Raw genomic sequence first — 113,539 nt, forward strand, 5'->3', positions numbered from 1 at the left:
GGGCAATCTAAATTATCCATTGATGCGAAAACGGGTGGCTCAGGCCGCCCGTTTTTATTTTCAGGACTCATCCCGTTGCCTTTTGCGTTACTCTGGAGAGGATAGAATAAGAGGCACGACGCCTCAGGTTTGGCTTAAAAAGAAACACAGCAAACAGGGAACGCATGGAAATTTTCTTCACAATACTCATCATGACCCTTGTGGTCTCATTATCCGGGGTGGTTACACGCGTACTGCCCTTCCAGGTCCCCCTGCCTTTAATGCAAATAGCCATCGGCGCGCTGCTGGCGTGGCCGACGTTCGGTCTGCACGTGGAGTTCGATCCGGAACTGTTCCTCGTGCTGTTTATCCCGCCGCTGCTGTTTGCCGATGGGTGGAAAACGCCGACGCGCGAATTTCTTGAGCACGGGCGAGAGATCTTCGGTCTGGCGCTGGCGCTGGTGGTCGTTACCGTGGTCGGGATAGGTTTCCTGATCTACTGGGCTGTACCGGGTATCCCGTTAATTCCCGCCTTTGCGCTGGCCGCCGTGCTGTCGCCGACCGACGCCGTGGCGCTGTCCGGCATCGTAGGCGAAGGGCGCATTCCAAAGAAAATCATGGGCATTTTGCAGGGTGAAGCGTTGATGAACGACGCTTCCGGCCTGGTGGCCCTAAAGTTTGCCGTGGCGGTAGCCATGGGCACCATGGTCTTTACCATTGGTGGCGCCACCCTGGAATTCTTCAAGGTGGCGATTGGTGGGATCCTCGCAGGCTTTGTGGTGAGCTGGCTGTACGGTCGTTCGCTGCGCTTCCTCAGCCGCTGGGGCGGCGATGAACCGGCGACGCAAATTGTTCTGCTGTTCCTGCTGCCGTTTGCCTCTTATCTGATTGCCGAACATATCGGCGTGTCGGGTATTTTGGCAGCGGTAGCCGCGGGGATGACCATCACCCGCTCCGGCGTGATGCGCCGCGCGCCGCTGGCGATGCGCCTGCGTGCAAACAGTACCTGGGCGATGCTGGAATTTGTCTTTAACGGCATGGTCTTCCTGCTGTTGGGTCTACAGTTGCCGGGCATTATGGAATCTTCGCTGATCGCGGCAGAAGCCGATCCGAACGTTGAAGTCTGGATGCTGTTTACCGATATCGTGCTCATCTACCTTGCGCTGATGCTGGTGCGTTTCGGCTGGCTGTGGACGATGAAAAAATTCAGCGTCCGCTTCCTGACGAAAAAGCCGATGGAGTTTGGCTCCTGGACCACGCGCGAGCTGCTGATTGCCTCTTTCGCCGGCGTGCGCGGGGCGATCACTCTTGCCGGTGTGCTCTCCATTCCGTTGCTCCTGCCAACGGGCGACGTCTTCCCGGCGCGTTACGAACTGGTGTTCCTGGCGGCGGGCGTGATCCTCTTCTCGCTGTTCGTCGGCGTGATTATGCTGCCGATTCTGCTGCAACACATTGATGCGGGTGACTCTTCGCAGCAGCATAAAGAAGAGCGGATTGCCCGCGCGGCGACGGCGGAAGTCGCGATTGTCGCCATTGAGAAGATGGAGGAGCGTCTGGCAGCCGATGCCGAAGAGAACATTGATAACCAGCTGCTGAAGGAAGTCAGTTCACGCGTGATTGGTAATTTGCGCCGTCGTGCTGACGGACGTAACGACGTGGAAAGTTCGTTGCAGGAAGAAAACCTCGAGCGTCGTTTCCGCCTGGCGGCGCTGCGCTCCGAGCGTGCCGAGCTGTATCACCTGCGCGCGACGCGTCAGATCAGCAACGAGACGCTGCAAAAGCTGCTGCACGATCTGGATCTGCTGGAAGCGCTGTTGATAGAGAATCAGTAGCGCGTTGTTGCCCGGTGGCGCTGCGCTTACCGGGCCTACATTTGAACCGTAGGCCGGGTAAGGCGAAGCCGCCACCCGGCACTATTCAGACCGCACCCAAAACCCCTCACAACATTGCAGCCACGCCTGTGCGCTGTGCGACAGATACACCCCTTCACGCCAGATCATCCCTAACTGCCAGTGCAGGTCGCTCTCCAGCGGGATCCAGCGCAGCGTGTTTTTATCCAGCCGTTCGCAAATCGGCTGCGGCAGAATGGCAATCCCCACGCCCGCCTGGACCATTGCCGCGAGGAAATCCCACTGGCCGCTGCGCACCGCAATGCGGGGCTTCACGTTATGGTGATTAAACAGCGCCATCAGCTGGCGGCTTAAGGCGAAATCTTCGTTGTAAATCAACAGCGGGTGCTCGCCGAGCCGCTCGGGGTTCACCGACTCAACCTTCAGCCAGTCGCCGGAGCGAGGCACCAGCACGCACAGCGGATGGCTGAACAGCGGCAGCGTTGCCAGCCCGCTCTCTTCCTCCACGGGAAGGGCCGTCATGGCCACGTCCAGCTCGCCGTTGATTACCGCCTGCTGCACGGTCAGGCCGCCAAACTCAGAAATTTTAAGCTCAACGCCGGGGTAGCGCTGGCGGAAGAGGCTTATCGGCCCGGCCATCATCATGCCGACCATCGGCGGAATGCCGAGCCGCAGCAGCCCTTTTGTCAGGTGATTGATGTCGCCAAGCTCGGCCTCCAGCTGGCGGAACTCTGCCAGGATCGCCAGCCCGCGCTCGAACACCACGCGCCCGGTATCGGTCAGCAGCAGCTTGCGTCCGTCACGAATAAGCAGGGTACAGTTCAGCTCGTCCTCGAGGTTTTTCAGCATCTTGCTGATGGTCGGCTGGGTAACGAACAACTTCTCCGCTGCGCGGGTAAAACTTTGCTGGCGAACCACCTCGACAAAATAGCGCAGCGTTCTTATGTCCATGATTATTCCTCGAAACTATACCTTCGATGATTTTAATTCATTTCAGTCGATGACGTACGCTCACTATACTGGCGCCTCGTCTCAATTCTGAGGAAAAAACCCATGGCCGTGGCGTTAAGCCGTGTTACGCCTGCCGTTGTGCAACGACTCCAGGTCCCGGTTCAGGTACTGCTCTACGCGGGACTGTTTGTTTTTGCGGAATATCTTGTCGACTGGCTGCACCTGCCTTTACCCGCTAACCTGGTGGGGATGGTGCTGATGCTGGCGCTGATCCTCTGCCGCGCGTTGCCCCTCAGCTGGGTGCGCGCCGGCGCGCGCTGGCTGCTGGCGGAGATGCTGCTGTTTTTCGTTCCGGCCGTGGTCGCCGTGGTGAACTATGCGCAGCTGCTGATGGTCGACGGCTGGCGCATCTTCGCGGTTATTGCCCTGAGCACGCTGATGGTGCTGGGGGCCACCGCCTGGGTGGTGGATAAAGTGTACCGGTTCGAAATCAGCAGGCAAAAGCATGACTAACTTTCAGATAAGCGTACTGTGCCTGATCGTGACGGTCGCCATCTACTTTGCCAACAAGCGCCTGTATCGCCGCTTTCGCACGCTGCCGCTGATGCCGCTGGTCTTCACGCCCATCCTGCTGGTGCTGATGCTGGTCTTCGGCCATATCTCCTGGCAGAACTACATTGGTGAATCCCACTGGCTGCTGTGGCTGCTCGGCCCGGCGACTATCGCCTTTGCGGTGCCGGTGTATGACAACCTGGCGATTATCAAACGCCACTGGATGTCGCTCAGCGCGGGCGTCGTCACCGCGACGGTGGTGGCGGTCTGTAGCTCCGTCTGGCTGGCGCGGCTGTTTACCCTCTCCGATGAAATTCAGCGCAGCCTGGCCGTGCGCTCGGTGACCACGCCGTTTGCGCTGGCGGCCGCCAAACCGCTCGGCGGACAGCCGGACCTGGTGGCGCTGTTTGTGGTCGTCACCGGCGTATTCGGCATGGCGGTGGGCGATATGCTGTTTCTGCGGCTGTCCATTCGGGAAGGGATGGCGAAAGGGGCGGGCTTTGGCGCGGCGTCGCACGGTGCGGGGACGGCGCGTTCGTATGAACTCGGTCAGCAGGAGGGCGTGGTGGCAAGCCTGGTGATGATGCTGTCGGGCGTGACGATGGTGTTAATCGCGCCGCTGGTGGCGTGGGTGATGTTTTAAGCTCCCCGGCCAGCATGACCGGGGAGAAAGGCTTAGTGCGCGCGGCCCTGCTCAACGCCCAGGCCGGTCTGCGAGCGGATAAACTGGGCGCGGAATTTCTCACGCTCCAGGTTACCCTCCGGCGAGTTGTCGGTGGCCGAGAAGAACCAGATCCCGATAAACGCCACGGCAATGGAGAACAGCGCCGGGTATTCATACGGGAAGATAGCGCTTTCGTGACCGAGGATCTGCACCCAAATCGTCGGGCCGAGGATCATCAGAACCACTGCCGTCAGCAGCCCCAGCCAGCCGCCAATCATCGCTCCACGGGTGGTCAGTTTTGACCAGTACATGGAGAGCAGAATGATCGGGAAGTTACAGCTCGCCGCAATCGAGAAGGCCAGCCCTACCATGAAGGCGATGTTCTGCTTCTCGAAGAGAATGCCCAGCAGAATGGCGACCACGCCCAGTACCAGCACGGTGATTTTGGAAACCTTCAGCTCGTCGCGCTCGCTCGCGCCTTTACGGAAGACGTTGGCGTAGAGGTCGTGCGATACCGCAGACGCGCCCGCCAGCGTCAGCCCGGCGACCACCGCAAGGATGGTGGCGAAGGCCACGGCGGAGATAAAGCCGAGGAACAGGTTACCGCCCACCGCGTCGGCCAGGTGCACCGCCGCCATGTTGTTACCGCCAATCAGCGCGCCCGCCGCGTCTTTAAACGCCGGGTTCGCCCCCACCAGCATGATCGCGCCGAAGCCGATAATGAAGGTCAGAATGTAGAAGTAGCCCATGAAACCGGTGGCGTAGAACACGCTCTTGCGCGCTTCACGCGCGTCTGACACGGTGAAGAAACGCATCAGAATGTGCGGCAGCCCCGCAGTACCAAACATCAGGCCGAGACCGAGCGAAAGCGCGGATATCGGATCTTTCACCAGCCCGCCCGGGCTCATGATCGCTTCTCCTTTCGGGTGTACCGACATCGCTTCGGTAAACAGGTTATTGAAGCTGAAGCCGACGTGTTTCATCACCATGAAGGCCATAAAGCTGGCGCCGAACAGCAGCAGCACGGCTTTGATGATCTGCACCCAGGTGGTGGCCAGCATGCCGCCGAACAGAACGTACATCACCATCAGCACGCCCACCAGCACCACCGCGACGTGGTAGTTCAGGCCGAACAGCAGCTCGATCAGCTTGCCTGCGCCCACCATCTGGGCAATCAGGTACAGCGCCACGACCACCAGCGAACCGCAGGCGGACAGCATGCGGATAGGGCCTTGCTTCAGACGGTAGGAGGCCACGTCGGCAAAGGTGTAGCGACCAAGGTTACGCAGGCGCTCGGCAATCAGGAACAGAATGATCGGCCAGCCGACGAGGAAGCCGAGGGAGTAGATCAAGCCGTCGTAGCCGGAGGTGTAAACCAGCGCGGAGATCCCGAGGAACGAGGCGGCAGACATAAAGTCACCCGCAATCGCCAGCCCGTTCTGGAAGCCGGTTATGTTGCCGCCCGCGGTGTAGTAATCGTTACGGGAGCGCACGCGTTTCGATGCCCAGTACGTAATGTACAGCGTCAGCACCACGAAAATCAGGAACATGACGATAGCCTGCCAGTTGGTGGGCTGGCGCTGAACCTCGCCGGTAAGGGCATCCGCCGCCTGGGCAGCAAAGGGAAGTGTGGCGGCAAGCGCCGTCAGGACTCGCTTCATGATGCTTTTACCTCTTGCAGTACTGCTTTATTAAGACGATCGAATTCACCGTTCGCACGCCAGACGTACACACCCGTCAGCACAAACGAAATAACGATAACGCCAATGCCAATGGGGATACCGCGCGTAACGCTGGTTCCGGCGTGCAGCGGCGTCCCGAGCCACTGCGGTGCAAAGGCGATCAGCAGAATAAAGCCGACGTAGATAATCAGCATGATGATGGAAAGGATGAAGGCAAACCGTTGCCGTTTTTCGACGAGCTCCCTGTAGTGCGCACTATTCTCTATCTGCTGACAAATATCGTTATTCATCACAGAAATCTCCAGAGGTAAGGTTGGTTTGTTTTAGTTCCCTCTCCCCTATGGGGAGAGGGTGAGGGGAGAGGGAGAAAAAATTATGATGGCATTGCGATGGCCTGCTTCTCTTCGAGCAGTTTGTCCACCACGCCAGGATCGGCAAGCGTTGAGGTATCGCCGAGGTTGCTGGTATCGCCAGCCGCGATTTTGCGCAGGATACGGCGCATAATCTTGCCGGAACGGGTTTTCGGCAGCGAGTCTGTCCAGTGCAGTACGTCCGGCGTGGCAAGCGGGCCGATCTCTTTACGGACCCAGTTGCGCACCTCGGTATACAGCTCCGGCGACGGTTCTTCACCGTGGTTCAGCGTGACGTAGGCGTAAATCGCCTGGCCCTTGATGTTGTGCGGAATGCCGACTACCGCCGCTTCGGCAATCTTCGGATGCGACACCAGCGCGGACTCAATCTCTGCCGTACCCAGACGGTGGCCGGAAACGTTCAGCACGTCGTCCACGCGTCCGGTGATCCAGTAATAACCGTCTTCATCCCGGCGCGCACCGTCGCCGCTGAAGTACATGTTTTTGAAGGTCGAGAAGTAGGTCTGCTCGAAGCGCTCATGGTCGCCGAACAGGGTGCGTGCCTGGCCTGGCCAGGAATCGACGATCACCAGGTTGCCTTCGGTGGCGCCTTCCTGCGGATTGCCTTCGTTGTCCACCAGCGCAGGCTGCACGCCGAAGAATGGGCGGGTGGCGGAACCGGCTTTCAGCTGCGTGGCGCCCGGCATTGGCGTGATCATGAAGCCGCCGGTTTCGGTCTGCCACCAGGTGTCCATCACAGGGCACTTCTCGTTGCCGATTTTCTTCCAGTACCACTCCCAGGCTTCCGGGTTGATCGGCTCGCCTACGGAGCCGAGGATGCGCAGGGAAGATCGGTCAGTTCCCTCGATGGCTTTATCCCCTTCCGCCATCAGCGCACGGATTGCCGTTGGCGCGGTGTAGAGAATGTTAACCTGATGCTTATCAACCACCTGACACATGCGCGCCGGGGTCGGCCAGTTCGGTACGCCTTCAAACATCAGCGTCGTTGCGCCGCAGGCCAGCGGGCCGTACAGCAGGTAGCTATGACCGGTGACCCAGCCCACGTCAGCGGTGCACCAGTAGATGTCGCCCGGATGGTAGTCGAAAACGTATTTAAAGGTCGTCGCGGCGTACACCAGATAGCCGCCGGTGGTGTGCAGTACGCCCTTCGGCTTACCGGTGGAGCCGGAGGTATAAAGGATAAACAGCGGATCTTCCGCGTTCATCTCTTCCGGCTGATGCTGGTCACTCGCGTTTTCAATCAGATCGCTCCACCACAGGTCGCGCCCCTCGTGCCAGTCGATGTTGCCGCCCGTACGTTTGAAGACAATGACGTTATTGATGGACTTCACGTTCGGGTTTTTCAGCGCTTCATCGACGTTTTTCTTTAGCGGGATACCGCGACCGGCGCGCACGCCCTCGTCAGCGGTGATCACCAGCTTCGAATTCGAGTCAATAATGCGCCCGGCAACCGCTTCCGGCGAGAAGCCGCCGAAGATCACGGAGTGGATCGCACCGATGCGCGCGCAGGCCAGCATAGCCACCGCGGCTTCCGGCACCATGGGCATATAGATAGCCACCACGTCGCCTTTTTTAATGCCCTGGGCCAGCAGCACGTTGGCGAAGCGGCAGACGTCGCGGTGCAGTTCTTTATAGGAGATGTGTTTGCTCTGAGAGGCGTCGTCGCCTTCCCAGATAATGGCCGTTTCGTTGCCGCGTTCGGCAAGATGGCGGTCCAGGCAGTTCGCCGCCAGGTTCAGCGTGCCGTCTTCATACCATTTAATGGAGACGTTACCCGGCGCGAAAGAGGTATTCTTTACCTTCTGATAAGGTTTGATCCAGTCGAGGATTTGGCCCTGCTCGCCCCAGAACGCGTCAGGGCTGGAAATAGACTGCTGATATTTCTCCTGGTACTGCTCCGGGCTTATCAGGCAACGGTCCGCAATGTTTGCGGGAATGTCGTGTTTGTGTATTTGGCTCATGGCTTTTTTTCTCCTTGTAAGATGTTAATAATATGTCGCAAAAACGTTAATAGTAGGGGCTTTACAAGCTTTGTTTAGTATTTGGGCGACAGATCACGCATTGTCTGAAGCGTATGAAAATTGAGCGAATGAAACTTTGAAGGGAAATAATTCATCTGAAGAATTATTCACTTTTTTGCAGTGAAAATATTTTGTATAACAAACGGTTATTTATGCGAATTGCTATAAATTACCGCCAGTGACCCTTTTTGCAGTGAAATGCCTTGTTCTTTAAGGCTTGCGCAGCATGCCGTGCAAATGATACTCATACGGCGCGTTAAAAAATCCCATAAACCAACGCAACACAATTCATACCCTTTCAGTATGTCTCCATATTCATGCAGTTTTGCTGGTGCGGAGATTTCATTGAGGAAGTCAGTTTCTATGAAAAATTTGAAAGTCAGCCTGGCCTGGCAGATCCTGCTGGCCCTTGTGCTGGGCATCTTGCTGGGCAGTTACCTCCATTATCATAGCGACAGCCGCGAGTGGCTGATTGCGAACCTTCTCTCCCCTGCGGGCGATATCTTTATTCATCTGATCAAGATGATTGTGGTGCCCATTGTGATCTCGACGCTGGTGGTCGGAATTGCCGGAGTAGGTGATGCGAAGCAGTTAGGCCGCATCGGTGCAAAAACCATTATCTATTTCGAAGTGATCACCACGGTTGCCATCATTCTTGGCATCACCCTGGCGAACGTATTCCAGCCAGGTTCCGGGATCGATATGTCGCAGCTGGCGACGGTGGATATTTCGAAATATCAAAGCACGACCGCTGACGTGCAGAGCCACGCTCACGGCCTGATGGGCACGATCCTGTCGCTGGTGCCGACCAACATTATCGCGTCGATGGCGAAAGGCGAGATGCTGCCAATCATCTTCTTCTCGGTCCTCTTTGGTCTGGGGCTCTCCTCCCTGCCGGCAACGCACCGTGAGCCGCTGGTGACCGTGTTCCGCTCTATCTCCGAAACCATGTTCAAAGTCACCCACATGGTCATGCGCTATGCGCCGGTTGGGGTCTTTGCGCTGATCGCCGTGACCGTGGCGAACTTCGGTTTTGCCTCCCTGTGGCCGCTGGCGAAGCTGGTGCTCCTGGTGCACTTCGCCATTCTGTTCTTCGCGCTGGTGGTGCTGGGGATTGTGGCGCGCCTGTGCGGGCTGAGTATCTGGATCCTGATCCGCATCCTGAAGGATGAGCTGATTCTGGCGTATTCCACCGCAAGCTCCGAGAGCGTGCTGCCGCGCATTATCGAGAAGATGGAGGCGTACGGTGCGCCAGCGTCGATAACGAGCTTCGTGGTGCCGACCGGCTACTCCTTTAACCTGGATGGCTCGACGCTGTACCAGAGTATTGCGGCGATCTTTATCGCGCAGCTGTACGGCATTGACCTGTCGCTGTGGCAGGAGATCGTACTGGTTCTGACGCTGATGGTGACCTCAAAGGGCATCGCAGGCGTGCCGGGCGTCTCCTTCGTGGTGCTGCTGGCGACGCTGGGCAGCGTGGGTATTCCGCTGGAAGGCCTGGCGTTCATCGCCGGTGTAGACCGTATCCTCGACATGGCGCGTACCGCGCTGAACGTGGTAGGTAACGCGCTGGCGGTGCTGGTTATCTCCAAGTGGGAACACAAATTCGACCGTAAAAAAGCGCTGGCGTATGAACGCGAGGTGCTGGGTCGTTTTGATAAGACGGCTGACCAGTAACATCCTAAGCCCGGTGGCGCTGCGCTTACCGGGCCTACGGGTTTTGTAGGCCGGGTAAGGCGAAGCCGCCACCCGGCACGTTATTCTCCGCTCAACGCATCAAACTCCTCACACCCCGTATCAAACCCTTCGGTACAGCTCAGGTTTAGCCAGTAGAGCGCTTTCTGCTTATTCGGCGTGATAAACCCTTTCTCCCCCTGCTGGAACAGCATTCCTGCCCAGTACTCCGCATAGCCGGTACGTGACAGTGACGAGCTGCGTTTAAACCACGACGCGGCCTGCGCGTCATCCTGAGGGACGTCAACACCGTTGGCATAAATCAGCCCCAGCAGCAGCTGCGCGTCCACCGCCGCGTCGCTATCGATATCTTTAGTCGCCGATTGCAGGAGCTTGATGGCCTGGGGATAGTCGGTTTTACCCGCCTGCGTGTTCACCAGAATGCGCGCCAGCATAATTGTGCCGCGCTTGCTGCCTGCGATGGTGGCCTGCTGCGCCAGCGTTTTGGACTGAGCATAATCCCCCTGCGTAAAGAGGATCTGCGAGAGTAACCCCATGGCGTCGACATCACCGCCTTTCGCGGCTTTCTCGGCCCATAGCGCTGCCTGCATTTTGTCACCGGAGCTGAAGTATGTATCGGCGAGATAATACTGCGCGCGCGCATTGCCCGCTTCAGCCTGCTTTTTATACTGGCCGCCAATCTCATCGGCATGGGCAAATGCGGTTAAAAAGAACAACATCAGAAAAAGGGTTTTCATGGATTCTTATCATCTGGGTACACGCCGCGCAGTATAATCGCGGCGACAGAAGAAAAAAACGGGTGCGTTAAGACCTCAGCATCCCACAAGCCGGGCGGAACACGCGTTCCGCCCGAAGAGGTTAGCCCGCGGTGCAGGCTAATTTTGCCGCCACCTCCTGATGTTCACTCTTTATTGAAAACTCACAGAACTTATCGCGAGTAATAAAGGTAAAGATCACTATCGTCAGGCAAATAATAAAGACGATGCCTAACGCAGTTTTTAATGGCGTCATGCCTTTTACTCCTTGCTTACAAAAGAATAAGAGGCTACTCTCAACCTGTTGGTTGTTGAGGGGTAGCCTCGGGTAAATAAAAATTTCCCGGGGCTTTCCACTTTCTGTCCCTCAACAATGCTCAAGACAGAAAGTCTTAAGCACCCGCCGCATATCTTATCCCTCTGAATTAAAATGCAAAGATGTAATTTATTTCCGCGCAAATTACATTTTTCTGCGAGACGCCTTCAGAAATATATATAGATGTAATTAATATTGATGCCAGAAATAATAATGGGGTGAATATCTCACCCCATTTAGTCAGCGATTATTTAACAGTATTAACCCATTGCGCTTTCACGCAGTCGGGCCTTCAGCTTGTTATATTCGTCGATTACATACTGTTCCGCCGCGTGCTGATCCGCAATCGGCTCCACGTTGACGGCGCAGTATTTATACTCCGGCGTTTTGGTTATCGGACTGAGGTTCTCCGTCACCAGTTCGTTACAGGCGCCAATCCACCACTGGTAGGTCATGTAGACCGCCCCTTTGTTCGGACGGTCGCTGACCTGCGCGCGGGTAATGACGCGACCTTTGCGCGAATTCACCCACACCAGCGCTTCATCTTCAATACCGAGCCGTTCGGCGTCGGCGGTGTTGATCTGCGCGTAGCCCGGCTCGTCCGCCAGCGCCGCCAGCGCGGCACAGTTGCCGGTCATTGAACGGCAGGAGTAGTGGCCCACTTCGCGCACGGTGGAGAGCACCATTGGAAACTCGTCAGTGAGTTTATCGATCGGCGCGACCCAGTCGCAGGTGAAGAACTGCGCCAGCCCGTTCGGGGTATCGAATTTCTCCTTAAAGAGATAAGACGTCCCCTGGTCGGCCTCCGATTCGTCCCGGCACGGCCACTGGATATACCCCAGCTCGCCCATTTTTTCATAGGTTGCCCCGTAAAAATCCGGGCAGAGATGACGCAGCTCGTCCCAGATCTCCTGGGTGTTGTTGTAGTGCATCGGGTAGCCCATGCGGGTGGCGATTTCGCTGATGATCTGCCAGTCGGTTTTCAAATCCCACTTCGGCTCGACCGCCTTAAAGAAGCGCTGGAAGCCGCGGTCCGCCGCCGTGTAGACGCCTTCATGCTCGCCCCAGGAGGTCGACGGGAGAATCACATCCGCCGCCGCCGCGGTTTTGGTCATGAAGATATCCTGGACAATCACCAGCTCCAGATCCTCAAAGCCTTTGCGCACTGCGGACAGCTCGGCATCGGTCTGGAGCGGATCTTCACCCATGATGTAGGCCGCCCGCACTTCGCCGTGCGCCGCGCGGTGCGGCAGCTCGCTGATGCGGTATCCGGTGTGTTCCGGCAGGCTCTCCACGCCCCAGGCCTTCGCAAACTTCTCGCGGTTTTCCGGGTACTTCACGTACTGATAGCCTGGATACGTGTCCGGCAGCGCGCCCATGTCGCACGCGCCCTGCACGTTATTCTGACCGCGCACCGGGTTCACGCCGACATGCGCTTTACCCAGATTTCCGGTCAGCATCGCGAGGCTGGTCAGGGAACGCACGGTTTCCACGCCCTGATAGAACTGGGTGACGCCCATGCCCCACAGTATGGCGGCGGTTTTGGCCCCGGCGTACATGCGTGCGGCCTGGCGGATCGCCTGCGCGCTCACGCCGGTTATCGACTCTACCGACTCCGGCGTGTAGCCTTCGACAATTTTCCGGTACTCTTCAAACCCTTCCGTACGCGTGGCGACAAACGCCTGGTCATACAGGTTTTCCTCAATAATGACGTGCCCCATCGCGTTCAACAGCGCGATGTTCGAGCCGTTTTTCAGTGCGATGTGCATATCCGCAATGCGCGCGGTTTCGATTTTGCGCGGATCGCAGACGATGATTTTCGCCCCGTTCTGTTTGGCGCGAATCACGTGGTTCGCGACGATAGGGTGAGAATCCGCCGGGTTATAACCGAAGATAAACACCAGATCGGTGTTATCTATCTCATTGATGGCATTGCTCATTGCGCCATTACCGACCGACTGGTGCAGACCTGCAACCGATGGGCCGTGTCAGACGCGAGCGCAGCAGTCGACGTTATTGGTACCAATAACGGCGCGCGCGAATTTTTGCATCACATAGTTGGTTTCATTCCCCGTCCCGCGTGAGGAGCCGGTGGTCTGAATCGCATCCGGGCCATACTTGGCCTTGATGGCGCTGAGGCGCGTGGCGACATAATCCAGCGCTTCATTCCAGGAGACGGCTTCCAGCTTGCCACCGCGCTCGCGGCGGATCATGGGGGTTTTCAGGCGCGGCGTGAGGATTTGGGTATCGTTAATAAAATCCCAGCCGTAATACCCTTTCAGGCACAGCGTGCCCTGATTGGTTTTACCCTGCGCCGCTTCCGCCCGGACGATTTTGCCGTTATCGACCACCAGGTGGATCTTGCAACCTGAGGCACAATAAGGACAAACCGTGACGACCTTTTTCATCACTTTGCTCCCGTTAAACAGTTCTTACCTGCCCTTTATGCAGCATCTATGCCATGTTTTTAATAGGGGTATTTCCTGACGTTACGGCCGTTTGCGGAGCAAAACCCTGACGAAAAACAGCCAATCGTCAAAATTGACGTGTCGAAAGGGCAGGGATGTGACGTGGATTGAATTTCCGTCACGTCAAAAAGATGTCGGCAAGCCTGAGCGGCGCGGCGCAGGTGAGGGCAATTTGAGATTCCTCCGCTACTCCCGCCAATAGCCAGTTATTACCTTAAGGCCAGTTCACCTGCGAGTCTGGCCTTATGAAACGTTACTCTACCGCCCTGTTATTTGGCTTGCTGACTTTAACCAGCCAGCTGGCACATGCTGATGTGATTGATGATGCCATTGGCAATATTCAGCAGGCGATCAACGACGCCTATAACCCCGGCAGCAGCCGTAATGACGATGACGACGATCGTTACGATCGCAGCCGTCAAACCGACAGTCGGCAGTACGACGATCGTCGCCGGCAGTTAGAGGATCGACGCCAGCGTTTAGACGAGCGTCAGCGCCAGCTGGATGACGACAGGCGTCGGTTAGAAGAGGATGAGCGTCGGCTAGAGGATGATTACGATCGAGGCTAAAGCCTGGTGGCGCTTCGCTTACGCAGGCCTACAAAACCTGGAGCGTAGGCCGGGTAAGGCGCAGCCGCCACCCGGCAGAACTCAGTCGAGAACCAAAACCATCCCGTCATATCCCGCTTCAATGCCGTCCGGCAGCGGGTTATCCATCATCCACGCGTCAAACTGATGGCTGATATGCGTCAGGATCACCTGCGGACAGCCAATCACCTCGTTCAGGGCCATCACCGTATTTAAATCACAGTGGTTGCGCGGCGTCTCCGGACGTGGTTCATGGCTACAGTCGATGATTATCGCCTGCGGCTGGTTGTTAAGCAGAAACGTCACCGTTTTATCCGGCAGTCCGGCGGTATCAGACAGCCACGCCACGCGGCTGTGGGCGGACTCCAGCAGATAGCCAAACGTGAGTTTAGAATGGTTGAGCGGCAGCGGCGTCACCCGCAGGCCCTGTAGCTCAAACATCACGAACGGCTCAACCGTGTGGCTGAAATCCAGGATGCCCGGATGTTTGAACAGATCGTCACAGCCTGCCTCGTCTGGCGGACCGTAGACGGGAATGGTGGCGCCTACGCCCCAGCGCAGGGGGAAAAGCCCCTGAACGTGATCCATATGATAATGGGTAAGCAAAAACTGCTGGAAGCTGCCCGCAGGCCAGTCGTCCATCAGGTGCGGAATACCCGCGTCCAGCAAGGTGACCGCATCGTTGAATTTGACCGCCGCGCTACAGGGGCGACGGCGATAATTATCCTGCAAGCGCGCCCTTCGGCACGCGGCACAGTCGCAGCCAAACACCGGCACCAGCTGTGCGCTTCCGGTTCCCGTTAACGTGATGGTCAGACTCATAACGCACCTCTACAGCGGTTTGGTGAAGCGGAAATGGCTTTGCGTATACCCTTCACGAACATAAAAACGGTGCGTATCCACGCGTTTTACGCTGGTGGAAAGTTCGGTCAGCTCGGCACCGGCCTGCCTCGCGATGTCCTCTGCCCAGGCCAGGAGCTGGCTGCCCACTTTCAGTCCGCGCGCCTGCGGCATCACCACCAGCTCCTGGATCTCGCCGATCCAGCGGGCATGGTGCAGGTGAAACTGCATGTGCAGGCCGATCATGCCGATGACCTGCCCGTCCAGCTCGGCAAGCTGGTAGCGCATATTGTGATCCTGAAGGTTGGCCAGGAATCCGGCGTGAAACGCCTGGTGATCGAACTCTGCCTGCTTCAGTTCACAGATCAGGGCGTAAACAATTTGCGCATCGTCGGCGGTGGCGGGGCGAAGCTGGCAGTCAGGCATGCTGTCTCTCCTTCTGGCGAATAAGCGATAAAAAGGTCTCGACTGACTGTAGTAAACTTCCGTCGTTATTGAGGACGTGACAGCCCGATGGGGTGTAGCGCGCCGCACGTTCCAGCCGCTGGTCGATCTCACGCGCATTTTCGCGCCCCCGGCTTTGCAGGCGGCTGCGCAGAATATCCGGAGAAACCTGCAAACAGACCGGCAGCAGCGCCGCTTCGTACCGGGCTATGGCCTGCGGCAGATGCGCGCGTGAACCGTTGACCAGCACGTCGAAGCCCGCGTGCAGCCAGAGGTCGATCTCGATGCCGACGCCGTAATAAAAGCCGTTCGCGTGCCAGCTCAGCGCCAGCAGATTTTGCCCGGCGCGGGTAAAAAACTCCTGCTCGCTCAGGGCGATATGGTTTTCACTCCCGGCGTTCGCCGCGCGGGTAATGTAGCGGTGCGCCACCAGCAGCTGTGAATGTTCTCGCTGCCGTAACGCCGACAGCAGGCTGTCCTTCCCGGAGCCGGACGGGCCCATTAACCAGATGAGTCTTCCCATCAGAACACCCTTTTTCCCTGACGCCAGACGTGGTCGATATGAATGTGCTCGCCCTTACGGTGCGCCAGCACCAGGTCTGCCCGTTTGCCTTCGGCAATCTCACCGCGATCGTGAAGGTTGAGCGCGCTGGCCGGGTTTTTCGTCACCAGACGGATCGCCTGCGGCAGCGTAAAGCGGTTATCTTCATCGTCCGCGACGCGGAAGGCCGCGTCCAGCAGGCTGGCGGGGTAATAGTCAGATGAGAGGATATCCAGCAGGCCGAGCGAGGCCAGCGAGCTTGCCGCCACGTTGCCGGAGTGCGAGCCGCCGCGCACGATGTTCGGCGCACCCATCAGCACGTTCATACCGTGCTTGCGGGAGGCTTCAGCCGCCTCGAACGTGGTGGGGAATTCGGCGATCACGCTGCCAAGCTGGTGGGATTCCCGTACGTGATCGTGCGTGGCGTCGTCATGGCTGGCAAGCGCGATGTTGCGGTCGCGGCACATCGCGGCAATGGAGAGGCGGTTCGGCTGCGACCACCGGGCTGCCAGCGCCAGCTGCTCTTCTTCATAGCGCGCCATCTCCGCATCGCTGAGAGAATACTTGCCCTGATAGTATTCGCGATATTTTTCTATGTTGGCGAACTGGCGCTGCCCCGGGGAGTGATCCATCAGCGAAACCAGCGACACCGGCTCGCGCCCGACCAGCTTTTCAAACAGCGGTAGCGTGGTGTGGTGTGGTAGCTCGCAGCGCAGGTGCAGGCGGTGCTCGGCGCGGTTGAGGCCGCGCTTTTGCGTCTCTTCCACGGCGTTGATCATCTTTTCCAGATTTTCCAGACGATCGCCGCCGTCGCGCACGTCGCCGATCGCCACCGCGTCCAGCACCGTGGTGATACCGCTGGCGACCATCAGCGCATCGTGGCTGCTCATCGCCGAATGGGCGGGCCAGTCCACCTTCGGGCGGGGAGTGAAGAATTTGTCCAGATTATCGGTATGCAGCTCAATCAGCCCCGGCAGCAGCCAGCCGCCTTCGCCGTCCATCGCCTCCGGGGAGCGGCTCTGGGTTTCGGCAAACGCGCGGATGACGCCGTCCCGGATCTCAACCGAGCCGTTCACGACCTCATTTTCCAGCACCAGCCTGACGTTATTGATAATCATACGTTTGTCCCCATTGGGTGCAGCCTGTCCGCCACGCGATTGCGGACGGCGTCGTCGTGGAAGATCCCGACGATCGCCGCGCCGCGCGCTTTGGCCTGTTCGATCAGATCCATCACCGCTGCGCTGTTTTTAGCGTCGAGCGAGGCGGTGGGTTCATCCAGCAGTAAAATCGGATAGTCGACAATAAAGCCGCGCGCGATGTTCACGCGCTGCTGTTCGCCACCGGAAAAGGTCGACGGGGCGAGGTGCCACAGACGCTCCGGTACGTTGAGGCGCGTCAGCAGGCTGGCGGCTTTAGCGGCACAGGTTTCGCGCGGGACGCCAATATCCAGCAGGGGCTGCATCACCACGTCCAGGGCGGAGATCCGCGGGATCACCCGCAGGAACTGGCTGACCCAGCCGATCGTTGTACGGCGCACTTCCAGTACTTTGCGCGCAGGGGCCTGGACCAGATCGATCCATTCATTGTTATGGTAAATATGGATATGGCCTTCGTCCGGCAAATAGTTGGCGTACAGGGAACGCAGCAGAGTGGATTTCCCGCTGCCGGAATGGCCATGCAGCACCACGCATTCGCCGCCGCTGACCTCTAACGAGGCATTTTGCAGTACCGGCAGGCGGACGCCGTTTTGCTGGTGGAGCACAAAGGTCTTACTGACATTTTCAACGTGGATCATTTTGGCCTCGCGATTCGTTTTGCCGGATGGCGGCTTCGCCTTACCCGGCCTACAGGTGCGGTGTTCGTAGGCCGGGTGAGCACAGCGCCACCCGGCAACAGCACCCTCAGTTCTGCAACACCGACGACACCAGCAGCTGGGTGTACGGATGATGTGGATCGTCGAGCACGCGGTCGGTCAGCCCACTTTCCACCACCTGGCCCTGCTTCATCACCAGCAGACGGTCCGCCAGCAGGCGCGCAACGCCCAGATCGTGGGTGACAATCACCACCGCCAGGTTCAGCTCCACCACCAGGCCGCGCAGCAGGTCGAGCAGGCGCGCCTGCACGGAGACGTCCAGCCCGCCGGTCGGTTCATCCATAAACACCAGCTTCGGATGGGTGACCAGATTGCGGGCAATCTGCAAGCGCTGCTGCATACCGCCGGAGAAGGTCGTTGGCAGGTCGTCGATGCGCGAAGCGGGGATTTCCACCTCCTCCAGCCAGCGCTGCGCGGTGGTGCGGATGTTGCCGTAGTGGCGCGCGCCGGTGGCCATCAGCCGTTCGCCGATATTGCCTCCCGCCGACACCTGACGGCGCAGGCCGTCCATCGGATGCTGATGCACCACGCCCCACTCGGTGCGCAGCAGGCGGCGGCGCTCGGCCTCGCTCATGGCATACAGGGATTTGCCTTCATACAGAATGTCGCCGTTCTGCGGCGTCAGGCGCGCGGAGATAGACTTCAGCAGGGTGGTTTTACCGGAGCCGGACTCGCCGACAATACCCAGCACTTCGCCCGGCCACAGCTCAAACGACACGTCGCTAAAGCCTTTGCCCGGCGCATAAAGGTGAGTCAGGTTATTAACCGAAAGCAGCGGTTTCATTGGCCGTTCGCCTCGCTCTGTTGGCGGCAGTAATCGGTGTCGGAGCAGACAAACATACGTTTGCCCGTGTCGTCCAGCACCACTTCATCCAGATAGCTGTGTTTGGAGCCGCAGATGGCGCACGGCTCGTCCCACTCCTGCACCGTAAACGGGTGATCGTCAAAATCCAGGCTTTCGACACGCGTATACGGCGGTACGGCGTAAATGCGTTTTTCACGTCCGGCACCAAAGAGTTGCAGGGCAGGCATCATGTCCATCTTCGGGTTATCGAATTTCGGGATCGGCGACGGGTCCATCACATAGCGGCCGTTCACCTTCACCGGGTAGGCGTAGGTGGTGGCGATATGGCCGAAGCGGGCGATGTCTTCATACAGTTTGACCTGCATGATCCCGTACTCTTCCAGGGCATGCATGGTGCGGCTTTCGGTTTCCCGCGGCTCGATAAAGCGCAGCGGCTCCGGGATCGGCACCTGGAAAATCAAAATCTGATCTTCGGTCAGCGGAGTTTCCGGGATGCGGTGACGGGTCTGGATCAGCGTCGCATCCTCGGTTTTCTCTGTGGTGTTGACGCCCGTTACGCGCTTAAAGAAGTGGCGGATCGACACGGCGTTGGTGGTGTCGTCTGCCCCCTGATCGATGACCTTCAGCACGTCCGCTTCGCCGATCACGCTGGCGGTGATCTGAATGCCGCCGGTGCCCCAGCCGTACGGCATCGGCATTTCACGGCCACCAAACGGCACCTGATAGCCGGGGATCGCCACTGCTTTAAGAATGGCGCGGCGGATCATGCGTTTCGTTTGCTCATCCAGATAGGCAAAGTTGTAGCCGCTTAAGTTAGCCATTGGCGCGCTCCCGTTGCAGGCGTTTCAGCAGTTCCAGTTCGGCCTGGAAATCGACGTAGTGCGGCAGCTTGAGGTGCGAGACAAAGCCTGCGGCCTCAACGTTATCCGCGTGGGCCAGCACGAACTCTTCGTCCTGTGCCGGGCCGGAGACTGGCTCGCCGTAGTCCGGCGCCTGGAGCGCACGGTCAACCAGCGCCATCGCCATCGCCTTACGCTCGCTCAGGCCGTACACCAGCCCGTAGCCACGGGTAAAGTGCGGATCTTCATTGTCTGGCGCGACAAAACCGTTGACCATTTCACATTCGGTCATCAGCAGTTCGCCGATGTTCACCGCAAAACCCAGCTCTTCGGGCACAATGTCGATGTCGAGATAGCCGCTGCGGATCTCTGCCGCGAACGGGTGGTTGCGCCCGTACCCACGCTGTGTGGAGTAGGCCAGCGCCAGCAAATACCCTTCGTCGCCGCGCATCAGCTGTTGCAGGCGGGACGAGCGTGAGCACGGGTAGACCGGCGGCGTGCGGGTGATGTCATCCGGTGTGCTGCCGGTGTCCTCCTCCGCCTTCGCCAGCCCCTGGTTTGCCAGCAGGCTAAAAACGTGCGGAGAGGCGTCTTGTTCAGCGTCAGAGGCGTTGAGCTGAGGGGCTTCACCGTTCGCCAGCAGCGTGAAGTCCAGCAGACGATGGGTGTAGTCGTAGGTCGGGCCAAGGAGCTGGCCGCCGGGAATGTCTTTGTACACCGCTGAAATGCGGCGCTCTAAACGCATTTCTGCCGTGTTCACCGGCTCGCTCACCGCCAGCTTCGCAAGCGTAGTGCGGTAGGCGCGCAGCAGAAAGATAGCTTCCACGTTATCGCCGCTGGCCTGTTTCAGCGCCAGCGCTGCAAGCTCGCGGTCCGCGATGCCGCCTTCGGTCATTACGCGGTCGACGGCCAAATTTAACTGCTGTTCAATCTGGGCGACGCTGAGTTCGGGAAGCGCGTCATCCCCCCGGCGTCTGTGCTCCTGTAAGGCATGGGCGGCGGCGATCGCCTTTTCCCCCCCTTTGACGGCAACGTACATCAGCACACCTCCACGTGAGTGGTCCGCGGGATCGCCAGCAGGCGTTCGCCGCAGGTCAGGATCAGGTCAATGCCGAGCGGGAACGGGTGCGGACGCTCGGTCAGCTCATGGATGATGCACTCCGGCAGCTGGGGCGCGACCATCCGCTCGTCGGCGATGCCTGCGCCCGTCAGGCGAAGCATGCGGCCACCGCTCAGGCTGGAAACTTGCAGGATCAGCGTGGCGCTGGTTTCCGGTGCGACGGCGCTGCCTTCGCTCAGGGCGTTAAGCTGTTCATGGCTGATCTGTTCGTCGGCCACGGCAAAGACCGCCTGCTGGGGCTGCTCGACCAGCGGCGCGCTGGTGTGAAAGCGCAGGTTCTGGCTGGCGATATCGTTCAGCAATGCGCCTGACAGCCATACCGGGGTGTCGTTGTCCGCCAGTGTCAGCAGCACGCTGGTAGAGGCGAGGTTCAGCGGCAGCCAGCCCTGCGAAAGCTGGTGCAGCGAGACGATCACGCCGGGCTCGCTCATGGCCTTCAGCAGGCGACGGAAACTTTGTTGGGCATCCTGGACGGCCAGGGTAAAGGCAGGTTGAAGCGTCATGCGTTGTCTCCGCGAACGAGCGTAAAGAAGTTGACCCGGCTGGTGTTCACTTCGGCCTGACGCGCGGCAAGGCGTGCGGCGCGGTCAGCTTCCAGCGGGGCAATAAGGGTTTCCATTAACGTCTGGAAATGCGGGTGTTCCTGTAAAAGCGCGTCGATCACCGCGCAGCGCTCGGCGTGCGTTTTGTCGCGCCCAAGTACGTAGCTGTAACCCAGCGTGCCGCTGTTAAGGCGGATCACCGCGCGGGTGAGAGTGGCATCGCCAGCGAAGAAGCGCTCGCCGGTGCCGCCCATGCGTGCCTGGATCTGCACCAGGCCGATCTCCGGCGCGCGGATCGTGTCGTAGTCCGGCGTCAGGCCGAGAGCGTTCATGCGGGCGGCCAGCGCAGCAGGCTGGCTGTGGGCCAGCACGCGCATCCAGCGCTGACGAGTGGAGGTGTCGAAGTGCATTCAGTGCTCCATGGTGAATTCAATCATGTCGGCGCGGGTCAGGCTGACGGAGTATTCCGTTGCGTTGACCTCGCCGTCACGGTGGTTGAGGGTGCGCACGCAGAGCAGCGGGGCCATATTGGGAATTTCGAGCACCTTGCTCTCTTTCGCCTGCGCGCGACGGGCGCTGATGCGCGTCTGGGTGCGCTTGAGCGCAATGCCGGTCGCGTCCTGAAGAAAATCATGCAGGGAACCGTTGGCGAAATGTTGCAGCACGGGCCAGAGGGTGAGGTCCGCGAAGTAATGGTCAATCTGGCAGACCGCCACGCCGTTGACCCGGCGCAACGTGCGCAGGTGTACGACATTGTCTCCCTCCTGAATCCCGAGCGCGTCCGCCACGTGGCGGGAGGCCGGGCGCAGGACCGAAAGCAGCTTTTCGCTGGTGGGATGGCTGCCCTGATCGAGCAGGTTCTGGCTAAAACGCGCCTGGGCGTTGAGCGGGTAGTCAAACGGGCGCATCAGCACCAGCACGCCGACGCCCTGACGGCGCTGGACCCAGCCGCGATCGACCAGCTGGTCAATGGCGCGACGCAGGGTGTGGCGGTTCACTTCGTAGCGGTCGGCAAGCTGCTGCTCGGCGGGCAGGTAATCACCGCAGCGGTAGTGCGTGCGCAGCTCCACTTCGAGCCTGGCCGCAATCTCTTGCCAGCGGGTGGGGTAACTGGTCGGATGTCTGGATAAGTGCATACCAATCAAAGCCTCGCTTATCAGATGAAGTGCTTACGCAAACGTTGAGAGAGGAAATCCAGCAGGCTGACGGTGACGATGATAAGCACCATCAGGGCGCAGGTTTGCTGGAACTGGAAACCGCGAATCGCTTCCCACAGCGTGACGCCAATCCCGCCTGCGCCCACCATGCCGACCACGGTGGCGGAGCGAACGTTGGACTCGAAGCGGTACAGCGAGTAGGAGATGAGCAGCGGCATCACCTGCGGCAGGACGCCGTAGAGGATCTCTTCGATTTTGTTGGCGCCGGTTGCGCGAATGCCTTCCACCGGGCCGGGCTCGATGGCTTCAACCGCTTCCGAGAGCAGCTTGGAGAGCACGCCGGTGGTGTGGATGAACAGCGCCATCACGCCCGCGAAAGGTCCCAGACCGACGGCCACCACGAACAGCATCGCAAAGACCATTTCGTTGATGGCGCGACAGGCGTCCATCAGGCGACGCATCGGCTGGTATACCCACCACGGCACGATGTTCTCGGCGCTCATCAGGCCGAAGGGAATGGAGAGAATGACGGCGAGGGCGGTGCCCCAGACGGCGATTTGCAGGGTGATTGCCATTTCACCGAGGTAGTCCTGCCACTGGCTGAAGTCCGGCGGGAAGAAGTCGGCTGCGAAGGTCGCCATATTGCCGGAATCTTTGAAGAGCAGCAGCGGATCCATCTCTGCGCCTTTCCAGGAGATAACCAGCACCGCCAGCAGAATGGCCCAGCTTATGAGCGAGAACCAGCTGCGCTTCGGCGGCGGGAGGGTGATGGTTTGCATGTTTGACTCCGTGGGTCTTTGTGTACCGGATGGCGCGACGCTTATCCGGCCTACGATCCAAAATGTAGGCCCGGTAAGCGCAGCGCCACCGGGCGAAAAGCGTTACTGCACCGCTTTATTCACGCTGGTCATTGCGCCGAGCGCGGCGGTCAGGCGGTCGAGATCGTCGAGCTGCGCCTGAAGCTCAGAAACCTTGCTGGTTTTCTCTTCTTCCTTGAGCCCTTTGTTGTCCTTCACGCCCTGCATCTGTTTAAACAGCGCCAGCTGGCGAATCGGCACCAGCTGCAAATCGCTGGACGCGCGGAACGGTGCCCAGCCCAGGCGCGCCAGCACCGCTTTCTCTTCCGGCGTTTTGCCGTAGTTCATAAAGAAGTCGTAGACCTTGTCCTTGGTGCTTTCGGAGAGGTTTTTACGCCACACGATCGGGTCGCCCGGGATCAGCGGTGATTTCCAGATCACCTTCAGCGCTTTCAGCTTGTCCGGCGCGGAGGTCTTCAGCTTGTCGAGGTTTTCGGTGTTGTTAGTCGCAACGTCCACCTGCTTGTTCGCTACGGCCAGGGCGTTGGTTTCGTGGCCGGCGTTCACCGTGCGCTTGAAGTCGCTGGCGGAGATGTTGTTTTTCGCGAAGACGTAGTAGCCAGGGACGAGGAAGCCGGAGGTGGAGTTCGGATCGCCGTTACCAAAGGTCAGCTCTTTGCGTTTGGCGATCATGTCGTTAAGGGTGTTGATCGGGCTGTCTTTGTTGACGATCAGCACGCTCCAGTAGCCCGGGGAGCCATCTGCCGCAACGGTCTGGGCAAAGACCTGGCCGTTGGCGCGGTCCACCGCTTCCATGGCAGAGAGGTTGCCGTACCACGCGATGTCCACTTTGTTGAAGCGCATTCCCTGAATGATGCCCGCGTAGTCCGGGGCGAAGAAGGCGTTCACTTTGATCCCCAGTTTGGTTTCCATATCTTTCAGGAACGGTTCCCACTGCGGCTTCAGGTTTTGCTGTGATTCCGTTGAAATGATGCCAAAGTTCAACGCTTTTTCCTGCTCTTCGGCGTAGGCCGGGCTTAACAGGGTGCTGATGCTGAACATGCTGGTGAAGGCCAGCGCGGCAACGGCTTTGTAGTTCATTTCCATTCCTCGTTATCGGGGCGTTAAGCAGCCTGCGCGCGTTCTTCGACGCGGTTTACGCTGCGGTAGAGATGATCAAAACGTTCGTTATCAAACTGGTGGCTGGCGCCATCGAAGAACACGTGGCCCTGACGCAGGGCGACGATGCGCTCGCAGTAGCGCAGGGCGTAATCCACCTGATGCAGCGTCACCACCACGGTGATGCCGTCGTTCTGGTTGATGTCGCGCAGGGTTTCCATCACGATGCGCGCCGACTCCGGATCCAGCGAGGCGATGGGCTCATCGGCCAGAATGATTTTGGCTTTCTGCATCAGGGCGCGGGCGATGGCGACGCGCTGCTGCTGCCCGCCGGACAGCGTGGACACGCGCTGGTGGGCGAAATGCGCCATGCCGACGCGAGTCAGCGCCTGTAAGGCTTCTTGTTTCTGGGAAGGGGAGAACCAGCGCAGGCAGGTACGCCAGAACGGGGTGCTGCCGAGCGCGCCAATCAGCACGTTCTCGAGCACCGTCAGGCGGTTCACCAGGTTGAACTGCTGAAAGATGTAGCCCGTCTGGGCGCGGCTTTTGCGAATATCGCTCGCCAGACGGCCCGCATGCTGCACGGTGTTACCCAGCAGCTCGACGCGGCTTTCCGGCGTTTTGTCACAGGTGATAAGGCCGCTTAAGTGGCGCAGAAGGGTAGATTTTCCTGAACCGGACGGCCCCAGCAGCGCTACCATTTCGCCCTGCTGGACGGTCAGATCAACGGCATGCAGCGCCTTGTTATGATTGAAGGTTTTGCTCAGTTTCTCGACGCGGATGACAGTGTGCATGTGCTGGGCCTCACGATAAATGTGGCCTCATGCTGGCGCATCAATATGACATTTGGGTTAAGTCTCGGTTGCGGAAAGTTGAAGAGTTGAGGGGGATTTGATGACAATCACCGTAGGCCCGGTCAGCGCAGCGCCACCGGACGCTTTTGCCGGATGCGCTGCGCTTATCCGGCCTACGATTTAACGACGTTAATCATCCACGGCACGCCGTATTTATCGGTCACAGTACCGAAACCGTGCGCCCAGAAGGTTTCCTGCCAGGCCATTTCGATATTCCCGCCGTCGGCAAGGTTGTCGAACCAGCGCTTGCCTTCCGATACATCCTGGGTGTCGAGCACCAGCGTGAAACCCGCGTATTGCGCGTTGCTGCCAGGCGGTATCCCGTCGCTCATCATAATATCGCTGCCCGCGATGCGGACGTTAGAGTGGGCGATGGCGGAATCCGGGAACTGCATGCCTGACGGACAGCCTTCTTCGCTGTTTTCGTCTTTAGGCATTTCGCCGAAGGTGATTTTGTAGAGGAGTTCTGCGCCGACGGCCTGCTGATAGAAGGCGGTGGCCTCCGCACAGTTACCGGCGAAAGAGATGTAGGGACTTAACGGCATAATCTTTACCTCACGTAGGAAAAGCCCGTTAAGTGTAGTTCCCGAACGCCCGGTAAGCGAAGCGTCACCGGGCGGGTAAATCAGTTCTTTTTCACGAACTCAGATTTCAGTTTCATCGGACCGAAGCCGTCAATTTTGCAGTCAATATTATGATCGCCTTCAACCAGACGGATATTTTTGACTTTAGTGCCGATCTTCAGCATGGAGGAGCTGCCTTTTACCTTCAGATCTTTCACAACGGTAACGCTGTCGCCGTCTGCCAGCAGATTGCCGTTCGCGTCTTTTACGATCGGCGTATCGCTGTCCTGCTCTGGCTCCGCATCGTTCCATTCATGAGCGCATTCCGGGCAAACGAACATGCCGTTGTCTTCATAGGTATATTCAGAATTGCATTTCGGGCAGTGGGGAAGTTGCATGTTGGTATCCTCAAAAGTGTTAACACGCTGGAAAATGCCAGCTAAATGACGGCAGTATGCCGAAAAAGGCAGCGAGTATAACGCAAATCCCCACTTTTGTCGGTGATATTGTTTAAGGAAAATAGTGCGCCAGCGCGCCAGAGATGACGCGTACCGTCAGTGAATAAAAAGAAGCGTATGCCCTGAACGGAAGAGAGCGAAGGGATGTTAAATATATCGAATATTTTATTACAGCAAATTGCTACGCTGGGCCATTTCGGATAAGGTGAAGGAACAAGCCGTTATTTATCTCCCTCTCTGAGGCCATACATCTTTTGGCGTCAGGGAATACCTCTCTTTTTTGGTGGGTAAATAACGATGATATATCCTGATGTTTCCTGAAAATGCGTTTTGTCTATTCACTTTTGGCTTTCTGGCCAGAGGGATGTTTTACACGTATTACAAGTCGGGATTTAAATTCTCATTACCTTCAGTTAGTTGTATTAAATGAACATGTTTTCCATACGTGATCATATAAGCCTGAAAAGTATAATTAAAACAATGTGGCTTAATAAAAGTAATAAATTTGCGTTAAGGAAAGGCTTTTATCATGCACACACAGACCATATTTGAATTAAGCCAGGAAGCTGAACGTTTGTTACAGCTCGCGCTGAACAATCTTGATTCATTAAAATCAATGCCGATTGCAAAGCTGGATAGCACAGCCGCTGCCATGAGCGGCGTTAATAACAACGTTTTGCCATTACATTTTAGCGCCCGGGGCGTCGACGCGCAGCAGGCGATGCTGAATAACGAATTACGCAAAATAACCCGCCTCGAAATGGTGCTGGCGATTGTGGGTACCATGAAGGCGGGAAAATCGACCACCATTAATGCGATTGTGGGCACTGAAGTACTGCCGAACCGCAATCGTCCGATGACGGCACTTCCCACGCTGATCCGCCACACGCCGGGCCAGAAGGAGCCGGTGCTGCATTTTTTGCACGTTTCGCCTATTGATACCCTGATCTCCCAGCTACAGAAGAAGTTGTGCGATAACGACCGCGGCAAGCTGGCGCGGCGGCTGGAGATCGACAAGGACATGAATACGCTGCTGGAGCGCATCGAAAAAGGCGAGGCGTTTGAAAAACACCACCTCGGCGCGGAGCCCATCTTTCATTGTCTGAAAAGCCTGAACGATCTGGTGCGGCTTTCCCAGGCGCTGGGCGTGGAGTTTCCTTTTTCTGAGTATGCCGCGATTGAACATATACCGGTGATTGAGGTGGAGTTTATGCACCTCGCCGGTCTGGATGCGCACCTGGGGCAACTGACGCTGCTCGACACGCCGGGGCCGAACGAGGCCGGTCAGCCGCACCTGCAAAAAATGCTCAGCGAACAGCTGGCGCGCGCCTCCGCCGTGCTGGCGGTGATGGACTATACCCAGCTTAAATCCATTTCTGATGCAGAGGTTCGTCAGGCAATTTCGGCGGCGGGGAAATCCGTGCCGCTTTATGCCCTGGTCAATAAATTCGACCAGAAAGATCGTAACAGCGACGATGAAGAGCAGGTGCGGGCGATGATTTCCGGCACGCTGATGAAAGGAAATATCTCTCCAGGGAAAATTTATCCGGTCTCGTCCATGTGGGCCTATCTGGCGAACCGTGCCCGCTATGAGATGAACTTCCACGGGCGGCTACCCGATCATCAGGATCAGCCCTGGGTGCAGGATTTTGCCGAGGCTGCGCTGGGTCGCCGCTGGCGAACGGCCGATCTGGACGATATTGACCATATTCGCCATGCGGCGGATCTGCTGTGGGAGGATTCGCTGTTCGAACAACCGATCCGTAAATTGATTTACGCGGCTTACGCCAACGCCTCGCTGTTCGCGCTGCGGTCGGCCTCGCATAAGCTGCTCAATTATGCGCAAAACGCCAGAGAATACCTGGATTTTCGCCATCAGGGACTGACGGTCGCCTTTGATGAGCTGGAGCGGAATATTACACGCCTGGAAGAGGATATGGCGATGCTGCATCAGCGGCAGAGCGTGGTGGGCGATGAAGTCCAGCATGAAGTAGAAGAGGCGCTCAACGCAACGGACGCATTCCTGCTTCGTCAGAAAGGTGAGCTTCACCAGGCGCTGGCCGACATCTTTAGCCGCCCGTCTGTTCTTGATTTAGCGGGAGGCGACCCAGCCCGTTTGCGTGCAGACGACGCGGATGCGATCCAACAGCTGGTGCTTGACGATGAAGGGCAGGCGCAGATTGTGCTGAGTAAGATCCGATCGTCATGCGAGCGGATTATGCTGGATGCGCAGAGCAAAATCGGCCGGGAGCTGGCGTTACGCTTCGATCAGCTGGAATCCACGCTGGCCCGATCGCTGAATGAGGCGATGCGCCCCATCGAGACGCGAATTAAAGAACAGCTCAGTCATGCCGGCTTTCGGGCGCGGATTAGCTTTCCTGCGTTTCAGGCAAACCAGCTTAATTTCAATACGCGCGGCCTGTTTAATGATGCCATTGTGCAGGACATCCCTCCCGCCACTCCGCCAACAGGGGCGGGCAGCGTGCGCGATACCGTCGCGCGCTGGCTCAATCATCCCGGCTGGGGCTGGGAAGAGTACGTGGTGACGCGCACCCGATATGTTATCGACATCGCTCAGCTCCGTGGCAAATTTACGCAGCATACCGATCAGTTTTGCGATCAAATCCGTAAAGCTTTGGCCGCGCAGGTCGATGTCTCTGTTACGGCGGGTATGGCAACGTTCTTTGCGGAGTTTTCGTTATGCCTGACCGGGTTACAGGAAAGCTTGCGTGATAGCCTTGCCGTGCGGCAGCAGAATGAGCACTCAACCCGAGCGCTTAGCCAGTTGTTGAAGCAAAGTATGACCACTGCGGCGTGGATTCAGGAAGATACCCGACTGTTACGCGATGATATTCAAACCCTTTTCGCGGCAGAGCAACCATGACAACACGGCTACTGGACGGTCCCGGGCGGACGCTGGAGTGTATTCATCCAAAATTTATGGTCGATTTGGTCCAGGGGGCGGATGCTGCACGTCACTCTCTTCTGGGGCCACAGCAGCTGCAATTTCGTGAGCGTTTGACGCAGGAGATTGTTACGCAGACCCGGCTGCGGCCGTGGGCAATGGCGGGAATGCTCAACGAAAATGCAGCACTACGGCTGGGGCTGGCGGAGAAACTGGTCGGTATGCTCGACCCCGGACACCTTGCGCTGACCCGTATGGCAGACAGGCTGGTAGCCCTGCGCCAGCAGGTTAATCCACGCATCTCTCAGTCTCCCGGATTGTTGCAACAGTACGAAGCGCTCTCCGCCCGTTTCAACCAGCGTGCCGCCTATAAAGAGAAAGCGCTCGCGCAGCGCGGCCTCATAGTTCAGGCGGGTGAGCACAGCGAACAAATTTTTACCCGCTGGCGAGCCGGGCAGTATGACGGCTGGTCGCTGGCTGGCCGCTGCTTTATCGCGCTGGAAGAGTTGCGCTGGGGCGCTTTTGGCGATGCCTGTCGTCTGGCGAATGGCGATGTGGCGGCCATGCTGAAAGATAACCTGCGCAGCATGGCCGCAAACTATCTGGCCCAGGGGATTAATGCCTCTCCCGCGACCCGGCATTTTTACCATCAGTGGCTGTCCACGCCCGCCTCTCCTGGCCTGCTGGAATATAAAGGTATGCTGGGCTGGCTGGGGGACTGGTGTCAGGCGGATAAACATCCGGTGGGCTGGTCAGTGACGCAGAGCTGGCAAACGGTGGCGCTGGGCATGCCGAGACTCTGTTCGGCAAAACGGCTGGTGGATGGCATGGTGGAAGAGATGTTTGGTGCGTGATTGCCCCCTCTTTTAAGGAGGGGGCGAACGGCTTAGTGGTGCATTTCTACCGCTTTAGGTTCTGCCTGGGTCTCAGGCACATGGCCAAAGCGTCTGGCGTACAGCGCCGTGATGATCGGGACCAGAATCGCCGTCACAATCACGCTGGCGGCAACCAGGGCCGTGGCGGACGCGGCAACCGGTTCAAAGGCCGGGTTAATCTGGGCGATAATCACCGGGTTGGCTACCGCAGCGCCTGCGGCTGAAGAAGCGGCCACGCCCGCGGTTCCGTTGCCGCCCCCGATGACGCGGTCTGCGATAATCAGCGGAATACCCGTGATGATGATGACGGCAACACCCAGCACAATCCCCAGCAGGCCGGTTTCCAGAATTACGTTCAGGTTGATGGTATTGCCCAACGCGAAGCCGAAGAACGGGATCAGTACCGGGGTGGCTTTGCTGAAGAAATCGCGCAGATCGTGATCGAGGTTGCCCAGCGCAAAGCCAATCAGGAACGGCAGGATCGCCCCGACAAAGTGGTGTGGTTCAAAAGAGGCAAGGCCGGCAGAACCCAGAATCAACATGGTCATCAGCGGACCCGATTCCAGGGACATCAGCACGAACGCACCCGATTCTTCTTTGGTACCATATTGATTCATCAGGCTGGCATAGAGTCCGCCGTTGGTCATATCCATTGCGGAGACAATGGCCAGAACGGATAATCCGGCGAAGAAGCCGGTCTGAATGCCATTCTCCGGAATGAACATCGCACAGATCATGGCAACGACCCAGGCGACCGCAATTTTGGTAATGACCAGCGTCCCTGATTTACGTAATACCGTACCTGTTGCACGCAAGTTAATAGACGCGCCGATACAAAAGAACCAGACTGCCAGAATCGGAACCGTTCCGGTAATCATACCTTTTGTAAAACCACCAAAATAAGCACCGGTGTTCGGGGCCAGCGTATTTAATATCGCACCAAGTACCAGCGGGACCAGCATCATCCCACCCGGGATGCGTTCTATTGTTGCTTTAATCTTCATCATTAACCCTCACATCTCGCCCGCGTGGCTGGCGGAAATCTCAAAAAATAGATCAACAAATTCAATAAATTGCCCTTTGCGGGGAACAATCGATTCGTGACTTATGCTGTAAAGCGACATTAAGGCTTTCTGTGTTCCTTCATGTGAAAGCCGTTGAGATAACGTGTTCTGATTTATCATGCGATCTTTGGAATTGTGATTCAATGAAAATAAAACACTGTTTTAGTTATCTTCGTCACATATTGGAAGTAAACAGGAATCCACGCTGTTAATAATTAAATTTTGTGTAAATTCGGTGTGAAGAAATGTGATTGTTTTTCGTTTTAAGAGGAATAATAACGGGCGTTAAGATGTGTTTGATAAGGGGGTTGAGAATGACCTTATTTATAGTGAATTGACAAAACCTGAAGCCAACTTACGCGCAGGAAAAATATATGTGAAGTTGATCACATATATAAACGCTGGTAGGGTAAAAAGGTCTTTAACTGCCCTGACAGGCGTCAACAGGTTCGGTTGTATCGACATAAAACGTCAATGTAAGTAAACCTGCTACGCTTGAATAAGGAGATTCGCATGGAGCGGATCTCGCGTTCACAGCCTGAAATGCGCTGTGAATTGGACGGGGCTGAGTCTACGAGGAAAGCTATGCTTAGAAGGAAAAAAGTAAAACCCATCACGCTGCGCGATGTCACCATTATTGATGACGCGAAACTGCGCAAAGCGATTACAGCGGCCTCGCTCGGTAATGCGATGGAGTGGTTCGATTTTGGTGTCTACGGCTTCGTTGCCTACGCGCTTGGTAAAGTGTTCTTCCCCGGTGCCGATCCCAGCTTGCAGATGATTGCCGCGCTGGGTACGTTCTCTGTTCCCTTCCTTATTCGTCCTCTCGGTGGCCTGTTCTTCGGCATGCTGGGTGATAAATATGGTCGCCAGAAGATCCTGGCTATTACCATTGTCATCATGTCGATAAGTACATTCTGTATCGGCCTTATTCCGTCCTATGCGACCATTGGTATATGGGCGCCTATCCTGCTGCTGATCTGTAAGATGGCGCAGGGCTTCTCGGTTGGCGGCGAATATACCGGCGCATCGATTTTTGTCGCCGAGTATTCCCCGGACCGTAAACGCGGCTTTATGGGCAGCTGGCTCGACTTTGGCTCGATTGCCGGGTTCGTCATGGGCGCAGGGGTTGTGGTTCTGATCTCGACCGTCGTCGGTGAACAGAACTTCCTCGACTGGGGCTGGCGTATTCCGTTCTTCCTGGCGCTGCCGCTGGGCATCATCGGTCTTTACCTGCGTCACGCTCTGGAAGAGACGCCTGCGTTCCAGCAGCACGTTGAAAAGCTGGAGCAGGGCGACCGCGAAGGGTTGCAGGACGGTCCGAAAGTGTCGTTCAAGGAGATTGCGACCAAACACTGGCGCAGCCTGCTGACCTGTATCGGTCTGGTGATTTCCACCAACGTGACCTACTACATGCTGCTGACCTATATGCCGAGCTACCTGTCGCATAACCTGCACTACTCGGAAGATCACGGCGTGCTGATTATTATCGCCATCATGGTGGGTATGCTGTTCGTGCAGCCGATTATGGGCCTGCTGAGTGACCGCTTTGGCCGTAAGCCATTCATCATTCTCGGTAGCGTCGCGCTGTTCGCGCTGGCTATTCCGGCCTTTATCCTGATTAACAGCAACGTGCTGGGGCTGATTTTCGCCGGCCTGCTGATGTTGGCGGTGATCCTTAACTGCTTCATTGGGGTAATGGCTTCTACGCTGCCGGCAATGTTCCCGACGCATATTCGCTACAGCGCGCTGGCGGCGGCCTTTAATATCTCCGTTCTGATTGCGGGCCTGACGCCGACGCTTGCCGCTTCACTGGTGGAGAGCACGCAGAACCTGATGATGCCTGCTTACTATCTGATGGTCATCGCGGTGATCGGCCTGATTACCGGTATTACCATGAAGGAGACGGCGAACCGTCCGCTGAAAGGGGCAACGCCTGCGGCGTCTGATATTCAGGAAGCGAAGGAGATCCTGCGCGAGCACTACGATAACGTAGAGCAGAAGATTGAAGATATAGACGCAGAGATTGAAGAGCTCCAGAAAAAACGTTCTCGCCTGGTTGACCAGCATCCGAGAATTAACGAGTGATAAAAAAACCCGCCGCTGGCGGGTTTTCTTTTATTAGCATCCTGCGGCGATGTAATCCCCGTTGGCGCTAATGGGGATCACCGTCAGGAACAGGACAGTCGCGAACAGGATCAGCACAACCCCTCCGGCAATTTTGACCATCGGCACCATCCAGTTCAGCGAAGAGCCGCCGCCAAACCAGGCGACTGTTCGTTCACGGGCGTAACGTACCGCCAGCGATAGCCCCATAATCGACAGCGCCGTGCCCAGCGACATTGTCATCACAGCAGCAATCCCCCAGCTAACGATGCCGAGCGCATTCGAGAACATCAGGATCATAATTGCCCCGCTGCACGGGCGTGCGCCAATGGCCAGCACCACGCCCAGACGGGTTTTCCAGTCGCTTTTTGCCAGATCCACCCCTACGCCGTGATGGCCGCAGCCACAGCGTTCATCATGCTGGTGAAGCGGCTTGATGGCGTTAATCGCCATTTTGCGCGGACGCAGGCTGCTTAGCGCCTGATAGATGATAAACGCACCGAAGGCGGCAATCAGTACGGCGCTGATTTTCTCGACATACCAACGGCTGGTGCTGATATCCCCTGACGCGAGGTTCAATCCAACCGCCAGGATAAAGACAAAGAGGATCGCGCTGACGCCCTGCATCAGGCTACCGATAAACGGTACGACGCGCGCCGCGAGCTGGCTCTCTTTATTAGTAGTGAGATACGTGGCGACGATAAATTTGCCGTGCCCCGGTCCAACAGCATGGAGTACGCCATAAAGAAATGCACCGGTTAACAACCACAGCCCACCGCTGTACTGATGGTTATTAAGTTGCAGCAGATACATCACCAGATAACGGTGCAGGGCGATCTGGGTGGCGAGGCACCACTGTATAAAAGCATTCCAGTGAGTATGAAGAACAAAACCTGCCGTAAGCAACACCAGCACGGTGAGCCCGGCGGTTGGGATACGCCAGTCTCGATGAAGTCGCTGTGTCGTCATGATGTTGACCCATGAGAGAAATATTTGCCGCTAGTATAGTGTTCAATTGAGTGGATCACACAAGGATCGTCAATGGATTGTGGATAACTCTGTGCGTAAAAGGGTATAAGGCGGGGTTTTGCTGGGGAATACAGCAGTCAGCCATTTTTTTGCAACTTTTCTGTTGCGGTCGCTCGGGAACTCCCTATAATGCGCCTCCATCGACACGGCGGATGTGAATCACTTCACGGACAATCCGGTCGGTTGAAGAGAAAAAATCCTGAAATAACGGGTTGACTCTGAAAGAGGAAAGCGTAATATACGCCACCTCGCGACAGAGCGCTGAAGCGCGTCGCAACTGCTCTTTAACAATTTATCAGACAATCTGTGTGGGCACTCAAAGTGACATGGATTCTTAACGTCGCAAGACGATAAATGAATACCAAGTCTCAACGAGTGAACACGTAATTCATTACGAAGTTTAATTCATTGAGCATCAAACTTTTAAATTGAAGAGTTTGATCATGGCTCAGATTGAACGCTGGCGGCAGGCCTAACACATGCAAGTCGAACGGTAACAGGAAGCAGCTTGCTGCTTTGCTGACGAGTGGCGGACGGGTGAGTAATGTCTGGGAAACTGCCTGATGGAGGGGGATAACTACTGGAAACGGTAGCTAATACCGCATAATGTCGCAAGACCAAAGAGGGGGACCTTCGGGCCTCTTGCCATCGGATGTGCCCAGATGGGATTAGCTAGTAGGTGGGGTAACGGCTCACCTAGGCGACGATCCCTAGCTGGTCTGAGAGGATGACCAGCCACACTGGAACTGAGACACGGTCCAGACTCCTACGGGAGGCAGCAGTGGGGAATATTGCACAATGGGCGCAAGCCTGATGCAGCCATGCCGCGTGTATGAAGAAGGCCTTCGGGTTGTAAAGTACTTTCAGCGGGGAGGAAGGTGTTGAGGTTAATAACCTCAGCAATTGACGTTACCCGCAGAAGAAGCACCGGCTAACTCCGTGCCAGCAGCCGCGGTAATACGGAGGGTGCAAGCGTTAATCGGAATTACTGGGCGTAAAGCGCACGCAGGCGGTCTGTCAAGTCGGATGTGAAATCCCCGGGCTCAACCTGGGAACTGCATTCGAAACTGGCAGGCTAGAGTCTTGTAGAGGGGGGTAGAATTCCAGGTGTAGCGGTGAAATGCGTAGAGATCTGGAGGAATACCGGTGGCGAAGGCGGCCCCCTGGACAAAGACTGACGCTCAGGTGCGAAAGCGTGGGGAGCAAACAGGATTAGATACCCTGGTAGTCCACGCCGTAAACGATGTCGACTTGGAGGTTGTGCCCTTGAGGCGTGGCTTCCGGAGCTAACGCGTTAAGTCGACCGCCTGGGGAGTACGGCCGCAAGGTTAAAACTCAAATGAATTGACGGGGGCCCGCACAAGCGGTGGAGCATGTGGTTTAATTCGATGCAACGCGAAGAACCTTACCTACTCTTGACATCCAGAGAACTTAGCAGAGATGCTTTGGTGCCTTCGGGAACTCTGAGACAGGTGCTGCATGGCTGTCGTCAGCTCGTGTTGTGAAATGTTGGGTTAAGTCCCGCAACGAGCGCAACCCTTATCCTTTGTTGCCAGCGGTTAGGCCGGGAACTCAAAGGAGACTGCCAGTGATAAACTGGAGGAAGGTGGGGATGACGTCAAGTCATCATGGCCCTTACGAGTAGGGCTACACACGTGCTACAATGGCGCATACAAAGAGAAGCGACCTCGCGAGAGCAAGCGGACCTCATAAAGTGCGTCGTAGTCCGGATTGGAGTCTGCAACTCGACTCCATGAAGTCGGAATCGCTAGTAATCGTGGATCAGAATGCCACGGTGAATACGTTCCCGGGCCTTGTACACACCGCCCGTCACACCATGGGAGTGGGTTGCAAAAGAAGTAGGTAGCTTAACCTTCGGGAGGGCGCTTACCACTTTGTGATTCATGACTGGGGTGAAGTCGTAACAAGGTAACCGTAGGGGAACCTGCGGTTGGATCACCTCCTTACCTTAAAGAACCTGCCTTTGTAGTGCTCACACAGATTGTCTGATGAAAAGTAAATAGCAAGGCGTCTTGCGATTGAGACTGTACGTCCCCTTCGTCTAGAGGCCCAGGACACCGCCCTTTCACGGCGGTAACAGGGGTTCGAATCCCCTAGGGGACGCCACTTGCTGGTTCGTGAGTGAAAGTCACCTGCCGTCATATCTCAAAACTGACTTGCGAGTCATGTTTGAGATATTTGCTCTTTAAAAATCTGGATCAAGCTGAAAATTGAAACGACACACAGCTCATGTGTGTTCGAGTCTCTCAAATTTTCGCAATCAGAAGTGAAACATCTTCGGGTTGTGAGGTTAAGCGACTAAGCGTACACGGTGGATGCCCTGGCAGTCAGAGGCGATGAAGGACGTGCTAATCTGCGAAAAGCGACGGCGAGGTGATATGAACCCTTGACCCGTCGATGTCCGAATGGGGAAACCCAGTGCAATCCGTTGCACTATCGTTAACTGAATACATAGGTTAACGAGGCGAACCGGGGGAACTGAAACATCTAAGTACCCCGAGGAAAAGAAATCAACCGAGATTCCCCCAGTAGCGGCGAGCGAACGGGGAGCAGCCCGGAGTCTGAATCAGCTTGTGTGTTAGTGGAACGGTCTGGAAAGTCCGACGGTACAGGGTGATAGTCCCGTACACGAAAACACACTTGTTGTGAACTCGAAGAGTAGGGCGGGACACGTGGTATCCTGTCTGAATATGGGGGGACCATCCTCCAAGGCTAAATACTCCTGACTGACCGATAGTGAACCAGTACCGTGAGGGAAAGGCGAAAAGAACCCCGGCGAGGGGAGTGAAAAAGAACCTGAAACCGTGTACGTACAAGCAGTGGGAGCCTCTTTTATGGGGTGACTGCGTACCTTTTGTATAATGGGTCAGCGACTTATATTCTGTAGCAAGGTTAACCGTATAGGGGAGCCGAAGGGAAACCGAGTCTTAACTGGGCGTTAAGTTGCAGGGTATAGACCCGAAACCCGGTGATCTAGCCATGGGCAGGTTGAAGGTTGGGTAACACTAACTGGAGGACCGAACCGACTAATGTTGAAAAATTAGCGGATGACCTGTGGCTGGGGGTGAAAGGCCAATCAAACCGGGAGATAGCTGGTTCTCCCCGAAAGCTATTTAGGTAGCGCCTCGTGAATTCATCTTCGGGGGTAGAGCACTGTTTCGGCTAGGGGGCCATCCCGGCTTACCAACCCGATGCAAACTACGAATACCGAAGAATGTTATCACGGGAGACACACGGCGGGTGCTAACGTCCGTCGTGAAGAGGGAAACAACCCAGACCGCCAGCTAAGGTCCCAAAGTCATGGTTAAGTGGGAAACGATGTGGGAAGGCACAGACAGCCAGGATGTTGGCTTAGAAGCAGCCATCATTTAAAGAAAGCGTAATAGCTCACTGGTCGAGTCGGCCTGCGCGGAAGATGTAACGGGGCTAAACCATGCACCGAAGCTGCGGCAGCGACACTATGTGTTGTTGGGTAGGGGAGCGTTCTGTAAGCCGTTGAAGGTGGCCTGTGAGGGTTGCTGGAGGTATCAGAAGTGCGAATGCTGACATAAGTAACGATAAAGCGGGTGAAAAGCCCGCTCGCCGGAAGACCAAGGGTTCCTGTCCAACGTTAATCGGGGCAGGGTGAGTCGACCCCTAAGGCGAGGCCGAAAGGCGTAGTCGATGGGAAACAGGTTAATATTCCTGTACTTGGTGTTACTGCGAAGGGGGGACGGAGAAGGCTATGTCAGCCGGGCGACGGTTGTCCCGGTTTAAGCATGTAGGCGGAGGTTCCAGGTAAATCCGGTACCTTTTAACGCTGAGGTGTGATGACGAGGCACTACGGTGCTGAAGTGATAAATGCCCTGCTTCCAGGAAAAGCCTCTAAGCATCAGGTAACACGAAATCGTACCCCAAACCGACACAGGTGGTCAGGTAGAGAATACCAAGGCGCTTGAGAGAACTCGGGTGAAGGAACTAGGCAAAATGGTGCCGTAACTTCGGGAGAAGGCACGCTGATATGTAGGTGAAGTCCCTGCGGACGGAGCTGAAATCAGTCGAAGATACCAGCTGGCTGCAACTGTTTATTAAAAACACAGCACTGTGCAAACACGAAAGTGGACGTATACGGTGTGACGCCTGCCCGGTGCCGGAAGGTTAATTGATGGGGTTAGCGGCAACGCGAAGCTCTTGATCGAAGCCCCGGTAAACGGCGGCCGTAACTATAACGGTCCTAAGGTAGCGAAATTCCTTGTCGGGTAAGTTCCGACCTGCACGAATGGCGTAATGATGGCCAGGCTGTCTCCACCCGAGACTCAGTGAAATTGAACTCGCTGTGAAGATGCAGTGTACCCGCGGCAAGACGGAAAGACCCCGTGAACCTTTACTATAGCTTGACACTGAACACTGGTCCTTGATGTGTAGGATAGGTGGGAGGCTTTGAAGCGTGGACGCCAGTCTGCGTGGAGCCAACCTTGAAATACCACCCTTTAATGGCTGGTGTTCTAACGTAGACCCGTAATCCGGGTTGCGGACAGTGTCTGGTGGGTAGTTTGACTGGGGCGGTCTCCTCCCAAAGAGTAACGGAGGAGCACGAAGGTTGGCTAATCCTGGTCGGACATCAGGAGGTTAGTGCAATGGCATAAGCCAGCTTGACTGCGAGCGTGACGGCGCGAGCAGGTGCGAAAGCAGGTCATAGTGATCCGGTGGTTCTGAATGGAAGGGCCATCGCTCAACGGATAAAAGGTACTCCGGGGATAACAGGCTGATACCGCCCAAGAGTTCATATCGACGGCGGTGTTTGGCACCTCGATGTCGGCTCATCACATCCTGGGGCTGAAGTAGGTCCCAAGGGTATGGCTGTTCGCCATTTAAAGTGGTACGCGAGCTGGGTTTAGAACGTCGTGAGACAGTTCGGTCCCTATCTGCCGTGGGCGCTGGAGAATTGAGGGGGGCTGCTCCTAGTACGAGAGGACCGGAGTGGACGCATCACTGGTGTTCGGGTTGTCATGCCAATGGCACTGCCCGGTAGCTAAATGCGGAAGAGATAAGTGCTGAAAGCATCTAAGCACGAAACTTGCCCCGAGATGAGTTCTCCCTGAGACTTTAAGTCTCCTGAAGGAACGTTGAAGACGACGACGTTGATAGGTCGGGTGTGTAAGCGCAGCGATGCGTTGAGCTAACCGATACTAATGAACCGTGAGGCTTAACCTTACAACGCCGAAGATGTTTTGGCGAAGAGACACGATTTTCAGCCTGATACAGATGAACAGAATTTGCCTGGCGGCTTTAGCGCGGTGGTCCCACCTGACCCCATGCCGAACTCAGAAGTGAAACGCCGTAGCGCCGATGGTAGTGTGGGGTCTCCCCATGTGAGAGTAGGGAACTGCCAGGCATCAAACAAGAAGAACCCCGTACCGTAAGGTGCGGGGTTTTTTGCTTTGTGCGCCGGAAATCAAGCCGGATGGCGGCTTCGCCTTATCCGGCCTACAGGTTTTGTAGGCTCGGTAAGCGCAGCACCACCGGGCAATGCTAATCGCACGATCTTACCGGGAAGAGATAACAGGAATAAAAATAAGGTAAGGTTTTGATAAACGCAGAAAAGCAAAAACCCAGCCATAGGCTGGGTTCTTTGAATAGTGGTGCCCGGACTCGGAATCGAACCAAGGACACGGGGATTTTCAATCCCCTGCTCTACCGACTGAGCTATCCGGGCAACGGAGCGCATTAAACCGCAATCGCGCGCGATCGTCAACATTATTTCGGGAAAAGCTGTTCAACTGCTTAAGTTTGCGGCAATCTGTCCGTTTGTGCGCTGAAATTGCACAAATCTTCCAGACAGTTCAGGCAAGCTATGACAATGCTGACGGTAAAGAGGAGGGCAGTATGGCAAATGACTGGCTTGAGCTGCGTCAGCATGCAGAAACAGGTATTGAAACAATCAAGGCACATTTCGAAGGGCACGCCTTTGATCCCCACTGGCACGACAGCTATCTGGTCGGAATAACCCTTTCCGGCACGCAGCAGTTCCACTGTCGGCGTGAACGGCACCATAGCCAGCCGGGCGATGCTTTTTTACTTGAGCCTGGTGAAATCCATGACGGTGATGCGCCGGTAGAGGGTGGCTTTACTTATCTGACCTTTTATCTCGATGAACGCTGGCTCACCCGTACGCTTCAGGGTCTGTACGACGCGACTCCCGGGAGCTACACCCTCCACTTTGCCCAAACGCTGACGCGGGAGCCTCAGCTGGTGCGCTCTATCGGTGATACGTTCGCCTCGTTGCATAACGATGAAATGAAAATCGTACAGCAAAGCACAATGGATAACCTGCTCTCTCAGATTACAGCCCACTGCCACTGGCGTAAGAGGCTTCCGTCTCAGTTACAAAGCTCCGCCGTGGCGCATCGTGCCCGTGACTATCTCTATGCGCATATCGGCGAAAACGTGGGGCTATCAGACCTTGCGCGTGAGACGGGGACGGATCGCTTTACCCTCACCCGCTGCTTTAAGCGCGAGTTTCACCTCGCGCCGCACGCCTGGCTTATCCAGCTGCGTCTGGCAAAGGCCCGACAGATGCTGGCGTGTGGGGGACTGCCTGTTGATGTTGCCACGGCAGTGGGTTTTGCCGATCAAAGCCATCTTGGTCGCTGGTTCCAGCGGGCGTACCGTATTTCTCCGGCACACTACCGTCGGTTGTGCACAAACCTTCCAGACGTTTCCAGAAAATAACGGCACATTCATGGCTCTACTAAAAAGGAGCCACCTGTGAATTTATTATCCTTTCTGCTGTTTGCGTTTGTCGCCTCCATTACGCCGGGGCCAACCAATATTCTGGTGCTGGCTAACAGTCAGCACTTTGGCGTAAAAAATACGGTACCTGCGATCCTCGGTGGGTGTATTGCCGCCAGCGCTATTGTCCTGGTTTCCGGCGCAGGGGCAGGAGAAGCGTTACGCCAGTATCCGCTGATACGTCAGGTGATGAGCTGGGCGGGCGTGCTGTGGCTTTCCTGGATGAGCTGGCAGCTGTTTAGCGCCCCGGCCGCGAATCTCTCCTCCAGACGCCCTGTACGATTTACCGCCCGGGCGGCGGCGTTATTACAGGTTGTGAATCCGAAAACCTGGATGATGGCGCTGGCAGTCGTCAGCCTGTTTGCGCCGGCAAGCGACCATGCATTACGGGATATTGCGCTGATGGCGCTATGGTTCCTGACGATCTCAGTGGTCTGTTTGTTGTGCTGGGCGTGGCTGGGGAAGGCGGTAAACCGGATTTTCCGCACCACCGTGGCGATGGTGCGATTTCAGCGCGTGATGGCGCTGTGTTTGTTTATCTCCGCCTGGACGGGAATGCTGGCTTAGGTCAGTGCACCACCCATACGGCACTGTGCAAACCGCAAAATATCTTCCGCCAGACGGTGCGCCGTATCCACATCAGCCTGGCTACGGTTCACCAGCATACGGCTCAGGCAACCTTCCAGCACCAGCTCCATCTGCTTCGCGACCATCGCCGGGTCATCCACTTCAAGTGTGGTCAGCAGCTCGTGTGTGAACTCGTGCGCCGCACGTTTTTGCTGATCTGCCAGCTGATGGATAGGATGTCCGGGATCGGGGAAGTAGGTGCAGGCGGCGATAAACAGGCAGCCAGGGTAACGGTTGTTGGTGACACACTCCGTCAGCGCGGTATAGCGTGCCAGCAACTTTTGCTCGGTGGTCAGTTCTTCATTCAGCATCAGCTGCCTGCGCCAGATATCCACCTGCTGGCTGAGATAGCGCAGGGCATCATAAAGCAGCGCCTCTTTATCCGGCCAGAAGCGCTTAAGTTCATCCAGAGGGTAATCGATACGGTCGGCTACCATCTCAAGCGTGGTGCTGGCGATCCCTTGAATCTCAAGTAATTGCAGGGCTTGTCCCAGTACGTCTTCGCGTTGCACGGTTATCTCCTCCGCTATTCCCAACGGTTTGTCCCGTCTAAAGTGTTGTTTACGGTTGGCGATTGCGCAAATGCGCGTTGAATGCCGTCGCGTCCATAAACCCGGTTACACGCTGCGTCGGCTGTTCTGCCCCCTGTTCGTTGAAGAACAGGATGGTAGGCAAACCGAGCACGTTAAGTTGCTTCAGCAGCGCCTTATCCTGCGCGCTGTTGGCGGTAACGTTCGCCTGAAGCAGAACGGTATCGCTCAGCGCGTGTTGTACCTGCGGATCGCTGAAGGTGTATTTTTCAAACTCTTTGCAGGCCACGCACCAGTCGGCATAGAGATCGAGCATGACCGGTTTGCCTTTCGCCTGCGTCAGGGCGCGGTTAAGGTCATCCACGTTCTTAATCTGTATAAAATTCAGATGAGCCTGCGTCTGACCTGTCGGGGTGCCAAACGCCCAGTCCTGCAAAGGACGGACGCTCACCAGCGCGGCCGCCAGCAGAAGGATCTGTACCAGACGCATCCACGGCTTCTTCGCACCCAGACTCACGATAAACGCCCAGCTGAAGAAGGCCACGCCGAGCATCGCCCACAGACGTGTACCCCAGACATCACCGATGATGCGTTCCAGCAGGAATACCGGGAGCGCCAGAATGACAAAACCGAACGCGGTTTTCACCGTCTCCATCCACGGGCCGCTTTTCGGCAGCAGACGATTGCCAAACACCGTCACCAGGATCAGCGGCAGGCCCATGCCGAGCGCGTAGAGGTACAGCGTGCCGCCGCCGAGCCACAGGTTGCCGCTCTGGGCAATGTATAACAGGATGGCGCTCAGCGGCGCGGTGGTGCAGGGAGAACAAATCAGACCGGCGATGGCACCCATAGCGAACACGCCGCCCGCAGAGCCACCCTGCTGACGGTTGCTCATCAGCGTCAGTCGGGTTTGCAGGGAAGAGGGCAGTTGCAGGGTAAACAGGCCAAACATCGACAGCGCCAGCAGAATAAACACCGCTGACAGCCCGATAAGCACATAAGGGTGCTGAAGGGCTGCCTGGAACTGCAATCCAGCAGCAGCGACCACGAGGCCAAGCGCGGTATAGGTTAGCGCCATGCCCTGCACGTAGATAAAGGCCAGCACCAGCGAGCGGGCGGTGGAAAGGCGTTGCTTGCCGCCCAGCACGATGCCAGAGATAAGCGGGTACATGGGCAGTACGCAGGGCGTAAAGGCGATGCCGATACCAATCAGTAACGCCCATAACGCGGAGAAAGGCAGGTCAGCGCGGCCTTTGGCCTCTTCGCTCGCATGAGGCGGAGAAGCCGCGGCTACGCCTTTGACTTCACTCAGCGGCACGACTTTTGTTTCCGGCGGATAGCAGAACCCGGCGTCGGCACACCCCTGATACGTCACCGTCAGGGTAGCGCCTTTATCCGCCTGATTCACCGTGACGGGCACGCTTAAGCGCTGGCGATAAATTTCACTTTTGCCGTAGAACTCGTCCTCGTGCCATTCGCCAGCGGGCATCTGCAATGCGCCAACGTCAGCCTTTGCTGGCGTGATGCTGACCTGCTTGCGGTAGAGGTAGTAACCCTCTTTCACCTGCCAGGTGAGGCTGAGATCGTGCTGGTTTTGCTGAAAGTCGAAAACGAACGCCTGGTCGGCTGGAATAAAGTTCGAACGGCCGGGTGCGTCAAACAACCCGGCAAAAACTGACGTGCTGCACAGCAGCAGGATCAGCGTAAAGAAGCGTTGAGCCATGAGAGATAATCGTTATCGCCGTGGACTACTGGCAGCACCAGCAGCTCCGGGGTTTGGTATGGATGATGAGACTTGAGGCAGTCGAGGAGCGCCTGCTGGTTAGTCAGATTGGTTTTGAGCAACATCTGGACTTCGTACTCTTGCTCCAGCTTGCCTTCCCAGTAATAAAGGGAGGTTGCGCCGGGTAAAAGCGTGACGCAGGCAGCCAGTTTTTCGGCCAGCACTTTGGCGGCGAGATCCTGGGCAGAGGCTTCATCAGGGGCGGTACACAGTACAACAACAGCATCAGGCGTGTTCACAAGTCGACCTCCTCATCACGAAAGTCTTCACTATATCACGCCATGCGATTGGTCATTAATGAAACGGGCCGCAGAGCGGCCCGATTTTAACTATTTTTACAACGGCTAACCGTTTACAGCACAATGCCACCGATGATAAAGCCGAGGATCACGCAGAGCGTAATCGCCACCACGCCCGGGATCAGGAACGCGTGGTTAAACACGTACTTACCGATGCGGGTTGAGCCGGTGTCATCCATCTCAACCGCGGCCAGCAGGGTTGGGTAGGTTGGCAGCACGAACAGGGCGGAAACGGCCGCAAAAGAGGCAATCGCCGTCAGCGGCGTAACGCCCAGCATCAGTGCCGCAGGCATCAGCGCTTTGGTGGTCGCGGCCTGGGAATACAGCAGCGTCGCCGCGAAGAACAGCACCACCGCCAGCAGCCACGGATAGTTGTGCAGCAGGTCGCCTGCAACGGTCTGGATATCGCTGATGTGTGCTTTGACGAAGGTATCACCGAGCCACGCCACGCCCAGCACGCACACGCAGGCGCTCATACCGGATTTGAAGGTGCTGGCGTTCAGCACTTCGCTGGTGTCGATTTTACAGGTGATGCTAATCAGCGTCGCGATGGTCAGCATGAAGACCACAATGGCTTCGTTACGTGGCAGAACCGGGTTCTGGATCAGACCTACCGTATCGCTGATGGCGGTCGCGTAAAACATCACGGCGACGATACCGATCAGGAACAGCAGCACGGAGCGTTTCGCGTGCGGCTTCAGCTCGAAGACCTGGCTTCCGCGCAGGCTCACTTCGCCTTTTGCCAGGCGCTCCTGGTAAACCGGATCGTCTTTCAGCTCGGCGCCGAGGAAGTTACACAGCACGGCGGTGATCATCACCGCAATCAGCGTGACCGGAATACAGATCGCCAGCAGCGTCAGGTAGCTCACGCCCATCGGCTCAAGGATCCCCGCGAAAAAGACCACGGCGGCTGAGATTGGCGAGGCGGTGATCGCAATCTGGGACGCCACCACGGCAATAGAGAGAGGGCGAGACGGGCGAATGCCCTGCTCTTTGGCCACTTCGGTGATCACCGGCAGCGTGGAGAACGCGGTGTGGCCAGTGCCGGCGAGAATGGTCATAAACCACGTCACCAGCGGGGCAAGGAAGGTGATGTATTTAGGATGGCGACGCAGCATACGCTCCGCCAGGCTCACCAGGTAGTCCATACCGCCAGCGACCTGCATGGCCGCAATGGCAGCGATAACCGCCATGATGATTTCGATAACGTCAAAAGGGATTGCGCCGGGTTTAATCTGAAAGATCAGGGTAAGTACGAGCACCCCGAGACCGCCGGCAAAACCGATGCCGATACCCCCGAGTCGTGCGCCCAAATAAATCGCCAACAGGACGATGACGAGTTCTGCTCCAAACATAAAGACCTGCCTTGCTTATTAACAAGTTGATATTGAATTGTTGTGTTTTGGTAACGCCCATAAAGAAAAAAGGCACGTCACAAGTGACGTGCCTTTCGGAAGCTTAGCCTGAACGGTTACTGTTCGCTTTCATCGGTATATCGTTTCGCTTTATAGGCCGGATGCATCAGGTTCTGGGCGGAGAAGATATCGTCCAGCTCGGCTTCGGTCAACAATCCTCGCTCAAGAACGACCTCACGCACGCTCTTACCGGTTTCGGCACAAATCTTACCGACGATGTCGCCGTTGTGGTGGCCGATGAACGGGTTGAGGTAGGTGACGATGCCGATTGAGTTATACACGTAACCTTCACACACCTCTTTATTGGCGGTGATGCCGTTAATGCATTTTTCCAGCAGGTTGTAGCAGGCATTGGTCAGAATATGGATGGATTCAAACATCGCCTGGCCAATCACTGGCTCCATCACGTTCAGCTGGAGCTGACCGGCTTCGGAAGCCATGGTGACGGTCGTATCGTTACCAATAACCTTGAAGCAAACCTGGTTCACCACTTCCGGCACCACCGGGTTAACTTTAGCTGGCATGATGGACGAACCCGCCTGCAACTCTGGCAGGTTGATTTCATTCAGGCCAGCGCGTGGACCAGAGGAGAGCAGGCGCAGGTCGTTACAGATTTTGGACAGTTTCACCGCCAGACGCTTCAGCGCGCTGTGCACCATCACGTAGGCGCCGCAGTCGGAGGTAGCTTCAATCAGGTCTTCCGCAGGCACAACCGGCAGGTTGGACACTTCAGCCAGCTTCTGTACCGCCAGCTGCTGATAGCCATCCGGCGTATTCAGACGTGTACCGATGGCGGTTGCGCCCAGGTTCACTTCCAGCAGCAGCTCGGACGTGCGCAGCAGGTTTTTGGTCTCTTCGTTCAGCAGCACGTTAAACGCGTGGAATTCCTGTCCGAGGGTCATGGGGACCGCGTCCTGCAACTGGGTACGGCCCATTTTCAGGATGTCCTGGAACTCAACGGCTTTACGCTGGAAGCCATCGCCCAGCTGATTGATCGCGTCGACCAGTTTGACGACAGAAGCATACACCGCGATGCGGAATCCGGTTGGGTACGCGTCGTTGGTGGACTGACATTTGTTAACGTGGTCGTTCGGGTTCAGGTACTGGTATTCACCTTTCTGATGCCCCATCAGCTCCAGGCCGATGTTCGCCAGCACTTCGTTGGTGTTCATGTTGACGGAGGTGCCTGCGCCGCCCTGATAGACGTCAACCGGGAACTGATCCATGCATTTGCCGTTGTTCAGCACTTCATCGCATGCGGCGATAATCGCATTTGCAGCGCTTTTAGGAATGGTTTGCAGCTCTTTGTTCGCCAGAGCCGCGGCTTTTTTTACCATCACCATGCCACGCACAAATTCAGGGATGTCGCTGATTTTGCTGTTGCTGATGTAGAAGTTTTCAATCGCTCTCAGAGTGTGAACACCATAGTAGGCATCCGCTGGAACTTCCCTGGTACCCAACAAATCTTCTTCGATACGAATGTTGTTTAACATGTGAACCTTCTTTTCAAGCTGCCGATGGATTGTACTAAACACACAGTATATATGTGGTTTTGAATATTTTCTGACCGACGATTATTCCCTCAATCGGCCAGATGTTCGAGATCATATGCTGATGATAGCGAATTGCCGTAAGCTGGATCACTTATTATCGACCCGATTTCATGATAATTATTAATCTGTGAAATGGGTCACCGCTTTAATATTTCCAAAAAAAATATCCGTGCAAACCGATTGAATTTTGGCTAACCGTCACCATCTCTTATCTACGCGCTTCGCGAACACATTCAGACAGGGGCCAGAAGGCACCTGCCACACAGGAGATGCCAGTGCGCTGGATACCGTTTATTGCTTTCTTTCTTTATGTTTACATTGAAATTTCGATTTTCATCCAGGTTGCCCACGTGCTGGGCGTCCTGCTGACGCTGATTCTGGTGATCTTCACCTCCGTCATCGGCATGTCGCTGGTGCGCAATCAGGGTTTCAAAAATTTCCTGTTAATGCAGCAGAAGATGGCCGCAGGCGAAAGCCCGGCAGCCGAGATGATCAAAAGCGTGTCGCTGATTATTGCTGGCCTGCTGCTGATCCTGCCTGGGTTCTTCACCGACTTCCTCGGCCTGCTGTTGCTGTTGCCGCCAGTACAGAAGCACCTGACCATGAAGCTGCTGCCGCACCTGCGTTTCAGCCGTATGCCGGGCGGTGGTTTCAGCACCGGCCCGGGGGATACCTTTGAAGGGGAATACCAGCGTAAGGATGAGCAGCGCGACCGGTTAGATCATAAAGACGATCGGTGAGTTTGTGGCCCGGTGGCGCTTCGCTTACCGGGCCTGCGAATTTTGCCGCTTCGGTAAAAACACCCACAGCCCCGCCAGCATGATGATGGCGTACACGCTCTTCCACCCCACCATCGCCAGCAACAGCAGGCACAGCACACACCCGACCGCCGCCAGCGCCTTAAAGCGTCCTTTCAGCAGCCGACAGCCCGCCAGCATGCACAGCAGGTAGATCATGATGAAGATACCGTTGGCGTAGACAATCAGCGCGTCAAGGTTGATGTCGAGCAGATAAATGCCCAGGGAACTCACCACGCAGCAGCCCAGTACGGTATTCAGCGCATTCGCCGGAAGCTGACGTTTAGACAGGCGTGCGAGTCGGCTATCCGGTTTATAAAGTGCCTGAGACCATACCAGCCGGGCGAAGCTCTGGATATAGATATTGAGGCTGGCAAAGCAGGCGAGATAGCCAATCACGCAGGCCACCCACAGGGCTTTAACGCCGAACAGCTGCACCACGATGCCCGGCAGCGACGCGGCAGCGGCTTTCTCTTCGCCGAAGGCGTTAAAGTGCAGCACCAGTACCGTACAGGCCCAATACACGGTGCCCGCCAGCAGCAGGCCAATCATCAGCGCGCGGGGGAAGTCACGCTCGGGCTGTTTAAACTCGGATGCCAGGTGAGCAAGCCCGCGCTGGGGAAGTGCCGCCCGAGTATGGCAAACACAATCGCCACCGGGAACACCAGCACAATCAGTACCGGCCATGCCCACAGGCTGTTATTGCCGGCAACCAGCGCCGCCAGAGCGGGAACCGCAAATACTCCCGTGCCTAACAAGGACGTTGAGAGTAAGCCAATACCCTGCGCCAGCCCCAACTCCTGCCTGAGTCCACTCATTTGCCTCGTCCCGCCACCATCAAAAGAGAGTGGATGGTAACACTTTCGCAAATTTTTTTTCGGTTACCCCTTGAAGGGGTAAAAAGCTATCCCCATCTCTCAGGGCACTAGCCGGAAAACCGCATGCGGACCGGCGTCATCCATAACTGATAATGACTTTCTCAAAGGAGAGCTATCAATGAGTATTCGTCCGTTACATGATCGTGTGATCGTCAAACGTAAAGAAGTTGAAACCAAGTCTGCTGGCGGCATCGTTCTGACCGGTTCAGCAGCAGCAAAATCAACGCGTGGCGAAATCATCGCTGTCGGTAAGGGCCGCATCCTGGAAAACGGAACTGTGCAGCCACTGGACGTTAAAGTTGGTGACATCGTCATTTTCAACGATGGCTACGGCGTGAAATCCGAGAAGATCGACAATGAAGAAGTGTTGATCATGTCCGAGAGCGACATTCTGGCAATTGTTGAAGCGTAATTAACGCACGAAACTGTACGAATTTGAGGAAATAAGAACATGGCAGCTAAAGACGTAAAATTCGGTAACGACGCTCGTGTAAAAATGCTCCGCGGCGTAAACGTACTGGCAGACGCAGTGAAAGTCACTCTGGGCCCGAAAGGCCGTAACGTAGTGCTGGACAAATCCTTCGGCGCGCCAACCATCACCAAAGATGGTGTTTCTGTTGCACGTGAAATCGAGCTGGAAGACAAGTTCGAAAACATGGGTGCACAGATGGTGAAAGAAGTTGCCTCTAAAGCGAACGACGCTGCCGGTGACGGTACCACCACCGCGACCGTTCTGGCGCAGGCCATCATCACCGAAGGTCTGAAAGCCGTTGCTGCGGGTATGAACCCGATGGATCTGAAACGTGGTATCGACAAAGCTGTCGCCTCTGCTGTTGAAGAACTGAAAGCGCTGTCCGTACCGTGCTCTGACTCTAAAGCTATTGCTCAGGTTGGTACTATCTCCGCTAACTCCGACGAAACCGTAGGTAAACTGATCGCTGAAGCGATGGATAAAGTCGGTAAAGAAGGCGTGATCACCGTTGAAGACGGTACCGGTCTGGAAGACGAACTGGACGTGGTTGAAGGTATGCAGTTCGACCGCGGTTACCTGTCCCCATACTTCATCAACAAGCCAGAAACTGGCGCTGTTGAGCTGGAAAGCCCGTTCATCCTGCTGGCTGATAAGAAAATCTCCAACATCCGCGAAATGCTGCCAGTGCTGGAAGCCGTTGCGAAAGCAGGCAAGCCGCTGGTTATCATTGCTGAAGATGTTGAAGGCGAAGCGCTGGCGACCCTGGTGGTTAACACCATGCGCGGCATCGTGAAAGTGGCTGCGGTTAAAGCGCCTGGCTTCGGCGATCGTCGTAAGGCGATGCTCCAGGATATCGCTACCCTGACCGGTGGTACCGTGATCTCCGAAGAGATCGGTATGGAGCTGGAAAAAGCGACCCTGGAAGACCTGGGCCAGGCGAAACGCGTTGTGATCAACAAAGACACCACCACCATCATCGACGGTGTGGGTGAAGAAGCCGCTATTCAGGGCCGTGTTGGTCAGATCCGTAAGCAGATCGAAGAAGCAACTTCCGATTACGACCGTGAAAAACTCCAGGAGCGCGTAGCGAAACTGGCAGGCGGCGTTGCGGTAATCAAAGTTGGTGCTGCGACCGAAGTTGAAATGAAAGAGAAGAAAGCACGCGTTGACGACGCCCTGCACGCGACCCGTGCTGCGGTAGAAGAAGGCGTGGTTGCTGGTGGTGGTGTCGCGCTGGTGCGTGTAGCCGCTAAGCTGGCTGGCCTGACTGCTCAGAACGAAGACCAGAACGTGGGTATCAAAGTCGCGCTGCGCGCGATGGAAGCTCCGCTGCGTCAGATCGTGTCTAACGCCGGTGAAGAGCCGTCTGTGGTTGCGAACAACGTGAAAGCAGGGGAAGGTAACTACGGTTACAACGCGGCAACTGAAGAATACGGCAACATGATCGACTTCGGTATCCTGGATCCAACTAAAGTGACCCGTTCTGCTCTGCAATACGCGGCATCTGTAGCTGGCCTGATGATCACGACCGAGTGCATGGTGACCGACCTGCCTAAAGGCGATGCGCCTGACTTAGGTGCTGCTGGTGGTATGGGCGGCATGGGTGGAATGGGCGGCATGATGTAATCATGTTGTTCTGAACCTCTCAGAACGAACCCCGGGCAGCAATGCCCGGGGTTTTTTATTGCGCTACTCAAATGTTCCCTTCACGCATGCAACGCCTTCGCGCACCATCTGGCGGCCTTTCGCCCAGACCTCGCGGATCTTCAGGTCATCCGTCAGCACCAGCAAATCGGCATCGCATCCGGGCGCGAGCCGCCCCTTGTGCTCCAGGCCGAGAAACTCCGCCACGTTACGCGTAAACGGCAGAAGCGCCTCCTCCAGCGGCAGGTGATATTGACTGACCAGCTTTTGTAATGTTTCCGGCAGTGACTCGAATCCCGCCACGCCCATGCCCACCAGGTTGCCGTTAGCGTCAAAAATCGGCTGGCTGCCGTTACCGTCCGAACTGAGCGTAAGCCGGTTAAACGGCACCTGCGCTTCGCGGGCCGTCGCGATGGCGGTGGCGGCATCAATGGGCTCACTGATGCTGGTGGTGATGTCGATATAGCCCCCGTCGCGGGCATAATCCAGCGCGGCGAGGAACAGTGGCCGGGCGCGGTTGACGTGGGTTGGCAGCAGCTTCGTGCGGGGCACGTCGGCGTTATTCAGGATGTTAAGCAGCGGCTCGAGCAGTTTCGGGCTGTTGCCGAGATGAAACACGGATATCCCCGCCCTGGCGCCCAGCAGCCCACCGACGCGTGACTGGGCGGCCATATTTGCGAGCCGATCATCCGCTGGTGCGGAAGAGCGATGGTCGGAAATCGCGCATTTCACGCCGATGATTTTATCAATCAGCGCCACATCCTTTTCGACACTGCCGGTAATCGTCGGAGAAGGCAGCCCGTACGCGCCTGTCAGCATCCACGCGCTGATCCCTTCATGCTCAAGGGCCCGCGTTTTTGCCAGCAGCGACTCGGGATGGCGGGTCACGCCGTCGGTGCCCAGCAGGCCAACAACGGAGGTGATGCCCGCCGCCACCAGCGCGGACAACCGTACCTCCGGCGTCCGGGTGTGCGGACCAGCTTCACCGCCGCCGCCGATCAGGTGTACGTGCTGATCGATAAACCCCGGACAAACCACTGCTCCGGCAAGATCGCGTTCAGGACAGTCTGGCTTCGTTGTGGCGTGGCCCGTTTTTTCAATCGCGACGATTTTTCCCCCTGCGATCAGCAGATCGCAACGCCCCCGATCCTCCGGCGCGTAAAGATGCGCATTGCGGAAAAGATGCGGTTCCAGCACTGAAAAATCCATTTTTATCTCCTCAGAAGAGTAGCTGCATCACCCACATTGAGAGCAGGGCGTTAATGACGCAGACGGTAATGATGTGCGGATAATACTTCGGGTTAACGCCTGCGGTGCCCAGGCAGCGGCCGGTGTTTTGCACCGGATTGCCCATCAGATAGATGGCGGGCAGCAGGATGGTGGCATCGTGCCCGTTGAGCGTGCCGGCAGCCACCAGGCTGGCGCAGACCCCCACACCGCCGCCCATGCTCATCACCGAGGCCAGCAGGACGGTTGCCGCTGCCCCCGGAAGCCCCCACAACGACATGATCGGTTCACAGACGCTGCCGACGATATCCAGCAGGCCGGTGACCTTGAGCGCCTGAATGATAACAAACGCCATAACCACGTTCGGCAGCAGGCTGGTGGTGGCGATGGTAAAGCCGCGACGGGCGCCATCGATAAACAGGTCCATGATATTTTTACGCGGCTGGGCGATCATTTTTCCTCCTGAACGCGGCGAACTTCCCTGTGCGCGATCCACAGACGCAAAAAGTTCGCGCCAACAAATTTAAACACCAGAATGACGGCAAGCGGCGCGATCACCGGAACGGTAATGAAGGCAAAAAGTGCGGCACCGGACGAAAAATAGTTGGTAATGATGGCGCTACCGCTGGTCTGGAAGGTGGCGAAAATGGCGCGTTCACGGTCGGTAATCGCCCCTTCGTCGGTCAACTCTTTGGTCATTCCGGCGGCGGCATCGGTGTTTTGCAGGTTGGCGATAAGCGCCAGAGAGCAGATACCCGGCACGCCGAGCAGCGGGCGTAAAATGGGCGTCATGAGCTGTTGTGCGGCGCGCAGCCCGCCCAGCCCCTCGGTGACGGCAATGATCCCGAGCGACAGAATGACCGAGGGGGCCAGCTCAAGAGCAAACAAAAAACCGTCTTTCGCTCCCGTCCCACCCTCGCCGCGAAACGTCAGCGCGCCGTTCACCGGTCCAAAACTGCCGTTTAAGACGGTAAAATCCAGCACGCGCCACCATTCGGTACTTTTGGCGAAAAAGCCTGAGAAAAATACGATGGTGAGCACGAACGCCAGATAGCCCACCCAGGTCACTTTTTCCTCTCCTGAGGATGATGCACTCATGAAACCCCCTTTTTTGAAATGCGTACAAAAGTTGTACGTCGCATCACTAAAAACGATCGGGGGCTAAAACACGATATCCCAAAGGTTATTATCAGAATTCATTTAAGATGTCGGAGGAGTGCCAGCGGAATCTGGCTCGCAGAAATGCTCAGCATTTTTCTTTTGGTCATCTTTTTAGTATAAGGTTTACACGCGGACAACTACTGTCCAGCTTATTGAAAACGAGGAATAACATGCGCATTAAAGTCTGTGCAGGGATTGTAGGTGCAGCATTGCTGCTGGCGGGGTGTAGCACCAGCAATGAACTGACGGCAGCGGGCCAGAGCGTTCGCTTTGTGGAAGATAAGCCGGGCAGCGAATGCCAGCTGTTAGGCACCGCCACTGGTGAGCAGAGCAACTGGATGTCGGGGCAGCACGGCGAAGAGGGCGGCTCTATGCGCGGTGCTGCCAATGCCCTGCGTAATCAGGCGGCGGCTATGGGCGGCAACGTGATTTACGGGGTAAGCAGCCCGACGCAGGGTATGCTGTCCAGCTTTGTGCCAACCGCCAGCCAGATGAACGGCCAGGTCTATAAGTGCCCGAACTGATCTAAACCTTTGATGGCGCTGCCGCTTGATCTGTAGCCAGGTAAGCGTAGCGCCACCTGCCTTTTACTGCTGCCGCAGCTGCAAATCCAGCGGCGTCTTACTCGGCTCTCCGCCAATCTCGCGTGCCAGCTTCGGCACCATATAACCTGAAACCAGGGTTAACAGTTCGCGCATAATCTGGCGGGCCTCTTCATCCGTCACCATGAAGTGCGCCGCGCCCTGAACGCGATCAAGAACGTGCAGATAATAGGGCATGACGCCCGCATCAAATAAGGCATTGCTGAGATCGGCCAGCACCCGGGCGCTGTCGTTCACGCCGCGCAGTAATACGCTCTGGTTCAGCAGCGTCACGCCCGCTTTTCGCAGCCGCGCCATCGCCGCGCGAAAGTCCGCGTCAATTTCATTCGCGTGGTTGATATGGTTCACCAGCAGCACCTGCAAACGGGACTGCTCCAGGCGCGTGACCAGGGCGTCGGTGATACGCGCCGGGATGACGATCGGTAAACGGCTGTGAATGCGCAGACGCTTAATGTGCGGAATGGTCTCAAGCTGAGTCAGCAGCCAGTCCAGCTCATGATCTTTTGCCATCAGCGGGTCGCCGCCGGAGAAGATGATTTCATCCAGTTCCGGATGCGCCGCGATATAGTCCAGCGCCACCTGCCAGTTGCGCTTATTACCCTGATTCTCAGCGTAGGGGAAGTGACGGCGGAAGCAGTAGCGGCAATTTACCGCACAGCCGCCCTTAACCAGCAGCAGCGCACGGTTGCGGTATTTATGCAGCAAACCCGGTACCACACTGTTCTGCTCTTCCAGCGGATCGGTGCTGTATCCCGGCGCAGTGATAAACTCATCCTGAGAGGTCAGCGTTTGTTTTAGCAATGGATCGTCAGGGTTGCCTTTTTCCATTCGGGCGACAAACGCGCGGGGAACGCGCAGGGCGAAAAGTCGCTTTGCCTCACGGCCAGCAAGCAACTCCGGGTGCTGATCGAGGTCTAAAAGACGCAGCAATTCATCAGGACTGGTGATTACATCGGCAAGTTGCGATAACCAATCTTCTCTGGACGGGGTGTTTAGGGTTACAATATGCGCCATTTTGTGGCTTAGCTACCAGTTAACAAATTTAGAGGGCCTTATGGCAACGTACTATAGCAACGATTTTCGTGCTGGTCTTAAAATCATGATGGACGGCGAACCGTACGCGGTTGAAGCCAGCGAATTCGTTAAACCAGGTAAAGGCCAGGCATTTGCGCGCGTTAAGCTGCGTCGCCTGCTGACCGGTACCCGTGTTGAGAAAACCTTCAAATCTACTGACTCCGCTGAAGGCGCTGATGTTGTCGATATGAACCTGACTTACCTGTACAACGACGGTGAGTTCTGGCACTTCATGAACAACGAAACCTTCGAGCAGCTGTCTGCTGACGCGAAAGCCATTGGCGATAACGCTAAGTGGCTGCTGGATCAGGCTGAGTGCATCGTGACCCTGTGGAACGGTCAGCCTATCGCCGTTACCCCGCCGAACTTCGTTGAGCTGGAAATCGTTGAAACCGATCCAGGTCTGAAAGGTGATACCGCAGGTACCGGCGGCAAGCCAGCTACCCTGTCTACCGGCGCAGTGGTGAAAGTACCGCTATTCGTACAGATCGGTGAAGTGATCAAAGTGGATACCCGCTCCGGCGAATACGTATCCCGCGTGAAGTAATTTACGTCGTGATGTAAGGCGCAGCGCCCGCTGCGCCTGATTTTGCAGGCAGGGAAGATGAAACGTACCGTTAAAATTCTGCTTCTGTTCGCGCTCTCCAGCGCAATGCTTTCCGGTTGCAACACCGCGCGTGGCGTGGGTGAAGATATCCAGGATCTCGGCCATATCATTTCCCATGCGGCCAGCTAATTCCGTCTAATTTTCCTAAAAATTCTTCCTTTTCCGTCAAACGACAAGATCTTGTCTATTCTTAAGTTGCTATACACAAAATAACTTTGGCTATAAAAGGAAGATATTATGGTTAAGAAAACAATTGCAGCGATCTTTTCTGTTCTGGTGCTTTCTTCGGTACTGACTGCATGTAACACCACCCGTGGCGTAGGGGAAGATATCTCCGACGGTGGTAACGCTATTTCTGGCGCAGCAACTAAAGCTCAGAACTAATGACAACGACGGTACGGCAGTGAATTCACCGTACCGTCAATTCTCCACTTCCTGTAGCGATAAAAACGGGGAGTAGCGCGTATCCATATGAAGCTTCATGCGGATATTGCGTTTGTATGTGTACACCGTTTTGCCGTTAATGCGCAGATGACTGGCAATCTTCTGGTTGCTTGCGCCCTCCATCCACAATGTCAGAACTCTCTCTTCCTGACGCGTCAGTAACGGTGCTGCCATTTCCGGAAGCTCCGGGGTTGCGCATGACGTTAGCGCGTCGTTAATCACCGCTGCCAGTCCTTCCAGATCGGTATTTTTAGAGAGTGAAGACCATATCGGGTATTGCGCCAGATAATCCGTCATCGCCTGTTCCTGCCCAGATTGCAGCAAAATAAAAGGCAGCGTTTCGCTGGCAATCAGCAGGGAGGACAGTTGCTGAAAATGGTGTAAATCTTGCCGGAAGCCAGATAAATCAGCGATGACCAGTGCAGGTTTCCATTGCAGAATATGCTCTCTGGCGAGGAAAAGGTTATTCACCCCGGTTACGACGAAATGACCTGACAGCAGGTCTGAATGATTGGCCCATGCTTCAAATCCCGCGCGGGTGAAGTGACAGCGGTCAATCAAAAGAATTTTGAACATACAATATTCGCAGTCGGCTAGTGGTTTGGCTTCCTGCCATCAGAAAGCATAACATCATAGAGAAGTCGGATGAGTTATAAATGCCTGAACTGCGCGCCTTACTGAGGCTATTTCTTGCCTTAACGCGTTCAGCAAAAAAAGTTTGAAAAAAAATACCGCGCTAACCAAAATATAAGGTGCAACTTCTGCCTTGCGGGACGACCCGTAAGCGCGTCACTCATCGGGGACGGCCCCAACTTGTCTCTAAGTTAAGGAGCCTGAAATGTCCTGGATCGTTCTTGTTATCGCCGGTTTGCTCGAAGTGGTATGGGCAATTGGTCTGAAATACACCCACGGTTTTACCCGCCTGACGCCCAGCGTCATTACCATCGCCGCGATGATTGTCAGTATCGTTATGCTGTCATGGTCAATGCGGACCTTGCCAGTGGGAACGGCTTACGCTGTCTGGACGGGAATTGGCGCGGTAGGGGCTGCCATTACCGGCATTCTGCTGCTGGGGGAATCTGCGAGCCTGGCGCGCATCGCCAGCCTCGCATTAATCGTCGCGGGCATCATTGGGTTAAAACTGAGTACGCACTAATGCGGCTGTTTTACCCAGATTAATTTCGTCACGTCAAACCCTTGCCGGGTCGCAACGCCCAGCATCTGCTGCTTCATTTCCGCCGTGATTGTTGGTGTGCGGGAGAGTATCCAAAGATAGTTGCGATCCGGCCCACAAACCAGCGCGTGGCGGTACTCTCTGTCCAGCGCAATAACGTTATATCCGCCGTAGAATGGACCGAAGAAAGAGATTTTCATCGCCGCACGGTTAGGCGCGCCGGTGAAATAGGCCTGACCCACCGTCTGCTGCCACATCTGCCGGTCCGGATTATAGCCGCGGTTGACGACCTGGATCCCGCCGTCATCCATCGCGCTGTAGGTGGCCGTAACTTTTTCTAAGCCCCGTTCGAATTTATGGTCCATACGGGCGATTTCATACCATGTGCCGAGGAAGCGCTGTGCGTCAAAATTACTGACTACCGTGACGCCAGGCGGAGGAGTTGGGGAACTGCAAGCAACCACTAAAAACGCGGCTGTTACTGCGGCAATAACAGGCAGAATGCGCATAGGAGTTTCCTTACCGTTTTTTTGTTAAGTGTAGATGACAGCAGGAAAAATGCGGAAGATTGTGCAGCGGGTTTTGCCGGGTAAGGCGAAGCCGCCACCCGGCAATGTTTTACTATAGCGCGTCGAGGATATGGTACGCCGCCTCAACGCGTGCCGGGTTCGGATAGCTTTTATTCGCGAGCATCACGATGCCGATCTGCTTTTCAGGAATAAAGGCCACGTAGCTGCCGAACCCGCCCGTCGAGCCGGTTTTGTGCACCCAGGAGGCTTTTACAGGCGGAGCCGGAGGATTTATTTCGACCGCAGGCAAGGCGGCCAGCGCCACCTTACTGTCGCTGCCATCAACCACCGTTTTTGCTTCCACGGGCCAGTTGAGCATCTCCCAGCCCAGGCCCTGGTACATTGAACCGATACGCCAGTAGCGCGACTGCGCCAGCGCGATGCCCTGCTTAAGTGAGGCATCAGCAACGTTCTCTGGCGCCATGTTTGCCATGACCCAGTTCGCCATATCCTGCACGTTGGTTTTCACGCCATAGGCTTGTGCATCCAGCATCCCCGGCGAAACGTGTACCGCTTTGCCGTCACGATAGCCCCAGGCGTAATGCGCCTCTTCCGCTTTCGGCACGTTAATCCAGGTGTGATGCAGCGCCAGCGGTTTGAAGACTCGCTCGGTCATCGCCTGCTCGTAGCGCATGCCGGAAGGCTTGACCGCCAGCGCACCAAACAGGCCGATGCTGGCGTTGGCATAAAGGCGCGTTGTGCCTGGCTTCCACTGTGGCTGCCAGTGTTGATAGAAGCGCAGCAGGGAGGCGTCATCCGTCACCTCATCGGGCACCTGTAGCGGCAGGCCACCGGCGGTGTAGGACGCGAGATCCAGCATTCGAATCCCTTGCCACTGCTTGCCCGTCAGTTCAGGCCAGTATTTGGTCACCGGATCGTCCAGCGAAATTTCACCGCGAGCAAGGGCATCCCCACCTAAAACGCCGGTGAAGGTTTTACTTATAGAGCCCAGCTCGAACAGGGTCTGAGGGGTAACCGGTTTGTTGGCTGCGATATCGGCCTTGCCAAACGTGTAATAGTGCGGTTTACCCTGATAAATAACGGCCACCGCCATACCGGGAATAGACTGGGCTTTCATCAGCGGCGTAACCGTCTTCGCGACCACCTCGGCCAGCTGTTGTTCGGACACTGGCGCGGCGAGGGCAGAGCAAGAGATGCCGAGCAGCACGGCGCAGCAAAGGGTTTTTTTCATCATCAGTAATCTTCCGTAATAGCGAGTCAAGGGGATGTCCGGGCCCGTCAGACAGGCGTAGTCTGTTAGATTTGACTGCACCTGACAAACGGTTAAATTTAGCATTAGCTGTTAATTTTTCTAACGGAAGAGACCATGACGCGAAGCTATCTCCCTCTCAATTCGCTTCGAGCCTTTGAAGCCGCCGCAAGACATCTCAGCTTTACGCATGCGGCCATTGAGCTGAACGTGACCCATTCCGCCATTAGCCAGCATGTGAAGACGCTGGAGCAGCACCTGAACTGTCAGCTGTTCGTTCGCGTTTCGCGCGGGCTGCTGTTGACTATCGAGGGCGAAAATTTACTGCCGGTGCTGAATGATTCGTTCGATCGTATAGCCGGTATGCTGGATCGCTTCGCTAACCATCGTGCGCAGGAGAAGCTGAAAATCGGCGTGGTGGGCACGTTCGCGACCGGGGTGTTATTCTCACTGCTGGACGATTTTCGCCGTGGCTATCCGCATATCGATCTTCAGCTTTCTACCCATAATAACCGCGTCGATCCGGCCGCCGAAGGGCTTGACTACACGATCCGCTACGGCGGCGGGGCGTGGCACGGCACCGAGGCTGAATTTCTTTGTCATGCGCCGCTCGCCCCGCTGTGTACGCCGGATATTGCCGCCCGTCTGCACAGTCCGGCCGATATCCTCAGGTTTACGCTGCTGCGCTCCTACCGGCGCGACGAATGGTCCGCGTGGATGCATGCGGCCGGCGAGCATCCCCCTTCGCCAACGCACCGTGTGATGGTGTTTGATTCGTCCGTGACCATGCTGGAGGCCGCTCAGGCGGGAGTGGGCATTGCCATCGCGCCTGTCGATATGTTTACCCATCTGTTAGCCAGCGAGCGCATTGTGCAGCCCTTTGCAACGCAAATTGAGCTCGGCAGTTACTGGCTGACCCGATTGCAGTCCCGGGCAGAAACGCCCGCAATGCGGGAATTTTCCGGGTGGCTGGCAGGAAAGATGAAAAAGTAAAAAGCCCGCCGGACGGCGGGCCAGTGCAGTCAGATGGTGACCACGGCAATCAGCGTGACCACCGTCAGAATGGTCGCCAGACCGTAGAAGACCCATTTACCGCTTGGCACATGGATTTTCAGATCGTGCATCGCATGGTGGATACGGTGCAGGCCGCACCACAGCGGCAGGACGATCATCAGGAAGAGAAATACGCGGCCAATAAAGCTGCTCGCAAAGGCCAGCACGCGCTCGTAGCTCAGCGCATCGCCCGGGAACAGCCCCAGCGGCAGCATGATCCCGACCAGCAGGATGATGACCGGGGCAATAATGGCGCTCCACATGCCGCCTGCGCCAAACAGCCCCCAGAAGACCGGCTCGTCTGAACGTTTTGGATTTGGATTGATCACGATAGTCTCCTTACCAGAACAGCGCGACAAACAGAATGACCACAGAGACAACTGCGGTCACCGCCCAGAGCCCTTTGATAACCGGCTCCGGTCCCATTTTCTCGCCTTTTACAATGATGTTTGCCGCTTTTGGCGCCAGTTCAAACCAGGTTTTGGTATGCAGCAGCGCGGCTGCGAGCACAATCAGATTCAGAACCACGATGATTGGGTTTTGCAGGAAGCCAACAAAACTGGCCCAGGTTTCCGGGCCGTGCTTGAGAGCATAAAGCCCGTACATCAGTTCGAGGCTGAACCAGACCGCGGGAACTGCCGTGCCTTCACGCAGCATATAGAAGCGATAAAACGGCAGTTTTTTCCACCAGGTGGACGGCATTGGCCGCACGTAGGCTTTGCGTTTAGTCGTCATCATGCACTCCTTAGCGTGGTTTCAGGGTAGCGATAAGAAAGTCTTTCGAGCTTTCCACTTTTCCCTGCTGAATGGCGGCGGCCGGGTCGACATGCTTCGGACAGACTTCAGAGCAGTAACCCACAAACGTGCAGGTCCAGACCCCGTTCTGGCCGTTAAGCTGTGCCATACGTTCTTTTTTGCCGTGGTCGCGGCTATCCTCGTTATAGCGGTGCGCCAGGGTAATGGCGGCCGGGCCGATAAACTCAGGGTTCAGGCCAAACTGCGGACAGGCGGCGTAGCACAGGCCGCAGTTGATGCAGCCGGAAAACTGATGGTATTTCGCCATCTGCGCGGGCGTCTGGGTGTTTGGCCCCTGATCCGGCGTACGCGGGTTGCCGATGATGTACGGCTTTATCGCTTCGAGGCTTTCGATAAAGTGGGTCATGTCGACCACCAGATCGCGCTCAATCGGGAAGTTGCCCAGCGCTTCAACCCTGATGCCTTTGGTGTAATCACGCAGGAAGGTTTTACACGCCAGCTTCGGCACTTTGTTGACCATCATGCCGCAGGAGCCGCAGATTGCCATGCGGCAGGACCAGCGGTAGCTCAGGTCTGGCGCCAGGTTGTCTTTGATATAGCCGAGCGCATCCAGCAGGGAGGTTTGCTCGTCGTAAGGGACTTCGTAGAAAGCGCTGTGCGGCGCGGCGTCCACTTCCGGATTGTAGCGCACCACTTCAACTTTCAGTTTTTGCATCTCAGCCATTCGCCTTCTCCTTCTTATCGGCGGCTTCTGCTTCTGCACCGTAAACGCGTTTCGCTGGTGGCAGCGTGGTGATTTTCACGTCGCTGTAGTCCAGGCGGGTGGTGCCATCCGCATCGCGCCAGGCGAGAGTGTGTTTAAGGAAATTGACGTCGTCACGTTCGGTGCAGCCCTCGTCCAGACGCTGGTGCGCGCCGCGCGACTCTTTACGCGCCAGGGCAGAGTGCGCCATACATTCCGCGACGTTCAGGCCGTGGCCCAGTTCAATGGTATAGAGCAGGTCGGTATTAAAGACGCTGGAGGTATCGGTGATGCGCACGCGCCTGAAGCGCTCCTGCAACTCCGCCAGCTTGTCGACGGTTTTCTGCATCAGCTCTGGCGTACGGTAGATCCCGCAGCCTTCTTCCATCGACAGGCCCATCTCATCGCGGATCTTCGACCAGTTTTCGTTACCTTCCTGATTCACCAGGTCTTTCAGCCGTTTTTCGACGTCTGCAACCTGCGCATCCAGCGCCGCGCTGTTGGCGTCGCCTGCGGTAGCGGCACGCTCCATTGCGCATTCGCCCGCCATGCGGCCAAAGACCACCAGTTCAGCCAGCGAGTTTGAGCCCAGACGGTTTGCGCCATGCAGACCCACGGAGGAACACTCGCCCACCGCAAACAGTCCTTTGATGCGGGTTTCGCACTGCTGGTCGGTTTCGATTCCGCCCATCGTATAATGCGCGGTTGGACGCACCGGGATCGGCTCTTTCACCGGGTCGACGCCCACATAGGCTTTCGCCAGCTCGCAGATAAACGGCAGACGCTCCAGCAGTTTTTTCTCGCCGAGGTGGCGCAGGTCGAGATGCACCACGTCGCCGCGCGGCGTTGAGATGGTGTTGCCTTTGCGCCACTCGTGCCAGAAAGCCTGAGAAACTTTGTCGCGTGGGCCAAGTTCCATGTATTTGTTTTTCGGCTCGCCGAGCGGGGTTTCCGGGCCCATACCGTAATCCTGTAGATAACGGTAACCGTTTTTGTTGACCAGAATACCGCCTTCACCGCGGCAGCCTTCCGTCATCAGAATACCGGAGCCGGGCAGGCCGGTTGGGTGATACTGGACGAACTCCATATCGCGCAGCGGCACGCCGTGGCTGAGCGCCATGCCCATACCGTCACCGGTGACGATGCCGCCGTTGGTGTTATAGCGGTACACGCGGCCCGCACCGCCGGTCGCCATGACCACTGCATTCGCGCGGATCTGGACAAGCGTGCCTTCCATCATGTTCATCGCCACCAGTCCGCGCGCATGACCGTCGTCGACCAGAATGTCGAGAACGAAATGTTCGTCAAAGCGCTGGATTTGTGGGAACTGGAGGGAGGTCTGAAACAGGGTGTGCAGCATGTGGAAGCCGGTCTTATCGGCGGCAAACCAGGTGCGTTCGATCTTCATGCCACCGAAGCGGCGAACGTTGACGCTCCCGTCCGGACGGCGGCTCCACGGGCATCCCCATTGTTCCAGCTGGGTCATTTCCGTTGGGCAATGGTGAACGAAATAATCAACGACATCCTGTTCGCAAAGCCAGTCGCCCCCTGCAACCGTGTCGTGGAAATGGTATTCGAAGCTGTCATGATCCTGCGCGACGGCGGCGGATCCTCCTTCTGCGGCTACCGTGTGGCTGCGCATCGGATAGACTTTTGAAATCAATGCGATTTTAGCGTTAGGATTGGCTTGTGCCGCAGCAATTGCAGCGCGTAATCCAGCCCCGCCAGCGCCTATTACGGCAAGATCGGCTTGAAAAGTTTGCACGACATTCCTCCAGATTTTTGTTTTCCCGCAACGCGATGAACTAAAGGACGTTCACCTGCCCGAACGGGCGATTGCGGAAGCGATTCCACTGCTCCTTTATGGGTATAACAGTATAACCGCGTAGATGTGAGGGAAATTTGACGCGTTCGATTTTTTTGCTGTTCTGTGCGGTGATTTATCATCGTGATTGATGAATGGCGTCACAGTATTTTTCTGTGTAATGAAAAAGGACTTTTACTGTGCAAAATTTGTCTCTGCCCCAGCTTACGAGTAGACTTCGTGCCCTTGTCTGAAAACGGAGAAAAACTCATGAGCGAAACGGCCACCTGGCAGCCGAGCGCATCCATTCCAAACCTGTTGAAGCGCGCAGCAATTATGGCGGAGATCCGCCGCTTCTTTGCAGATCGCGGCGTCCTGGAGGTGGAAACGCCGTGCATGAGTCAGGCGACGGTCACGGATATTCATCTGGTCCCGTTTGAAACCCGTTTTGTTGGCCCTGGCCACTCTCAGGGCATGAATCTGTATCTGATGACCAGCCCGGAATACCATATGAAGCGTCTGCTGGCGGCCGGATGTGGCCCGGTTTATCAGCTGTGCCGTAGCTTCCGTAATGAAGAGATGGGCCGGCACCATAATCCGGAATTCACCATGCTGGAGTGGTACCGCCCGCACTACGACATGTATCGCCTGATGAACGAAGTCGACGATCTGCTGCAACAGGTGCTGGATTGCGCGGAAGCTGAAACGCTCTCCTATCAGCAGGCCTTCCAGCGCCATCTGGAAATCGATCCGCTGTCGGCTGATAAAACCCAGTTGCGTGAGGTGGCGGCAAAACTGGATCTGAGCAACGTGGCGGATACCGAAGAGGACCGCGACACGCTGCTGCAACTCCTGTTCACCTTTGGCGTTGAACCGCAAATTGGTAAAGATCGCCCGACGTTTGTCTATCACTTCCCGGCCAGCCAGGCCTCGCTGGCGCAGATCAGCACCGAAGATCACCGCGTGGCGGAGCGTTTTGAGGTGTATTTCAAAGGCATTGAGCTGGCGAACGGTTTCCACGAGCTGACCGACGCGCGCGAACAGCAGCAGCGTTTCGAGCAGGATAACCGCAAGCGCAACGCGCGCGGTCTGCCGCAGCAGCCGATTGACACCAACCTGCTGGAAGCGCTTAAGGCCGGTTTGCCGGACTGCTCCGGCGTGGCGCTGGGCGTGGATCGACTGGTGATGCTCGCGCTGGGCGCGGAACAGCTGGGCGACGTGATCGCCTTTACGGTCGATCGCGCTTAAAGAGTTGCCGGGTGGCGCTGTCGCTTACCCGGTCATTTAACTTGCCATATTAAAAACTGTTATTTTCTCTATACGCGGGTCTTTTTCTTAATTTGACTCGTATAGCCACAATATTTGTCTGGTCATCTGCTACCATCCGCGCAGTTTAATTCCGTTTCGGATGGTTATATGTCCCACTCACTCAAAAAAATGACCCTTACCGGGCTCATCCTGATGATTTTTACGTCAGTCTTTGGCTTTGCCAATAGCCCGTCCGCTTTTTATCTGATGGGCTACAGCGCGACGCCGTTTTATATCGTTTCCGCTCTGTTCTTCTTTATCCCGTTTGCGCTGATGATGGCGGAGATGGGCTCGGCTTACCGGAAAGAAGAGGGCGGCATCTATTCGTGGATGAACAACAGCGTCGGTCCACGCTATGCATTTATTGGTACATTCATGTGGTTTTCATCCTACGTCGTCTGGATGGTCAGCACGGCAGCCAAGGTCTGGGTGCCGTTCTCGACGTTTCTCTTCGGTGCGGACAAAACGCAGGTCTGGTCCCTGGCGGGGCTGAGCTCCACGCAGGTGGTGGGTATTCTGGCGGTGTGCTGGATGGTGGTGGTCACGCTGGTGGCCTCCAAAGGCATCAACAAAATAGCCCGTATCACCGCGGTTGGCGGGATTTCCGTGATGTGTCTGAATCTGGTGCTGCTGCTGGCCAGTATCGCCATTCTGTGCCTGAACGGCGGGCATTTCGCCCAGGAAGTCAACTTTGTTTCATCGCCTAATCCGGGGTATCAGTCCGGGCTGGCCATGCTCTCGTTCGTGGTGTTTGCCATCTTTGCTTACGGCGGTATTGAAGCCGTAGGCGGGCTGGTCGACAAAACCGAAAACCCGGAAAAGAACTTCGCCAAAGGCATTATTTTTGCCGCCATCGTCATTTCCATTGGCTACTCGCTGGCGATTTTCCTCTGGGGCGTCAGCACCAACTGGCAGCAGGTGTTGAGCAATAACACCACCAACCTCGGGAACATCACCTACGTGCTGATGAAAAGCCTGGGGATGACGCTCGGTAACGCCATGCACCTGACGCCGGAAGCATCGGCTACCCTGGGGATCTGGTTTGCGCGCATTACCGGCCTGTCGATGTTCCTCGCCTATACCGGCGCGTTCTTCACGCTGATCTACTCGCCGCTGAAAGCGATTATTCAGGGCACGCCAAAGGCGCTGTGGCCCGCACGGATGACCCAGCTCAATGCTGCCGGTATGCCTGCTAACGCTATGTGGATGCAGTGCCTGCTGGTGTGCGTGTTCATTCTGCTGGTGTCCTTTGGCGGCGATACCGCGTCGGCCTTCTATAACAAGCTGACCCTGATGGCGAACGTGTCAATGACGCTTCCGTACCTTTTCCTGGCCTTGGCGTTTCCGTTCTTTAAGGCGAAGCAGGATCTGGAGCGTCCGTTTGTGATCTTCAAAACCCGCGCGGCGACGCTGGTGGCGACCACCGTTGTGGTGCTGGTCGTTGCGTTCGCCAACATTTTTACCGTCATTCAGCCCGTGGTTGAGGCAAATGACTGGAACAGCACGCTGTGGATGGTTGGCGGACCGATTTTCTTCTCAATGCTGGCAATGGGGATTTATGAAAACTACCGCCGTCGCATGACGATCTGCGTGGCGGAAGTGGCATAGCGGATGAAAAACCCCTCTCGACAGGGAGGGGGAAAGGGATTACAAACTTCCCGCCGGGCGCGAACGCGCCGCTGACGTCAAGGTTCTTCCCGTCTTACGTCCGTCCAGCGTTTCCAGACGCATCTGGAACGGTGGGAACGGCATATCGATCCCGTGCTCGCGGAAGCCAGCCAGAATCAGCTGGTGGATCTCATGGCGCAGCGGCATACGGTGGCCCATCTCGGCGGCGTAAATACGCAGCTCGAAAATCTGGATCCCCTGCTGCAAATCAACCAGGAAGACTTCCGGCGGCGGGTTATCGATTACCAGCGAACAGCGTTCAGCAGCCGTATAGAGGATTTGCGTCACCTCTTCGCTGTTGGCATCCGACGGGGCCGGTACGGTCAGCACCACACGCGTGACGGAGTCAGACAGCGACCAGTTGATAAACTGCTCGGTGATAAACGCTTTGTTCGGGACGATGATCTCTTTACGGTCCCAGTCGCTGATGGTGGTAGCGCGGGTGTTGATTCGGGTGACGCTGCCGGTCAGATCGCGGATGGTCACCGTATCGCCAATTCGAATCGGTTTTTCAAACAGAATGATCAGACCAGACACGAAGTTGGCGAAGATCTCCTGTAAACCAAAGCCCAGGCCTACGGTCAGGGCAGCAACCAGCCATTGCAGTTTTGACCATTCGATACCAATCATCGAGAAGCCCACCAGCCCACCAAACAGCATGATTAAATACTTGGTGATAGTGGTGATCGCATAGCCCGTGCCGGGGGTTAAATCCAGATGCTGCAACAGCGCCAGCTCCAGCAGAGCAGGGAAGTTACGTATCAGCTGCGTGGTGATGATCAGCACCAGAATCGCAATCAGCACGGCCCCTAAGGTGATGGGCTCCAGGCTTTCGACTCCCTGTACCGTGGACGTCACGTCCCACAACGAGATGTTCTCCAGGAAGCCAAACGCGGAGTGAATTTCCGACCACAGGAAAATTACCGACAGCAGGGCAACCAGCATCAGAATTGAGCGCACCAGCCGCAGGGACTGGGTACTGATAGCATCCAGATCCAGTTCAACGTCGTCTGCTTCCGCTGCTCCTTCCGTGCTGTTGACGTGGTTCGGTTCTTCTTCGCCGCGCGCACGCTGGGCCAGAATTTCTGCGCGACGATGTTTGGCGCGGTCAAACGCCAGACGACGACGCTGGATCAGCATGCCGCGGCGAATAACGTGGTAAACCACCAGCAGCAGGAACCAGATAGCCACCGACGTTTCCAGTCGCGCCAGCAGCGCCTGCGACGTAGCGAGGTAGCCGACAGCTGCCGCCAGCATTGCCGCCAGCGGCGCGCTGAGCAGCAGGTTCCACAGCAGACGGTTAAACATGTTATCGCCACTGCCACTCTTATCGAGATAGAGCGGGATCCCGGCGCGCTTCAGGCTGAGCGTTACCACCGCCAGTGCCCCGCAGATCAGCATAAAGCACAGACGTCCCAGCGAGCCGGAGAACTCCCGGTCATTGAGATTATCGAACATGATCAACGCCATAATCAGCGGCACAATCAGCCCGATACTCATCAGGTAATAACGCATCGCCCGCGCAACGCGATTACGCGGCCAGCCAAAGTGAGCGATGAACAGACCGTTTGGCCGCGCGAACGTGGCGCAAATCATCACGACCCACAGCAGCGGGACGGTGGCGGTTACGCCGTCCCCAATCGCGACGGCAAGGGGATAAGGCCAGGCTTCACGCAGGCCGTATCCGAGCGTCATCCACAGCACCGGCAGCGGGGACGCGACCAGAATTGACCAGAACACCGTGCGCAGCGTCAGCCAGAAGTGATCCTGGGTCACTTTTCCCACACGGGCGCTGGAGCGCTCGAGGAAACGGGTGAAGTGGCGACGGGAATAAATACTGAAGCCCACCAGAATCAGCGCTCCCAGCAGCGGGAAGATGGTCTCCTTACTGGTTATCATCATCACGCTGGCAAGGCCAAGCTGGCTGAAGGTATCCAGCGAAATAAGGCGGCGCAGATCCTGCACGATTTCAATCGGCCAGGCGAAGGTCATCGGCCGCACGTCGGACGTCCAGAAGAGATAACGGTGCGTGGCCTCGTTGACCTCCTTCAGCGCATCCTCCAGCTGGCTGTTCGACACTTTCAGCTTGGTCAACTCAAGGATCAGCGTATCGCCACCCTGTAACAGGGAGTTCAGCAGCTCGCGCTGGGTGCGCAGCTGCGCTTCCAGAATACGACTCTGCTCGCCGGTAAGCGGCTGTCCGTCAGCCTGACGGATCTGGCGGATTTGCGGCTGCTTGTTGAGGAGGTCTTCATAGTGAAGACGCTGAACGCGCAACTGCGCCATCTCAGTATCAAGCTGCTGCGGTTTTGGCATCTCCGGCAGACGCGCGACCTGCGCGCGTAACGCTTCGCCCAACAGGTTAGACGAGCCAAGCCACTGGGACTGTTCGCGCAGCGTGTTGAGCGCCTGACGCACCTGAAGGGTTTGATTGGTGGCCTGGCGCTGCTGCGACGCGACCAAATCCATACGCTGCGCCTGCTGATTCAGCGCCGCAGAAAGTTCGCGGTTAACCTTAAACTGGGCGACGATGCTTTCAGGCAGGTTATCGCTGTTTTCGGCCAATAACTCGGTGCTTTCCAGCGCACGTTCAGCTTCACGCTGACGCTGGCTGTTGAGCTGATTTCTCAGCGCCTGGAGATACGCATCAAGCTGTTCGCTCTGCTTCTGCGCCAGCTCGGAACGCATCCGCGACAGCTCCTGGCGGTTGTTGGCAGAAAGCTGTGCCAGCTCCAGTTCATCGACCAGCGCTTTCAGTCTGGCGGATTCAGCCTGTAGCCCAAGATTTTGCGCCTGATTCTGCGGTGTGTTGCCCGTCTGCGTCCCGATGCGGCGTTCCACCTCATTTAACTGACGGCGGGCGTCGGTTTGCTGCTGTGGAAGCTGGCTGAGGGAGTCGGCAATTTCACGCGCCCGCTCCTGCTCCTGCTGAGCCAGGCGGCTCTTTTCCAGAAGCTGGCTGCTGACTTGCAGGATCTCCTGATTCAGCGCCTCGGACGTCATCCCCGCGGGTACCTGGCGCGGTTCATCGCGCAGGTTGTTTAACTGCGAACGCAGGGTCTGAGAGAGTTTGGGGAAGTTGTCGATAACCTGCTGATACTGCTGTGCGCGCTCAAGGGAGCCTTTCCGCTCCTCAAGCGCGTTCAGTGCAGACTGGAGCGACTCAACGGCCTCCGGCTGAGCGGGTTTCGCCGCTTTTGCCTGCTCCAGCTCCTGGGTTATCTGTTTGGCGTCGGGGGCCGTCGCTGCGTACGCCCCCATGCTGAGGCACCAGGCCATCAGTAATACGATAATCGGGCGCACGTCAGCGATCCTTCTGTTGTTAGCCTTCGTCTTTTTTGTCGTCAACCAGCGGGCTGGCGTCGTGCTCGGCCTTAATCTCTTCTTCCGGCAACGGGGCTGGCGCAACGTCTGGCGTTGCAAAGATTTCAGTCGATACGGCCAGAGGCTGGCCAAGTTTGGTCACGGACAGGCTTTTCAGCTCCTCGACCAGGTTAACTTTGCCCGGTGCGAACAGGTTGATTACCGTTGAGCCCAGCTTGAAGCGGCCCATCTCCTGACCTTTCAGCAGGGCCACAGAACCTTCTTCTTCGCCGGCAGGCCAGGTCCAGCGCTTGATCACGCCTTCGCGCGGCGGCGTAATGGTGCCCGCCCAGACGGTTTCGATGCTGCCTACGATGGTCGCACCCACCAGAATCTGCGCCATTGGACCAAATTCAGTATCAAACAGGCAGATGACGCGCTCGTTGCGGGCAAACAGATTCGGGACGTTTTGCGCCGTCAGGTGGTTTACGGAGAACAGATCGCCCGGCACGTAGATCATCTCGCGCAGGATACCGTTACACGGCATATGAACGCGGTGATAGTCGCGCGGGGAGAGATAGGTGGTGGCGAACGTACCGTTGCGGAACAGATCCGCCATCAGGTAGTTACCGGCCAGCAGCGCTTCCAGGCTGTAGTTATGGCCTTTCGCCTGCAAAATTTTGTCGTCTTCAATTTTACCCAGCTGGCTGATCACGCCGTCAGCAGGCATCACCAGCACGTTCGGGTCGGTATTCAGCGGACGCACTTCGTCGCGCAGCGGACGCACAAAAAATTCGTTGAAGGTGCGGTAGCTTGCCGTATCCGGCTTCTGCGCTTCTTTCATGTCGACCTTGTAGTATTTCACGAACAGGTCGATGACCAGTTTGGTCAGCCAGCCTGCTCGTTTGCTCGCGCCCCAGCCCGCCAGGCGAGTGAGCCACAGTTTAGGCAGAATGTATTGAAGCGAAAGTTTAAATGAGTTTAACAAGGTAGCCTCCAGGCCATTGTTTTGTCGTTCCTGATCCGGCAGCGCGCTGCCGGAACCTGAAAAAAGGGGACGATTTTAGCGACGCTTAGCTTAGTTGTCAGTTATCAGAATCAGAAAAGTTTTTACGCGTTTTTACCTGATCCATGCTTTCGAGAATGCGGTGATAATTTTCGAAACGGGTTTCCGCAATTTCACCGTTCTCCACCGCTTCACGGATGGCACAGCCCGGATCGTTGTCATGTTTACAGTCGCGGTATTTGCAAGCGCCTAAATAGTCATGGAATTCGACAAATCCGTTAAAGATTTGTTCCGGCTCGAGATGCCAAAGACCAAATTCGCGCACGCCCGGGGAGTCAATCACATCGCCGCCGTGCGGGAAGTGATAGAGACGTGAGGCGGTGGTGGTGTGCTGGCCCAGCCCGGAGACGTCCGACACATCGTTGGTCAGGATCTCCTGCTGAAGGCCGAGCAGATTGTTAAGCAGGCTGGATTTACCCACGCCGGACTGCCCAGCAAAGATGCTGATGCGGTCGGTCAGCGCATCTTCCAGCGGCTTCAGGCCGTCTTTGGTGCGGCTGGAAACCATCAAAACGCGATAGCCAATGTTGCGGTAAATATCCATCTGCTCATTCACAAAGGCCATGGCCTCGTCATCCAGCAGATCGATTTTATTCAGCACGATGAGCGGCTCAACCTGTAGCGTTTCGCAGGCCACCAGGTAACGGTCGATAATATTGAGAGAAAGCTCGGGTAAAATCGCCGAAACGATCACGATCTGGTTAATGTTGGCGGCAATGGGCTTCACGCCGTCGTAGAAATCAGGGCGGGTAAGGACCGACGTGCGCTCATGCACGGCTTCAACGATACCTTTAACCGTTACCCCTTCCGCCGCCTCCTTGCCCGGACGCCAGACCACGCGGTCCCCGGTCACCAGTGAACGGATGGTGCGACGGATATTGCAACGGTGGATATCCCCGTCGGCGGATTCGACATCGGCGTGCATGCCGAAGCGGCTGATCACAACGCCTTCTGTCGCTTCGCCAAACAGGTTGTCGTCGTAATCGGGCTTCTCCGTAGTGGTTTTAAGACGGCGCTGGTGATTTGCATTCACACGGCGCTGCTGCCCTTTGGAGAGTTTATTTTTACTCAATCGCGCTGGCTCCTGGTCGCCCATAGCGGGCAAAACCTCTATGATACACTCTAATTAATACTAGTTAACCTGCTACTGCCGGTTAAGCGAGAAGGGTGGAAAATAACATGAGCGCGGACGAAAACAACCTGATTTGGATCGATCTGGAGATGACCGGCCTGGATCCCGAGCGCGATCGCATTATTGAGATCGCCACACTGGTCACCGATGCCAACCTCAATATTCTGGCGGAAGGCCCAACGATTGCCGTGCACCAGTCCGACGATCAGCTTGCGCTGATGGATGAGTGGAACGTGCGTACCCATACCGGCAGCGGGCTGGTGGAACGCGTGAAGGCCAGCACCCTGGGTGACCGCGAAGCGGAGCTGGCGACGCTTGAGTTTCTGAAGCAGTGGGTGCCGGCAGGAAAATCGCCTATCTGTGGCAACAGCATTGGTCAGGATCGTCGTTTCCTGTTTAAGTACATGCCGGAGCTGGAGTCCTACTTCCACTACCGCTATCTGGATGTGAGCACCCTGAAAGAGCTGGCCCGTCGCTGGAAACCGGAAATTCTCGACGGCTTCACAAAGCAGGGGACGCACCAGGCGATGGATGACATCCGCGAGTCTGTTGCGGAGCTGGCGTACTATCGCGAAAACTTTATTAAGCTCTGATTTTGCGATCCGGCGCGTTGCGCGGCCTGTATTTTGTCGTTAAATTGTTCAGCTTGCCGATTTAATAAGCACTTGAACTGAATTTCAAAAAAATCGCTTTGAGGGGGGTTGCAGCTAAACGGATTTCTCGTATAATGCGCCTCCCGTAACGACAGAGAATTACACGTTACGACAGCAACAAAAGCAGTACAGATTTGCGGGAATAGCTCAGTTGGTAGAGCACGACCTTGCCAAGGTCGGGGTCGCGAGTTCGAGTCTCGTTTCCCGCTCCAAAATTTGAAAGTATCGCAAGATACGCCAGCACCAGAACACCCAAGCGGGAATAGCTCAGTTGGTAGAGCACGACCTTGCCAAGGTCGGGGTCGCGAGTTCGAGTCTCGTTTCCCGCTCCAAAATTTGAAAGTATCGCAAGATACGCACAGCACCAGAACACCCAAGCGGGAATAGCTCAGTTGGTAGAGCACGACCTTGCCAAGGTCGGGGTCGCGAGTTCGAGTCTCGTTTCCCGCTCCAAATTCTTCTTCATATTCAAACTATCCACAGCGAAATGCTTCGTTGGGGACTTTTTCTGTTGTACCTGAAATACTCTTGTAAACAGAGTTATCCACAGAAACCACGATCAAACCAGTCTGTACAAAATGTTAGCAGGGTGAATAATATCTTCGTAATCGACTGTATTGTATGAAGAAATTTTGATTTCAAAATGTTATTGAGATCACTTGACCTGTTTGCTAAGCCTTATGGCGCCTCACTTTTTATTTTTATTCACAGGCTGTGAATATATCACGCATCCCGCGTAAGCCCTTTTTCAATCACCCTGACCAGACGCTGTTTCTTCGGTAACTGGACTTCAACCACGCCGGCATTTCGCTTTTCAATTTGCTGCGCAATCGCCCACTCTATGTGCTCATCAAGAAGTGGGTGCTCACCTCTGCGGCTTCCGAGCGCCTGAAGATTGGCTTCATCCCACGGGGCATTACCCAGCGCAACGGCCACATTACGCAGCCAGCGCAGATGGCCAATACGACGTATGGCGGACCCTTCCGTTACCTTCAGGAACCAGGCTTCGGTCCAGGCGAACAGTTCAATAAGCTGTGGCGCATGCAGCGCTTTACGCGGGCTGAAGTCCTCTTCGTCCGTCAGCTGTGAATAGCGGTTCCACGGACAAATCAGCTGGCAGTCATCGCAGCCGTAGATGCGGTTGCCGATAAGCGGGCGAAATTCCTCTGGGATGGCGCCTTCCAGCTCGATAGTGAGGTAAGAGATACAGCGGCGCGCATCAACGGTGTAGGGTTCAACAATCGCGCCCGTAGGGCAGATGGTCATACAGGCCACGCAGCGGCCACAGCCTTCTTCCACCGGACCGTCTACCGGCAGGGGTAAATCAATCAGCAGTTCACCCAGGAAAAAGAATGAGCCCGCGTCGCGGCTTAAGATAAGTGAGTGCTTACCTGTCCAGCCAAGCCCTGCTTTTTCAGCGATCGGGCGCTCAAGAATAGGCGCAGAATCAACAAAGGGTCTAAAATTCAGCGAAACACAGTGCTGCTGGATGGTTTCCCCGAGCTTTTTTAGACGGTTGCGCAGAAGTTTGTGGTAATCACGTCCCAGGGCGTACCGGCTGACGTAACCCAGCGAGGGATTTTTTAGCGTGCGCGCAAAGGCCGCGTTAGCGGGCAGATAGTTCATGCGTACGCTAATGACGCGCAACGTACCCGGCAACAGCTCGTGGGGGCGGGCACGCATCATACCGTGACGCGCCATCCACTCCATCTCGCCGTGGTATTGTTTATCCAGCCATGCCTGTAGCTTAGGCTCGCTGGCAGAGAGATCGGTGTCAGTAATACCGACCTTCTGGAAGCCCAGTTCAGCACCCCACTGTTTTATTTTTTGCGCTAATTCATTGAGATCGAGGGGCTGTGACATGACGGACCATACTGTGAAGAAAAACCCCGCAAGTATACCACACTCCATCTGGCATGCGGATGACCTTCGTCGGGCCGAAAAAGAGGCCGCAGACAGCCTGGGCATTACCCTTTACGAACTGATGCAGCGTGCAGGCGAGGCGGCATTTAACGTGGCGCGCACGGCTTACCCGGATGCCTCGCACTACCTGATACTGTGCGGTCACGGCAATAACGGTGGCGACGGCTATGTGGTAGCGCGTCTTGCCGTAGCGGCGGGGCTGCGCGTCATCCTGCTGGCGCTGGAGAGCGACAAGCCGCTACCGGAAGAAGCAGGCATGGCGCGAGAAGCCTGGCTGAATGCGGGAGGCGTTATCCATGCGCCTGATATCGTCTGGCCCGATGATGTAGACGTGATTGTTGATGGTCTGCTGGGGACAGGACTGATGCGCGCGCCTCGCGATGACGTCGCCGCGCTGATTACGCGCGCCAACGCGCACCCCGCACCGGTGGTAGCGCTGGATATTCCCTCCGGCCTGATGGCGCAAACCGGCGCGACACCGGACGTGTCGATTGAGGCTGCGCACACCGTGACCTTTATCGCCCTGAAGCCGGGGCTGCTTACCGGAAAAGCGCGGGATGTCGTGGGCACGTTACACCACAACGCCCTGGGGCTTGAAAACTGGCTGGCGGGACAGGATACCCACATCACCCGCTTTGATGCGTCTCAGCTTGCACAGTGGCTACCGCCGCGTCGTCCCACCTCCCATAAGGGTGACCATGGCCGACTGCTGATTATTGGTGGCGATCATGGCACGGCGGGTGCGATTCGTATGACAGGAGAGGCCGCGTTGCGCTGCGGCGCCGGATTAGTGCGCGTGCTGACCCGCAGCGAAAACATTCCCCCCATTATTACTGCGCGGCCGGAGCTGATGGTCCACGAGCTTACCCCGCAGGCGATTGAAGAGGGCCTGGAGTGGGCGGACGTGGTGGTGATTGGTCCGGGGCTTGGGCAACAGAGCTGGGGTAAACAGGCCCTGCAAAAAGCCGAGAATTTTCGTAAACCGATGTTATGGGATGCCGACGCGCTTAACCTTCTGGCAATAAATCCGGATAAGCGTCACAATCGCATTCTGACGCCGCACCCCGGCGAAGCCGCACGGCTGCTTAACTGTAGCGTGGCAGAAATTGAAAGCGATCGCTTACTTTCTGCCCAACGTCTGGTAAAACGTTACGGAGGTGTTGCCGTTTTGAAAGGGGCGGGGACCGTTATCGCCAGCGATGATGCCATGGGCATTATTGATGCCGGTAATGCAGGCATGGCGAGCGGTGGCATGGGCGATGTGCTCTCCGGCATCATTGGCGCATTGCTCGGACAGAAACTTCCCCTTTATGATGCAGCCTGTGCTGGCTGCGTGGCCCATGGTGCGGCGGCTGACGGCCTGGCTGCTCGTTATGGAACGCGCGGTATGCTGGCCACCGATCTTTTTTGCACGCTGCGGCGTGTTGTTAACCCGGATGTGATTGACGTAGAAAATGACTAATCGAGCGATTCCTTTACCTGATGAACAAGCCACTTTAGATCTCGGCACGCGCGTGGCGCAGGCCTGTCAGGGGGCGACCGTCATTTATCTGTATGGAGATTTAGGCGCGGGTAAAACAACCTTCAGCCGTGGCTTTTTGCAGGCGTTAGGCCATAACGGGAACGTAAAAAGCCCGACCTATACGCTGGTAGAACCGTACACGCTTGAAAATATCATGGTGTACCACTTTGATTTATATCGTCTTGCGGACCCGGAGGAGCTGGAATTTATGGGGATCCGCGATTACTTTGCCAACGACGCCATTTGCCTGGTGGAGTGGCCGCAACAAGGTGCGGGTGTGCTGCCTGACCCGGATGTCGAAATTCACTTAGATTACCAGGCACAAGGGCGTGAGGCGCGCATCAGTGCGGTTTCCTCATCAGGCTGTTCCTTACTGGCGCGTTTAGCCGGTTGAGCGTAGGGATAACGGGATGATTAATCGCGTTAAAGGTTGGGTGTTTGCTGCCACGGTCCTGCTGTGCGCGCAGGCCGGGGCGGCCAGCCTCTCAGATATTCAGGTGTCGAACGGCGATAGCCAGGCCCGCATTACGTTCAGCTTTATGGGCGATCCTGAATATGCTTTCTCACAAATCGAAAGCCGCAGCGTGGCGCTCGATATTAAACAGTCCGGGGTGATCCAGGGGCTGCCGCTCCAGTTCAGCGGCAACAATCTGGTGAAAAGCATCCGTTCGGGGACGCCGAAAGATGCGCAGTCTCTGCGGCTGGTGGTCGATCTCACCGAAAAAGGCAAAACGAAGGCGGTTAAGCAGCAAAACGGCGCGAATTATACGGTGGTCTTTACCATTAATGCTGACGTTCCGCCGCCGCCTCCGCCTGCACCCGTTGTGGCAAAACGCGTGGAAGCGCCGGTTTATACCCCAAGGCCGTCTGAGCCGGCCCGTAATCCGTTCAAATCACAAAATGATCGTCTTACCGCGGTGACCAGCAGCAACACGGTGACGCGTCCGGCGGTTAGCGCGCGGCGTACGCCGGTGAGTGGCGATAAGGTGATTATCGCCATCGATGCCGGACACGGCGGGCAAGATCCTGGCGCGATTGGCCCAGGCGGTACGCGGGAGAAAAATGTCACCATCGCCATTGCCCGTAAGCTGCGTGCGCTTCTGAATGACGATCCGATGTTTAAAGGGGTGATGACCCGCGATGGAGATTACTTCATTTCGGTGATGGGACGCTCGGATGTGGCGCGTAAGCAAAACGCCAACTTCCTGGTCTCGATTCATGCGGATGCTGCGCCGAACCGTAACGCCACCGGCGCGTCGGTCTGGGTGCTGTCCAACCGCCGCGCCAACAGTGAAATGGCGAACTGGCTTGAAGAGCACGAGAAGCAGTCTGAACTGTTAGGCGGGGCGGGCGATGTGCTGGCAAACAGCCAGGCCGATCCGTATCTCAGCCAGGCGGTACTGGATTTACAGTTCGGTCATTCTCAGCGCGTCGGGTATGATGTCGCCACTAACGTACTGAACCAGCTGCAAAGCGTCGGATCGCTGCATAAGCGTCGTCCGGAACATGCAAGCCTCGGCGTGCTGCGCTCCCCGGATATTCCGTCGATCCTGGTCGAGACGGGCTTTATCAGTAATCACGGTGAAGAGCGTTTACTGGGCAGCGACAGCTATCAGCAGCAAATTGCCGAAGCGATTTACAACGGTCTGCGTAAATACTTTGACGCGCATCCGCTTCAGTCTGCGCCGCAGGGTGGGGCAGCCCAGACGGCGAGCGCCGCGCTGCCGGGCGAGATGACCGCGACTAATTAAGGAGAGTTCATGCCGATTCAGGTTCTACCGCCGCAGCTCGCGAACCAAATCGCCGCCGGTGAGGTGGTGGAACGCCCTGCATCGGTGGTGAAAGAGCTGGTGGAAAACAGCCTTGATGCCGGGGCGACCCGCATTGATATCGATATTGAACGCGGGGGCGCTAAGCTCATCCGCATTCGTGATAACGGCTGTGGCATCAAAAAGGACGAGCTGGCGCTGGCGCTGGCACGTCATGCCACCAGCAAAATTGCTTCCCTTGACGATCTGGAAGCGATTATCAGCCTGGGTTTTCGCGGCGAAGCGCTGGCCAGTATCAGCTCCGTTTCTCGCTTAACGTTGACCTCCCGCACGGCCGACCAGCAGGAAGCCTGGCAGGCCTACGCCGAAGGGCGCGATATGGACGTCACGGTTAAACCTGCGGCGCACCCGGTCGGCACCACGCTGGAAGTGCTGGATCTCTTCTATAACACGCCCGCTCGCCGCAAGTTTATGCGAACCGAGAAGACCGAATTCGGACATATCGACGAGATCATCCGCCGCATTGCGCTGGCGCGCTTTGATGTCACCATCAACCTTAGTCATAACGGCAAGGTGATGCGCCAGTATCGCGCGGTGGCGGAAGGCGGGCAAAAGGAGCGTCGGCTGGGCGCTATCTGCGGCGCACCGTTCCTGGAAAAAGCGCTGGCCATTGAGTGGCAGCATGGCGATCTGGCTCTTCGCGGTTGGGTTGCCGATCCGAACGCCAGCAGCGCCGCCTTTGCTGAGATCCAGTATTGCTACGTCAACGGCCGCATGATGCGCGACCGCCTGATTAACCACGCCATTCGCCAGGCCTGCGAAGACAAGCTCGGCGCCGATCAGCAGCCCGCCTTTGTGCTTTATCTGGAGATCGACCCGCATCAGGTCGACGTGAACGTACACCCCGCCAAGCATGAGGTGCGCTTCCACCAGTCGCGCCTGGTGCACGATTTTATCTATCAGGGCGTTGCTGCGGTATTGCAGCAGCGGGGCGAGCCGGCGTTGCCGCTGGCAGAAGAAGCGCCCGCGCCGCGTCCGTTGCCGGAAAACCGCGTGGCGGCGGGACGTAACCATTTTGCCGAACCGGCGGTAGCGCGCGAGCCGGCTGCGCCGCGTTTAGCCTCGACGGGCAACGCGCCGCGACCGACCGGCGCTAACTATCCCAACGCCCAGCCGGGCTATCAAAAACAGCAGGGGGCGCTATACCGCAAGCTGCTGGATACCCCGTCCGTTGAGCATAAAGAGCACATTACAGTTTCAACGCCTTCGCTGGATGGACATAGCCAGAGTTTTGGTCGGGTTCTGACCATTGTTGCTCCCGACATGGCGCTGCTTGAACGCGAGGGCAAACTGCTGCTGCTGGCGCTTTCCGTGGCGGAGCGCTGGCTCAAACAGGCGCAGCTAACCCCGGGGGTTAATGCCGCCTGCGCGCAGCCGCTGCTGATCCCCGTGCGCCTGAAAGTATCCCCTGAAGAAACAGGGGTTTTGCGGCGCGTACAGTCTCAGCTGGCTGAAATGGGCATAGAAATCGTACTGGACGCGCAGCATGTGACAATTCGCGCGGTGCCTTTACCCTTACGCCAACAAAATTTACAAAACTTGATTCCTGAACTGATAGGCTACCTGGCGCAGCAAACGACGTTTGATGCCGCCGACACCGCGCAGTGGATCGCCCGCCATTTGGCCAGCGAACATTCACCGTGGAGTATGGCGCAGGCGATTACCGTGCTGGCGGAGGTAGAACGCCTCTGCCCGCAGCTGGTGAAAGCGCCGCCGGGTGGTTTGTTACAACCTGTTGATTTACAAACGGCGATGACCGCCCTGAAACATGACTGACGTAAGTAAGGCGAGCCTGCCAAAGGCGATTTTTTTGATGGGGCCAACGGCCTCCGGCAAAACGGCGTTAGCCATTGAGTTACGTAAAGTTTTGCCAGTAGAGTTGATTAGCGTTGATTCAGCCCTCATTTACCGAGGGATGGACATCGGCACGGCGAAGCCCAACGCAGACGAACTGCGTGCGGCGCCGCACCGTTTACTGGATATTCTCGACCCGGCACAGGCGTATTCCGCAGCAGATTTTCGCCGCGACGCCCTGGCCGAGATGGCCGAGATTACCGCTGCGGGACGCATACCGCTGCTGGTGGGCGGCACGATGCTCTACTTCAAGGCCCTGCTGGAGGGGTTATCACCTCTGCCATCGGCCGATCCGGAAGTGAGAGCGAAGATTGAGCAGCAGGCGGCTGAGCAGGGGTGGGACGTTTTGCACAAGCAACTGGAAGAGATTGACCCGGTTGCCGCAGCGCGGATCCACCCAAACGATCCGCAAAGGCTTTCCCGGGCACTGGAAGTTTTTTTCATTTCGGGTAAAACTTTAACGGAACTGACGCAAACGTCAGGAGACGCTCTGCCGTATCAGGTGCATCAGTTCGCCATCGCCCCGGCGAGCCGTGAACTGCTCCATCAACGAATTGAGCAGCGTTTTCATCAGATGTTGGCTTCAGATTTTGAAGCAGAAGTGCGGGCGCTTTTTGCCCGTGGAGATTTGCATACGGACATGCCTTCCATTCGTTGTGTGGGATACCGCCAGATGTGGTCTTATCTTGAAGGCGAGATTTCATACGATGAAATGGTTTATCGAGGTGTTTGCGCCACGAGACAGTTAGCGAAGCGCCAGATCACCTGGTTGCGCGGTTGGGAGGGCGTTCACTGGTTAGACAGTGAAAAACCACAACAGGCGTTAAACGAAGTGATTGAGGTTATTGGTGATATCGCTGACTGAATGTGTACAATTAAGCCGTATCGTGCGCAATTTTTCAGAATCGCAAGGTTCTAAGTACAAAACAAGCATATAAGGAAAAGATAGAATGGCTAAGGGGCAATCTTTACAAGATCCGTTCCTGAACGCATTGCGTCGGGAACGTGTTCCAGTTTCTATTTATTTGGTGAATGGTATTAAGCTGCAAGGTCAGATTGAGTCTTTCGATCAGTTCGTGATCCTGTTGAAAAACACGGTCAGCCAGATGGTCTACAAGCACGCGATTTCTACTGTTGTTCCGTCCCGTCCGGTATCTCATCACAGCAATAACGCTGGCGGCGGCACTGGCAGTAACTACCATCATGGCAGCAACGCGCAGGGTTCATCTGCTCCTGCGCAGGACAGCGAAGAAACCGAATAAGGTTTTGGGCTGTTTTCCACACGGGGGGCCAGGGATCCTGCGTTCCCCGCTGATCTTTTTAGAGAGGTTTACGCTTGTTTGACCGTTATGACGCCGGTGAGCAGGCGGTGCTGGTACACATCTATTTTTCGCAAGACAAAGATATGGAAGACCTCCAGGAGTTTGAATCTCTGGTCTCTTCCGCCGGTGTCGAAGCAATGCAGGTGATTACCGGTAGCCGTAAAGCGCCGCACCCGAAGTATTTTGTTGGTGAAGGTAAAGCAGTAGAAATTGCGGATGCCGTAAAAGCAACCGGCGCATCTGTTGTGCTGTTTGATCATGCGCTGTCTCCGGCTCAGGAACGTAACCTGGAAGCTCTCTGCGAATGCCGTGTTATCGATCGCACGGGGTTGATCTTAGATATTTTTGCTCAGCGTGCGCGTACCCACGAGGGTAAGTTGCAGGTTGAACTGGCGCAGTTGCGCCATCTGGCGACGCGTCTGGTGCGTGGCTGGACACACCTTGAAAGACAAAAAGGCGGGATTGGTTTGCGCGGCCCGGGTGAAACCCAGCTCGAAACCGACCGCCGTTTACTGCGTGGGCGTATTACCCAGATCCTTTCACGTCTGGAACGTGTAGAGAAACAGCGCGAGCAGGGGCGTCGGGCGCGAACCAAAGCCGACATTCCAACGGTGTCGCTGGTGGGCTATACCAACGCCGGTAAATCCACCCTGTTTAACCAGATAACCGAGGCCCAGGTGTATGCCGCAGACCAGCTGTTTGCGACCCTGGACCCAACGCTGCGCCGTATTGACGTTGCAGACGTCGGTGAAACGGTACTGGCGGATACCGTCGGGTTTATCCGCCATCTGCCGCACGATCTGGTTGCGGCGTTTAAAGCGACGTTGCAGGAGACGCGTCAGGCGACCCTGCTGCTGCACGTGATTGATGCGGCTGACGTACGCGTACAGGAGAACATCGACGCGGTGAACGTGGTGCTCGAAGAGATCGACGCCCACGAAATTCCCACCCTGTTGGTGATGAACAAGATCGATATGCTGGACGATTTCGAGCCGCGTATCGACCGTGATGAAGAGAACAAACCGATTCGGGTCTGGCTGTCTGCTCAGGCCGGGATTGGTGTGCCACTGCTTTTCCAGGCTTTGACAGAACGTCTTTCCGGTGAGGTAGCTCAGCACACGCTGCGACTGCCGCCACAGGAAGGCAGGCTGCGCAGCCGGTTTTATCAGCTTCAGGCGATAGAAAAAGAGTGGATGGAGGATGACGGCAGCGTGGGGATGCAGGTGCGTATGCCGATCGTTGACTGGCGTCGCCTCTGTAAACAAGAACCTGCGCTGGCGGACTATATCGTCTGATCAGAAAGGGGAAGCCTGAAAATTCGCCCTTGCATAACAAATATGGAGCATATACATGGCGTGGAATCAGCCCGGTAATAACGGACAAGACCGCGACCCGTGGGGAAGCAGCAATAATCAAGGCGGCAACTCTGGGGGAAATGGCAACAAAGGTGGTCGCGAGCAGGGGCCGCCGGATCTGGATGATATCTTCCGCAAACTGAGTAAAAAGCTTGGTGGCCTTGGCGGAGGAAAAGGTTCTGGCTCGGGTGGTAATTCCACTCAGAGTCCGCGCCCGCCGATGGGTGGCCGCGTGGTGGGCATTGTCGCCGCTGCGGTGGTAATCATCTGGGCAGCCAGCGGGTTCTACACCATTAAAGAAGCAGAACGCGGCGTGGTAACCCGTTTCGGTAAGTTCAGCCATCTGGTTGAGCCGGGCCTGAACTGGAAGCCGACCTTCATCGATGACGTGACCGCGGTTAACGTGGAGTCCGTCCGTGAACTGGCCGCCTCCGGCGTGATGCTGACGTCTGACGAGAACGTGGTGCGCGTTGAAATGAACGTGCAGTACCGCGTGACCGATCCAGAACGTTATCTGTTTAGCGTGACCAGCGCGGATGACAGCCTGCGTCAGGCGACCGACAGCGCCCTGCGCGGTGTGATCGGTAAATACACCATGGACCGTATTCTGACCGAAGGTCGTACCGTTATTCGTAGCGATACCCAGCGCGAGCTGGAAGAGACCATCCGTCCGTACAACATGGGTATTACTCTGCTGGACGTCAACTTCCAGGCTGCACGTCCGCCGGAAGAGGTGAAGGCCGCGTTTGACGATGCGATTGCCGCACGTGAAAACGAACAGCAGTATATCCGTGAAGCGGAAGCGTACACCAACGAAGTTCAGCCGCGTGCTAACGGTCAGGCGCAGCGTATTCTGGAAGAAGCGCGCGCGTATAAGACCCAGACCATCCTGGAAGCTCAGGGTGAAGTGGCTCGCTTCGCGCGCATCCTGCCGGAATATAAAGCGGCTCCGGAAATTACCCGTGAGCGTCTCTATATCGAGACCATGGAAAAAGTGCTGAGCCACACCCGCAAAGTGCTGGTTAACGACAGCAAGGGCGGAAACCTGATGGTTCTGCCGCTGGATCAGATGCTGAAAGGCGGTTCTGCACCGGCAGCGAAAGACAACAGCGGTGCGAACAACCTGCTGCGTCTGCCGCCAGCCTCGTCTGGCAGCACCAGCGCGAACACAACGCCTTCTTCGAACGATGGTGACATTATGGACCAACGCCGCGCTAACGCGCAGCGTAACGACTACCAGCGTCAGGGGGAATAAGGATGCGTAAGTCAGTTATTGCGATCATCATCATCGCACTGGTCGTGCTCTACACCTCAATCTTTGTGGTGAAAGAGGGCGAGCGTGGGATCAAGTTCCAGTTCAGCAGCGTCGTGCGTGACGGTGACAAGCGTCCGGTGATTTATGAGCCGGGTCTGCACTTCAAGATCCCGTTTATTCAGTCAGTGAAAACGCTCGATGCGCGTATCCAGACCATGGATAACCAGGCCGACCGTTTCGTGACCAAAGAGAAAAAAGACCTGATCGTTGATTCCTACATCAAATGGCGTATCAGCGATTTCAGCCGCTACTTCCTGGCAACGGGCGGTGGTGACGTTTCTCAGGCAGAAGTGCTGCTGAAGCGTAAGTTCTCTGACCGTCTGCGTTCTGAAATTGGTCGTCTGGATGTGAAAGACATCGTGACAGACTCTCGCGGTCGTCTGACGCTGGAAGTGCGTGATGCGCTGAACTCCGGTTCTGCGGGCACTGAAGATGAAGTCGAAACCCCGGCGGCGGATGATGCGATTGCCAAAGCGGCTGAACGCGTTCAGGCTGAAACCAACGGTAAAGTGCCGGTGATCAACCCGAACAGTATGGCGGCACTGGGTATCGAAGTGGTTGACGTGCGTATCAAGCAGATCAACCTGCCAGCGGAAGTGTCCGAGGCGATCTACAACCGTATGCGCGCCGAGCGTGAAGCGGTAGCCCGTCGTCACCGTTCACAGGGTCAGGAAGAAGCGGAAAAACTGCGCGCGGCAGCGGACTATGAAGTCACCAAGACGCTGGCGGAATCTGAGCGTCAGGGTCGTATCCTGCGCGGTGAAGGTGATGCCGAAGCGGCGAAGCTGTTTGCCGATGCATTCAGCCAGGATCCAGACTTCTACGCCTTCATCCGTAGCCTGCGTGCTTACGAGAATAGCTTCAAGAGCAACCAGGATGTGATGGTGCTCAGCCCGGACAGCGATTTCTTCCGTTATATGAAGACGCCGGCCAACGCAACGCGATAAACTCAGGCTCGTTTGAGTATTCAAACCACCGCTCTTCACGGAGCGGTGGTTTTCTTTTATGAGGATGAAAAATGAATTCTACGATCTGGCTCGCGCTGGCTCTGGTTTTGGTGCTGGAAGGCCTCGGCCCTATGCTCTATCCGCGCGCCTGGCGTCGGATGATCGCGACAATGAGCCAACTGCCGGACACTATTTTGCGTCGTTTCGGCGGCGGTCTTGTGGTTGCCGGTATCGTTATCTACTACATGTTGAGGAAAACGATTGGCTGATCAAAAACTAACCGCAATTGGCATATTTTAGGGTCAAAAAGTGCTGTATATCTGAAAAAGCGATGGTAGAATCCATTTTTAAGCAAACGGTGATTTTGAAAAAAATGGGTAACAACGTCGTCGTACTGGGCACCCAATGGGGTGACGAAGGTAAAGGGAAGATTGTCGATCTTCTGACTGAACGGGCTAAATATGTTGTACGCTACCAGGGCGGTCACAACGCAGGCCATACTCTCGTAATCAACGGTGAAAAAACCGTCCTCCATCTTATTCCATCAGGCATTCTTCGCGAAAACGTCACCAGCATCATCGGTAACGGCGTTGTGCTGTCTCCCGCTGCGCTGATGAAAGAGATGAAAGGCCTGGAAGACCGTGGTATCCCTGTTCGTGAGCGTCTGCTGCTCTCCGAAGCCTGCCCGCTGATCCTGGACTATCACGTGGCGCTGGACGTGGCGCGTGAAAAAGCGCGCGGCGCGAAAGCCATCGGCACCACCGGTCGTGGTATCGGCCCGGCTTACGAAGACAAAGTTGCACGTCGCGGTCTGCGCGTGGGCGATCTCTTCGACAAAGCGACCTTCGCTGAAAAACTGAAAGAAGTGATGGAATATCACAACTTCCAGCTGGTGAACTTCTACAAAGCTGACGCTGTTGACTACCAGAAAGTGCTGGATGACGTCATGGCGATCGCAGACATTCTGACCGGTATGGTTGTTGATGTGTCCGATCTGCTGGACCAGGCGCGCAAGCGTGGCGATTTCGTCATGTTTGAAGGTGCGCAGGGTACGCTGCTGGACATCGACCACGGTACCTATCCGTACGTAACGTCCTCTAACACCACCGCGGGTGGCGTGGCAACCGGCTCCGGCCTGGGCCCACGTTATGTGGATTACGTTCTGGGCATCATCAAAGCATACTCCACTCGCGTGGGTGCGGGTCCATTCCCGACCGAGCTGTTTGATGAAACCGGCGAGTTCCTGTGCAAGCAGGGTAACGAGTTTGGCGCGACCACCGGTCGTCGTCGTCGTACCGGCTGGCTGGACGCGGTTGCTGTGCGTCGCGCCGTGCAGATCAACTCCCTGTCTGGCTTCTGCCTGACCAAGCTGGACGTACTGGACGGCCTGAAAGAAGTGAAAATCTGCGTAGGCTACCGTATGCCGGATGGCCGCGAAGTGACCACCACGCCGCTGGCCGCTGACGACTGGGAAGGCATTGAGCCAATCTACGAAACCATGCCGGGCTGGTCTGAGACCACCTTCGGTGTGAAAGAGCGTAGCGGCCTGCCAAAAGCTGCGCTGGACTACATCAAGCGTATTGAAGAACTGACCGAAGTGCCGATCGATATTATTTCTACCGGCCCGGATCGTACTGAAACGATGATCCTGCGCGACCCGTTCGACGCATAATCTTCGTGACTGCTGGCCTGCGGGGAGACCCGTAGGCCGGATAAGCGCAGCGCCATCCGGCGACCGCTCCTGGATCTCCGCTTTTTCGCCCCGTCTGTCAAATAAATTAGCCGCTAACTATCTGGCTGGTTTATCATCATTAATGAATATCTCTGCGGTTTAACCGCGTTTTCCCTTTTTCCTGAGGTTGATGTGCAGTTAACAAGTTTCACCGATTACGGCTTACGCGCGCTGATTTATATGGCGTCGTTACCCGATGGGAAGATGACCAGTATCTCTGAAGTCACAGAGGTATACGGTGTGTCCCGTAATCATATGGTCAAAATAATCAATCAACTTAGTCGTGCCGGATACGTTGCTGCCGTCCGCGGGAAGAATGGAGGGATCCGTCTCGGTAAACCGGCACAGAGTATCCGTATTGGCGATGTGGTACGTGAACTGGAGCCACTATCTCTGGTGAACTGTAGCAGCGCGTTCTGCCACATTACGCCCGCTTGCCGCCTGAAACAGGCGCTTTCAAAGGCCGTGCAAAGTTTTCTCATGGAACTGGATAACTACACGCTGGCCGATTTGGTTGAAGAGAATCAACCGCTTTATAAATTATTGCTGGTGGAATGAAGAAAATTTTCACCGGAGCTGACAACGGAGGAACCGACATGTCACAAGATCCTTTCCAGGAACGCGAAGCCGAAAAATACGCGAATCCTATCCCCAGCCGCGAGTTCATCATTGAACACTTAACAAAACGCGAAAAACCCGCCAATCGTGAAGAACTTGCCGTTGAATTAAACATTGAAGGTGAAGAGCAAATTGAAGCCCTTCGCCGCCGCCTGCGCGCCATGGAGCGCGACGGCCAGCTGGTCTTTACCCGCCGCCAGTGCTACGCGCTGCCGGAACGCCTCGACCTGCTGAAAGGCACCGTTATTGGTCACCGCGACGGCTTTGGCTTCCTGCGCGTGGAAGGCCGTAAAGACGATCTGTACCTCTCATCTGAACAGATGAAGATGTGTATCCACGGCGACCAGATCCTGGCGCAGCCGCTGGGCGCTGACCGTAAAGGCCGCCGCGAAGCGCGCGTGGTGCGCGTACTGGTGCCAAAAACCAGCCAGATTGTAGGCCGCTATTTTACCGATGCGGGCGTCGGCTTTGTGGTGCCGGATGACAGCCGTCTGAGCTTCGATATTCTGATCCCACCTGAAGAGGTGATGGGCGCGCGCATGGGCTTTGTGGTGGTGGTAGAACTCACCCAGCGCCCAACCCGTCGCACCAAAGCGGTGGGTAAAATCGTCGAAGTGCTGGGCGATAATATGGGCACCGGCATGGCCGTTGATATGGCGCTGCGTACCCATGAAATTCCGTACGTCTGGCCGAAAGCGGTTGAAGATCAAATTGAAAACCTGCGTGAAGAAGTGCCGGAAGAGTCCAAAGCTGGCCGCGTCGATCTGCGCTCCCTGCCGCTGGTCACCATTGATGGTGAAGACGCCCGCGACTTCGATGACGCCGTGTACTGTGAGAAAAAACGCGGTGGTGGCTGGCGTCTGTGGGTGGCTATCGCTGACGTAAGCTATTACGTGCGTCCACACACGCCGCTGGATAACGAAGCGCGCAGCCGCGGTACGTCGGTGTACTTCCCGTCGCAGGTGGTACCGATGCTGCCGGAAGTGCTCTCTAACGGCCTCTGTTCCCTCAACCCGCAGGTGGACCGCCTGTGTATGGTCTGCGAAATGACCATCTCCAGCAAAGGTCGACTGACGGGCTACAAGTTCTACGAAGCGGTGATGAGCTCCCATGCGCGCCTGACCTACACCAAGGTCTGGCATATGTTGCAGGGCGATCAGGATCTGCGCGAACAGTACGCGCCGCTGGTCAAACACATTGAAGAACTGCACAACCTCTATAAAACGCTGGATCAGGCGCGCGAAGAGCGCGGTGGGATCTCGTTTGAGAGTGAAGAGGCCAAGTTTATCTTTAACGCCGAGCGTCGCATCGAGCGTATCGAGCAGACCCAGCGTAACGATGCCCACAAGCTGATTGAAGAGTGTATGATCCTGGCGAACATCTCGGCGGCCCGTTTCGTTGAGAAAGCCAAAGAGCCTGCGCTGTTCCGTATCCACGACAAGCCAACCACGGAAGCCGTGACCTCATTCCGCTCCGTGCTGGCTGAGCTCGGCCTGGAGCTGCCTGGCGGTAATAAGCCTGAGCCACGCGATTACGCCGAGCTGCTGGAATCCATCAGCGATCGTCCTGACGCGGAAATGCTGCAAACCATGCTGCTGCGCTCCATGAAGCAAGCGATTTACGATCCGGAAAATCGGGGCCACTTTGGCCTGGCGTTGCAGTCTTACGCGCACTTTACCTCGCCGATCCGCCGTTATCCGGATCTGTCGCTGCACCGTGCGATCAAGTATCTGCTGGCGCACGAGCAGGGCCATAAAGGCAACACGACTGAAACCGGTGGGTATCACTACTCCATGGAAGAGATGCTGCAACTGGGTCAGCACTGTTCCATGACCGAGCGCCGTGCGGATGAAGCGACGCGCGACGTGGCGGACTGGCTGAAGTGTGACTTTATGCTGGATCAGGTTGGTAACGTCTTTAAAGGCGTGATTGCCAGCGTCACCGGCTTTGGTTTCTTCGTGCGTCTGGATGAGCTGTTTATCGACGGTCTGGTGCACGTTTCCAGCCTCGATAATGATTACTACCGTTTCGATCAGGTCGGTCAACGTCTGATCGGCGAATCCGGCGGCCAGACCTACCGTCTGGGCGATCGGGTGGAAGTGAAGGTTGAAGCCGTAAATATGGACGACCGTAAGATCGACTTCAGCCTCATCTCCAGCGAGCGTGCTCCGCGTAACGTCGGCAAAACCGAGCGCGAGAAAGCGAAAAAAGGCGGCAACGGTAAAGCGGGCGGCAAGCGACGTCAGGCAGGTAAAAGAGTAAACTTTGAGCCAGACAGCGCCTTCCGTGGCGAAAAGAAGCAGAAGCCCAAGGCGGCAAAAAAAGACGCCCGAAAAGCGAAAAAGCCGTCGACTAAAACCCAGAAAATAGCGGCCGCGACCAAAGCGAAGCGCGCGGCGAAGAAACAGCAGGCGGAGTAATTTCCCCTCACCCTGACCCTCTCCCCAACGGGAGAGGGGAAATATTTATTACGAGAACCATCAATGAGTGAAATGATTTACGGCATCCACGCGGTGCAGGCCCTGCTGGAGCGCGCACCGGAGCGTTTTCAGGAAGTCTTTATTCTGAAAGGGCGCGAAGACAAACGTCTGATGCCGCTGATCCACGCGCTGGAAGCGCAGGGCGTCGTGATCCAGCTGGCGAACCGCCAGTATCTGGACGAGAAAAGCGAAGGTGCGGTGCACCAGGGCATCATCGCGCGCGTGAAGCCGGGCCGTCAGTATCAGGAGAACGATCTGCCGGATCTGATCGCTGAGCTGGATAACCCGTTCTTCCTGATCCTTGATGGCGTAACCGACCCGCACAACCTGGGTGCGTGCCTGCGTAGCGCCGATGCAGCAGGCGTGCATGCGGTGATTGTGCCAAGAGATCGTTCCGCGCAGCTTAACGCGACCGCTAAAAAAGTGGCCTGCGGCGCGGCGGAAAACGTTCCGCTGATCCGCGTGACTAACCTGGCGCGCACCATGCGTCTGTTGCAGGAAGAGAATATCTGGATCGTCGGCACGGCCGGTGAAGCGGATCACACCCTGTATCAGAGCAAAATGACCGGCCGAATGGCGCTGGTGATGGGGGCTGAAGGTGAAGGCATGCGTCGCCTGACCCGCGAGCACTGCGACGAGCTGATCAGCATTCCGATGGCGGGCAGCGTGTCATCCCTGAACGTTTCCGTTGCAACGGGCATCTGCCTGTTTGAAGCGGTGCGCCAGCGCGGATAGCCTTTTATGCCGGGTGACGGCTTCGCCTTACCCGGCCTACAAAGGCACGGTACCGTAGGCCCGGTAAGCGCAGCGCCACCGGGCATTTACCTCACTCCTCTAACGACCGCAAATGGTCATCCTTCCTCAGCGTCATCAGCGCGAAAATACTCACCACCGCCGTTGCCATCACGTAGTAGGCCGGAATGTCCAGGTTGCCCGTCTGCTTAATCAGCCCGGTAATGATTAACCCCGCACAGCCCGAAAAAATCGCGTTCGATAACGAATAGGCCAGCCCCAGCCCGGTATAACGCACGCGCGTGGGGAACATCTCAGACAGCATTGCCGGTCCCGGCCCTGCCAGCATCCCCACCAGACCGCCCGCAATCAGCACCACCATCGCTTTAACTGCCAGCGTACTCGATTCTGCCTGCAAAATTTTCAGCAGCGGCAGGGCGAGGATCAGCAGGAGCACGGTAGCGATAATCATCACCGTTCGCCGCCCGATCCTGTCGCTCAGCATGCCCGACGGAATGATAGTAAGCGCAAACCCAATGTTAGAAATCACCGCAATCAGCAGCGCCTGGTTGAAACCGGTGTGCAGCGCAGATTGCAGATAGGTCGGCATAATCACCAGATAGGTATATCCCGCCGCAGACCAGACCATCACCCGGCCAATGCCCATCAGAATGGTTTTGAACGTGGCGGCGGTGCTGGCCTGAGTCATAACCGGTTTTTCCCGTTGCTGCACAAAGCTCGGCGTCTCTTCCATGCTCACCCGCAGCCATAGCGCGACCGCACCCATTGGCAACGCCAGGAAGAACGGAATGCGCCAGCCCCAGTCGTGCAGGGCTTCAGGCGTGAGGAGGGCAGAGAGCAGCGCGACAATGCCTGCGCCCGCTAACAGCCCGAGCGCCACGGTGAAGGACTGCCATGCCCCGTAAAGGCCACGCTTGCCGCGCGGGGCGAACTCTGTCATTAACGAAACCGCACCGCCGTACTCTCCGCCCGCGAACAGTCCTTGCAGAATACGCAGGAGCGTAACGATCAGCGGCGCGGCAATGCCGATACTGGCGTAGACCGGCACAATGCCAATAGCGGCGGTGGCGAGCGTCATCAGTATCAGCACAATAATCAGCGTCGGCTTGCGGCCAATCCTGTCGCCAATGCGGCCAAAGACCACCGCACCCAGCGGGCGGAAGAAAAAGGCGATGGCGAACGAGGCCCAGGTGAGGATCAGGCTGGTCAGCTCCGCTTCCCCTTCAAGCTGGAAGAAGTTTCTGGCAATGACGGTTGCCATAAAACCGTAAACCGCAAATTCATACCACTCAATGAAGTTGCCGATGGAGCCTGCAATTAATGCACGCTTGTGCGCATCCTGTTGCATAACGATCCTCACAAAAACGGGGTAAGAATAAATTATTCAGCATTAGCGAAGTAATGAAATAGTTTATTCTTATGTTCTGTGAGCTATTTCACGGATGATATCAACACGATCGCCATCGTGTGACTCCTCTCCCATGCAGCGCGTTTGCCCTCTGTCCATACTTACCTTTATTGCCAATGAAAGGAGGGAGACAGCATGCACTGGCAGACGCATACCGTTTTTAATCAACCTGCACCGCTATCGAACAGCAACCTTTTCCTCTCTGATTGCGCCCTGCGCGATGCGGTAGCGCGTGAAGGGGCGGAGTGGGATCTGGATCTTCTTGCCAGCATCGGACAGCAGTTGGGCACGGCGGAGTCGCTGGAGCTGGGCAGGCTGGCGAACGTTAACCCGCCGGAACTGCTGCGATATGACGCCACGGGAGCGCGGCTGGATGACGTCCGCTTTCATCCGGCATGGCATCTTCTGATGCAGGGGCTTTGCGCCAACCGGGTACACAACCTGGCGTGGGAAGAGGCGGCGCGAAAAGGATCGTTCGTCGCCCGGGCCGCGCGTTTCGTGCTGCATGCCCAGGTGGAGGCGGGAACGCTATGCCCGGTAACCATGACCTTTGCCGCCACGCCGCTGCTGCAACAGTTGCTGCCCAACCCCTTTCAGGACTGGTTAACCCCGCTGATGAGCGATCGTTACGATCCCCATCTCGCCCCGGGCGCGCAAAAGCGCGGCCTGCTGATCGGCATGGGGATGACGGAAAAGCAGGGCGGTTCGGACGTGCTCAGCAACACCACCAAAGCAGAAAAATGCAGCGATGGCAGTTACCGGCTGGTGGGGCACAAATGGTTTTTCTCCGTACCGCAGAGCGATGCGCATCTGGTGCTGGCGCAGGCGAAAGGCGGGTTGTCCTGCTTTTTTGTCCCGCGTTTTCTGCCCGACGGGCAGCGCAACGCGGTGCGTCTGGAGCGTCTGAAGGACAAGCTCGGCAACCGCTCGAATGCCAGCAGTGAGGCTGAGTTTCTCGATGCTTCCGGCTGGCTGCTGGGCGAAGAGGGAGAAGGCGTCCGGCAAATTCTGAAGATGGGCGGGCTGACGCGCGTCGACTGCGCGCTTGGCAGTCACGGACTGATGCGTCGTGCGCTCTCGGTGGCGCTTTATCATGCCCATCAGCGGCAGACCTTCGGCAAAAATCTGATCGACCAGCCGTTAATGCGCGAGGTGCTAAGCCGGATGGCGCTGGTACTGGAAGGGCAGACGGCGCTGCTGTTCCGACTCGCCCGGGCGTGGGACAACCGTACCGATCCGCAGGAAGCCGCATGGGCGCGGCTTTTCACGCCGGCGGCAAAATACAGCGTCTGCAAAGCGGGCATACCGTTTGTGGCAGAGGCAATGGAGGTGCTGGGTGGCGCAGGCTATTGCGAAGAGAGTGAGCTTCCGCGGTTGTACCGTGAAATGCCCGTTAACAGCATCTGGGAAGGCTCTGGCAATATTATGTGCCTGGATGTCCTGCGCGTGCTGGCGAAGCAGCCAGGCATTTTCGACCTGCTCGCCGATGATTTTGCGCAGGTAAAAGGCCAGGACAGGCACTTCGATCGCAGCTGGCGGCAGCTACAGCAGAAGCTGCGTAAGCCACAGGAAGCGCAGGGCAGGGAGATCGCGCAGCAGCTCTTTTTACTGGGCGCCGGAAGCCAGATGCTGCGGTACGCATCGCCGCCCGTAGCGCAGGCGTGGTGCCGCATGATGCTGGATGGCCGGGGTGGCACGCTGATGAGCGAGCAGGTGCAAAACGACCTGCTGCTGCGCGCCACGGGCCGGGTCGGTTAAGCCTTCAGCTGGAACAGGCTCACCAGCCGGGTGAGGTGCGAACCCTTCTCGCGCAACGTCTGTGCCGTCTGCTCGCTGCGTGAGATACGATCGGCATTAATATGCGATGCCTCACCGATGTGCGTCATCGCCAGATTCACCTGGCGAATACCCGCAGACTGTTCGCGGGACGCGTGATTGATCTCGGTGACAAGCTGGCTGATGTTATCTATATGAACAATGATGGAGTCCATCGCCAGGCGCGTTTTTTCAGACAGCGCGTGGCCTTCGCTTACCTTGTTCAGCGTGTCGCCAATCAGCTGTTCAATCTCTTTAACCGCGTTGGCGCTGCGTGCCGCCAGGGCGCGCACTTCCTGCGCCACCACGGCGAAACCTTTGCCGTGTTCGCCCGCCCGCGCCGCTTCTACCGCCGCATTGAGCGCCAGAATATTGGTCTGGAAAGCGATGGACTCAATCACGCGGGTGATGTCTTCAATGCGTTTTGATGCGTCGCGAATATCATCCATGGTGGATACCGCGTGGGTCACCGTCTCTCCACCCTGATGCACCGCGCGCGAGGTTTCACCCACCAGCTGCTGCGTTTGTTCCATGTTAGCGGCGTTTTGCTGCACGGTCGCGGCTAACTGCTCCATGCTGGCGGAGGTCTCCTCAACGCTGCTGGCCTGCTTGTTGATCTGCTCGGAGATCTCGCCGGTGTCTGAAGCCAGCGCGTTAGTTCCCAGATGGATCTCGCCTGCGGCCTCGCGGACCTGCAAGACAATTTTTTGCAGACCGCCGCCGATGCCGTTAATGGCGTCAACCAGCTGGCCGACTTCATCCTGTCGCGTGACCGGCAGGCTGGCACGCAGATCGCCTGCGGCATACTGCCGGGCAAGCTCGATTACCGCGCGCAGCGGGCGGGTCAGCATCCGGCGAATGAGGATAACGAACAGGCCCGCGAAGAGTGCGGATAACACCACGCCCGCCATCAGGAAGCGATCGCGCAGGGTGGTGACGCTTGAAAGCAGTACGGCCTTGTCCACTTCACCCACGATGGTCCAGTTCCAGCCCGCCAGCGGCGTGTAGGCAACTTTGAGCGTACGGCCATCCGCGCTCACGCGTTCCAGCGTGCCGGGTTTGTCACTCAGAAGCTGCTGCTGCGTCGCGGCGTCCCAGGCGGGCAGTTTGCCCTCTTCGCTGGCGTGGAACAGGTACTGTCCGCGCGTTTTACCGCTGCTGCGGTCCAGCACGTAGAAATGACCGCTTTCGCCCAGACGACGGTTAAGGATTTTCTCGCGCATGACGTTCCACGAATGGGTGATGTCCACGCCGACAAAGATAATCCCGATAACCTGGCCTTCCGCATTCTTAACAGGCTGGTATTGCGTGATGTAGCGCTTGCCGAACAGCAGAGCGAGACCACGATAGACTTCCCCTTTCGTGACGGCGGCAAATGCCGGGCTGGTGGTATCCAGAACGGTTCCGATCGCGCGGTCACCGTTCTCTTTTCGCAGCGACGTCGCCACGCGAATAAAATCGTTACCGCTGCGGACAAACAGCGTCGAGATAGCCCCCGTTCGGCTCAGGAAGTCATCAGAAAGCGAATTGTTTTCATGCAACTCCGTTTCACCGCCCTTCAGCAGAGGAACGGTAAGGCCGTTAATGGTCCGGCTCTGGCTGCTGTCGCTGTTCAGTGGCTGTGGCAAAAAGGTGGTGAACAGACGGGTATAGCTTTCAACTTCTTCGCTCAGGCTGGTGTTGAACATCTCTACCATATCCACCATGCCGGTAGACTGGTTATGCAGGTCTTCAACCGCAAGATCTTCAAGCTGCTGGCTGGCGTTGTGGCTCAACAGGAAAGTGAACAGCAAAAAAAGCGTGGCGACACTTGCACCTGTAAGCAGCGATAGCTTCGTGCCCAGACCTGCCCGACGGAAAAAAGTGATCATAAATTGCTCATCATTGAAAAGGTATGGCTGTTCAACGGCAGAGCGGAGAGAACGTTTATCTTTTTACTGTAACTGAATGTTACTAGATTGTTTTTATTGCGTTTCTGGAGAGATAAAAAATTTGCAAAAGTGAAAAGCCACTAAAATTAAGTGGCTTTTATCGGAAGGGATTATGCATAAAGAATGGCCTGTACGCGCCAGAGATTAACATGGTGATCTTCCTGCATCTGGACGATGCGATACCAGGAGGCACCCTGTTCATCGGCCTTCAGGGCGACGACACGTTCCACGTCTTGCGGACTCCCCGTTATATTGTTAACGGAGATCTGACCAATCTCGTTCAGGCCCGTGACGCAATCCGCGCTGGCAAATTCGGCTGACTGCGCCGTGGTGCTCAGCAGGCCTGCTGAAAGTAATAGCGTCGTTAAAGCAAGGGTTCGTTTCATCGTCAGCTCCTTTTCACGTGTCTCCGGTATCCGCCGGGCAATCCTTCGCGAATAAACGCATTTCCGTTGTTGCTGGCATGCAGTTTATTGTGGACAGGAAAATGTCTACGGACGAAAAGCAGTGTAAAGGTCGTTCAAATGATGATGCCTACTTACGGTACAAAATTCCCTGCGCGTACCACTGTCCCGTAATAATGGTTTCATCAATCATAATGATGACGTAATAATCTGCTTTTGCGGCAACGGCCTGCGCTTCAATTGCGTCTTCTGCATCATCCGGTGAACCGCGAACCATCGCGGATACGGTTCCCAGGCGTTGTAATCCTTCCGTCTGATTACGACGAATTTCCTGGGGACGATCGGTAACCGGCGGTGCCGGTTCTGGCGTACCCTGCAATACGGAACATCCGCCGAGCAGTGTGACCAGCAATAAAGCGGTAAGCCTGCGCATAGCCCTGTCTCTTTTCCTGATAGCCATAGTGTAGTTGTCTGCGAATTTAGTTTTGGGGGAATGTTCCCGAAGTGTTATCTGGAACGTAGATTTCGAATGAAAATATCGTGAAACCGTAATCCAGCTCTCAACATTATGAATCATTCATCAGCACAGGATCGACAATGATTGAAATTGAAACGCGCCGCCTGAATGACCATGAAATCCTCCATGCTTTTCCGGCAGGTAAAGGTGAACAACCGCTGCCGGCGGTGGTTTTCTATCATGGCTTTCTCTCCTCGAAGCTGGTCTACAGCTATTTTGCCGTCGCGCTGGCGCAGGCCGGCTTTCGCGTCGTCATGCCTGATGCCCCGAACCATGGTGCACGCTTTAACGGCGATGAGCAGGCGCGGCTGGGGCTGTTCTGGCAAACGCTGCACGGCAATCTGGCCGAGTTCGCCGGGCTGCGTGACGCGCTCTTACAGGCGGGGCTGGTGGAGGGGAAACGGCTGGCGGTCGCAGGCGCATCAATGGGGGGAATGACGGCGCTGGGGATCATGGCCAGGCATCCTGAGGTGACGTCCGTGGCTTGCCTGATGGGGTCGGGCTACTTTACGTCACTGGCAAAGACGCTGTTTCCGCCGCAGGCACCTCAGGAGATTGAGGCTCTGTTGTCTGAATGGGACGTCTGCCACGCGCTTTCGCGGCTGGCCGATCGTCCGCTGCTGCTCTGGCATGGAGATGCCGACGACGTTGTACCGCCCGGTGAAACGTTCCGTCTGCAACAGGCGCTACAGCGCGAAGGGCTGGACAGCAATCTGACCTGCCAGTGGGGAGCCGGTGTCCGGCACCGCATTACCCCGGCAGCACTGGAGGGGACGGTGGCGTTTTTCCGCCAGCATCTTTAAACGCGGAGCACCTTAACACCCTGATCCTCAAGCTTGCTGAGGATCTCAGGGTTGGCGTTTTTGCCGGTGATCACCATGCTGATTTGCTCGGCGCGGCTGAAAAGCATGCCGGCGCGTTCACCGACCTTGCTGCTGTCAACCAGCACCACCAGCTTGCCTACCACGTTAAGCATGTTTTGTTCCGCCATTGCGGTGAGCATATCGGTTTTATACAGGCCATCCGCCGTCAGACCCTTGCCGCTGGTAAACATCCAGTGCCCGGCATAAAGGCTATTTTCACTGTCCTGCGGGCTAAGGGTAATGGACTGGCTCTTGTTGTACTGGCCGCCCATGATCACCACGCTTTCATGTTCCTGGTCAATGAGATAGTTGGCCAGCGGCAGGTAGTTGGTAATGATTTGCACCGGCTTGCCGCACATCTCGCGGCCCAGCAGAAACGCCGTCGAGCCGCAGTTGATCACCACGCTCTCGCCGGGATTCACCAGCTGTGACGCCGCTCGGGCAATCCGCACTTTTTCATCGTGATTCTGCGCCTGGTGAATGTTCATTGGCGTCCAGCGTGGACGCTGCTGGCTGATGGCCTCTGCGCCGTTGCGGACTTTTTTCAGCTTGCCGCTCTCATCCAGCTTGTTGATGTCCCGCCGCGCGGTAGCGGGGGAGATCCCTAAACGTTCGATCACTTTCTCGACGGTGATAAACCCTGTTTGCGCCAGGAGTTCCAGTAAAATTTGATGCCGTTGCGCTTCCGTCATGAGCTATTCCGATAAGAATTGATTTGAAAAGATAATATTTGAAATAGCGTGAAATTACTAAAATAAAAATGACATCGCCAGACGCAGGGTCTGGCGACTGGGCTTCACAATCAGAGGAAGGATTTAAACGGCAGGTCTGGCTCAATAGTAAAGCAATCATCGAAGCCACGCGGGTAGTGGTACTCAAGATTGTCTTTATCCAGCGGCCAGGTGAATTTGCCGCCAACCTGCCAGATGAACGGCTTGAAGCCATACTTGAGGCGGTCTTTTTTCATCTCCCACAGGACGCGGATCTCTTGCGGATCGGCCTGGAAGTTTGACCAGATATCGTGATGGAACGGGATCACCACTTTGGTGTTCAGCGCTTCCGCCATGCGCAGCATATCCGCGCTGGTCATTTTGTCCGTAATACCGCGCGGGTTTTCCCCGTAGGAGCCAAGCGCCACGTCAATCTGATGCTCGTTGCCGTGCTTCGCGTAGTAGTTAGAGTAGTGGGAATCTCCGCTGTGATACAGGGAGCCGCCAGGCGTTTTGAACAGGTAGTTCACCGCGCGCTCGTCCATCCCGTCTGGCAGTACGCCTGCGGCTTTCTGGTCGGCAGGCAGGGTAATCAGCGCGGTGCGGTCAAAAGCATCCAGGGCGTGAATTTCAATGTCTTTGATTTTCACCACGTCGCCCGGCTTCATCACGATGCAGCGCTCTTGTGGTACGCCCCAGCCGATCCACAAATCCACGCAGGTCTGCGGCCCGATGAACGGTACGTCGTCCGCGCAGTTTTGCATCACCGCAGCCGCCACGTTTACGTCAATGTGATCATTGTGATCGTGGGTAGAGAGCACGGCGTCGATCTGGCGAATGGCAAAAGGATCAAGCACAAAAGGCGTGGTGCGCAGGTTCGGCTGAAGTTTTTCCACCCCGGCCATACGCTGCATCTGGTGGCCTTTTTTCATCAGCGGATTGCCGTGGCTCTGCTTGCCGGTGCCGCACCAGAAATCGACGCAAATGTTGGCGCCGCCTTCTGACTTCAGCCAGATGCCGGTGCAGCCCAGCCACCACATCGCAAAGGTGCCAGGAGCAACCTGTTCCTGCTCGATCTCTTCGTTCAGCCAGCTACCCCACTCTGGAAAGGTGCTCAGGATCCATGATTCACGGGTGATGGTTTCCACTTTACTCATCGTTTGACTCCTGCTTTTAATCAAAAATAATCATTATGTGATTTATTGTGATTAATGCTGGCACTGTTTGCATCGATTTGCAATGGCTGGTGTGCGGAAAATTCCCCTCGTCACATCACAGAAAAACCCTCTGTTCGTTGGTAAGATAACCGCTATATATCATTAACCTGGTGAATTTTAAGAATTAATTGGTTGTGCTTCATCGGTAGTGAAAATCATTACAAAAGCTATGGAAATAAATTGCGTGATCCGTCACAAATAATCAAATGCAATCTTGTGGTGATTATTTGTGATTAATAGAGTGATGGCACCAACCACACAAGGATTACCCCTTGTGTTCTCACTTTCTGGAGAGAGTTATGGAGATCCTCTACAACGTCTTTACCGTGTTCTTTAATCAGGTAATGACCAACGCCCCGCTGTTGCTGGGTATCGTGACGTGCCTGGGTTACATCCTGCTGCGCAAAAGCGTCAGCGTGATAATCAAAGGCACCATCAAAACCATCATTGGTTTTATGCTGTTGCAGGCGGGGTCTGGCATTCTGACCAGCACGTTTAAGCCGGTCGTTGCCAAAATGTCCGAGGTGTACGGCATTAACGGCGCCATCTCTGACACTTACGCGTCCATGATGGCCACTATCGATCGCATGGGTGATGCGTACAGCTGGGTTGGGTATGCGGTACTGCTCGCGCTGGCGCTGAACATCATTTACGTGCTCCTGCGTCGCATCACCGGCATTCGTACCATCATGCTTACCGGACACATCATGTTCCAGCAGGCGGGGCTGATTGCCGTTTCTCTCTATATCTTTGGCTACCCAATGTGGACCACGGTCATCTGCACGGCAGTGCTGGTCTCGCTTTACTGGGGCATCACCTCCAACATGATGTACAAGCCCACGCAGGACGTCACGGACGGCTGCGGCTTTTCCATCGGTCACCAGCAGCAGTTCGCCTCCTGGATTGCCTACAAAGTTGCGCCTTATCTGGGCAAAAAAGAGGAGAGTGTCGAAGACCTCAAACTGCCTGGCTGGTTGAATATCTTCCACGACAACATCGTCTCAACGGCGATTGTGATGACCCTTTTCTTCGGTGCCATTCTGCTCTCCTTCGGCATTGACGTGGTGCAGGCCATGGCGGGTAAAACCCACTGGACGGTCTATATCCTGCAAACCGGCTTCTCTTTCGCCGTGGCCATTTTCATCATCACCCAGGGCGTGCGCATGTTCGTTGCCGAACTCTCTGAGGCGTTCAACGGTATCTCCCAGCGTCTGATCCCTGGCGCGGTACTGGCGATTGACTGTGCGGCTATCTATAGCTTTGCGCCTAACGCCGTGGTCTGGGGCTTTATGTGGGGCACCATCGGCCAGCTGATTGCAGTCGGCATCCTGGTGGGCTGTGGCTCCTCCATCCTGATTATTCCCGGCTTTATCCCGATGTTCTTCTCCAACGCCACCATCGGCGTGTTTGCGAACCACTTCGGCGGATGGCGCGCCGCGCTCAAGATCTGCCTGGTGATGGGCATGGTTGAAATCTTCGGCTGCGTGTGGGCGGTCAAGCTCACTGGAATGAGCGCCTGGATGGGCATGGCGGACTGGTCAATTCTGGCACCGCCGATGATGCAGGGCTTTGCCTCCGTCGGGCTGGTCTTTATGGCCGTCATCATCCTGATTGCATTGACTTATATGTTCTTCGCTGGCCGTTCGCTGCGGGCTGAAGAAGATGCGGAAAAACAAACAGCAGAAGTTTCTGCTCACTAAGGAGTTTCGATTATGACCGTACGTATCCTGGCTGTGTGTGGCAATGGGCAAGGAAGCTCCATGATCATGAAAATGAAAGTGGACCAGTTTTTAACCCAGTCAAACATTGACCACACGGTGAACAGCTGCGCAGTGGGTGAATACAAAAGTGAACTGAACGGCGCGGACATCATCATCGCCTCAACGCACATTGCCGGTGAGATTAGCGTCTCGGGTAACAAATACGTGGTAGGCGTGCGCAACATGCTGTCGCCTGCGGATTTTGGACCAAAACTGCTGGACGTGATCAAAGAACACTTCCCACAGGACGTGAAGTAAGGACGCCACATGAAACTACGTGATTCGCTGGCAGATAATAACTCCATCCTTTTACAGGCCGACGCCAGCACCTGGCAGGACGCGGTGAAGCTGAGCGTGGATCTGCTGGTTAAGGCGGACGTTGTCGAGCCGCGTTATTACCAGGCCATTCTGGACGGCGTGGCGCAGCACGGCCCCTATTTTGTGATTGCCCCGGGGCTGGCCATGCCGCATGGACGTCCGGAAGAGGGCGTCAGGAAAACCGGTTTTTCGCTGGTGACGCTGAAAACGCCGCTGGTGTTCAACCACGAAGATAACGACCCGGTCGATATCCTCATCACCATGGCGGCTGTCGATGCCAACACCCACCAGGAGGTGGGGATCATGCAAATCGTCAATCTGTTTGAGGACGAAGCCAATTTCGACCGTTTACGCGCCTGCCGTACCGCGCAGGAAGTACTGGATTTAATTGATCACGCCACTGCGGCGGCAGTTTAAGAGGGAATTGAATATGTCATTACCAATGTTGCAGGTCGCGCTGGATAACCAGACGCTGTCTCACGCCTACGAAACCACCCGCCTGATTGCGGAAGAAGTCGACATCATCGAAGTGGGCACCATTCTGTGCGTAGGCGAGGGCGTTCGCGCGGTTCGCGACCTGAAAGCGCTCTACCCGCATAAAATCGTGCTCGCAGATGCCAAAATCGCCGATGCGGGCAAAATTCTCTCTCGCATGTGCTTCGAAGCCAACGCTGACTGGGTCACCGTGATTTGCTGTGCGGATATCAACACCGCGAAAGGTGCCCTGGATGTGGCAAAAGAGTTTAACGGCGACGTGCAAATAGAGCTGACCGGTTTCTGGACCTGGGAGCAGGCGCAGGCGTGGCGCGACGCGGGTATCCAGCAGGTGGTATATCACCGCAGCCGCGATGCGCAGGCCGCAGGCGTGGCGTGGGGCGAGGCCGATATCAGCGCGATCAAACGCCTGGCCGATATGGGCTTCAAAGTCACCGTTACCGGTGGCCTGGCGCTGGAAGATCTGCCGCTGTTCAAGGGTATTCCAATCCACGTCTTTATTGCCGGCCGCAGCATTCGCGACGCGGCATCTCCGGTGGAAGCGGCGCGTCAGTTCAAACGCTCCATCGCTCAGCTTTGGGGCTAAGGAGCGGGTATGTTGTCAAAACAGGTCCCGCTTGGCATCTATGAAAAGGCACTCCCTGCGGGGGAGTGCTGGCTGGAGCGGTTACAGCTGGCGAAGCAGCTGGGTTTTGATTTTGTCGAAATGTCGGTGGATGAGACGGACGAGCGCCTTTCTCGCCTGGACTGGACCCGCGAGCAGCGTCTGGCGCTGGTGAGCGCCATTGCCGAAACCGGCGTGCGGGTGCCATCCATGTGCCTGAGCGCGCACCGTCGTTTTCCGCTTGGCAGTGAAGACGATGCCGTGCGCGCTGAAGGGCTGGAGATCATGCGCAAAGCCATTCGTTTTGCGCAGGATGTCGGCATCCGCGTGATCCAGCTGGCGGGTTACGACGTTTACTATCAGGACGCCAACGATGAAACGCGCCGTCGTTTCCGGGACGGCCTGAAAGAGAGCGTTGAGATGGCCAGCCGCGCGCAGGTGACGCTGGCGATGGAGATCATGGATTATCCCTTGATGAACTCCATCAGCAAGGCGCTGGGCTACGCACACTACCTGAACAACCCGTGGTTCCAGCTGTATCCGGATATCGGCAACCTGTCGGCATGGGATAACGACGTACAGATGGAGCTTCAGGCGGGCATCGGGCATATCGTTGCGGTGCACGTCAAAGATACCCGTCCCGGCGTGTTTAAAAACGTGCCGTTCGGCACCGGGGTGGTGGATTTCGAACGGTGCTTCCAGACGCTCAAACAGACCGGCTATTGCGGGCCTTATCTGATTGAGATGTGGAGCGAAACTGCGGACGACCCGGCGGCAGAAGTGGCGAAAGCCAGGGACTGGGTGCGCGAGCGGATGGCGCGGGCAGGCCTGCTGGAGGCGGAACATGCTTAAGCTAAAACAGCAGGTCTTTGAGGCCAATATGGAGCTGCCGCGCTATGGCCTGGTGACGTTCACCTGGGGCAACGTGAGCGCCATCGATCGCGAGCAGGGGCGGGTGGTGATTAAGCCGAGCGGCGTAGCCTATGATGCCATGAGCGCTGAAGATATGGTGGTGGTTGACCTCGAAGGACACGTCGTTGAGGGCAAATGGCGTCCTTCTTCAGATACGGCAACCCATCTGGCGCTGTACCAGCGTTATCCGTCTCTGGGGGGCGTTGTTCACACCCACTCCACGCACGCGACCGCCTGGGCGCAGGCTGGGCTGGCAATTCCGGCGCTGGGCACAACCCATGCGGACTACTTCTTCGGTGATATTCCCTGCACGCGCGCGTTAACGCAGGCTGAAGTCGAAGGTGAGTACGAACTCAACACCGGCAGGGTCATTATCGAAACGCTGGGTGAGACGGAACCACTGCACACGCCGGGGATTGTGGTGTACCAGCATGGTCCGTTCTCGTGGGGTAAAGATGCGCATGACGCCGTGCATAACGCGGTGGTCATGGAAGAAGTGGCTCGAATGGCGTGGATTGCGCACGGCATTAACCCGCAGCTTCAGGGCATTGATGATTACCTGATGAACAAGCATTTCATGCGTAAGCACGGACCCAATGCTTATTACGGGCAGAAGTGAATATGTGCTCTGGAATACCGAAACAGCTGTAACCGGTGGTATTCCGGGGCCATTCATAAAAAAAGCCCCCGCGCAGGGGGCAAGTCATATATTGCTTTGATTTTCGTTGGCTTTCCTGGTGCTGGCGATAAAACGTTACTGGTAGATATCTGCACTGGCGTGCATATTGCCGTTGCTGCCGGGCTCACGTGTCAGGATGACGTGATAGTATTTTGCGCCCCGCGCGTCGGTTTCTTCATTCAGCGCCCGATCTGCTTCACTTTCAGTGGCGAAGTTATGATTGATGTAAATTACGCCTAAGCTCTGCACATCATCCATGTTTCTGGCCTGTCGGCTGTCTATCCTGATGGCTGCCATTGCGTTTGCACTGAGCAAAAGCGCAGCCAAAATGGCGATTGCGATTCTTTTCATGATATGCGCTCCACGACTGCGTGCGGTGATACGGGGTAATGCGCTCCTTCTCTGTTTAAGGGATTCTGATTAAAGTGTAATCGCTCCTCTGGTTGCGATGGGTGACCATTTCTGATGGTGTTGTTCAAAAAAACAGCGCTTCTGATGCGAGTGATTTTAAATCACCCACTTAGATCAGCTTTACGCTTTGTGCGAATTATTTGTGCAATCACCTTGTGTTTAGCGGGGGGCGCAAGTATTATGACGCGTCAATTTTTCAGCCGACCTTTAACACGTTCCTTGCCTCCCCGGGCCTCGGCTGACCCAGACAGGAGGCTGAATAATCCGTAAGGAGCAATTCGATGCGTCATTACGAAATCGTTTTTATGGTCCATCCTGACCAGAGCGAACAGGTTCCGGGTATGATCGAGCGTTACTCTGCTGCCATCACTGGTGCAGAAGGCACGATCCACCGTCTGGAAGACTGGGGCCGCCGTCAGCTGGCTTACCCAATCAACAAACTGCACAAAGCTCACTACGTTCTGATGAACGTTGAAGCGCCGCAGGAAGTGATTGATGAGCTGGAAACTACCTTCCGCTTCAACGATGCCGTTATCCGCAGCATGGTTATGCGTACCAAACACGCAGTGACCGAAGCATCTCCGATGGTTAAAGCGAAAGACGAGCGCCGTGAGCGTCGCGATGATTTCGCAAACGAAACCGCAGATGATTCTGATGCTGGGGATTCTGAAGAGTAATTTCTGATGACCAACCGTCTGGTGTTGTCCGGCACCGTGTGCAGGACCCCCCTTCGAAAGGTCAGCCCATCAGGAATTCCGCATTGCCAGTTCGTGCTTGAGCATCGTTCTGTGCAAGAGGAAGCCGGGTTTCACCGGCAGGCGTGGTGTCAAATGCCCGTTATTATTAGCGGACACGAAAACCAGGCCATTACTCACAGTTTAACGGTCGGTAGCGCAGTAATCGTTCAGGGGTTCATCTCTTGCCACAAGGCAAAGAACGGCCTGAGCAAAATGGTTCTGCATGCCGAGCAGATTGATTTGATAGATACTGGAGACTAGCCAAATGGCACGTTATTTCCGTCGTCGCAAGTTCTGCCGTTTCACCGCGGAAGGCGTTCAAGAGATCGACTATAAAGATATCGCAACGCTGAAAAACTACATCACCGAAAGCGGTAAGATTGTCCCAAGCCGTATCACCGGTACTCGTGCAAAATATCAGCGTCAGCTGGCTCGCGCTATCAAACGCGCTCGCTACCTGTCTCTGCTGCCGTACACTGATCGTCATCAGTAATCGGGCACGGTCCATTAATACGACTTTAAGAGGATAAGGTAATGCAAGTTATTCTGCTTGATAAAGTAGCAAACCTGGGCAGCCTGGGTGATCAGGTAAACGTTAAAGCGGGTTACGCTCGTAACTTCCTGGTACCACAGGGTAAAGCTGTTCCAGCTACTAAGAAAAACGTAGAGTTTTTCGAAGCACGTCGTGCTGAACTGGAAGCCAAACTGGCTGACGTTCTGGCGGCTGCTAACGCTCGCGCTGAAGCAATCAACGCACTGGGCACCGTTACCATCGCGTCTAAAGCTGGCGACGAAGGTAAACTGTTCGGTTCCATCGGTACCCGCGATATCGCTGATGCAGTCACTGCGGCAGGCGTTAAAGTGGCTAAGAGCGAAGTTCGCATGCCGAACGGCGTTCTGCGTACCACTGGTGAGCACGAAGTTGACTTCCAGGTTCACAGCGAAGTGTTCGCTAAACTGGTTGTTAACGTAGTAGCTGAGTAATTTTTTACTCTGCTCACGTCGAAGCGCCGGCCTTGTGCCGGCGTTTTGCTTTTTAGCGTGACGCTACGTCATGTTTTGCTATTGTAAGGTCGCTATTCCTGACGCATTCTCTGATAATAAATTGAAACGCAATTTTATTTATGAGATTTGTCATGGATACCGCTCTGCCCACGCCCGTCTTTGCCCGTCGAAATGTGGCCTATGCCTGCGCCACGCTCTGCTGTCTGCTTTGGGGAAGCTCTTACCCGGCCATTAAAAGCGGCTACGAACTTTTTGAGATCGCGACCGATGATATCCCATCCAAAGTCGTCTTTGCCGGATACCGTTTTCTGTTTGCCGGTGCGCTGCTGCTGCTCTTTGCCCTGGCCCAGCGAAAACCGATAGGCAGGCTCACGCCCACGCAGTTTGGCCAGCTCACGATCCTTGGGCTTACCCAGACTACCATCCAGTACACCTTCTTTTATATCGGTCTGGCCTACACCACCGGGGTGAACGGCTCGATCATGAATGCCACCGGCACCTTCTTCAGCGTGCTGCTGGCGCACTTTATCTACCACAATGACAAACTCAGCTACAACAAAACGCTGGGCTGCGTTCTGGGCTTCGCCGGGGTGATGCTGGTGAACTTCCACGGCGGGTTACGTGATTTCCAGTTTGTCTGGCAAGGTGACGGATTTGTCGTGCTGGCGGCCTTTATTCTCTCTGCCGCCACGCTTTACGGGAAACGTATTTCCCAGACCGTTGACCCGACGGTGATGACGGGCTGGCAGCTGGCGATAGGCGGGGCGGCACTGGTTGCGGGAGGCTATATCACGGGCGGGACGCTGGAAGTGCACAGCATGAAGGCCGTCACCGTGCTGGGATACCTGACCCTGCTCTCATCCGTGGCCTTCGCCCTGTGGAGCGCGCTGCTGAAGGTGAACCGCGTGAGCATGATTGCTCCGTTCAACTTTGTCATTCCTGTTGCAGGGACGGTGCTTTCCGCCATCTTCCTCGGCGAAAACATTCTGGACATCAAATATGCGATTGCGCTGGTGCTGGTCTGTTCGGGGATCTGGTGGGTGAACAAGCGGAGCGCCTGAGAAATGACGTGCCGGGAGGCGGCTTCGCCTGACCCGGCCTACGGGAACTAGCGTGCCCGGATAAAACTGCCGTCCGGCTGACGGGTAAACAGCACCTGCTGACCATTCCCCGTATCAATGGTCAGCCCCGTCACTACGCCGCTGGCATTCTGGCGGATCTGCACCATCTGACCATTTTGCAGGTTGCTGAGCGGTTTGCCTGCCCCTTCAACCTGCGCCATGGCATACACATCCGTTGCCGGCAGATTGTGGTCGCGGAACAGCTGGGCAAGGGTTTTCCCTGACTCTACGCGATACGAACGCCACTGCTGCTCAATGCCGGTCGGCTGTTGCGCCTGCGGCTCTGAAGGAGCGGCGGCCTGCTCCTGATCTTCCTGAACGGGTTCAGGTTCAACCGGCGCAACCTGGCCCGGCTCGTTAGAGGGTGTGACCAGCTGCGTCTGCATCGGCTGTGAATCCGGCTGCGGCTGGCTTTGCGACTGGATATCCAGTTCCGCGTTCCGGCTGACCGGCGCGGTATCAACGTTGTCACTGCCGGAAGGAAGCAGGAAGCCGATGACGATCAGCAGCGCGCCAATGATAATGCCTCTGCGGTGCAAAGGCGGCAGCGGGTCCATGATGCGAAAGTTATCCGGCGCATGCCAGATTTTCGCCAGGGTAGGTTTCAGTTCAAATCGCCCGGGCATGGCTCTCCTCCTGCTCCGCGTCTTTTTATCCTGTCCTGAGAAGTGTAGTTTGCTAACTGCCTGATGGGCGTAACAAAGCCAGCTTTCGTGACATATATTTGGGAAAATCCTGACGGCTACTATTGTTTCCGTTTCGCCGCTGTTTGTCACCTTTACTTAAGACAAAGTTTTACCCATAAGGGCATGGCTGATATGCTGCCCGCTACTTTAAATGTGATGGAAGGAAAACCCATGACCACCCCGACTTTTGACACTATCGAAGCGCAGGCAAGCTACGGCATCGGCTTGCAGGTAGGACAGCAGCTGAGCGAATCCGGCCTGGAAGGTCTGTTACCGGAAGCGCTGGTGGCGGGTATCGCTGATGCGCTGGAAGGCAAGCAACCCGCCGTGCCGGTTGACGTTGTGCACCGTGCGCTGCGTGAAATTCATGAACGTGCTGACGCCGTGCGTCGCGCGCGTTTCGAAGAGATGGCGGCAGAAGGCGTTAAATATCTGGAAGAGAACCGCGAGCGTGAAGGCGTGAACAGCACCGAATCCGGCTTGCAGTTCCGCGTAATCAATCAGGGTGATGGCGCTATCCCGGCGCGTACCGACCACGTTCGCGTACACTACACCGGTAAGCTGATCGACGGTACCGTGTTCGACAGCTCCGTTGCGCGTGGCGAACCGGCTGAGTTCCCGGTTAACGGCGTTATTCCAGGCTGGATCGAAGCCCTGACCCTGATGCCGGTAGGCTCAAAGTGGGAACTGACCATCCCGCACAACCTGGCTTACGGCGAGCGCGGCGCTGGCGCGTCCATTCCGCCATTCAGCACCCTGGTGTTTGAAGTCGAGCTGCTGGAAATCCTGTAATCGGTTTTTCTTATTTTCCTCTCTCCAGTCGGGGAGAGGAAAATAGCGATAAAACCTGGAGTTACGACGGAATCAACATTTTGTATTGCAAACGAAACTGTTACGTGTATTTTTGTGAGCTGTTTCGCGCTGTATGAGTGATATGACACTCACTTTCAACATATTATTAACATAATATCCAAATCATAGTATTCATCCCGCCGATTCTTACCTACTATCGATTAGTCCTTACAAAGGGACCGTCATTTATTTGGCGTATTTAAAGGCCAGAAGAGCCGTAACAACACAGACAGGCATAAACAGGAAAATATCACATGGTAGATCAGGTCAAAGTCGCCGCCGCGGAAGAGGCGACGTCTGAACAGTCGCTACGGCGAAATCTCACAAACCGTCACATTCAGCTCATTGCCATTGGGGGCGCCATCGGCACCGGGCTGTTTATGGGATCGGGCAAAACCATCAGTCTTGCCGGCCCGTCGATCATCTTCGTTTATATGATCATCGGTTTTATGCTCTTCTTCGTGATGCGTGCAATGGGTGAACTGCTGCTCTCGAACCTCGAATATAAATCCTTCAGCGATTTCGCGTCCGACCTGCTCGGTCCTTGGGCAGGCTATTTCACCGGCTGGACCTACTGGTTCTGCTGGGTGGTCACCGGTATGGCGGACGTTGTCGCCATCACGGCCTACGCGCAGTTCTGGTTCCCCGGCCTGTCGGACTGGGTGGCCTCGCTGGCGGTGATTATCCTGCTGCTGAGCCTTAACCTCGCCACCGTAAAAATGTTCGGTGAGATGGAGTTCTGGTTCGCGATGATCAAAATCGTTGCCATCATCGCGCTGATTGTCGTCGGGCTGGTGATGGTGCTGACGCACTTCCAGTCGCCAACCGGCGTTCAGGCGTCGTTTGCCCACCTGTGGAATGACGGCGGCTGGTTCCCGAAAGGCATCAGCGGCTTCTTTGCCGGCTTCCAGATTGCGGTGTTCGCGTTCGTGGGGATTGAGCTGGTCGGCACAACGGCGGCGGAAACCAAAGATCCGGAGAAATCCCTGCCGCGCGCGATTAACTCCATCCCGTTGCGTATCATCATGTTCTACGTATTCGCGCTGATTATCATTATGTCCGTGACGCCGTGGAGCTCGGTGGTGCCAACCAAGAGCCCGTTCGTTGAGCTGTTTGTGCTGGTCGGTCTGCCGGCGGCGGCAAGCCTGATTAACTTCGTGGTGCTTACCTCTGCGGCGTCGTCTGCGAACAGCGGCGTGTTCTCCACCAGCCGTATGCTGTTCGGACTGGCGCAGGAGGGCGTTGCCCCGAGCGCGTTTGCCAAACTCTCAAAACGCGCGGTGCCGGCGAAAGGGCTGACCTTCTCCTGCATCTGCCTGCTGGGCGGCGTGGTGATGCTTTACGTCAACCCGAGCGTAATCGGCGCGTTCACCATGATCACCACGGTGTCGGCGATCCTGTTCATGTTCGTCTGGACCATCATCCTCTGCTCGTACCTGGTGTACCGCAAGCAGCGTCCACACCTGCACGAGAAGTCGATCTACAAGATGCCGCTGGGCAAGCTGATGTGCTGGGTGTGCATGGCGTTCTTCGTCTTTGTGCTGGTGCTGCTGACGCTGGAAGACGATACCCGTCAGGCGCTGATCGTCACGCCACTGTGGTTTATCGCGCTGGGGCTGGGCTGGCTGTTTATCGGTAAGAAACGTATGGCAGGCATGCGTTAAGCATGTGCCGGGTGGCGCTGACGCTTACCCGGCCTACGTTCGAGGACGTTGTAGGCCCGGTAAGCGCTAGCGCTACCGGGCTTTTTTATTTATCAGCCAATGCCCGCGGGAACAGCACGTTATTCTCAAGACTGATGTGCTCCATCAGGTCGTCAATCATCTCATTAATGCCGTTGTACATGGCTTTCCAGGTGGTGCACGCCTCAGGTGGCGGCGTGACGTTGTTGGTGGTGTGTTTGATCACCTCCAGCAGTTCCCCCGCGTCATCATGTTCGCTTTCCATCACGCTGATGGGCCCCATCGCCTGGCTTCCCATTCCCTGTTTAATCATCGGGAAGAGGATCTGCTCTTCTTTCATCATGTGGCTGGAAAGTTCTTCGTGCAGCATGGTCAGGTATTTCGCCAGGCCGCGCGGTACGGAAGGTTTATCGGCGTGAACGCGCTCTACTTTGGTGGCCTGTAAAATCAGCTCCGGCAGCTGTTCACGGTGACGGTCGTGGTAACGCACGATAATGTAGTCGATGATTTCAGCCAGCGGCGCGGTGCGCCAGTCTTTGTCGACAGGCTGTTCTGCCAGCTTAGCCAGCTCCGCTTCAATAGTTTCTACATCCAGCTCTTTACGCGACGCTGCGCGCGCCAGCGTTTGCTTACCGCCGCAGCAGTAATCCATATCGTATTTACGGAACAGCGCAGAAGCGCGAGGGATGGAGAGCGCCAGCTCGCCCAAGGGTTGGTCGCGGAAGGCCATAGGAGTTACCTCATCATCAGAAATATAAGATGCATTTTAAATGCATCTTTAAGGCGATACTATAACCCTTTAGAGGCAAGGGTAAAAGTGAGAGGACGATCACAAAAAAAGCGTGCTTTTAACCTGCTGATTGAATGCAGAAAAAAGCTTTCGAAAGTTTTTTAAGGTGGAGAAACAGTAAACAACCTGCCGCACGTGCCGATAGATACAGGTCAGACAATACCTGCATATCAAAAGGCAACGCATGTTCAAACGTATAAAAGTCATTACTCTTCTCATCTCGGTGCTGCTCGTGCTCGGCATCATGCAGCTGATCTCAGCCGGCATTTTCATTAATGCGCTCAATAACGATAAAGAGAACTTCACCGTTTCTCAGCTTTCCAGCCAGAACGTCGCGGAGTTGACCGACGCCTGGATCAGCCTTAACCAGGCGCGCGTTACCCTCAACCGTGGCATGCTGCGTCTGCAAAGCAGCATGGCATCTCAGATTAACGGCGGGCAGCTGAACGAGCTGGTCAATACCGCGAAAAACCTGCTGGCCGATGCCCAGACCCATTACGATAAATACTACGCGCTGCCGGAAACGCCGGGCATGGACGAGCACCTGGCCGATAGGCTTGAAGAGCAGTATCGCATCTACTCCGCCACGCTGACGCAGATGAACGTTCTGCTGGGTCAGGGCAACCTGGAAGAGATGTTCAAACAAAATGCCGAACACAAGCAGACCGCGATGCAAAAGGTCTACCGCGAGTGGCGCGAGGCGCAGGCCGCGCTCACCGACAAAGGCATCAAGGACAATGAAAGCGACTACAAGCGGATTCTGTGGATCCTTTCTGCGGTCATGCTGCTGGTGGTAGCCGTCATTATCTCCAGCTGGATTGCTATGCGCCGCGTGCTGCTGTTACCGCTGGAAGAGGTGATCAACCACATCCGCGCCATTGCGGCAGGCGATTTAACCCAGCCGATTCACGCTGATGGTAAAAACGAAATGGCGATCCTGGCGCGTAACGTTCAGGAGATGCAGACCGCGCTGGCGAATACGGTGGGCGTGGTGCGCGAAGGCGCAGATACAATCTACACCGGCGCGGGTGAAATCTCGGCCGGCAGTAACGATCTCTCGTCCCGTACCGAGCAGCAGGCCGCCTCCCTGGAAGAGACGGCAGCCAGCATGGAGCAGCTAACCGCTACCGTGAAGCAAAACGCCGATAACGCGCGTCAGGCGTCGCGTCTGGCGCTGGATGCTTCTTCCACCGCGAAGAAGGGCGGAAACGTGGTCGAGGGCGTGGTGCGTACGATGGATGAAATCGCCACCAGCTCCAGCAAGATTGCGCAGATCACCAACGTGATTGACGGTATCGCCTTCCAGACCAACATTCTGGCGCTGAACGCGGCGGTCGAAGCGGCGCGTGCGGGCGAGCAGGGGCGTGGCTTCGCGGTTGTCGCGGGCGAGGTGCGTACCCTTGCACAACGCAGCGCACAGGCGGCGAAAGAGATCAAAGCGCTGATCGATGATTCCGGCGAGCGCGTTAACGCGGGCTCTCAGCTGGTGAATGAAGCGGGGGCGACGATGGCGGAGATCGTCAATGCGGTTACGCGCGTGACGGACATCATGGGCGAGATTGCCTCAGCCTCCGACGAGCAGAGCCGCGGTATCGATCAGGTGGGCCAGGCGGTAGCGGAGATGGATCGCGTTACCCAGCAGAACGCCTCGCTGGTGGAAGAGTCTGCGGCAGCGGCAGCGGCGCTGGAAGATCAGGCCGCGCGCCTGAACGAAGCGGTGGCGGTATTTAAGATCACCCGCAACCAGGCGGTTAAAGCCGCGCCCGTGAAGGCTTACGCGCCTAAGGCGCAGCCCGTAGCAACGGCATCTGAAGCGAACTGGGAAACGTTCTGACATTGTGCCGGGTGGCGCTGACGCTTACCCGGCCTACGGTTTTGTAGGCCCTGCAAGCGAAGCGCCGCTGGGCGAAAAGCTCACCCCTCCGACGCCGGAACAACCCTCGGTTTTTCCGGCTTCACTCTCACCGCAATCACTACCCCAACGACCAGCAGCGCGATCCCGCAGGCCGTTAACAGCGGCGGCATGCTCTGGCGCATCAGGAAGGTATAGAGCAGCCCGGCCAGCGTCTCAAAGACAATCAGCGGCCCTAATATCACCGTCGGCAGCTTCTGGCTGGCAATGTTCCAGCACAGCGCGCCCACCCACGAACACAGCACAGCAATCGCAACCATTAACCCGACGAATACCCACGGGCGCGGTCCGAAGGGCAGGGCGAAATCCGGATGCTGGCTACCCAGCCAGACACACGCACCCGCATAGCCCAGCAGCGAGACGGGAAGCGTGACCAGCGCCTGCGCCGTGGCCCACATCATTGGATGCTTATCCGGGTTTTCCCGCAGCCAGCGTGCGTTGCGCAGGGCATACCAGGCCCAGCAGACCACCGAAATAACCGCCAGAAAGATCCCTGAACCGTAACGCCACATGCTGAAATTTTCCAGACCATGGCGAAGTTCGGCAATATTCACGCAAGCCAGCCCCACGGCGATGCATACCAGCGCGGGCACCATTTTTGACCACGCCAGTTTGCCGTCACGCTGGCTGTACAGCAGGTTCGCGAAAACAGGAATGACGACCGGCAGCGTGCCGATAATCATGGTGGAAACCGGCGCGCCGGTGCGCTGAATAGCACTGGCCAGGCAGACGTAGTAGATCAGGTTGCCCATCATCGTCAGCGCCAGCGCGGTGAGCCAGTCCTGGCGACTCAGCTGGCGCAGACGCGCACGCCCCAGCCACGCCAGCGGCACGGCAATCAGCCCCAGCGCCAGATAGCGTCCGGTCGACTGCAATATCGCCGGGTACTCCGGCA

Annotated in this window: 108 protein-coding genes, 5 tRNA genes, 3 rRNA genes and 1 pseudogene (2 of these 117 cut by a window edge); 60 read left to right on the forward strand and 57 right to left on the reverse strand. The window is 56.4% G+C overall.

The features are described 5' to 3' along the window. Positions 1 to 11, forward strand: the 3' portion of a protein-coding gene (gene ghxP / locus DBR02_RS12250) for a guanine/hypoxanthine transporter GhxP (RefSeq protein WP_063449848.1). Its footprint begins 1,339 nt before the window's first position; 11 of the gene's 1,350 nt are visible here — the last part of the coding sequence; its start codon lies beyond the left edge, outside the window; the stop codon is at positions 9 to 11. Between the two features lie 153 nt (positions 12 to 164). Further along, positions 165 to 1,811, forward strand: a complete 1,647-nt coding sequence (locus tag DBR02_RS12255; protein WP_063449847.1) for a Na+/H+ antiporter — start codon at positions 165 to 167, stop codon at positions 1,809 to 1,811. A gap of 81 nt (positions 1,812 to 1,892) precedes the next feature. Here the strand turns inward: DBR02_RS12255 and DBR02_RS12260 are convergent, their stop codons facing one another. Then, on the reverse strand, positions 1,893 to 2,780 hold the full coding sequence (locus tag DBR02_RS12260; protein WP_063449846.1) for a LysR family transcriptional regulator: 888 nt from the start codon (positions 2,778 to 2,780) through the stop codon (positions 1,893 to 1,895). A gap of 102 nt (positions 2,781 to 2,882) precedes the next feature. Here DBR02_RS12260 and DBR02_RS12265 point away from each other — a divergent pair, with 102 nt between their 5' ends. Together DBR02_RS12265 and DBR02_RS12270 are read left to right on the forward strand one after the other, a co-directional pair. Beyond that, positions 2,883 to 3,293: a CidA/LrgA family protein gene (locus DBR02_RS12265; protein WP_063865496.1), complete on the forward strand. Its 411-nt coding sequence runs from the start codon at positions 2,883 to 2,885 to the stop codon at positions 3,291 to 3,293. Beyond that, positions 3,286 to 3,975, forward strand: coding sequence for an LrgB family protein (locus DBR02_RS12270; protein ID WP_102751355.1), 690 nt, complete (start codon positions 3,286 to 3,288; stop codon positions 3,973 to 3,975). The genes DBR02_RS12265 and DBR02_RS12270 overlap by 8 nt, the downstream gene beginning before the upstream one ends. A gap of 32 nt (positions 3,976 to 4,007) precedes the next feature. Here DBR02_RS12270 and actP read toward each other — a convergent pair whose 3' ends face one another. From actP to acs, 3 genes are all read right to left on the reverse strand, one after another. After that, on the reverse strand, positions 4,008 to 5,657 hold the full coding sequence (gene actP / locus DBR02_RS12275; protein WP_107534475.1) for a cation/acetate symporter ActP: 1,650 nt from the start codon (positions 5,655 to 5,657) through the stop codon (positions 4,008 to 4,010). After that, positions 5,654 to 5,968: a DUF485 domain-containing protein gene (locus DBR02_RS12280; RefSeq protein ID WP_063449842.1), complete on the reverse strand. Its 315-nt coding sequence runs from the start codon at positions 5,966 to 5,968 to the stop codon at positions 5,654 to 5,656. Before DBR02_RS12280 ends, actP begins: the two co-directional genes overlap by 4 nt. A gap of 83 nt (positions 5,969 to 6,051) precedes the next feature. Then, positions 6,052 to 8,010, reverse strand: coding sequence for an acetate--CoA ligase (gene acs / locus DBR02_RS12285; RefSeq protein WP_107534476.1), 1,959 nt, complete (start codon positions 8,008 to 8,010; stop codon positions 6,052 to 6,054). 423 nt (positions 8,011 to 8,433) lie between these two features. On the opposite strand from acs, the gene gltP reads away from it, so the two are divergent. Then, complete coding sequence (gene gltP / locus DBR02_RS12290) at positions 8,434 to 9,747, forward strand: glutamate/aspartate:proton symporter GltP (RefSeq protein WP_102751353.1); 1,314 nt, start codon at positions 8,434 to 8,436, stop codon at positions 9,745 to 9,747. Between the two features lie 80 nt (positions 9,748 to 9,827). Here gltP and DBR02_RS12295 read toward each other — a convergent pair whose 3' ends face one another. The 3 genes from DBR02_RS12295 to fdhF form a co-directional block, all read right to left on the reverse strand. Continuing rightward, entirely contained in the window at positions 9,828 to 10,502 is a 675-nt protein-coding gene (locus DBR02_RS12295; RefSeq protein WP_107534477.1) for a tetratricopeptide repeat protein, read from the reverse strand. Between the two features lie 121 nt (positions 10,503 to 10,623). Then, a complete protein-coding gene (locus tag DBR02_RS12300) occupies positions 10,624 to 10,776 on the reverse strand; it encodes a Hok/Gef family protein (protein ID WP_107534478.1) in 153 nt (50 codons plus the stop codon). Between the two features lie 320 nt (positions 10,777 to 11,096). Continuing rightward, positions 11,097 to 13,244 carry a formate dehydrogenase subunit alpha gene (gene fdhF / locus DBR02_RS12305; protein ID WP_107534479.1) on the reverse strand — a complete coding sequence of 716 codons (2,148 nt, stop codon included), beginning with the start codon at positions 13,242 to 13,244 and terminating at the stop codon, positions 11,097 to 11,099. A 305-nt stretch (positions 13,245 to 13,549) separates the two neighbouring features. Between fdhF and yjdP the strand changes: the two genes are divergently transcribed. Continuing rightward, positions 13,550 to 13,873 carry a DDRRRQL repeat protein YjdP gene (yjdP, locus tag DBR02_RS12310; protein WP_058652447.1) on the forward strand — a complete coding sequence of 108 codons (324 nt, stop codon included), beginning with the start codon at positions 13,550 to 13,552 and terminating at the stop codon, positions 13,871 to 13,873. 81 nt (positions 13,874 to 13,954) lie between these two features. Here the strand turns inward: yjdP and phnP are convergent, their stop codons facing one another. From phnP to DBR02_RS12390, 16 genes are all read right to left on the reverse strand, one after another. After that, complete coding sequence (gene phnP, locus DBR02_RS12315) at positions 13,955 to 14,713, reverse strand: phosphonate metabolism protein PhnP (RefSeq protein ID WP_063865488.1); 759 nt, start codon at positions 14,711 to 14,713, stop codon at positions 13,955 to 13,957. 9 nt (positions 14,714 to 14,722) lie between these two features. Further along, entirely contained in the window at positions 14,723 to 15,157 is a 435-nt protein-coding gene (gene phnO, locus DBR02_RS12320) for an aminoalkylphosphonate N-acetyltransferase (RefSeq protein WP_107534480.1), read from the reverse strand. Further along, positions 15,150 to 15,701: a ribose 1,5-bisphosphokinase gene (gene phnN / locus DBR02_RS12325; RefSeq protein ID WP_107534481.1), complete on the reverse strand. Its 552-nt coding sequence runs from the start codon at positions 15,699 to 15,701 to the stop codon at positions 15,150 to 15,152. The genes phnO and phnN overlap by 8 nt, the downstream gene beginning before the upstream one ends. Further along, complete coding sequence (gene phnM / locus DBR02_RS12330) at positions 15,698 to 16,834, reverse strand: alpha-D-ribose 1-methylphosphonate 5-triphosphate diphosphatase (protein ID WP_107534482.1); 1,137 nt, start codon at positions 16,832 to 16,834, stop codon at positions 15,698 to 15,700. Before phnM ends, phnN begins: the two co-directional genes overlap by 4 nt. Further along, positions 16,831 to 17,511: a phosphonate C-P lyase system protein PhnL gene (phnL, locus tag DBR02_RS12335; RefSeq protein WP_107534483.1), complete on the reverse strand. Its 681-nt coding sequence runs from the start codon at positions 17,509 to 17,511 to the stop codon at positions 16,831 to 16,833. The genes phnM and phnL overlap by 4 nt, the downstream gene beginning before the upstream one ends. 106 nt (positions 17,512 to 17,617) lie before the next feature. Beyond that, a complete protein-coding gene (gene phnK, locus DBR02_RS12340) occupies positions 17,618 to 18,373 on the reverse strand; it encodes a phosphonate C-P lyase system protein PhnK (protein WP_107534484.1) in 756 nt (251 codons plus the stop codon). Then, on the reverse strand, positions 18,370 to 19,215 hold the full coding sequence (gene phnJ / locus DBR02_RS12345) for an alpha-D-ribose 1-methylphosphonate 5-phosphate C-P-lyase PhnJ (protein WP_107534485.1): 846 nt from the start codon (positions 19,213 to 19,215) through the stop codon (positions 18,370 to 18,372). Before phnJ ends, phnK begins: the two co-directional genes overlap by 4 nt. Continuing rightward, positions 19,208 to 20,272 (reverse strand): carbon-phosphorus lyase complex subunit PhnI, encoded by a 1,065-nt coding sequence (locus DBR02_RS12350; protein ID WP_107534486.1) that lies wholly within the window; start codon positions 20,270 to 20,272, stop codon positions 19,208 to 19,210. Before DBR02_RS12350 ends, phnJ begins: the two co-directional genes overlap by 8 nt. Next, positions 20,272 to 20,856 (reverse strand): phosphonate C-P lyase system protein PhnH, encoded by a 585-nt coding sequence (gene phnH / locus DBR02_RS12355; protein WP_028015210.1) that lies wholly within the window; start codon positions 20,854 to 20,856, stop codon positions 20,272 to 20,274. The genes DBR02_RS12350 and phnH overlap by 1 nt, the downstream gene beginning before the upstream one ends. Then, complete coding sequence (gene phnG / locus DBR02_RS12360; protein ID WP_107534487.1) at positions 20,853 to 21,305, reverse strand: phosphonate C-P lyase system protein PhnG; 453 nt, start codon at positions 21,303 to 21,305, stop codon at positions 20,853 to 20,855. Before phnG ends, phnH begins: the two co-directional genes overlap by 4 nt. Beyond that, entirely contained in the window at positions 21,306 to 22,031 is a 726-nt protein-coding gene (gene phnF, locus DBR02_RS12365; protein ID WP_107534488.1) for a phosphonate metabolism transcriptional regulator PhnF, read from the reverse strand. It abuts the gene before it with no gap. Positions 22,032 to 22,051: 20 nt separating this feature from the next. Beyond that, positions 22,052 to 22,831: a phosphonate ABC transporter, permease protein PhnE gene (phnE, locus tag DBR02_RS12370; RefSeq protein WP_032646912.1), complete on the reverse strand. Its 780-nt coding sequence runs from the start codon at positions 22,829 to 22,831 to the stop codon at positions 22,052 to 22,054. Between the two features lie 102 nt (positions 22,832 to 22,933). Then, on the reverse strand, positions 22,934 to 23,950 hold the full coding sequence (gene phnD / locus DBR02_RS12375) for a phosphonate ABC transporter substrate-binding protein (RefSeq protein ID WP_063865480.1): 1,017 nt from the start codon (positions 23,948 to 23,950) through the stop codon (positions 22,934 to 22,936). A gap of 23 nt (positions 23,951 to 23,973) precedes the next feature. Further along, positions 23,974 to 24,762, reverse strand: a complete 789-nt coding sequence (gene phnC, locus DBR02_RS12380) for a phosphonate ABC transporter ATP-binding protein (RefSeq protein ID WP_063865479.1) — start codon at positions 24,760 to 24,762, stop codon at positions 23,974 to 23,976. Positions 24,763 to 24,935: 173 nt separating this feature from the next. Next, positions 24,936 to 25,367: a VOC family metalloprotein YjdN gene (gene yjdN / locus DBR02_RS12385; protein WP_107534489.1), complete on the reverse strand. Its 432-nt coding sequence runs from the start codon at positions 25,365 to 25,367 to the stop codon at positions 24,936 to 24,938. Between the two features lie 80 nt (positions 25,368 to 25,447). Then, positions 25,448 to 25,783, reverse strand: coding sequence for a zinc ribbon domain-containing protein YjdM (locus tag DBR02_RS12390; RefSeq protein ID WP_063449823.1), 336 nt, complete (start codon positions 25,781 to 25,783; stop codon positions 25,448 to 25,450). Between the two features lie 589 nt (positions 25,784 to 26,372). Here DBR02_RS12390 and crfC point away from each other — a divergent pair. Next, complete coding sequence (crfC, locus tag DBR02_RS12395; protein WP_107534490.1) at positions 26,373 to 28,727, forward strand: clamp-binding protein CrfC; 2,355 nt, start codon at positions 26,373 to 26,375, stop codon at positions 28,725 to 28,727. Further along, positions 28,724 to 29,602, forward strand: a complete 879-nt coding sequence (locus DBR02_RS12400; RefSeq protein WP_107534491.1) for a diguanylate cyclase regulator RdcB family protein — start codon at positions 28,724 to 28,726, stop codon at positions 29,600 to 29,602. Before crfC ends, DBR02_RS12400 begins: the two co-directional genes overlap by 4 nt. 32 nt (positions 29,603 to 29,634) lie before the next feature. Here the strand turns inward: DBR02_RS12400 and kdgT are convergent, their stop codons facing one another. Continuing rightward, positions 29,635 to 30,627, reverse strand: a complete 993-nt coding sequence (gene kdgT / locus DBR02_RS12405) for a 2-keto-3-deoxygluconate transporter (protein ID WP_063865474.1) — start codon at positions 30,625 to 30,627, stop codon at positions 29,635 to 29,637. A gap of 645 nt (positions 30,628 to 31,272) precedes the next feature. Between kdgT and proP the strand changes: the two genes are divergently transcribed. Continuing rightward, positions 31,273 to 32,775: a glycine betaine/L-proline transporter ProP gene (gene proP / locus DBR02_RS12410; protein ID WP_063449819.1), complete on the forward strand. Its 1,503-nt coding sequence runs from the start codon at positions 31,273 to 31,275 to the stop codon at positions 32,773 to 32,775. A gap of 33 nt (positions 32,776 to 32,808) precedes the next feature. Here the strand turns inward: proP and DBR02_RS12415 are convergent, their stop codons facing one another. After that, positions 32,809 to 33,762: a nickel/cobalt transporter gene (locus DBR02_RS12415; RefSeq protein WP_107534492.1), complete on the reverse strand. Its 954-nt coding sequence runs from the start codon at positions 33,760 to 33,762 to the stop codon at positions 32,809 to 32,811. 485 nt (positions 33,763 to 34,247) lie between these two features. On the opposite strand from DBR02_RS12415, the gene DBR02_RS12425 reads away from it, so the two are divergent. The 4 genes from DBR02_RS12425 to rrf all read left to right on the forward strand — a co-directional run bounded on the left by DBR02_RS12425 (position 34,248) and on the right by rrf (position 39,217). Then, positions 34,248 to 35,789, forward strand: a 16S ribosomal RNA gene (locus DBR02_RS12425). An 84-nt stretch (positions 35,790 to 35,873) separates the two neighbouring features. After that, positions 35,874 to 35,949: transfer RNA gene (locus DBR02_RS12430), tRNA-Glu, on the forward strand. Between the two features lie 182 nt (positions 35,950 to 36,131). Further along, positions 36,132 to 39,036: ribosomal RNA gene (locus DBR02_RS12435) — 23S ribosomal RNA — on the forward strand. A 65-nt stretch (positions 39,037 to 39,101) separates the two neighbouring features. After that, positions 39,102 to 39,217, forward strand: a 5S ribosomal RNA gene (rrf, locus tag DBR02_RS12440). The 16S, 23S and 5S rRNA genes sit together here with 1 tRNA gene alongside, the layout of an rRNA operon. A gap of 245 nt (positions 39,218 to 39,462) precedes the next feature. Here rrf and DBR02_RS12445 read toward each other — a convergent pair. Next, positions 39,463 to 39,538, reverse strand: a tRNA-Phe gene (locus tag DBR02_RS12445). Between the two features lie 170 nt (positions 39,539 to 39,708). Between DBR02_RS12445 and DBR02_RS12450 the strand changes: the two genes are divergently transcribed. Beyond that, positions 39,709 to 40,554, forward strand: a complete 846-nt coding sequence (locus DBR02_RS12450; RefSeq protein WP_102749857.1) for an AraC family transcriptional regulator — start codon at positions 39,709 to 39,711, stop codon at positions 40,552 to 40,554. A 36-nt stretch (positions 40,555 to 40,590) separates the two neighbouring features. Next, positions 40,591 to 41,181, forward strand: coding sequence for a LysE family translocator (locus DBR02_RS12455; RefSeq protein ID WP_107534493.1), 591 nt, complete (start codon positions 40,591 to 40,593; stop codon positions 41,179 to 41,181). Here the strand turns inward: DBR02_RS12455 and DBR02_RS12460 are convergent. From DBR02_RS12460 to aspA, 5 genes are all read right to left on the reverse strand, one after another. Then, the gene (locus DBR02_RS12460) at positions 41,178 to 41,753 is read right to left on the reverse strand and encodes a transcriptional regulator (protein WP_022646797.1); all 576 of its coding nucleotides are present in this window, start codon (positions 41,751 to 41,753) and stop codon (positions 41,178 to 41,180) included. The two genes, DBR02_RS12455 and DBR02_RS12460, sit on opposite strands and share 4 nt — an antisense overlap. Positions 41,754 to 41,802: 49 nt before the next feature. Further along, positions 41,803 to 43,494: a protein-disulfide reductase DsbD gene (locus tag DBR02_RS12465; protein WP_107534494.1), complete on the reverse strand. Its 1,692-nt coding sequence runs from the start codon at positions 43,492 to 43,494 to the stop codon at positions 41,803 to 41,805. Next, complete coding sequence (cutA, locus tag DBR02_RS12470) at positions 43,470 to 43,793, reverse strand: divalent cation tolerance protein CutA (protein ID WP_003855908.1); 324 nt, start codon at positions 43,791 to 43,793, stop codon at positions 43,470 to 43,472. The genes DBR02_RS12465 and cutA overlap by 25 nt, the downstream gene beginning before the upstream one ends. 113 nt (positions 43,794 to 43,906) lie before the next feature. Further along, positions 43,907 to 45,208 carry an anaerobic C4-dicarboxylate transporter gene (locus DBR02_RS12475; RefSeq protein ID WP_003855921.1) on the reverse strand — a complete coding sequence of 434 codons (1,302 nt, stop codon included), beginning with the start codon at positions 45,206 to 45,208 and terminating at the stop codon, positions 43,907 to 43,909. Positions 45,209 to 45,324: 116 nt separating this feature from the next. Beyond that, on the reverse strand, positions 45,325 to 46,761 hold the full coding sequence (aspA, locus tag DBR02_RS12480) for an aspartate ammonia-lyase (protein ID WP_003855923.1): 1,437 nt from the start codon (positions 46,759 to 46,761) through the stop codon (positions 45,325 to 45,327). Between the two features lie 335 nt (positions 46,762 to 47,096). On the opposite strand from aspA, the gene DBR02_RS12485 reads away from it, so the two are divergent. Then, the gene (locus DBR02_RS12485) at positions 47,097 to 47,561 is read left to right on the forward strand and encodes an FxsA family protein (RefSeq protein WP_003855925.1); all 465 of its coding nucleotides are present in this window, start codon (positions 47,097 to 47,099) and stop codon (positions 47,559 to 47,561) included. Positions 47,562 to 47,585: 24 nt separating this feature from the next. Here DBR02_RS12485 and yjeH read toward each other — a convergent pair. After that, a pseudogene (yjeH, locus tag DBR02_RS12490) lies at positions 47,586 to 48,436 on the reverse strand (L-methionine/branched-chain amino acid transporter). A 178-nt stretch (positions 48,437 to 48,614) separates the two neighbouring features. Here yjeH and DBR02_RS12495 point away from each other — a divergent pair. Further along, positions 48,615 to 48,908, forward strand: coding sequence for a co-chaperone GroES (locus DBR02_RS12495; RefSeq protein WP_003855929.1), 294 nt, complete (start codon positions 48,615 to 48,617; stop codon positions 48,906 to 48,908). A gap of 39 nt (positions 48,909 to 48,947) precedes the next feature. Beyond that, positions 48,948 to 50,594 (forward strand): chaperonin GroEL, encoded by a 1,647-nt coding sequence (gene groL, locus DBR02_RS12500; protein WP_015572446.1) that lies wholly within the window; start codon positions 48,948 to 48,950, stop codon positions 50,592 to 50,594. 63 nt (positions 50,595 to 50,657) lie between these two features. Here the strand turns inward: groL and iadA are convergent, their stop codons facing one another. Genes iadA through DBR02_RS12515 form a run of 3 tightly spaced genes read right to left on the reverse strand, consistent with a single transcriptional unit; the run spans position 50,658 to position 52,937 of the window. Then, on the reverse strand, positions 50,658 to 51,821 hold the full coding sequence (iadA, locus tag DBR02_RS12505) for a beta-aspartyl-peptidase (protein WP_107534495.1): 1,164 nt from the start codon (positions 51,819 to 51,821) through the stop codon (positions 50,658 to 50,660). A 10-nt stretch (positions 51,822 to 51,831) separates the two neighbouring features. Beyond that, positions 51,832 to 52,293, reverse strand: coding sequence for a YjiG family protein (locus DBR02_RS12510; protein ID WP_107534496.1), 462 nt, complete (start codon positions 52,291 to 52,293; stop codon positions 51,832 to 51,834). Continuing rightward, positions 52,290 to 52,937, reverse strand: a complete 648-nt coding sequence (locus DBR02_RS12515) for a nucleoside recognition domain-containing protein (RefSeq protein WP_063867107.1) — start codon at positions 52,935 to 52,937, stop codon at positions 52,290 to 52,292. Before DBR02_RS12515 ends, DBR02_RS12510 begins: the two co-directional genes overlap by 4 nt. A gap of 233 nt (positions 52,938 to 53,170) precedes the next feature. On the opposite strand from DBR02_RS12515, the gene DBR02_RS12520 reads away from it, so the two are divergent. After that, positions 53,171 to 53,524 carry a DUF4156 domain-containing protein gene (locus tag DBR02_RS12520; protein WP_003855938.1) on the forward strand — a complete coding sequence of 118 codons (354 nt, stop codon included), beginning with the start codon at positions 53,171 to 53,173 and terminating at the stop codon, positions 53,522 to 53,524. A 63-nt stretch (positions 53,525 to 53,587) separates the two neighbouring features. Here the strand turns inward: DBR02_RS12520 and epmB are convergent, their stop codons facing one another. Beyond that, positions 53,588 to 54,616 (reverse strand): EF-P beta-lysylation protein EpmB, encoded by a 1,029-nt coding sequence (gene epmB, locus DBR02_RS12525; protein WP_063450954.1) that lies wholly within the window; start codon positions 54,614 to 54,616, stop codon positions 53,588 to 53,590. A 40-nt stretch (positions 54,617 to 54,656) separates the two neighbouring features. Between epmB and efp the strand changes: the two genes are divergently transcribed. The 3 genes from efp (at position 54,657) to ecnB (ending at position 55,667) form a co-directional block, all read left to right on the forward strand. Then, the gene (gene efp, locus DBR02_RS12530; RefSeq protein ID WP_003855940.1) at positions 54,657 to 55,223 is read left to right on the forward strand and encodes an elongation factor P; all 567 of its coding nucleotides are present in this window, start codon (positions 54,657 to 54,659) and stop codon (positions 55,221 to 55,223) included. A 57-nt stretch (positions 55,224 to 55,280) separates the two neighbouring features. Then, the gene (locus tag DBR02_RS12535) at positions 55,281 to 55,412 is read left to right on the forward strand and encodes an entericidin A/B family lipoprotein (RefSeq protein WP_063450953.1); all 132 of its coding nucleotides are present in this window, start codon (positions 55,281 to 55,283) and stop codon (positions 55,410 to 55,412) included. A 108-nt stretch (positions 55,413 to 55,520) separates the two neighbouring features. Further along, complete coding sequence (ecnB, locus tag DBR02_RS12540) at positions 55,521 to 55,667, forward strand: lipoprotein toxin entericidin B (protein WP_003855942.1); 147 nt, start codon at positions 55,521 to 55,523, stop codon at positions 55,665 to 55,667. Positions 55,668 to 55,703: 36 nt separating this feature from the next. On the opposite strand, the gene DBR02_RS12545 is transcribed toward ecnB, so the two are convergent. Further along, positions 55,704 to 56,303 (reverse strand): helix-turn-helix transcriptional regulator, encoded by a 600-nt coding sequence (locus DBR02_RS12545; protein WP_107534497.1) that lies wholly within the window; start codon positions 56,301 to 56,303, stop codon positions 55,704 to 55,706. 262 nt (positions 56,304 to 56,565) lie between these two features. On the opposite strand from DBR02_RS12545, the gene sugE reads away from it, so the two are divergent. Continuing rightward, complete coding sequence (gene sugE, locus DBR02_RS12550; protein WP_063450951.1) at positions 56,566 to 56,883, forward strand: quaternary ammonium compound efflux SMR transporter SugE; 318 nt, start codon at positions 56,566 to 56,568, stop codon at positions 56,881 to 56,883. On the opposite strand, the gene DBR02_RS12555 is transcribed toward sugE, so the two are convergent. Further along, complete coding sequence (locus tag DBR02_RS12555; protein WP_107534498.1) at positions 56,880 to 57,410, reverse strand: lipocalin family protein; 531 nt, start codon at positions 57,408 to 57,410, stop codon at positions 56,880 to 56,882. The genes sugE and DBR02_RS12555 overlap by 4 nt on opposite strands. Positions 57,411 to 57,522: 112 nt before the next feature. Further along, positions 57,523 to 58,665 (reverse strand): ACT family cephalosporin-hydrolyzing class C beta-lactamase, encoded by a 1,143-nt coding sequence (gene blaACT, locus DBR02_RS12560; protein ID WP_107534499.1) that lies wholly within the window; start codon positions 58,663 to 58,665, stop codon positions 57,523 to 57,525. A 132-nt stretch (positions 58,666 to 58,797) separates the two neighbouring features. On the opposite strand from blaACT, the gene ampR reads away from it, so the two are divergent. Then, positions 58,798 to 59,673, forward strand: a complete 876-nt coding sequence (gene ampR / locus DBR02_RS12565; protein WP_107534500.1) for a LysR family transcriptional regulator AmpR — start codon at positions 58,798 to 58,800, stop codon at positions 59,671 to 59,673. Positions 59,674 to 59,702: 29 nt separating this feature from the next. On the opposite strand, the gene frdD is transcribed toward ampR, so the two are convergent. From frdD to frdA, 4 genes are read right to left on the reverse strand one after another with little or no spacing between them, the layout of a single operon-like run. Continuing rightward, a complete protein-coding gene (gene frdD / locus DBR02_RS12570; RefSeq protein WP_042715376.1) occupies positions 59,703 to 60,062 on the reverse strand; it encodes a fumarate reductase subunit FrdD in 360 nt (119 codons plus the stop codon). Between the two features lie 10 nt (positions 60,063 to 60,072). After that, the gene (gene frdC / locus DBR02_RS12575) at positions 60,073 to 60,468 is read right to left on the reverse strand and encodes a fumarate reductase subunit FrdC (RefSeq protein ID WP_063867117.1); all 396 of its coding nucleotides are present in this window, start codon (positions 60,466 to 60,468) and stop codon (positions 60,073 to 60,075) included. A gap of 10 nt (positions 60,469 to 60,478) precedes the next feature. Continuing rightward, a complete protein-coding gene (locus tag DBR02_RS12580) occupies positions 60,479 to 61,213 on the reverse strand; it encodes a succinate dehydrogenase/fumarate reductase iron-sulfur subunit (protein ID WP_107534501.1) in 735 nt (244 codons plus the stop codon). Beyond that, on the reverse strand, positions 61,206 to 62,996 hold the full coding sequence (gene frdA / locus DBR02_RS12585) for a fumarate reductase (quinol) flavoprotein subunit (RefSeq protein WP_107534502.1): 1,791 nt from the start codon (positions 62,994 to 62,996) through the stop codon (positions 61,206 to 61,208). Before frdA ends, DBR02_RS12580 begins: the two co-directional genes overlap by 8 nt. A gap of 309 nt (positions 62,997 to 63,305) precedes the next feature. Between frdA and epmA the strand changes: the two genes are divergently transcribed. Both epmA and yjeM read left to right on the forward strand, forming a co-directional pair. Continuing rightward, a complete protein-coding gene (epmA, locus tag DBR02_RS12590; protein ID WP_063450943.1) occupies positions 63,306 to 64,283 on the forward strand; it encodes an elongation factor P--(R)-beta-lysine ligase in 978 nt (325 codons plus the stop codon). 168 nt (positions 64,284 to 64,451) lie between these two features. Further along, the gene (yjeM, locus tag DBR02_RS12595) at positions 64,452 to 65,951 is read left to right on the forward strand and encodes a glutamate/gamma-aminobutyrate family transporter YjeM (RefSeq protein WP_107534503.1); all 1,500 of its coding nucleotides are present in this window, start codon (positions 64,452 to 64,454) and stop codon (positions 65,949 to 65,951) included. A 39-nt stretch (positions 65,952 to 65,990) separates the two neighbouring features. Here yjeM and mscM read toward each other — a convergent pair whose 3' ends face one another. From mscM to rsgA, 3 genes are all read right to left on the reverse strand, one after another. Continuing rightward, positions 65,991 to 69,314: a miniconductance mechanosensitive channel MscM gene (gene mscM, locus DBR02_RS12600; protein ID WP_063867124.1), complete on the reverse strand. Its 3,324-nt coding sequence runs from the start codon at positions 69,312 to 69,314 to the stop codon at positions 65,991 to 65,993. Between the two features lie 19 nt (positions 69,315 to 69,333). Continuing rightward, entirely contained in the window at positions 69,334 to 70,302 is a 969-nt protein-coding gene (asd, locus tag DBR02_RS12605; RefSeq protein WP_063450940.1) for an archaetidylserine decarboxylase, read from the reverse strand. 97 nt (positions 70,303 to 70,399) lie between these two features. Beyond that, positions 70,400 to 71,452: a small ribosomal subunit biogenesis GTPase RsgA gene (gene rsgA, locus DBR02_RS12610; protein WP_003855964.1), complete on the reverse strand. Its 1,053-nt coding sequence runs from the start codon at positions 71,450 to 71,452 to the stop codon at positions 70,400 to 70,402. Positions 71,453 to 71,559: 107 nt separating this feature from the next. Between rsgA and orn the strand changes: the two genes are divergently transcribed. The 4 genes from orn (at position 71,560) to DBR02_RS12630 (ending at position 72,618) form a co-directional block, all read left to right on the forward strand. Beyond that, a complete protein-coding gene (gene orn / locus DBR02_RS12615) occupies positions 71,560 to 72,105 on the forward strand; it encodes an oligoribonuclease (protein ID WP_003855965.1) in 546 nt (181 codons plus the stop codon). A gap of 196 nt (positions 72,106 to 72,301) precedes the next feature. Next, positions 72,302 to 72,377 (forward strand) — tRNA-Gly (locus tag DBR02_RS12620). Between the two features lie 44 nt (positions 72,378 to 72,421). Next, positions 72,422 to 72,497: transfer RNA gene (locus DBR02_RS12625), tRNA-Gly, on the forward strand. Positions 72,498 to 72,542: 45 nt separating this feature from the next. After that, positions 72,543 to 72,618 (forward strand) — tRNA-Gly (locus tag DBR02_RS12630). Positions 72,619 to 72,888: 270 nt separating this feature from the next. Here DBR02_RS12630 and queG read toward each other — a convergent pair. Then, positions 72,889 to 74,028, reverse strand: coding sequence for a tRNA epoxyqueuosine(34) reductase QueG (gene queG, locus DBR02_RS12635; RefSeq protein ID WP_107534504.1), 1,140 nt, complete (start codon positions 74,026 to 74,028; stop codon positions 72,889 to 72,891). Between queG and nnr the strand changes: the two genes are divergently transcribed. The 14 genes from nnr (at position 74,027) to rlmB (ending at position 89,797) form a co-directional block, all read left to right on the forward strand. Continuing rightward, the gene (gene nnr / locus DBR02_RS12640) at positions 74,027 to 75,550 is read left to right on the forward strand and encodes a bifunctional ADP-dependent NAD(P)H-hydrate dehydratase/NAD(P)H-hydrate epimerase (RefSeq protein WP_107534505.1); all 1,524 of its coding nucleotides are present in this window, start codon (positions 74,027 to 74,029) and stop codon (positions 75,548 to 75,550) included. The genes queG and nnr overlap by 2 nt on opposite strands. Then, positions 75,543 to 76,004 (forward strand): tRNA (adenosine(37)-N6)-threonylcarbamoyltransferase complex ATPase subunit type 1 TsaE, encoded by a 462-nt coding sequence (gene tsaE / locus DBR02_RS12645; protein WP_063450935.1) that lies wholly within the window; start codon positions 75,543 to 75,545, stop codon positions 76,002 to 76,004. The genes nnr and tsaE overlap by 8 nt, the downstream gene beginning before the upstream one ends. Positions 76,005 to 76,020: 16 nt before the next feature. Next, positions 76,021 to 77,361: an N-acetylmuramoyl-L-alanine amidase AmiB gene (gene amiB / locus DBR02_RS12650; RefSeq protein ID WP_107534506.1), complete on the forward strand. Its 1,341-nt coding sequence runs from the start codon at positions 76,021 to 76,023 to the stop codon at positions 77,359 to 77,361. A gap of 9 nt (positions 77,362 to 77,370) precedes the next feature. Next, positions 77,371 to 79,215: a DNA mismatch repair endonuclease MutL gene (mutL, locus tag DBR02_RS12655; RefSeq protein ID WP_107534507.1), complete on the forward strand. Its 1,845-nt coding sequence runs from the start codon at positions 77,371 to 77,373 to the stop codon at positions 79,213 to 79,215. Further along, the gene (gene miaA, locus DBR02_RS12660; protein WP_063450932.1) at positions 79,208 to 80,158 is read left to right on the forward strand and encodes a tRNA (adenosine(37)-N6)-dimethylallyltransferase MiaA; all 951 of its coding nucleotides are present in this window, start codon (positions 79,208 to 79,210) and stop codon (positions 80,156 to 80,158) included. Before mutL ends, miaA begins: the two co-directional genes overlap by 8 nt. A gap of 85 nt (positions 80,159 to 80,243) precedes the next feature. Then, positions 80,244 to 80,555 carry an RNA chaperone Hfq gene (gene hfq / locus DBR02_RS12665; RefSeq protein ID WP_006810391.1) on the forward strand — a complete coding sequence of 104 codons (312 nt, stop codon included), beginning with the start codon at positions 80,244 to 80,246 and terminating at the stop codon, positions 80,553 to 80,555. Between the two features lie 74 nt (positions 80,556 to 80,629). Further along, positions 80,630 to 81,910 (forward strand): ribosome rescue GTPase HflX, encoded by a 1,281-nt coding sequence (hflX, locus tag DBR02_RS12670; protein ID WP_003855991.1) that lies wholly within the window; start codon positions 80,630 to 80,632, stop codon positions 81,908 to 81,910. Between the two features lie 55 nt (positions 81,911 to 81,965). After that, entirely contained in the window at positions 81,966 to 83,225 is a 1,260-nt protein-coding gene (gene hflK / locus DBR02_RS12675) for an FtsH protease activity modulator HflK (protein WP_063450931.1), read from the forward strand. A 2-nt stretch (positions 83,226 to 83,227) separates the two neighbouring features. Continuing rightward, on the forward strand, positions 83,228 to 84,232 hold the full coding sequence (hflC, locus tag DBR02_RS12680; RefSeq protein WP_063450930.1) for a protease modulator HflC: 1,005 nt from the start codon (positions 83,228 to 83,230) through the stop codon (positions 84,230 to 84,232). 71 nt (positions 84,233 to 84,303) lie between these two features. Next, positions 84,304 to 84,501 (forward strand): DUF2065 domain-containing protein, encoded by a 198-nt coding sequence (locus DBR02_RS12685; protein ID WP_063450929.1) that lies wholly within the window; start codon positions 84,304 to 84,306, stop codon positions 84,499 to 84,501. A 104-nt stretch (positions 84,502 to 84,605) separates the two neighbouring features. Further along, a complete protein-coding gene (locus DBR02_RS12690) occupies positions 84,606 to 85,904 on the forward strand; it encodes an adenylosuccinate synthase (RefSeq protein WP_032628076.1) in 1,299 nt (432 codons plus the stop codon). A gap of 192 nt (positions 85,905 to 86,096) precedes the next feature. Continuing rightward, entirely contained in the window at positions 86,097 to 86,522 is a 426-nt protein-coding gene (gene nsrR, locus DBR02_RS12695; RefSeq protein ID WP_063450982.1) for a nitric oxide-sensing transcriptional repressor NsrR, read from the forward strand. Between the two features lie 38 nt (positions 86,523 to 86,560). Continuing rightward, a complete protein-coding gene (gene rnr / locus DBR02_RS12700; RefSeq protein WP_064910249.1) occupies positions 86,561 to 89,002 on the forward strand; it encodes a ribonuclease R in 2,442 nt (813 codons plus the stop codon). A gap of 63 nt (positions 89,003 to 89,065) precedes the next feature. Next, a complete protein-coding gene (gene rlmB / locus DBR02_RS12705) occupies positions 89,066 to 89,797 on the forward strand; it encodes a 23S rRNA (guanosine(2251)-2'-O)-methyltransferase RlmB (protein ID WP_003856001.1) in 732 nt (243 codons plus the stop codon). Positions 89,798 to 89,888: 91 nt separating this feature from the next. On the opposite strand, the gene DBR02_RS12710 is transcribed toward rlmB, so the two are convergent. After that, a complete protein-coding gene (locus tag DBR02_RS12710) occupies positions 89,889 to 91,163 on the reverse strand; it encodes an MFS transporter (protein ID WP_107534508.1) in 1,275 nt (424 codons plus the stop codon). Positions 91,164 to 91,358: 195 nt separating this feature from the next. Here DBR02_RS12710 and DBR02_RS12715 point away from each other — a divergent pair, with 195 nt between their 5' ends. Then, entirely contained in the window at positions 91,359 to 92,981 is a 1,623-nt protein-coding gene (locus DBR02_RS12715) for an isovaleryl-CoA dehydrogenase (RefSeq protein ID WP_107534509.1), read from the forward strand. Here the strand turns inward: DBR02_RS12715 and DBR02_RS12720 are convergent. The 3 genes from DBR02_RS12720 to bsmA all read right to left on the reverse strand — a co-directional run bounded on the left by DBR02_RS12720 (position 92,978) and on the right by bsmA (position 95,833). Next, positions 92,978 to 94,909, reverse strand: a complete 1,932-nt coding sequence (locus tag DBR02_RS12720; protein ID WP_107534510.1) for a methyl-accepting chemotaxis protein — start codon at positions 94,907 to 94,909, stop codon at positions 92,978 to 92,980. The genes DBR02_RS12715 and DBR02_RS12720 overlap by 4 nt on opposite strands. A gap of 170 nt (positions 94,910 to 95,079) precedes the next feature. Next, entirely contained in the window at positions 95,080 to 95,355 is a 276-nt protein-coding gene (gene yjfN / locus DBR02_RS12725) for a DUF1471 family protease activator YjfN (RefSeq protein ID WP_063450923.1), read from the reverse strand. Positions 95,356 to 95,503: 148 nt separating this feature from the next. Continuing rightward, positions 95,504 to 95,833 carry a biofilm peroxide resistance protein BsmA gene (gene bsmA / locus DBR02_RS12730; RefSeq protein ID WP_063867144.1) on the reverse strand — a complete coding sequence of 110 codons (330 nt, stop codon included), beginning with the start codon at positions 95,831 to 95,833 and terminating at the stop codon, positions 95,504 to 95,506. Positions 95,834 to 95,970: 137 nt separating this feature from the next. Here bsmA and yjfP point away from each other — a divergent pair, with 137 nt between their 5' ends. After that, complete coding sequence (gene yjfP / locus DBR02_RS12735; protein WP_107534511.1) at positions 95,971 to 96,693, forward strand: esterase; 723 nt, start codon at positions 95,971 to 95,973, stop codon at positions 96,691 to 96,693. Here the strand turns inward: yjfP and ulaR are convergent. Both ulaR and ulaG read right to left on the reverse strand, forming a co-directional pair. Further along, complete coding sequence (gene ulaR / locus DBR02_RS12740) at positions 96,690 to 97,445, reverse strand: HTH-type transcriptional regulator UlaR (RefSeq protein ID WP_063867148.1); 756 nt, start codon at positions 97,443 to 97,445, stop codon at positions 96,690 to 96,692. The two genes, yjfP and ulaR, sit on opposite strands and share 4 nt — an antisense overlap. Positions 97,446 to 97,555: 110 nt before the next feature. Beyond that, positions 97,556 to 98,620 (reverse strand): L-ascorbate 6-phosphate lactonase, encoded by a 1,065-nt coding sequence (gene ulaG / locus DBR02_RS12745; RefSeq protein WP_063867151.1) that lies wholly within the window; start codon positions 98,618 to 98,620, stop codon positions 97,556 to 97,558. A gap of 359 nt (positions 98,621 to 98,979) precedes the next feature. Between ulaG and ulaA the strand changes: the two genes are divergently transcribed. From ulaA to DBR02_RS12775, 6 genes are read left to right on the forward strand one after another with little or no spacing between them, the layout of a single operon-like run. After that, on the forward strand, positions 98,980 to 100,380 hold the full coding sequence (gene ulaA / locus DBR02_RS12750) for a PTS ascorbate transporter subunit IIC (RefSeq protein WP_022646831.1): 1,401 nt from the start codon (positions 98,980 to 98,982) through the stop codon (positions 100,378 to 100,380). A 12-nt stretch (positions 100,381 to 100,392) separates the two neighbouring features. Next, positions 100,393 to 100,698: a PTS ascorbate transporter subunit IIB gene (gene ulaB / locus DBR02_RS12755; RefSeq protein ID WP_025758276.1), complete on the forward strand. Its 306-nt coding sequence runs from the start codon at positions 100,393 to 100,395 to the stop codon at positions 100,696 to 100,698. Positions 100,699 to 100,707: 9 nt separating this feature from the next. Continuing rightward, positions 100,708 to 101,175 (forward strand): PTS ascorbate transporter subunit IIA, encoded by a 468-nt coding sequence (gene ulaC / locus DBR02_RS12760; RefSeq protein WP_107534512.1) that lies wholly within the window; start codon positions 100,708 to 100,710, stop codon positions 101,173 to 101,175. A 13-nt stretch (positions 101,176 to 101,188) separates the two neighbouring features. Next, positions 101,189 to 101,839, forward strand: a complete 651-nt coding sequence (gene ulaD, locus DBR02_RS12765; RefSeq protein ID WP_063867155.1) for a 3-keto-L-gulonate-6-phosphate decarboxylase UlaD — start codon at positions 101,189 to 101,191, stop codon at positions 101,837 to 101,839. Between the two features lie 9 nt (positions 101,840 to 101,848). Then, complete coding sequence (locus tag DBR02_RS12770; protein ID WP_063867157.1) at positions 101,849 to 102,709, forward strand: L-ribulose-5-phosphate 3-epimerase; 861 nt, start codon at positions 101,849 to 101,851, stop codon at positions 102,707 to 102,709. Next, positions 102,702 to 103,388: an L-ribulose-5-phosphate 4-epimerase gene (locus DBR02_RS12775; protein ID WP_107534513.1), complete on the forward strand. Its 687-nt coding sequence runs from the start codon at positions 102,702 to 102,704 to the stop codon at positions 103,386 to 103,388. The genes DBR02_RS12770 and DBR02_RS12775 overlap by 8 nt, the downstream gene beginning before the upstream one ends. A gap of 135 nt (positions 103,389 to 103,523) precedes the next feature. On the opposite strand, the gene yjfY is transcribed toward DBR02_RS12775, so the two are convergent. Next, positions 103,524 to 103,799, reverse strand: coding sequence for a DUF1471 family protein YjfY (gene yjfY / locus DBR02_RS12780; RefSeq protein ID WP_107534514.1), 276 nt, complete (start codon positions 103,797 to 103,799; stop codon positions 103,524 to 103,526). 341 nt (positions 103,800 to 104,140) lie between these two features. On the opposite strand from yjfY, the gene rpsF reads away from it, so the two are divergent. From rpsF to DBR02_RS12805, 5 genes are all read left to right on the forward strand, one after another. Then, the gene (gene rpsF / locus DBR02_RS12785) at positions 104,141 to 104,536 is read left to right on the forward strand and encodes a 30S ribosomal protein S6 (protein ID WP_003856034.1); all 396 of its coding nucleotides are present in this window, start codon (positions 104,141 to 104,143) and stop codon (positions 104,534 to 104,536) included. 6 nt (positions 104,537 to 104,542) lie between these two features. Next, the gene (gene priB / locus DBR02_RS12790) at positions 104,543 to 104,857 is read left to right on the forward strand and encodes a primosomal replication protein N (RefSeq protein WP_022646836.1); all 315 of its coding nucleotides are present in this window, start codon (positions 104,543 to 104,545) and stop codon (positions 104,855 to 104,857) included. 4 nt (positions 104,858 to 104,861) lie between these two features. Further along, positions 104,862 to 105,089, forward strand: coding sequence for a 30S ribosomal protein S18 (gene rpsR / locus DBR02_RS12795; protein ID WP_000135199.1), 228 nt, complete (start codon positions 104,862 to 104,864; stop codon positions 105,087 to 105,089). A 41-nt stretch (positions 105,090 to 105,130) separates the two neighbouring features. Beyond that, complete coding sequence (gene rplI, locus DBR02_RS12800; protein WP_006810372.1) at positions 105,131 to 105,580, forward strand: 50S ribosomal protein L9; 450 nt, start codon at positions 105,131 to 105,133, stop codon at positions 105,578 to 105,580. 152 nt (positions 105,581 to 105,732) lie between these two features. Beyond that, positions 105,733 to 106,662 carry a DMT family transporter gene (locus tag DBR02_RS12805; RefSeq protein WP_107534515.1) on the forward strand — a complete coding sequence of 310 codons (930 nt, stop codon included), beginning with the start codon at positions 105,733 to 105,735 and terminating at the stop codon, positions 106,660 to 106,662. A gap of 47 nt (positions 106,663 to 106,709) precedes the next feature. Here DBR02_RS12805 and DBR02_RS12810 read toward each other — a convergent pair whose 3' ends face one another. Then, positions 106,710 to 107,348 (reverse strand): OapA family protein, encoded by a 639-nt coding sequence (locus DBR02_RS12810; RefSeq protein ID WP_107534516.1) that lies wholly within the window; start codon positions 107,346 to 107,348, stop codon positions 106,710 to 106,712. 231 nt (positions 107,349 to 107,579) lie between these two features. On the opposite strand from DBR02_RS12810, the gene fklB reads away from it, so the two are divergent. Both fklB and cycA read left to right on the forward strand, forming a co-directional pair. Continuing rightward, complete coding sequence (fklB, locus tag DBR02_RS12815; RefSeq protein ID WP_063450910.1) at positions 107,580 to 108,200, forward strand: FKBP-type peptidyl-prolyl cis-trans isomerase; 621 nt, start codon at positions 107,580 to 107,582, stop codon at positions 108,198 to 108,200. Positions 108,201 to 108,514: 314 nt separating this feature from the next. Then, positions 108,515 to 109,924, forward strand: coding sequence for a D-serine/D-alanine/glycine transporter (gene cycA / locus DBR02_RS12825; protein ID WP_063450909.1), 1,410 nt, complete (start codon positions 108,515 to 108,517; stop codon positions 109,922 to 109,924). A gap of 85 nt (positions 109,925 to 110,009) precedes the next feature. Here the strand turns inward: cycA and ytfE are convergent, their stop codons facing one another. Beyond that, the gene (gene ytfE, locus DBR02_RS12830; protein WP_107534517.1) at positions 110,010 to 110,672 is read right to left on the reverse strand and encodes an iron-sulfur cluster repair protein YtfE; all 663 of its coding nucleotides are present in this window, start codon (positions 110,670 to 110,672) and stop codon (positions 110,010 to 110,012) included. A 244-nt stretch (positions 110,673 to 110,916) separates the two neighbouring features. Between ytfE and DBR02_RS12835 the strand changes: the two genes are divergently transcribed. After that, positions 110,917 to 112,566, forward strand: a complete 1,650-nt coding sequence (locus DBR02_RS12835) for a methyl-accepting chemotaxis protein (protein WP_107534518.1) — start codon at positions 110,917 to 110,919, stop codon at positions 112,564 to 112,566. A gap of 80 nt (positions 112,567 to 112,646) precedes the next feature. On the opposite strand, the gene DBR02_RS12840 is transcribed toward DBR02_RS12835, so the two are convergent. After that, a protein-coding gene (locus DBR02_RS12840) for a DMT family transporter (protein ID WP_107534519.1) crosses the window boundary here: on the reverse strand, positions 112,647 to 113,539 show its 3' portion. 73 nt of this gene lie beyond the right edge of the window; the window shows 893 of its 966 coding nt (coding positions 74-966); the start codon falls outside the window, past its right edge; the stop codon is at positions 112,647 to 112,649.

The organism is Enterobacter cloacae complex sp. (genome assembly GCF_900322725.1).
GTDB classification, from domain to species: Bacteria; Pseudomonadota; Gammaproteobacteria; order Enterobacterales; family Enterobacteriaceae; genus Enterobacter; species Enterobacter quasihormaechei.

Coding starts and splice junctions, on each gene's coding strand:
- ulaD (WP_063867155.1), top strand. CDS start 101,189: ATGTCATTACCAATGTTGCAGGTCGCGCTGGATAACCAGACGCTGTCT.
- sugE (WP_063450951.1), top strand. CDS start 56,566: ATGTCCTGGATCGTTCTTGTTATCGCCGGTTTGCTCGAAGTGGTATGG.
- yjdN (WP_107534489.1), bottom strand. CDS start 25,367: ATGCCGTTAAGTCCCTACATCTCTTTCGCCGGTAACTGTGCGGAGGCC.
- DBR02_RS12685 (WP_063450929.1), top strand. CDS start 84,304: ATGAATTCTACGATCTGGCTCGCGCTGGCTCTGGTTTTGGTGCTGGAA.
- hflC (WP_063450930.1), top strand. CDS start 83,228: ATGCGTAAGTCAGTTATTGCGATCATCATCATCGCACTGGTCGTGCTC.
- ytfE (WP_107534517.1), bottom strand. CDS start 110,672: ATGGCCTTCCGCGACCAACCCTTGGGCGAGCTGGCGCTCTCCATCCCT.
- DBR02_RS12465 (WP_107534494.1), bottom strand. CDS start 43,494: ATGGCTCAACGCTTCTTTACGCTGATCCTGCTGCTGTGCAGCACGTCA.
- cycA (WP_063450909.1), top strand. CDS start 108,515: ATGGTAGATCAGGTCAAAGTCGCCGCCGCGGAAGAGGCGACGTCTGAA.
- DBR02_RS12520 (WP_003855938.1), top strand. CDS start 53,171: ATGCGCATTAAAGTCTGTGCAGGGATTGTAGGTGCAGCATTGCTGCTG.
- DBR02_RS12835 (WP_107534518.1), top strand. CDS start 110,917: ATGTTCAAACGTATAAAAGTCATTACTCTTCTCATCTCGGTGCTGCTC.
- orn (WP_003855965.1), top strand. CDS start 71,560: ATGAGCGCGGACGAAAACAACCTGATTTGGATCGATCTGGAGATGACC.
- iadA (WP_107534495.1), bottom strand. CDS start 51,821: ATGGATTTTTCAGTGCTGGAACCGCATCTTTTCCGCAATGCGCATCTT.
- DBR02_RS12710 (WP_107534508.1), bottom strand. CDS start 91,163: ATGCAACAGGATGCGCACAAGCGTGCATTAATTGCAGGCTCCATCGGC.
- phnL (WP_107534483.1), bottom strand. CDS start 17,511: ATGATCCACGTTGAAAATGTCAGTAAGACCTTTGTGCTCCACCAGCAA.
- phnC (WP_063865479.1), bottom strand. CDS start 24,762: ATGCACACTGTCATCCGCGTCGAGAAACTGAGCAAAACCTTCAATCAT.
- DBR02_RS12450 (WP_102749857.1), top strand. CDS start 39,709: ATGGCAAATGACTGGCTTGAGCTGCGTCAGCATGCAGAAACAGGTATT.
- kdgT (WP_063865474.1), bottom strand. CDS start 30,627: ATGAAGATTAAAGCAACAATAGAACGCATCCCGGGTGGGATGATGCTG.
- fklB (WP_063450910.1), top strand. CDS start 107,580: ATGACCACCCCGACTTTTGACACTATCGAAGCGCAGGCAAGCTACGGC.
- actP (WP_107534475.1), bottom strand. CDS start 5,657: ATGAAGCGAGTCCTGACGGCGCTTGCCGCCACACTTCCCTTTGCTGCC.
- yjfP (WP_107534511.1), top strand. CDS start 95,971: ATGATTGAAATTGAAACGCGCCGCCTGAATGACCATGAAATCCTCCAT.
- phnJ (WP_107534485.1), bottom strand. CDS start 19,215: ATGGCTAACTTAAGCGGCTACAACTTTGCCTATCTGGATGAGCAAACG.
- DBR02_RS12495 (WP_003855929.1), top strand. CDS start 48,615: ATGAGTATTCGTCCGTTACATGATCGTGTGATCGTCAAACGTAAAGAA.
- phnF (WP_107534488.1), bottom strand. CDS start 22,031: ATGCACTTATCCAGACATCCGACCAGTTACCCCACCCGCTGGCAAGAG.
- acs (WP_107534476.1), bottom strand. CDS start 8,010: ATGAGCCAAATACACAAACACGACATTCCCGCAAACATTGCGGACCGT.
- ulaG (WP_063867151.1), bottom strand. CDS start 98,620: ATGAGTAAAGTGGAAACCATCACCCGTGAATCATGGATCCTGAGCACC.
- rpsR (WP_000135199.1), top strand. CDS start 104,862: ATGGCACGTTATTTCCGTCGTCGCAAGTTCTGCCGTTTCACCGCGGAA.
- hfq (WP_006810391.1), top strand. CDS start 80,244: ATGGCTAAGGGGCAATCTTTACAAGATCCGTTCCTGAACGCATTGCGT.
- yjeM (WP_107534503.1), top strand. CDS start 64,452: ATGTCCCACTCACTCAAAAAAATGACCCTTACCGGGCTCATCCTGATG.
- DBR02_RS12805 (WP_107534515.1), top strand. CDS start 105,733: ATGGATACCGCTCTGCCCACGCCCGTCTTTGCCCGTCGAAATGTGGCC.
- phnK (WP_107534484.1), bottom strand. CDS start 18,373: ATGAAACCGCTGCTTTCGGTTAATAACCTGACTCACCTTTATGCGCCG.
- DBR02_RS12535 (WP_063450953.1), top strand. CDS start 55,281: ATGAAACGTACCGTTAAAATTCTGCTTCTGTTCGCGCTCTCCAGCGCA.
- DBR02_RS12715 (WP_107534509.1), top strand. CDS start 91,359: ATGCACTGGCAGACGCATACCGTTTTTAATCAACCTGCACCGCTATCG.
- epmA (WP_063450943.1), top strand. CDS start 63,306: ATGAGCGAAACGGCCACCTGGCAGCCGAGCGCATCCATTCCAAACCTG.
- miaA (WP_063450932.1), top strand. CDS start 79,208: ATGACTGACGTAAGTAAGGCGAGCCTGCCAAAGGCGATTTTTTTGATG.
- phnG (WP_107534487.1), bottom strand. CDS start 21,305: ATGCACTTCGACACCTCCACTCGTCAGCGCTGGATGCGCGTGCTGGCC.
- DBR02_RS12415 (WP_107534492.1), bottom strand. CDS start 33,762: ATGACGACACAGCGACTTCATCGAGACTGGCGTATCCCAACCGCCGGG.
- priB (WP_022646836.1), top strand. CDS start 104,543: ATGACCAACCGTCTGGTGTTGTCCGGCACCGTGTGCAGGACCCCCCTT.
- ulaR (WP_063867148.1), bottom strand. CDS start 97,445: ATGACGGAAGCGCAACGGCATCAAATTTTACTGGAACTCCTGGCGCAA.
- phnH (WP_028015210.1), bottom strand. CDS start 20,856: ATGACGCTTCAACCTGCCTTTACCCTGGCCGTCCAGGATGCCCAACAA.
- phnD (WP_063865480.1), bottom strand. CDS start 23,950: ATGAACTACAAAGCCGTTGCCGCGCTGGCCTTCACCAGCATGTTCAGC.
- DBR02_RS12770 (WP_063867157.1), top strand. CDS start 101,849: ATGTTGTCAAAACAGGTCCCGCTTGGCATCTATGAAAAGGCACTCCCT.
- queG (WP_107534504.1), bottom strand. CDS start 74,028: ATGTCACAGCCCCTCGATCTCAATGAATTAGCGCAAAAAATAAAACAG.
- gltP (WP_102751353.1), top strand. CDS start 8,434: ATGAAAAATTTGAAAGTCAGCCTGGCCTGGCAGATCCTGCTGGCCCTT.
- yjdP (WP_058652447.1), top strand. CDS start 13,550: ATGAAACGTTACTCTACCGCCCTGTTATTTGGCTTGCTGACTTTAACC.
- DBR02_RS12580 (WP_107534501.1), bottom strand. CDS start 61,213: ATGGCTGAGATGCAAAAACTGAAAGTTGAAGTGGTGCGCTACAATCCG.
- DBR02_RS12300 (WP_107534478.1), bottom strand. CDS start 10,776: ATGACGCCATTAAAAACTGCGTTAGGCATCGTCTTTATTATTTGCCTG.
- phnP (WP_063865488.1), bottom strand. CDS start 14,713: ATGAGTCTGACCATCACGTTAACGGGAACCGGAAGCGCACAGCTGGTG.
- DBR02_RS12775 (WP_107534513.1), top strand. CDS start 102,702: ATGCTTAAGCTAAAACAGCAGGTCTTTGAGGCCAATATGGAGCTGCCG.
- rnr (WP_064910249.1), top strand. CDS start 86,561: ATGTCACAAGATCCTTTCCAGGAACGCGAAGCCGAAAAATACGCGAAT.
- phnE (WP_032646912.1), bottom strand. CDS start 22,831: ATGCAAACCATCACCCTCCCGCCGCCGAAGCGCAGCTGGTTCTCGCTC.
- blaACT (WP_107534499.1), bottom strand. CDS start 58,665: ATGATGAAAAAAACCCTTTGCTGCGCCGTGCTGCTCGGCATCTCTTGC.
- DBR02_RS12690 (WP_032628076.1), top strand. CDS start 84,606: ATGGGTAACAACGTCGTCGTACTGGGCACCCAATGGGGTGACGAAGGT.
- epmB (WP_063450954.1), bottom strand. CDS start 54,616: ATGGCGCATATTGTAACCCTAAACACCCCGTCCAGAGAAGATTGGTTA.
- ampR (WP_107534500.1), top strand. CDS start 58,798: ATGACGCGAAGCTATCTCCCTCTCAATTCGCTTCGAGCCTTTGAAGCC.
- ulaC (WP_107534512.1), top strand. CDS start 100,708: ATGAAACTACGTGATTCGCTGGCAGATAATAACTCCATCCTTTTACAG.
- DBR02_RS12390 (WP_063449823.1), bottom strand. CDS start 25,783: ATGCAACTTCCCCACTGCCCGAAATGCAATTCTGAATATACCTATGAA.
- rpsF (WP_003856034.1), top strand. CDS start 104,141: ATGCGTCATTACGAAATCGTTTTTATGGTCCATCCTGACCAGAGCGAA.
- DBR02_RS12515 (WP_063867107.1), bottom strand. CDS start 52,937: ATGAGTGCATCATCCTCAGGAGAGGAAAAAGTGACCTGGGTGGGCTAT.
- frdC (WP_063867117.1), bottom strand. CDS start 60,468: ATGACGACTAAACGCAAAGCCTACGTGCGGCCAATGCCGTCCACCTGG.
- nnr (WP_107534505.1), top strand. CDS start 74,027: ATGACGGACCATACTGTGAAGAAAAACCCCGCAAGTATACCACACTCC.
- bsmA (WP_063867144.1), bottom strand. CDS start 95,833: ATGGCTATCAGGAAAAGAGACAGGGCTATGCGCAGGCTTACCGCTTTA.
- DBR02_RS12350 (WP_107534486.1), bottom strand. CDS start 20,272: ATGTACGTTGCCGTCAAAGGGGGGGAAAAGGCGATCGCCGCCGCCCAT.
- DBR02_RS12270 (WP_102751355.1), top strand. CDS start 3,286: ATGACTAACTTTCAGATAAGCGTACTGTGCCTGATCGTGACGGTCGCC.
- crfC (WP_107534490.1), top strand. CDS start 26,373: ATGCACACACAGACCATATTTGAATTAAGCCAGGAAGCTGAACGTTTG.
- DBR02_RS12555 (WP_107534498.1), bottom strand. CDS start 57,410: ATGCGCATTCTGCCTGTTATTGCCGCAGTAACAGCCGCGTTTTTAGTG.
- hflK (WP_063450931.1), top strand. CDS start 81,966: ATGGCGTGGAATCAGCCCGGTAATAACGGACAAGACCGCGACCCGTGG.
- aspA (WP_003855923.1), bottom strand. CDS start 46,761: ATGTTAAACAACATTCGTATCGAAGAAGATTTGTTGGGTACCAGGGAA.
- DBR02_RS12510 (WP_107534496.1), bottom strand. CDS start 52,293: ATGATCGCCCAGCCGCGTAAAAATATCATGGACCTGTTTATCGATGGC.
- efp (WP_003855940.1), top strand. CDS start 54,657: ATGGCAACGTACTATAGCAACGATTTTCGTGCTGGTCTTAAAATCATG.
- mutL (WP_107534507.1), top strand. CDS start 77,371: ATGCCGATTCAGGTTCTACCGCCGCAGCTCGCGAACCAAATCGCCGCC.
- DBR02_RS12475 (WP_003855921.1), bottom strand. CDS start 45,208: ATGTTTGGAGCAGAACTCGTCATCGTCCTGTTGGCGATTTATTTGGGC.
- DBR02_RS12545 (WP_107534497.1), bottom strand. CDS start 56,303: ATGTTCAAAATTCTTTTGATTGACCGCTGTCACTTCACCCGCGCGGGA.
- proP (WP_063449819.1), top strand. CDS start 31,273: ATGCTTAGAAGGAAAAAAGTAAAACCCATCACGCTGCGCGATGTCACC.
- DBR02_RS12810 (WP_107534516.1), bottom strand. CDS start 107,348: ATGCCCGGGCGATTTGAACTGAAACCTACCCTGGCGAAAATCTGGCAT.
- DBR02_RS12280 (WP_063449842.1), bottom strand. CDS start 5,968: ATGAATAACGATATTTGTCAGCAGATAGAGAATAGTGCGCACTACAGG.
- phnO (WP_107534480.1), bottom strand. CDS start 15,157: ATGCCTGACTGCCAGCTTCGCCCCGCCACCGCCGACGATGCGCAAATT.
- phnM (WP_107534482.1), bottom strand. CDS start 16,834: ATGATTATCAATAACGTCAGGCTGGTGCTGGAAAATGAGGTCGTGAAC.
- groL (WP_015572446.1), top strand. CDS start 48,948: ATGGCAGCTAAAGACGTAAAATTCGGTAACGACGCTCGTGTAAAAATG.
- amiB (WP_107534506.1), top strand. CDS start 76,021: ATGATTAATCGCGTTAAAGGTTGGGTGTTTGCTGCCACGGTCCTGCTG.
- DBR02_RS12295 (WP_107534477.1), bottom strand. CDS start 10,502: ATGAAAACCCTTTTTCTGATGTTGTTCTTTTTAACCGCATTTGCCCAT.
- ulaA (WP_022646831.1), top strand. CDS start 98,980: ATGGAGATCCTCTACAACGTCTTTACCGTGTTCTTTAATCAGGTAATG.
- yjfN (WP_063450923.1), bottom strand. CDS start 95,355: ATGAAACGAACCCTTGCTTTAACGACGCTATTACTTTCAGCAGGCCTG.
- ecnB (WP_003855942.1), top strand. CDS start 55,521: ATGGTTAAGAAAACAATTGCAGCGATCTTTTCTGTTCTGGTGCTTTCT.
- ulaB (WP_025758276.1), top strand. CDS start 100,393: ATGACCGTACGTATCCTGGCTGTGTGTGGCAATGGGCAAGGAAGCTCC.
- DBR02_RS12400 (WP_107534491.1), top strand. CDS start 28,724: ATGACAACACGGCTACTGGACGGTCCCGGGCGGACGCTGGAGTGTATT.
- yjfY (WP_107534514.1), bottom strand. CDS start 103,799: ATGAAAAGAATCGCAATCGCCATTTTGGCTGCGCTTTTGCTCAGTGCA.
- DBR02_RS12260 (WP_063449846.1), bottom strand. CDS start 2,780: ATGGACATAAGAACGCTGCGCTATTTTGTCGAGGTGGTTCGCCAGCAA.
- tsaE (WP_063450935.1), top strand. CDS start 75,543: ATGACTAATCGAGCGATTCCTTTACCTGATGAACAAGCCACTTTAGAT.
- rplI (WP_006810372.1), top strand. CDS start 105,131: ATGCAAGTTATTCTGCTTGATAAAGTAGCAAACCTGGGCAGCCTGGGT.
- DBR02_RS12255 (WP_063449847.1), top strand. CDS start 165: ATGGAAATTTTCTTCACAATACTCATCATGACCCTTGTGGTCTCATTA.
- DBR02_RS12720 (WP_107534510.1), bottom strand. CDS start 94,909: ATGATCACTTTTTTCCGTCGGGCAGGTCTGGGCACGAAGCTATCGCTG.
- rlmB (WP_003856001.1), top strand. CDS start 89,066: ATGAGTGAAATGATTTACGGCATCCACGCGGTGCAGGCCCTGCTGGAG.
- DBR02_RS12265 (WP_063865496.1), top strand. CDS start 2,883: ATGGCCGTGGCGTTAAGCCGTGTTACGCCTGCCGTTGTGCAACGACTC.